106 protein-coding genes and 2 tRNA genes (2 of these 108 running past the window's edge) are annotated in these 112,880 nt (G+C 61.3%); 56 read left to right on the forward strand and 52 right to left on the reverse strand.

The genetic code is table 11. The annotated features are described in order from the left end of the window. The 6 genes from ACI3L3_RS08160 to ACI3L3_RS08185 all read right to left on the reverse strand — a co-directional run. Positions 1 to 689 carry the 5' portion of a tetratricopeptide repeat protein gene (locus ACI3L3_RS08160; RefSeq protein WP_404844616.1) on the reverse strand. 136 nt of this gene lie to the left of the window's left edge, so 689 of the gene's 825 nt are visible here — the first part of the coding sequence; its start codon is at positions 687 to 689; its stop codon lies beyond the left edge, outside the window. Positions 690 to 897: 208 nt separating this feature from the next. After that, positions 898 to 2,028, reverse strand: coding sequence for a glutamine-hydrolyzing carbamoyl-phosphate synthase small subunit (gene carA, locus ACI3L3_RS08165; RefSeq protein ID WP_404844617.1), 1,131 nt, complete (start codon positions 2,026 to 2,028; stop codon positions 898 to 900). Next, positions 2,028 to 2,771, reverse strand: coding sequence for a 3-deoxy-manno-octulosonate cytidylyltransferase (gene kdsB / locus ACI3L3_RS08170; protein WP_404844618.1), 744 nt, complete (start codon positions 2,769 to 2,771; stop codon positions 2,028 to 2,030). The genes carA and kdsB overlap by 1 nt, the downstream gene beginning before the upstream one ends. After that, complete coding sequence (locus ACI3L3_RS08175; protein WP_404844619.1) at positions 2,771 to 4,042, reverse strand: 3-deoxy-D-manno-octulosonic acid transferase; 1,272 nt, start codon at positions 4,040 to 4,042, stop codon at positions 2,771 to 2,773. The genes kdsB and ACI3L3_RS08175 overlap by 1 nt, the downstream gene beginning before the upstream one ends. A gap of 12 nt (positions 4,043 to 4,054) precedes the next feature. Beyond that, entirely contained in the window at positions 4,055 to 4,957 is a 903-nt protein-coding gene (locus ACI3L3_RS08180) for a D-alanine--D-alanine ligase (RefSeq protein WP_404844620.1), read from the reverse strand. Continuing rightward, positions 4,920 to 5,606: an HD domain-containing protein gene (locus ACI3L3_RS08185; RefSeq protein ID WP_404844621.1), complete on the reverse strand. Its 687-nt coding sequence runs from the start codon at positions 5,604 to 5,606 to the stop codon at positions 4,920 to 4,922. The genes ACI3L3_RS08180 and ACI3L3_RS08185 overlap by 38 nt, the downstream gene beginning before the upstream one ends. Positions 5,607 to 5,842: 236 nt before the next feature. Here ACI3L3_RS08185 and hypD point away from each other — a divergent pair, with 236 nt between their 5' ends. Together hypD and hypE are read left to right on the forward strand one after the other, a co-directional pair. After that, positions 5,843 to 6,934: a hydrogenase formation protein HypD gene (gene hypD, locus ACI3L3_RS08190; RefSeq protein WP_404844622.1), complete on the forward strand. Its 1,092-nt coding sequence runs from the start codon at positions 5,843 to 5,845 to the stop codon at positions 6,932 to 6,934. Positions 6,935 to 6,938: 4 nt separating this feature from the next. Further along, positions 6,939 to 7,946, forward strand: coding sequence for a hydrogenase expression/formation protein HypE (gene hypE, locus ACI3L3_RS08195; protein ID WP_404844623.1), 1,008 nt, complete (start codon positions 6,939 to 6,941; stop codon positions 7,944 to 7,946). A gap of 222 nt (positions 7,947 to 8,168) precedes the next feature. Here hypE and ACI3L3_RS08200 read toward each other — a convergent pair whose 3' ends face one another. The 21 genes from ACI3L3_RS08200 to ACI3L3_RS08300 all read right to left on the reverse strand — a co-directional run bounded on the left by ACI3L3_RS08200 (position 8,169) and on the right by ACI3L3_RS08300 (position 30,776). After that, entirely contained in the window at positions 8,169 to 9,812 is a 1,644-nt protein-coding gene (locus ACI3L3_RS08200) for an NAD+ synthase (RefSeq protein WP_404844624.1), read from the reverse strand. A 73-nt stretch (positions 9,813 to 9,885) separates the two neighbouring features. Further along, positions 9,886 to 10,842 (reverse strand): chemotaxis protein, encoded by a 957-nt coding sequence (locus ACI3L3_RS08205; protein ID WP_404844625.1) that lies wholly within the window; start codon positions 10,840 to 10,842, stop codon positions 9,886 to 9,888. A 42-nt stretch (positions 10,843 to 10,884) separates the two neighbouring features. Then, positions 10,885 to 11,733 (reverse strand): 4-hydroxy-3-methylbut-2-enyl diphosphate reductase, encoded by an 849-nt coding sequence (ispH, locus tag ACI3L3_RS08210; protein WP_404844626.1) that lies wholly within the window; start codon positions 11,731 to 11,733, stop codon positions 10,885 to 10,887. A gap of 3 nt (positions 11,734 to 11,736) precedes the next feature. Further along, positions 11,737 to 12,759: a tRNA dihydrouridine synthase gene (locus ACI3L3_RS08215; RefSeq protein WP_404844627.1), complete on the reverse strand. Its 1,023-nt coding sequence runs from the start codon at positions 12,757 to 12,759 to the stop codon at positions 11,737 to 11,739. A 142-nt stretch (positions 12,760 to 12,901) separates the two neighbouring features. Further along, positions 12,902 to 13,762: a hypothetical protein gene (locus ACI3L3_RS08220; protein ID WP_404844628.1), complete on the reverse strand. Its 861-nt coding sequence runs from the start codon at positions 13,760 to 13,762 to the stop codon at positions 12,902 to 12,904. A gap of 10 nt (positions 13,763 to 13,772) precedes the next feature. Then, positions 13,773 to 14,192, reverse strand: a complete 420-nt coding sequence (locus ACI3L3_RS08225) for a hypothetical protein (protein ID WP_404844629.1) — start codon at positions 14,190 to 14,192, stop codon at positions 13,773 to 13,775. A 158-nt stretch (positions 14,193 to 14,350) separates the two neighbouring features. Further along, complete coding sequence (locus ACI3L3_RS08230) at positions 14,351 to 14,680, reverse strand: hypothetical protein (RefSeq protein ID WP_404844630.1); 330 nt, start codon at positions 14,678 to 14,680, stop codon at positions 14,351 to 14,353. 1 nt (position 14,681) lies between these two features. Beyond that, complete coding sequence (locus ACI3L3_RS08235; protein WP_404844631.1) at positions 14,682 to 15,398, reverse strand: flagellar basal body-associated FliL family protein; 717 nt, start codon at positions 15,396 to 15,398, stop codon at positions 14,682 to 14,684. Between the two features lie 39 nt (positions 15,399 to 15,437). Next, entirely contained in the window at positions 15,438 to 15,821 is a 384-nt protein-coding gene (locus tag ACI3L3_RS08240) for a chemotaxis response regulator CheY (protein ID WP_404844632.1), read from the reverse strand. Between the two features lie 21 nt (positions 15,822 to 15,842). Next, positions 15,843 to 16,631, reverse strand: coding sequence for a FliA/WhiG family RNA polymerase sigma factor (locus ACI3L3_RS08245; protein WP_404844633.1), 789 nt, complete (start codon positions 16,629 to 16,631; stop codon positions 15,843 to 15,845). Next, positions 16,585 to 17,445 carry a MinD/ParA family protein gene (locus ACI3L3_RS08250; RefSeq protein ID WP_404844634.1) on the reverse strand — a complete coding sequence of 287 codons (861 nt, stop codon included), beginning with the start codon at positions 17,443 to 17,445 and terminating at the stop codon, positions 16,585 to 16,587. Before ACI3L3_RS08250 ends, ACI3L3_RS08245 begins: the two co-directional genes overlap by 47 nt. After that, positions 17,426 to 18,514, reverse strand: coding sequence for a flagellar biosynthesis protein FlhF (locus ACI3L3_RS08255; RefSeq protein WP_404844635.1), 1,089 nt, complete (start codon positions 18,512 to 18,514; stop codon positions 17,426 to 17,428). Before ACI3L3_RS08255 ends, ACI3L3_RS08250 begins: the two co-directional genes overlap by 20 nt. Next, positions 18,504 to 20,621 (reverse strand): flagellar biosynthesis protein FlhA, encoded by a 2,118-nt coding sequence (flhA, locus tag ACI3L3_RS08260; protein ID WP_404844636.1) that lies wholly within the window; start codon positions 20,619 to 20,621, stop codon positions 18,504 to 18,506. Before flhA ends, ACI3L3_RS08255 begins: the two co-directional genes overlap by 11 nt. Positions 20,622 to 20,654: 33 nt before the next feature. Next, a complete protein-coding gene (flhB, locus tag ACI3L3_RS08265; RefSeq protein ID WP_404844637.1) occupies positions 20,655 to 21,716 on the reverse strand; it encodes a flagellar biosynthesis protein FlhB in 1,062 nt (353 codons plus the stop codon). Positions 21,717 to 21,749: 33 nt separating this feature from the next. Continuing rightward, positions 21,750 to 22,532: a flagellar biosynthetic protein FliR gene (fliR, locus tag ACI3L3_RS08270; protein WP_404844638.1), complete on the reverse strand. Its 783-nt coding sequence runs from the start codon at positions 22,530 to 22,532 to the stop codon at positions 21,750 to 21,752. A gap of 75 nt (positions 22,533 to 22,607) precedes the next feature. Next, the gene (locus ACI3L3_RS08275) at positions 22,608 to 24,485 is read right to left on the reverse strand and encodes a polysaccharide biosynthesis protein (protein ID WP_404844639.1); all 1,878 of its coding nucleotides are present in this window, start codon (positions 24,483 to 24,485) and stop codon (positions 22,608 to 22,610) included. 162 nt (positions 24,486 to 24,647) lie between these two features. Further along, complete coding sequence (locus ACI3L3_RS08280; protein ID WP_404844640.1) at positions 24,648 to 25,634, reverse strand: MraY family glycosyltransferase; 987 nt, start codon at positions 25,632 to 25,634, stop codon at positions 24,648 to 24,650. Then, positions 25,624 to 26,634: an NAD-dependent epimerase/dehydratase family protein gene (locus ACI3L3_RS08285; RefSeq protein WP_404844641.1), complete on the reverse strand. Its 1,011-nt coding sequence runs from the start codon at positions 26,632 to 26,634 to the stop codon at positions 25,624 to 25,626. Before ACI3L3_RS08285 ends, ACI3L3_RS08280 begins: the two co-directional genes overlap by 11 nt. Then, positions 26,631 to 27,785 (reverse strand): glycosyltransferase family 4 protein, encoded by a 1,155-nt coding sequence (locus tag ACI3L3_RS08290; RefSeq protein WP_404844642.1) that lies wholly within the window; start codon positions 27,783 to 27,785, stop codon positions 26,631 to 26,633. Before ACI3L3_RS08290 ends, ACI3L3_RS08285 begins: the two co-directional genes overlap by 4 nt. A 1,262-nt stretch (positions 27,786 to 29,047) precedes the next feature. Next, on the reverse strand, positions 29,048 to 29,953 hold the full coding sequence (locus ACI3L3_RS08295) for a M23 family metallopeptidase (RefSeq protein ID WP_404844643.1): 906 nt from the start codon (positions 29,951 to 29,953) through the stop codon (positions 29,048 to 29,050). 73 nt (positions 29,954 to 30,026) lie between these two features. Next, on the reverse strand, positions 30,027 to 30,776 hold the full coding sequence (locus tag ACI3L3_RS08300; RefSeq protein WP_404844644.1) for an ATP-binding protein: 750 nt from the start codon (positions 30,774 to 30,776) through the stop codon (positions 30,027 to 30,029). 237 nt (positions 30,777 to 31,013) lie between these two features. Between ACI3L3_RS08300 and ACI3L3_RS08305 the strand changes: the two genes are divergently transcribed. From ACI3L3_RS08305 to ACI3L3_RS08325, 5 genes are all read left to right on the forward strand, one after another. Next, positions 31,014 to 32,297 carry a hypothetical protein gene (locus tag ACI3L3_RS08305; protein ID WP_404844645.1) on the forward strand — a complete coding sequence of 428 codons (1,284 nt, stop codon included), beginning with the start codon at positions 31,014 to 31,016 and terminating at the stop codon, positions 32,295 to 32,297. A 56-nt stretch (positions 32,298 to 32,353) separates the two neighbouring features. Further along, the gene (gene rpoZ, locus ACI3L3_RS08310; protein WP_404844646.1) at positions 32,354 to 32,575 is read left to right on the forward strand and encodes a DNA-directed RNA polymerase subunit omega; all 222 of its coding nucleotides are present in this window, start codon (positions 32,354 to 32,356) and stop codon (positions 32,573 to 32,575) included. 3 nt (positions 32,576 to 32,578) lie between these two features. Then, positions 32,579 to 33,709 (forward strand): molecular chaperone DnaJ, encoded by a 1,131-nt coding sequence (dnaJ, locus tag ACI3L3_RS08315; protein WP_404844647.1) that lies wholly within the window; start codon positions 32,579 to 32,581, stop codon positions 33,707 to 33,709. Positions 33,710 to 33,714: 5 nt separating this feature from the next. Beyond that, the gene (gene moaC, locus ACI3L3_RS08320) at positions 33,715 to 34,194 is read left to right on the forward strand and encodes a cyclic pyranopterin monophosphate synthase MoaC (RefSeq protein ID WP_404844648.1); all 480 of its coding nucleotides are present in this window, start codon (positions 33,715 to 33,717) and stop codon (positions 34,192 to 34,194) included. A 385-nt stretch (positions 34,195 to 34,579) separates the two neighbouring features. Continuing rightward, positions 34,580 to 35,002: a YjdF family protein gene (locus ACI3L3_RS08325; protein WP_404844649.1), complete on the forward strand. Its 423-nt coding sequence runs from the start codon at positions 34,580 to 34,582 to the stop codon at positions 35,000 to 35,002. Between the two features lie 65 nt (positions 35,003 to 35,067). Here ACI3L3_RS08325 and ACI3L3_RS08330 read toward each other — a convergent pair whose 3' ends face one another. After that, on the reverse strand, positions 35,068 to 35,352 hold the full coding sequence (locus ACI3L3_RS08330; RefSeq protein WP_404844650.1) for a hypothetical protein: 285 nt from the start codon (positions 35,350 to 35,352) through the stop codon (positions 35,068 to 35,070). 141 nt (positions 35,353 to 35,493) lie between these two features. On the opposite strand from ACI3L3_RS08330, the gene ACI3L3_RS08335 reads away from it, so the two are divergent. Continuing rightward, positions 35,494 to 35,988 carry a rubrerythrin family protein gene (locus ACI3L3_RS08335; RefSeq protein ID WP_404844651.1) on the forward strand — a complete coding sequence of 165 codons (495 nt, stop codon included), beginning with the start codon at positions 35,494 to 35,496 and terminating at the stop codon, positions 35,986 to 35,988. Between the two features lie 176 nt (positions 35,989 to 36,164). Here the strand turns inward: ACI3L3_RS08335 and ACI3L3_RS08340 are convergent, their stop codons facing one another. The 3 genes from ACI3L3_RS08340 to hisH all read right to left on the reverse strand — a co-directional run bounded on the left by ACI3L3_RS08340 (position 36,165) and on the right by hisH (position 38,303). After that, complete coding sequence (locus tag ACI3L3_RS08340; protein ID WP_404844652.1) at positions 36,165 to 36,659, reverse strand: NifB/NifX family molybdenum-iron cluster-binding protein; 495 nt, start codon at positions 36,657 to 36,659, stop codon at positions 36,165 to 36,167. A gap of 230 nt (positions 36,660 to 36,889) precedes the next feature. Next, a complete protein-coding gene (gene hisF / locus ACI3L3_RS08345) occupies positions 36,890 to 37,669 on the reverse strand; it encodes an imidazole glycerol phosphate synthase subunit HisF (protein ID WP_404844653.1) in 780 nt (259 codons plus the stop codon). Then, positions 37,659 to 38,303 carry an imidazole glycerol phosphate synthase subunit HisH gene (hisH, locus tag ACI3L3_RS08350; RefSeq protein ID WP_404844654.1) on the reverse strand — a complete coding sequence of 215 codons (645 nt, stop codon included), beginning with the start codon at positions 38,301 to 38,303 and terminating at the stop codon, positions 37,659 to 37,661. Before hisH ends, hisF begins: the two co-directional genes overlap by 11 nt. A gap of 192 nt (positions 38,304 to 38,495) precedes the next feature. Here hisH and rfaD point away from each other — a divergent pair, with 192 nt between their 5' ends. Next, on the forward strand, positions 38,496 to 39,467 hold the full coding sequence (gene rfaD, locus ACI3L3_RS08355) for an ADP-glyceromanno-heptose 6-epimerase (RefSeq protein ID WP_404844655.1): 972 nt from the start codon (positions 38,496 to 38,498) through the stop codon (positions 39,465 to 39,467). A gap of 100 nt (positions 39,468 to 39,567) precedes the next feature. Here the strand turns inward: rfaD and ACI3L3_RS08360 are convergent, their stop codons facing one another. From ACI3L3_RS08360 to ACI3L3_RS08370, 3 genes are all read right to left on the reverse strand, one after another. Further along, positions 39,568 to 40,233, reverse strand: coding sequence for a hypothetical protein (locus ACI3L3_RS08360; protein WP_404844656.1), 666 nt, complete (start codon positions 40,231 to 40,233; stop codon positions 39,568 to 39,570). Between the two features lie 113 nt (positions 40,234 to 40,346). Beyond that, positions 40,347 to 42,344, reverse strand: a complete 1,998-nt coding sequence (mutL, locus tag ACI3L3_RS08365) for a DNA mismatch repair endonuclease MutL (protein WP_404844657.1) — start codon at positions 42,342 to 42,344, stop codon at positions 40,347 to 40,349. A 348-nt stretch (positions 42,345 to 42,692) separates the two neighbouring features. Beyond that, complete coding sequence (locus ACI3L3_RS08370; RefSeq protein ID WP_404844658.1) at positions 42,693 to 44,927, reverse strand: LPS-assembly protein LptD; 2,235 nt, start codon at positions 44,925 to 44,927, stop codon at positions 42,693 to 42,695. A gap of 297 nt (positions 44,928 to 45,224) precedes the next feature. Between ACI3L3_RS08370 and alr the strand changes: the two genes are divergently transcribed. The 8 genes from alr to thrC all read left to right on the forward strand — a co-directional run bounded on the left by alr (position 45,225) and on the right by thrC (position 52,439). Then, positions 45,225 to 46,346 carry an alanine racemase gene (alr, locus tag ACI3L3_RS08375; protein ID WP_404844659.1) on the forward strand — a complete coding sequence of 374 codons (1,122 nt, stop codon included), beginning with the start codon at positions 45,225 to 45,227 and terminating at the stop codon, positions 46,344 to 46,346. A gap of 86 nt (positions 46,347 to 46,432) precedes the next feature. Further along, the gene (gene rpsF, locus ACI3L3_RS08380) at positions 46,433 to 46,744 is read left to right on the forward strand and encodes a 30S ribosomal protein S6 (RefSeq protein ID WP_404844660.1); all 312 of its coding nucleotides are present in this window, start codon (positions 46,433 to 46,435) and stop codon (positions 46,742 to 46,744) included. Next, positions 46,744 to 47,004 (forward strand): 30S ribosomal protein S18, encoded by a 261-nt coding sequence (gene rpsR, locus ACI3L3_RS08385; protein ID WP_404844661.1) that lies wholly within the window; start codon positions 46,744 to 46,746, stop codon positions 47,002 to 47,004. The genes rpsF and rpsR overlap by 1 nt, the downstream gene beginning before the upstream one ends. 12 nt (positions 47,005 to 47,016) lie before the next feature. Then, a complete protein-coding gene (rplI, locus tag ACI3L3_RS08390; RefSeq protein ID WP_404844662.1) occupies positions 47,017 to 47,607 on the forward strand; it encodes a 50S ribosomal protein L9 in 591 nt (196 codons plus the stop codon). Then, the gene (gene dnaB / locus ACI3L3_RS08395; protein WP_404844663.1) at positions 47,570 to 49,036 is read left to right on the forward strand and encodes a replicative DNA helicase; all 1,467 of its coding nucleotides are present in this window, start codon (positions 47,570 to 47,572) and stop codon (positions 49,034 to 49,036) included. The genes rplI and dnaB overlap by 38 nt, the downstream gene beginning before the upstream one ends. Before the next feature lie 43 nt (positions 49,037 to 49,079). Further along, positions 49,080 to 50,372, forward strand: a complete 1,293-nt coding sequence (locus ACI3L3_RS08400) for a phenylacetate--CoA ligase family protein (protein WP_404844664.1) — start codon at positions 49,080 to 49,082, stop codon at positions 50,370 to 50,372. Between the two features lie 9 nt (positions 50,373 to 50,381). Further along, positions 50,382 to 50,888 (forward strand): DUF456 family protein, encoded by a 507-nt coding sequence (locus ACI3L3_RS08405; protein WP_404844665.1) that lies wholly within the window; start codon positions 50,382 to 50,384, stop codon positions 50,886 to 50,888. A 99-nt stretch (positions 50,889 to 50,987) separates the two neighbouring features. After that, positions 50,988 to 52,439 (forward strand): threonine synthase, encoded by a 1,452-nt coding sequence (gene thrC, locus ACI3L3_RS08410; RefSeq protein ID WP_404844666.1) that lies wholly within the window; start codon positions 50,988 to 50,990, stop codon positions 52,437 to 52,439. Between the two features lie 54 nt (positions 52,440 to 52,493). Here thrC and ACI3L3_RS08415 read toward each other — a convergent pair whose 3' ends face one another. Continuing rightward, positions 52,494 to 55,391: a cache domain-containing protein gene (locus ACI3L3_RS08415; RefSeq protein WP_404844667.1), complete on the reverse strand. Its 2,898-nt coding sequence runs from the start codon at positions 55,389 to 55,391 to the stop codon at positions 52,494 to 52,496. Between the two features lie 194 nt (positions 55,392 to 55,585). Here ACI3L3_RS08415 and ACI3L3_RS08420 point away from each other — a divergent pair, with 194 nt between their 5' ends. Further along, positions 55,586 to 56,374: a TlyA family RNA methyltransferase gene (locus ACI3L3_RS08420; RefSeq protein WP_404844668.1), complete on the forward strand. Its 789-nt coding sequence runs from the start codon at positions 55,586 to 55,588 to the stop codon at positions 56,372 to 56,374. 88 nt (positions 56,375 to 56,462) lie between these two features. On the opposite strand, the gene ACI3L3_RS08425 is transcribed toward ACI3L3_RS08420, so the two are convergent. Further along, positions 56,463 to 57,338, reverse strand: coding sequence for a rhodanese-like domain-containing protein (locus tag ACI3L3_RS08425; RefSeq protein WP_404844669.1), 876 nt, complete (start codon positions 57,336 to 57,338; stop codon positions 56,463 to 56,465). Between the two features lie 129 nt (positions 57,339 to 57,467). Between ACI3L3_RS08425 and ACI3L3_RS08430 the strand changes: the two genes are divergently transcribed. Together ACI3L3_RS08430 and ACI3L3_RS08435 are read left to right on the forward strand one after the other, a co-directional pair. Then, a complete protein-coding gene (locus ACI3L3_RS08430; protein WP_404844670.1) occupies positions 57,468 to 57,980 on the forward strand; it encodes a rhodanese-like domain-containing protein in 513 nt (170 codons plus the stop codon). Then, on the forward strand, positions 57,977 to 58,945 hold the full coding sequence (locus tag ACI3L3_RS08435) for a MauE/DoxX family redox-associated membrane protein (RefSeq protein WP_404844671.1): 969 nt from the start codon (positions 57,977 to 57,979) through the stop codon (positions 58,943 to 58,945). Before ACI3L3_RS08430 ends, ACI3L3_RS08435 begins: the two co-directional genes overlap by 4 nt. On the opposite strand, the gene ACI3L3_RS08440 is transcribed toward ACI3L3_RS08435, so the two are convergent. After that, a complete protein-coding gene (locus tag ACI3L3_RS08440; RefSeq protein ID WP_404844672.1) occupies positions 58,898 to 59,665 on the reverse strand; it encodes a hypothetical protein in 768 nt (255 codons plus the stop codon). The genes ACI3L3_RS08435 and ACI3L3_RS08440 overlap by 48 nt on opposite strands. Before the next feature lie 2 nt (positions 59,666 to 59,667). Further along, positions 59,668 to 60,393, reverse strand: a complete 726-nt coding sequence (locus ACI3L3_RS08445; RefSeq protein ID WP_404844673.1) for an energy-coupling factor ABC transporter ATP-binding protein — start codon at positions 60,391 to 60,393, stop codon at positions 59,668 to 59,670. Positions 60,394 to 60,507: 114 nt separating this feature from the next. On the opposite strand from ACI3L3_RS08445, the gene ACI3L3_RS08450 reads away from it, so the two are divergent. The 9 genes from ACI3L3_RS08450 (at position 60,508) to ACI3L3_RS08490 (ending at position 69,593) form a co-directional block, all read left to right on the forward strand. Continuing rightward, on the forward strand, positions 60,508 to 60,945 hold the full coding sequence (locus tag ACI3L3_RS08450; RefSeq protein ID WP_404844674.1) for a hypothetical protein: 438 nt from the start codon (positions 60,508 to 60,510) through the stop codon (positions 60,943 to 60,945). Positions 60,946 to 61,162: 217 nt separating this feature from the next. After that, complete coding sequence (locus ACI3L3_RS08455) at positions 61,163 to 61,843, forward strand: class I SAM-dependent methyltransferase (protein WP_404844675.1); 681 nt, start codon at positions 61,163 to 61,165, stop codon at positions 61,841 to 61,843. A 45-nt stretch (positions 61,844 to 61,888) separates the two neighbouring features. Next, on the forward strand, positions 61,889 to 62,308 hold the full coding sequence (gene nikR, locus ACI3L3_RS08460) for a nickel-responsive transcriptional regulator NikR (protein WP_404844676.1): 420 nt from the start codon (positions 61,889 to 61,891) through the stop codon (positions 62,306 to 62,308). A 5-nt stretch (positions 62,309 to 62,313) separates the two neighbouring features. After that, the gene (gene folE2, locus ACI3L3_RS08465) at positions 62,314 to 63,096 is read left to right on the forward strand and encodes a GTP cyclohydrolase FolE2 (RefSeq protein ID WP_404844677.1); all 783 of its coding nucleotides are present in this window, start codon (positions 62,314 to 62,316) and stop codon (positions 63,094 to 63,096) included. A gap of 62 nt (positions 63,097 to 63,158) precedes the next feature. Then, positions 63,159 to 63,503, forward strand: a complete 345-nt coding sequence (locus ACI3L3_RS08470) for a flagellar basal body rod C-terminal domain-containing protein (protein ID WP_404844678.1) — start codon at positions 63,159 to 63,161, stop codon at positions 63,501 to 63,503. A gap of 190 nt (positions 63,504 to 63,693) precedes the next feature. After that, positions 63,694 to 64,701, forward strand: a complete 1,008-nt coding sequence (locus ACI3L3_RS08475; protein WP_404844679.1) for a sigma-54 interaction domain-containing protein — start codon at positions 63,694 to 63,696, stop codon at positions 64,699 to 64,701. Positions 64,702 to 64,809: 108 nt separating this feature from the next. Further along, positions 64,810 to 67,959 carry a tetratricopeptide repeat protein gene (locus tag ACI3L3_RS08480; RefSeq protein WP_404844680.1) on the forward strand — a complete coding sequence of 1,050 codons (3,150 nt, stop codon included), beginning with the start codon at positions 64,810 to 64,812 and terminating at the stop codon, positions 67,957 to 67,959. A gap of 48 nt (positions 67,960 to 68,007) precedes the next feature. Next, positions 68,008 to 68,817 carry an AmmeMemoRadiSam system protein B gene (amrB, locus tag ACI3L3_RS08485; protein ID WP_404844681.1) on the forward strand — a complete coding sequence of 270 codons (810 nt, stop codon included), beginning with the start codon at positions 68,008 to 68,010 and terminating at the stop codon, positions 68,815 to 68,817. A gap of 20 nt (positions 68,818 to 68,837) precedes the next feature. Further along, a complete protein-coding gene (locus tag ACI3L3_RS08490; RefSeq protein ID WP_404844682.1) occupies positions 68,838 to 69,593 on the forward strand; it encodes a hypothetical protein in 756 nt (251 codons plus the stop codon). A 448-nt stretch (positions 69,594 to 70,041) separates the two neighbouring features. On the opposite strand, the gene ACI3L3_RS08495 is transcribed toward ACI3L3_RS08490, so the two are convergent. The 12 genes from ACI3L3_RS08495 to ACI3L3_RS08550 form a co-directional block, all read right to left on the reverse strand. Next, positions 70,042 to 71,676 carry a glutamate synthase-related protein gene (locus ACI3L3_RS08495; protein WP_404844683.1) on the reverse strand — a complete coding sequence of 545 codons (1,635 nt, stop codon included), beginning with the start codon at positions 71,674 to 71,676 and terminating at the stop codon, positions 70,042 to 70,044. Positions 71,677 to 72,136: 460 nt separating this feature from the next. Then, a complete protein-coding gene (gene pnp / locus ACI3L3_RS08500; protein ID WP_404844684.1) occupies positions 72,137 to 74,395 on the reverse strand; it encodes a polyribonucleotide nucleotidyltransferase in 2,259 nt (752 codons plus the stop codon). 189 nt (positions 74,396 to 74,584) lie between these two features. After that, positions 74,585 to 74,854 carry a 30S ribosomal protein S15 gene (gene rpsO, locus ACI3L3_RS08505; RefSeq protein WP_404844685.1) on the reverse strand — a complete coding sequence of 90 codons (270 nt, stop codon included), beginning with the start codon at positions 74,852 to 74,854 and terminating at the stop codon, positions 74,585 to 74,587. A 61-nt stretch (positions 74,855 to 74,915) separates the two neighbouring features. Next, entirely contained in the window at positions 74,916 to 75,848 is a 933-nt protein-coding gene (truB, locus tag ACI3L3_RS08510; RefSeq protein ID WP_404844686.1) for a tRNA pseudouridine(55) synthase TruB, read from the reverse strand. A 12-nt stretch (positions 75,849 to 75,860) separates the two neighbouring features. Next, positions 75,861 to 76,829, reverse strand: a complete 969-nt coding sequence (locus tag ACI3L3_RS08515) for a bifunctional oligoribonuclease/PAP phosphatase NrnA (protein WP_404844687.1) — start codon at positions 76,827 to 76,829, stop codon at positions 75,861 to 75,863. Then, entirely contained in the window at positions 76,804 to 77,145 is a 342-nt protein-coding gene (rbfA, locus tag ACI3L3_RS08520) for a 30S ribosome-binding factor RbfA (RefSeq protein ID WP_404844688.1), read from the reverse strand. The genes ACI3L3_RS08515 and rbfA overlap by 26 nt, the downstream gene beginning before the upstream one ends. Positions 77,146 to 77,153: 8 nt before the next feature. Then, positions 77,154 to 77,465, reverse strand: coding sequence for a DUF503 domain-containing protein (locus ACI3L3_RS08525; RefSeq protein ID WP_404844689.1), 312 nt, complete (start codon positions 77,463 to 77,465; stop codon positions 77,154 to 77,156). Positions 77,466 to 77,492: 27 nt separating this feature from the next. Then, positions 77,493 to 80,561 carry a translation initiation factor IF-2 gene (infB, locus tag ACI3L3_RS08530; RefSeq protein WP_404844690.1) on the reverse strand — a complete coding sequence of 1,023 codons (3,069 nt, stop codon included), beginning with the start codon at positions 80,559 to 80,561 and terminating at the stop codon, positions 77,493 to 77,495. Beyond that, entirely contained in the window at positions 80,539 to 80,817 is a 279-nt protein-coding gene (locus ACI3L3_RS08535) for a YlxR family protein (RefSeq protein WP_404844691.1), read from the reverse strand. The genes infB and ACI3L3_RS08535 overlap by 23 nt, the downstream gene beginning before the upstream one ends. Before the next feature lie 14 nt (positions 80,818 to 80,831). Beyond that, positions 80,832 to 82,175: a transcription termination factor NusA gene (nusA, locus tag ACI3L3_RS08540; protein ID WP_404844692.1), complete on the reverse strand. Its 1,344-nt coding sequence runs from the start codon at positions 82,173 to 82,175 to the stop codon at positions 80,832 to 80,834. A 36-nt stretch (positions 82,176 to 82,211) separates the two neighbouring features. After that, on the reverse strand, positions 82,212 to 82,700 hold the full coding sequence (rimP, locus tag ACI3L3_RS08545; RefSeq protein ID WP_404844693.1) for a ribosome maturation factor RimP: 489 nt from the start codon (positions 82,698 to 82,700) through the stop codon (positions 82,212 to 82,214). A gap of 81 nt (positions 82,701 to 82,781) precedes the next feature. Continuing rightward, positions 82,782 to 82,857 (reverse strand) — tRNA-Gly (locus ACI3L3_RS08550). A gap of 331 nt (positions 82,858 to 83,188) precedes the next feature. Between ACI3L3_RS08550 and flgF the strand changes: the two genes are divergently transcribed. The 11 genes from flgF to fliW all read left to right on the forward strand — a co-directional run bounded on the left by flgF (position 83,189) and on the right by fliW (position 93,892). After that, positions 83,189 to 83,965: a flagellar basal-body rod protein FlgF gene (gene flgF, locus ACI3L3_RS08555; protein ID WP_404844694.1), complete on the forward strand. Its 777-nt coding sequence runs from the start codon at positions 83,189 to 83,191 to the stop codon at positions 83,963 to 83,965. A gap of 17 nt (positions 83,966 to 83,982) precedes the next feature. After that, complete coding sequence (gene flgG, locus ACI3L3_RS08560) at positions 83,983 to 84,765, forward strand: flagellar basal-body rod protein FlgG (RefSeq protein ID WP_404844695.1); 783 nt, start codon at positions 83,983 to 83,985, stop codon at positions 84,763 to 84,765. Positions 84,766 to 84,789: 24 nt separating this feature from the next. Continuing rightward, complete coding sequence (flgA, locus tag ACI3L3_RS08565) at positions 84,790 to 85,815, forward strand: flagellar basal body P-ring formation chaperone FlgA (protein WP_404844696.1); 1,026 nt, start codon at positions 84,790 to 84,792, stop codon at positions 85,813 to 85,815. 27 nt (positions 85,816 to 85,842) lie between these two features. Next, positions 85,843 to 86,538 (forward strand): flagellar basal body L-ring protein FlgH, encoded by a 696-nt coding sequence (locus ACI3L3_RS08570; protein ID WP_404844697.1) that lies wholly within the window; start codon positions 85,843 to 85,845, stop codon positions 86,536 to 86,538. A 100-nt stretch (positions 86,539 to 86,638) separates the two neighbouring features. Next, on the forward strand, positions 86,639 to 87,736 hold the full coding sequence (locus ACI3L3_RS08575) for a flagellar basal body P-ring protein FlgI (RefSeq protein ID WP_404845212.1): 1,098 nt from the start codon (positions 86,639 to 86,641) through the stop codon (positions 87,734 to 87,736). Then, positions 87,737 to 88,894: a peptidoglycan DD-metalloendopeptidase family protein gene (locus tag ACI3L3_RS08580; protein WP_404844698.1), complete on the forward strand. Its 1,158-nt coding sequence runs from the start codon at positions 87,737 to 87,739 to the stop codon at positions 88,892 to 88,894. It abuts the gene before it with no gap. A 13-nt stretch (positions 88,895 to 88,907) separates the two neighbouring features. Next, positions 88,908 to 89,387, forward strand: a complete 480-nt coding sequence (locus tag ACI3L3_RS08585) for a flagellar protein FlgN (RefSeq protein ID WP_404844699.1) — start codon at positions 88,908 to 88,910, stop codon at positions 89,385 to 89,387. Beyond that, on the forward strand, positions 89,387 to 91,501 hold the full coding sequence (gene flgK / locus ACI3L3_RS08590) for a flagellar hook-associated protein FlgK (RefSeq protein WP_404844700.1): 2,115 nt from the start codon (positions 89,387 to 89,389) through the stop codon (positions 91,499 to 91,501). The genes ACI3L3_RS08585 and flgK overlap by 1 nt, the downstream gene beginning before the upstream one ends. A gap of 13 nt (positions 91,502 to 91,514) precedes the next feature. Next, positions 91,515 to 93,077, forward strand: coding sequence for a flagellar hook-associated protein FlgL (flgL, locus tag ACI3L3_RS08595; protein WP_404844701.1), 1,563 nt, complete (start codon positions 91,515 to 91,517; stop codon positions 93,075 to 93,077). 72 nt (positions 93,078 to 93,149) lie between these two features. Continuing rightward, on the forward strand, positions 93,150 to 93,392 hold the full coding sequence (gene csrA, locus ACI3L3_RS08600; RefSeq protein WP_404844702.1) for a carbon storage regulator CsrA: 243 nt from the start codon (positions 93,150 to 93,152) through the stop codon (positions 93,390 to 93,392). Next, positions 93,365 to 93,892, forward strand: coding sequence for a flagellar assembly protein FliW (gene fliW / locus ACI3L3_RS08605; RefSeq protein WP_404844703.1), 528 nt, complete (start codon positions 93,365 to 93,367; stop codon positions 93,890 to 93,892). Before csrA ends, fliW begins: the two co-directional genes overlap by 28 nt. On the opposite strand, the gene flgM is transcribed toward fliW, so the two are convergent. Together flgM and ACI3L3_RS08615 are read right to left on the reverse strand one after the other, a co-directional pair. Continuing rightward, on the reverse strand, positions 93,889 to 94,185 hold the full coding sequence (flgM, locus tag ACI3L3_RS08610; RefSeq protein ID WP_404844704.1) for a flagellar biosynthesis anti-sigma factor FlgM: 297 nt from the start codon (positions 94,183 to 94,185) through the stop codon (positions 93,889 to 93,891). The two genes, fliW and flgM, sit on opposite strands and share 4 nt — an antisense overlap. Before the next feature lie 27 nt (positions 94,186 to 94,212). Then, positions 94,213 to 94,629, reverse strand: coding sequence for a DVU0524 family FlgM-associated protein (locus ACI3L3_RS08615; RefSeq protein WP_404844705.1), 417 nt, complete (start codon positions 94,627 to 94,629; stop codon positions 94,213 to 94,215). A 160-nt stretch (positions 94,630 to 94,789) separates the two neighbouring features. Here ACI3L3_RS08615 and ACI3L3_RS08620 point away from each other — a divergent pair, with 160 nt between their 5' ends. The 16 genes from ACI3L3_RS08620 to clpP form a co-directional block, all read left to right on the forward strand. After that, positions 94,790 to 95,638 carry an NAD(+)/NADH kinase gene (locus ACI3L3_RS08620; protein WP_404844706.1) on the forward strand — a complete coding sequence of 283 codons (849 nt, stop codon included), beginning with the start codon at positions 94,790 to 94,792 and terminating at the stop codon, positions 95,636 to 95,638. 36 nt (positions 95,639 to 95,674) lie between these two features. Beyond that, positions 95,675 to 96,856 carry a murein transglycosylase A gene (locus tag ACI3L3_RS08625; RefSeq protein WP_404844707.1) on the forward strand — a complete coding sequence of 394 codons (1,182 nt, stop codon included), beginning with the start codon at positions 95,675 to 95,677 and terminating at the stop codon, positions 96,854 to 96,856. After that, positions 96,853 to 97,506 carry a DUF4254 domain-containing protein gene (locus ACI3L3_RS08630; protein ID WP_404844708.1) on the forward strand — a complete coding sequence of 218 codons (654 nt, stop codon included), beginning with the start codon at positions 96,853 to 96,855 and terminating at the stop codon, positions 97,504 to 97,506. The genes ACI3L3_RS08625 and ACI3L3_RS08630 overlap by 4 nt, the downstream gene beginning before the upstream one ends. A gap of 13 nt (positions 97,507 to 97,519) precedes the next feature. After that, the gene (gatB, locus tag ACI3L3_RS08635) at positions 97,520 to 98,950 is read left to right on the forward strand and encodes an Asp-tRNA(Asn)/Glu-tRNA(Gln) amidotransferase subunit GatB (protein ID WP_404844709.1); all 1,431 of its coding nucleotides are present in this window, start codon (positions 97,520 to 97,522) and stop codon (positions 98,948 to 98,950) included. 13 nt (positions 98,951 to 98,963) lie between these two features. After that, positions 98,964 to 100,022 (forward strand): S-methyl-5-thioribose-1-phosphate isomerase, encoded by a 1,059-nt coding sequence (gene mtnA, locus ACI3L3_RS08640; RefSeq protein ID WP_404844710.1) that lies wholly within the window; start codon positions 98,964 to 98,966, stop codon positions 100,020 to 100,022. A gap of 125 nt (positions 100,023 to 100,147) precedes the next feature. After that, positions 100,148 to 101,485 (forward strand): ribosome biogenesis GTPase Der, encoded by a 1,338-nt coding sequence (gene der, locus ACI3L3_RS08645; protein WP_404844711.1) that lies wholly within the window; start codon positions 100,148 to 100,150, stop codon positions 101,483 to 101,485. Positions 101,486 to 101,650: 165 nt separating this feature from the next. Next, on the forward strand, positions 101,651 to 102,574 hold the full coding sequence (locus ACI3L3_RS08650; protein ID WP_404844712.1) for a branched-chain amino acid transaminase: 924 nt from the start codon (positions 101,651 to 101,653) through the stop codon (positions 102,572 to 102,574). Between the two features lie 106 nt (positions 102,575 to 102,680). Next, complete coding sequence (dnaX, locus tag ACI3L3_RS08655) at positions 102,681 to 104,552, forward strand: DNA polymerase III subunit gamma/tau (protein ID WP_404844713.1); 1,872 nt, start codon at positions 102,681 to 102,683, stop codon at positions 104,550 to 104,552. 25 nt (positions 104,553 to 104,577) lie between these two features. Continuing rightward, entirely contained in the window at positions 104,578 to 104,889 is a 312-nt protein-coding gene (locus tag ACI3L3_RS08660; RefSeq protein WP_404844714.1) for a YbaB/EbfC family nucleoid-associated protein, read from the forward strand. Between the two features lie 9 nt (positions 104,890 to 104,898). Then, positions 104,899 to 105,504 carry a recombination mediator RecR gene (recR, locus tag ACI3L3_RS08665; protein ID WP_404844715.1) on the forward strand — a complete coding sequence of 202 codons (606 nt, stop codon included), beginning with the start codon at positions 104,899 to 104,901 and terminating at the stop codon, positions 105,502 to 105,504. 110 nt (positions 105,505 to 105,614) lie between these two features. Further along, entirely contained in the window at positions 105,615 to 107,801 is a 2,187-nt protein-coding gene (locus tag ACI3L3_RS08670; RefSeq protein ID WP_404844716.1) for an ATP-dependent RecD-like DNA helicase, read from the forward strand. Between the two features lie 90 nt (positions 107,802 to 107,891). Continuing rightward, positions 107,892 to 108,893, forward strand: a complete 1,002-nt coding sequence (locus tag ACI3L3_RS08675) for a lysylphosphatidylglycerol synthase transmembrane domain-containing protein (RefSeq protein WP_404844717.1) — start codon at positions 107,892 to 107,894, stop codon at positions 108,891 to 108,893. Next, the gene (thiD, locus tag ACI3L3_RS08680; RefSeq protein WP_404844718.1) at positions 108,890 to 110,251 is read left to right on the forward strand and encodes a bifunctional hydroxymethylpyrimidine kinase/phosphomethylpyrimidine kinase; all 1,362 of its coding nucleotides are present in this window, start codon (positions 108,890 to 108,892) and stop codon (positions 110,249 to 110,251) included. The genes ACI3L3_RS08675 and thiD overlap by 4 nt, the downstream gene beginning before the upstream one ends. 232 nt (positions 110,252 to 110,483) lie before the next feature. Continuing rightward, positions 110,484 to 110,568 (forward strand) — tRNA-Leu (locus ACI3L3_RS08685). A 134-nt stretch (positions 110,569 to 110,702) separates the two neighbouring features. Continuing rightward, a complete protein-coding gene (gene tig, locus ACI3L3_RS08690) occupies positions 110,703 to 112,019 on the forward strand; it encodes a trigger factor (protein WP_404844719.1) in 1,317 nt (438 codons plus the stop codon). Positions 112,020 to 112,288: 269 nt separating this feature from the next. Continuing rightward, positions 112,289 to 112,880, forward strand: the 5' portion of a protein-coding gene (gene clpP, locus ACI3L3_RS08695; RefSeq protein ID WP_404844720.1) for an ATP-dependent Clp endopeptidase proteolytic subunit ClpP. The gene runs 17 nt beyond the window's last position; only the first 592 of its 609 coding nucleotides appear in the window; the start codon lies at positions 112,289 to 112,291; the stop codon falls past the right edge of the window.

Below are 112,880 nucleotides of genomic sequence, written 5' to 3' on the forward strand. Positions count from 1 at the left end.
TCGATGTACAGGCGGCCGATGTTGAAATACAGCCCCGGATCGTCTTTGGCGAGTTTCAGCGCCTTGACGTAGTACTTCTCGGCCATGTCAAAGCGGTTCATCTTGCGCAGAACCATACCCACGCGGTTGTACAGATGGGCGGACTCCGGAAATTCCTTCAGCGCCTGCGTCAGGTATTCCAACGCGTCCTCGTGGCGCTCGGCCTTGAGGAGCAGTTCGGCAATCTGCGTCTTCAGGTCCGTATCGTCGGAAAATTGCAGAACCAGCTTGTCAAAGACGAACTTGGCGTCCTTGAACTTTTTGCGTCCCAGCAGTTCCTTACCACGGGCAAGGCCCTTGACCTTTTGCTCCTCAATGGCGGCCAGCAGCTGCTTGGCCTCGTCCACGGCGCTGCCCTGAAGGTCTTCGAGCAGTTCGCGCAGGGTGCCCATGAGCTGCTTTTCCTGCCCCGCGTTGTATTCCAAAACCATGGGGCAGACTTTTTTGAATTCGGCGTCGTTGTTGAGGGTGTACAGCGCTTGTTCCACGCTGGTGCCGAATTCTTTCTTCTCGTGCGCCATGAGCGGCGTGCGCAGGATAATGCCGATGGCGTCGTGCAGGCTGACAATGGCCGGAAGGAGCTTCTTCTGCTTAAGATAGCGTTGAATGCCGGAAAGTTGCGATCGTGCTTTGATGAGCTCGGTGGACATGCCGTTTCCTTGTCTGAGTGTCGGATGTCTTTCAGATGTAGGGGAAAAATGGGCCGGATGCAAAGCGAGTTTCAGCGTTCACACGCGATTTTGTGGCGGCGGAGGGAGAAGGTGCTGCCAGTATTGGCAGTTCCGTCAAAAGTGCTTGATGACGGGCCTTTTTTCCGCGCCGCGGGCAAATCGCGTGTGAACGCTGGGGCTTACGTTGTTACACTCCGGCGTGGGTGCGAACGAGTTCGCGGAAACGGGGGAAGAAGTACTGGCTGTCGTGCGGACCGGGCCCGGCTTCCGGGTGGTGCTGGATGGCCAGAATGGGCTTCGTGGTGTGGCGGAAGCCCTCCAGAGTGTTGTCGTTGAGGTTGATGTGCGTCACCTCAATGTCCTCAACCCCTTCCATATCCACACAGAAGCCGTGGTTCTGGGAGGAAATCTCAATGCGGCCGGTGGTGAGGTCCTTTACCGGGTGGTTCACGCCGTGGTGGCCGAATTTCAGCTTGTAGGTCGTGCCGCCGAGGGCCTGACCAAGAATCTGGTGCCCAAGGCAGATGCCCGCAAGGGGGTAGTTGTTTGCCAGCGTGGTGACGGTGCCGATAACGTCGCCGAGGGTGGCCGGGTCGCCGGGACCGTTGGACAGGAACACGGCGTGGGGCTTCACGGCGTCCACCTGCTGGGCTGTAAAGTGCGGGGGCACAACAAGCAGGTCCAGCCCCTGTGCGGCCAGAAGGCGCAGGATGTTCCACTTCACGCCAAAGTCGTACACCACAACCTTGGGGCCGTTTCCGGGCCAGTCGTAGGTGCCGTCGGCGGCGATGGAGACGGTGCGCGGGGCGCCGTCCACCCATGTGTACGGCTCCTTGGGCGCGACGCGCTCGGCAAGGTTTTGGCCGTCCATGGAGGGCAGGCCCTTGGCGCGTTCCACCAGCTCCTCGGGGGTGACGTCGTCCGTGCTGATGATGGCGCGCTGCGCGCCGTGCAGGCGGATGTGGCGGGTCAGGGCGCGGGTGTCGATGCCCTCAATGCCCATGACGCCGTGCTCCTTCAGGTAGTCCGGCAGGGACATCTTGGAGCGCCAGTTGCTGGGGACCTTGCAGCATTCCTTAACGATGAAGGCCTCGACCCAGACGCGCGAGGATTCGACGTCTTCCAGATTGACGCCGTAGTTCCCAACAAGGGGATACGTCATGCAGACCATCTGTCCGGCGTAGGAGGGGTCCGTGAGGACTTCCTGATAGCCGGTCATTCCAGTGTTGAAGATGGCCTCGCCGCCAGCATTCCCGGCGCCGGTGAAGGAGCGGCCCTCAAACCAGGTGCCGTCTTCCAGGGCTAAAATGGCTTTCATCAGTTGTTCTCCGATAACGCGTTGATGACTTTTTCGATGTCCTCGGGACGGTCCACGCCGTGCGTGCGAAATTGCGTGGGCACGACGTAGATGGGGATATCATTCTCAAGCAGGCGTAGTTGTTCCAGCTTTTCCTGCCGTTCCAGCTCGCTTTGACCAAGGGCCACAAAGCGGCGCAGGGTGCGCATGCGGAAGGCGTACAGGCCAATGTGACCCCAGTAGTTCCCCTCGCCGCCGTCGCGCAGGTGAGGGATGGGGGCACGGGAAAAATACAGCGCAGAGCCACTTCTGGTCCATACGACCTTGACTTGGTCCGGGCTGGCGGCTTCCTCGGCGGTAATCTTGGTGGCAAGGGTGGCCACGCGGATGTTCGGGTCCGCAAAAGGCTCCATCAGCTCGGTCAGCATGGCTGGCTCAAGCAGAGGTTCGTCGCCTTGAATGTTCACCACCACGGCGTCGTCCGGGACGGAGAGGGCCTCTGCCGCCTCCAGCACGCGGTCTGTGCCGCTGGTATGCTCCGTGCCCGTCATAACCACGGGCACGTTGAACTTGCAGGCTTCGGTATAGATGCGGGAATCGTCCGTGGCGAGGACGACTTTGCCGAAAAGGGGGCATTGAATGGCGCGTTGGTACACGTGCCAGAACATGGGGCGGCCCAGAATGTCCGCCAAAGGCTTGCCCTCGAAGCGGGACGAGGCGTACCGCGCGGGGATGATGCCGTAACAGGGAGGAAGCTGTGGCATTACAGATACCTGGTGATGCAGTCCACCGCCGACCGCGTGCCGCCCTGCCGCGCGCCGATGTATTCTGCGGCGCGGCGCTGCACGGAGTCCTGCGGTTTGGGACGGTTCAGGTTCTTGATAAGTGTGGCCGCAAGGGTGCGGGCGTCCGGGACCTCGGTGACGAGGCCACTGTCCACAATGTCGCGGCCGATCCAGTCAAAGTTCTTCCAGTGCGGGCCGATGACGGGCGAAACCCCGTGGGTGAGCGGCTCAAGGAAGTTCTGACCTCCCAGCGGGCGCAGGCTGCCGCCCACAAAGACGGCGCGCGCAAACCCGTAGGCCGCGCCCAGCTCACCGAAGGTGTCCCACAGGATGGGCGTCCCCGGAGGCGGTGCTTCGGAAAGTTGCGAGCGCAGGACAACGGGCAACCCGGCTTCATACAGGGCTTTCGCCCAAAAGTCGAGCCTATGCATGTGCCGGGGAAAAACAGCCAGATTTGTCTTGGGCCGCGCCTCGTGCACCAGCGTTATGGCCTCCAGCACCTCGGCTTCCTCTTCCTGCCGGATGGAGCCGAAAACCGCCGTGGAGGTTTTGCCGCCAAGGATGCGCGCTACGGGTGTGTCCTTGTGCGCCTGCTGGGGCGTGGTGGGGCAGCGGTCGAATTTGATGTTGTTCATGCCGCCGACGCGGTCCTCGCCAAAGACAAGGGAGAAGCGCTGGCGCGCCGCGCCGTTGATGGCAAGGATGCACTCTGGGGCGATGTCGCGCAGCAGGTCCTGCACGGCAAGGTAGCCGGGAAGGCTGCTGGCGCTCATGCGGCCGTTGACCACCAGCACCGGGATGTCGTGCCGCTTTGCGGCGGCGAGCATGCCGGGCCAGAGTTCGGTTTCCAGCGAAACGATGACGCGGGGGCTGAAGCGCTGCATGGCCGTGTTCATGAGCATAGGCATGTCCAGCGGAAAGTACGCCAGCCGCGTTGCCAGCAGGTTGTTCTTTTCGGCTTCGTCCGCGGCCTGCTGGAGGATGTCCATGCCCTGACTGGTGCCGGTGGTAATCAGCACGCGCAGGGGCTTGTCGTCCGGCAGGGCCAGCAGAATCTCACGCGCAAGGTATGCCTCGCCAGCAGATGCCGCCTGCATCCAGATGTCCACAGGGCCTTCGGGACCGGAGAGGAGTATGCGTTCCTGCCAGCCCTGACGCATGCGTCTCGACAGGGCAAGGGCCGGAAGGGCAAGGGGCCAGGCAGCACTGTAGAGGCCGAGTGCGGCTCGGGTTTTCATGGTGAGTGTCATAGGCTCTCTAGGCTAGCGGGACAGACCGAGGTCGATGAGTCTGGCGATGAGGTCGTCGAAGGAGTATCCGGCCTCGGCGGCGGCCTGCGGCACAAGGCTGGTGGCCGTCATTCCCGGCAGGGTGTTCATTTCAAGCAGGTAGGCGGCGTCGTCCGTAACGATGAAGTCGCCGCGGCTGTAGCCGTACAGGCCAAGGGCCTTATGCGCGGCGAGGGTGGCCTTGCGGATAGGCTCCGCCACGCTCTCGTCGATGGGCGCGGGGCAGATTTCCTGCGCAACGCCGGGCTTGTATTTGTTTTCGTAGTCAAAGAACGCCGCGCTTTCGTTGGGCTGAATCATAATCAGGGGCAGGGCCTCGTCGCCAAGGATGGCGCAGGTGACTTCCTTGCCCTTCATGAGGGGTTCCAGCAGCGCTTCCTGCCCAAGGTCGGCAATGGTGGCGAGAGCCGGGGCAAGGTCGGTGTGGTCGGTGACCATGCTCATGCCAAGGCTAGAGCCGCCAAGGTTGGGCTTGGCGAACAGCGGCAGGCCGATGCGTGGCGTCCAGTCGGCGCCGGGCTTGTCGGTGACCAGCTCCCAGTCCGGCGTCAGGATGCCATGCTCACGGAAGACGCCTTTGGCCGCTGCCTTATGCAGGGCCAGAAAGGACGCCGCGGGGCCGGAGCCTTGGTAGGGGCAGCCGATGGTATCCAAAATGGCCTGAACAAGGCCGTCTTCGCCGGGAGCGCCATGCAGGTTGATGAACGCAAAATCGTGGGCGCGGGCGGTGGAGATGAGGGAGTCGAAGGACGCGGAAAGATCGAAGAACGTGACGTCATGACCAAGGCGGAGCAGGGATTCCTGCACGGCCTTGGCACCGCTGAGGGAGACGGCGCGCTCAGTCGACCAGCCTCCCGCTATCAAAAGTACACGCATTGAGATTGACCTCGAGGTGTTCGTTTAGGCTTTTTTCAATGGCCATGGTCTGCTGCATGGAGCGTTCTATGCGGCTTCTGGCCATTTCGCTCTTGCCGTATCGTTCAAGGATGTCGGCAAAACGCACGCCAAGGGGCACGATGGCATCGTGCCGCACGCGCTTATCGGCGTAGAGCACGACAAGGGGCAGAAAGTAACGGACGACGTCCACGGTGTAGGGCCACCACACGTGGTGCAAAACGCCCTGCGACAGCAGCGGGTTGCCGGTGTGCTCCATGGCCCACGCCGCACCCAGCTGGCTGTGATGGCCGCCGTGCTCGATGCAGTAAATTTTGGCGATGTCATGGAGCAGGGCGGAGGCGCGGACAAGGCGCACCGCGGGCTGGCCGTCAATAAGGCCGCGCTGGGCTGCGCGCTCTGCTATGGCGGTGGCAACGCGGGCCACCTGCCGCGAGTGATTGCGGATGTGCTCCGGCATGCTGCGCAGGTCCCAATAGGCCGTGCAGGTGTCGTCGTCTGGAACAAAGAACTCGTCCGGTGTGAAGGGGACGGCAAGGTCCAATTCATCCGGGGTGGGGAGGAAATCCCTGCCTGTGCGCGAAGATGCCTTGGCTGTGCTGGCAGTTTCCTTGCTTGTGGATGAGCGCATGAAAACAGAATTCCTTGGGGAAAAACGGGTGGAGTCCGGCTTATGCCGAACGCGTAGTCGTTCTATCAGCCGAAGCTGGAAAAATAAAGGGTCCGCTTGTGCTTTGGGGGGCTTTCGTAGTATGCCCGAAATCTCCCGCAACAAGTTGAAATGAGCGGGGATTTCCCATGTTCCGGCGCTTCCGGGACCTCTGGGGGAACTGCAACCCGACCGGAAACCGGCGAAAGGATACGACTGTGAGTGTGCTCGACAAGTTCAGTGATCCGAAGCTCTGCCGCTCCCTTCTGGACAGGATTCATGCGGAGCTGGACGGTGAACTGCGATTTATGGAGGTGTGCGGCACGCATACAGTGTCCATCTTCCGCAGCGGCCTGCATTCGCTTCTGCCAGAGCGAGTAATTCATCTCTCCGGCCCCGGCTGCCCCGTGTGCGTCACGCACGAGAGCGAGGTCGCCCTGTATTTGGACCTTGCCGCGCGCGACGACGTCATCGTGGCGACCTTTGGCGACCTGATGCGCGTTCCCGGTCCCGGTGGGCGCAACCTCAAGGCCGCGCAAGCCGAGGGCGCAAGGGTGCAGGTCGTCTATTCGCCCTTCGACGCCATTAAGCTGGCGCAGGACAACCCGGACACCAAGGTCGTGTTCCTTGGCATTGGCTTTGAGACCACGGCCCCCACTGTGGCCGCCACCGTGAAGATGGCGGAGCAGGCCGGATTGACCAATTTCCACGTCGTATCCTTCCACAAGCTGGTTCCGCCCGCGCTTGCGGCCCTTATGGCGGACCCGGAACTGCGTTTGGACGCCCTCATCATGCCCGGACACGTTACGTCCATCATCGGCCCTGCCGCGTACGGCTTCCTTGCCGACGAGTTCAAGCTGCCCGCCGTGGTCACCGGGTTCGACCCGCTGGACATTCTGCAGGCGCTGCTGGAACTGGTGCGCCAGCGCAATGACGGACGCGCCGAGGTGGTCAACATGTACACCCGCGCCGTGCCCGAGGAAGGCAACCCCAAGGCCGTTGCCATTATGAACGAGGTCTTTGATACTTCGGACGCCCTGTGGCGTGGCCTCGGGAGAATTCCGGCCAGCGGGCTGGAGTTTGCCCCGCAGTATGAGCGGTTCGACGCCAAAAAGGTGCTGGGCCTGACCCTGCACGAAGAGCCGCCCATCCCCGGCTGTCGCTGCGGCGAGGTTTTGAAGGGCAAGCTTGCCCCCAACAAGTGTCCGCTCTTCGGCAAGGCGTGCACTCCGGCACAACCCGTGGGCCCGTGCATGGTCTCCACGGAAGGTTCCTGCGCCGCGTACTTCAAATACCATACGGAGCTCTAGAGCAATGAGCGATACGAAGGTTCTTCTGGACTATGGAAGCGGAGGCAAGGCCTCCCAGCGTCTCATCAGTGATCTCTTTAAGGCGAACTTTTCCAATCCGGTGCTGAACAAGCTCGACGACGCCGCATTTCTCGACATCGCCGGACCGCTTGCCATGAGTACCGACACCTTCACCGTGGACCCCATCTTCTTTCCCGGCGGGGACATTGGCTCGCTGGCCGTGCACGGCACCGTCAACGACGTGGCCATGCTGGGCGCGCGTCCGCTGTATCTGTCCTGCGCCTACATTATTGAAGAGGGGCTGGACTTTGAGGTGCTGGAGCGCATCGTCAAATCCATGGCGCGTGCGGCGGAGAATGCCGGCGTGTCCATTGTAACGGGCGATACCAAAGTTGTGCCCAAGGGCATGGCGGACAAAATCTTCATCAATACCACGGGCGTTGGCACCATGCTGGCGGAGAACCACCCCAGCGGCGAAAGCGCGCGCCCCGGCGACGTGGTGCTGGTCTCCGGCACCATGGGCGACCATGGCCTGACCATCCTTGCCCAGCGCGAGGGGCTGCCCCTGACCACGCATGTGGAAAGCGACAGCACCAACCTGAACCACCTGACCGAGGCCCTTATCACCGAGGTGGGCGATATCCACGTCCTGCGCGACCCGACGCGCGGCGGCCTTGCCACCACGCTGAACGAGATTGCCGAGGCCTCGAACGTGGGCATTACGCTGGAGGAGGAGCGCATTCCCGTGCATCCCGGCGTGAAGTCGGGCTGTGACATCCTTGGGCTGGACCCGCTGTATTTGGCCAACGAGGGCAAGTTCCTGTGCATCCTGCCCGAGGCCAAGGCCGAGAAGGCGCTTGAGGTCCTGCGCGCCAGCGAAGAGGGCCGCGAGGCCTGCCTTGTGGGCCGCGTCAGCGAGGACCACGCGGGCAAGGTCGTCCTGCAGACGCCACTTGGCGGCAAACGCCTGCTGAATATGCTGGAGGGCGAGCAACTGCCGCGCATCTGCTAATCGTTTTCCTCCTCTGCCGGGACGCGCTGCCGGCGCATCCCCGCGCGCTGATGCGGCCCCGCCGCCCCAGCGTCCAGAGCACATCATAGAAAAGCCCTTGCCATCCACGGACGGCAAGGGCTTTGTTTTGGCTCACTGGCTCACTGGCTCACTGGCTCACTGGCTCACTGGCTCACTGGCTCACTGGCTCACTGGCTCACTGGCTCACTGGCTGATGAAAAACTACTTGATAACGGCGGCAAGGGGCATGCGCCAGCCTGTGCCAAAGGCGCGGTCTGTTACCTTGATGCCCGGGGCGGCTTGTCGGCGCTTGAACTCGGCAATGCGTAGCAGGTGGCGCACGCGCTCAATGGTGCCGCGCTCAAAGCCTGCCTGCACGATGTCCTCGGGGGATTGGCGTTGGACCACGAGGCGCTCAAGGATGGCATCCAGCACCTCGTAGGGCGGTAGGGAGTCCTCGTCCTTCTGGTCCGGGCGAAGCTCGGCGGACGGGGGCTTGGTGATGACGCTGTTCGGGATGATTTCGCGGCCCTGCGTCATGTTGAGCCAACGGCACACGGCAAAGACCAGCGTCTTGGGCACGTCGGAGATGACGGCGAGGCCGCCGGACATGTCGCCGTAGATGGTACAGTAGCCCACGGCCAGCTCGGACTTGTTGCCCGTGGTGAGCAGCAGCGACCGGAATTTGTTGGACATGGCCATGAGCAGGTTGCCGCGGATGCGCGCCTGAATGTTTTCCTCGGTGACGTCGCGCTCAAAGCCGTCAAAAGCGCTGGCAAGGGCGTCGTCAAAGCCCTGCATCAGCGGGGCGATGGGGATGGTGCGCGTGGCAATGCCAAGGTTCTTTGCGAGGGCCTCGGCATCGGCAATGCTGCCGTCACTGGACCACGGCGAGGGCATCAGCACGCCCAGTACATTTTCCGGGCCTATGGCTTCGGCGGCCACAGCGGCCACTAGGGTCGAGTCGATGCCGCCGGACAGGCCAAGCAGCACGCGCGAGAAGCCGCACTTGCGCACGTAGTCCCGCACGCCAAGGACAAGGGCGCGCCACGCTTCGCTTTCGGGCGTGAAGTCGTCGTCCTCCATGCGTCCGGTGCAGGTCTGTGTGTCCACCATCAGGACGTCTTCGTCAAAGGCCTTGCCGCGCGCGAACAGGCGGCCGTCCGGGGCAAAGGCCATGCTGCGTCCGGCAAAGACGAGGTCGTCGTTGCCGCCCACCTGATTGGCGTAGACAAGGGGCACGCCGTAGCGCTTTGCCGTCCACGCCAGCATATCCTGCCGGATGCGCTGTTTGCCGATGACAAAGGGCGAGGCCGAAAGATTGACGATGAGGTCCACACTGCCCTCGGGCAGTGTGCTCAGGGGGTCGCTGGAGTAGCGCGGCGTGTCCCAAAAGGTGGAGTCGTTCCAAACATCCTCGCAGATGGTGACGGCGATGCGGACGCCGTCCATGTGTAGGATGCCGGGGCCGCCTGCAGGCTCGAAATAGCGGTCTTCGTCAAAGACGTCGTAGGACGGGAGCAGGCTTTTGTGGAAAACGTCCGCGACCTTGCCGCCGGAAAGCAGGGCGGCGCTGTTGCGGTAGGGTTTTCCGGCTCCGGAGGTGTTGGGCGTGGCAATGCCCACCAGAACGGGGCAGGCATCGGCAAGGGTGGCGGCAAGGCGCGTGAGCGCCTCGTTGGCACGTTCGACAAAGCCGCCTTGCAGGAGCAGGTCGCGCGGGGGATAGCCCATAACGGATAGCTCCGGCGCGATGCACATCTGCGCGCCCTTGCTGGCGGCAGCGCGGACGGCGGTGGCGATTTTCTCGGTGTTCCCTTCCAGATCTCCAACGGTCAGGTTTAGCTGCAGCAGGGCGAATTTCATGCGTAGAAGGACGCACTCCAACCCGGCGGACGGGAAGGAGTGCGGTTTTGAAGAAGTTGCGTGGCTGGAAGAGTTATTCCGCGGCTCCCATATACTTGTCAATGAGGTCCTTGGCGCGCAGGGCAAGCTGCGAGACCTCCGGCTTGGAAATCTGGTCGTCCGCGCCCACGGAATCGCCCTTGTGACGCAGGCGGTCCGTGATGAGGGAGGAGAAGAGCATGACGGGCAGGTCCTTGAGCACGGGGTGCTCCTTGACGTTCTTGGTCAGGCTGAGGCCGTCCATGCTGGGCATCTCGATGTCCGAGACGAGGACGTTGACGTAGTCCCAGATGGGCTTGTTGTTCTCAAGGGCGAGCTTGCTCAGTTCCTGCAGGCGGTCCCACGCTTCTTTGCCGTTGTGGGTGACCTCGACGGTGAAGCCGGCTTTTTGCAGCAGGTCCTTGAGCATTTCGCGGATGAGGGCGGAGTCGTCGGAGATAAGCGCTTTGAGGTTGTCGCCGGTCTCCCAGTGGATTGTTTCGTCAAGGCGCAGCCCGAGGGACGGGTTCAGTTCCGTGACGATTTTTTCAAGGTCGAGGATAAAGATGATGCGGTCGTCCATCTTCACCACGCCGGTGATGGAGTCGTTGGACAGGTTGGAGACGTAGGCATTCGGCGGTTCCACTTCCTCCCAGCTGATGCGGTGGATGCGCGTAACGCCGGAAACCATGAACGCCGTGGTGACCCTGTTGAACTCGGTCACGATAACCTTGGGCGGCTCGTTTTCCGTGCGCTCCTTGCCCAGCCACATGCTCAGGTCCACAAGTGGTGTGATGTGCGATCGCTGATTGAAAGCCCCGAGCACCGAGGGGTGTGTCACTTCCGGCATTTCCGTCACCTGCGGCATGCGGATGATTTCAAGGACTTTGGCGACGTTGACGCCGTAGTAGCCTTGATAGTGTTCGCCTTCCTCGGACGGCTCGTTAATGTAGAATTCAACGATTTCGAGCTCGTTGGTTCCCGATTCGAGCAGAATATTCGTATGGGACATAAGTGCTCCTTCGGTCCTCCTGTTGTGGATGAGCCGCTGGGTTTAGAAAGACTTCAGCTTGTCGACAATCTCACCAATTATTTTATCAGGCGTGGACGCCCCGGCTGTCAAGCCGATTCTGGAAATCCCCCGGTAGGCATCGGCGCTCAGCTCGTCGGCGGTCTCCACATGGTCGCATTGGACGCCTTGGTCCCGCACCACCTGAACAAGGCGGCGTGTATTGCCGCTATTGCGTCCGCCTGCAACAATCATGCGATCCACCTCGCGCGCAATGCGGATAGCTTCCTGCTGGCGGATGCGCGTGGCGTCGCAGATGGTCTCCAGTACAGGAATGGGGGCGGGAAGCGCGGTGGCAAGATATTCTTTGAGTTCTTCAAAGAGGTTACGGTCCTGCGTGGTTTGGGCGGCAAGAAAGTACTCGGTGCCGGGCCTGAGCGCGGCCTTGAGTTCCTCCAGCGATTCAAAGACCACGGCGTCCGGCCCGGCGTAGGACAGAAGCCCCCGGACCTCCGGGTGGTCGGCTTCGCCGTACAAGAGCAGGGTGCGGCCGTTTTCCGTCTCGCGCGCGATGAGGAGTTGGGCTTTTTTGACCTTGGGGCAGGTGGCGTCGTGGATGTCCACGCCGCGCTTCTTCATGTCGTCCTCCAGCGCCTGCGGCACGCCATGGGCGCGGATGACCACCACATCGCCGTCTTCGGCGTCCTTGGCGCATTCAATCACTTCCACACCGTGGGCGGCGTAGTGCTCCAGCACCTGCGGATTGTGAATGATGGGGCCTAGGGTGCGGATATGGCGGATGCCCTCGGCGGCTTCCACAACGGCGTTCAGCTTCTTGAGGGCAAGGCTGACGCCCATGCAGAAGCCCGCGGTATCGGCGAGTACGACTTCCATGCGCTATTCTCCTTGGCTTTCGGGGCGGGCGGCGGTGGCGCCGTCTTCGGCGTCGTTTGGCATATGCATGGCCAGAAATTCCACAACAATGTCGTCCAGCTCTTCCCACGATTGGCACCCCACCACGCGCGAGCGCAAAATGCGTGCGCCCGGCAGGTCGCGCACGTAGCGCGGCACAATGGTGCGCATCTTGACGAGGGCCTTGCGCTCCGGGAAGTACTCCCGCGCCAGTTCGGCATGGCGGCGAATCATGGCCGCGATGTCATCGCCCGTGGGCATGGGCGCGTCCTCGCCGCGCATCATGGCGGCAAAGCGGGTGAAGATGAACGGGCTGTACAGCGCGCCGCGGGCAAACATCAGCCCGGCAACGCCCGTCTCGTCCAGACAGCGGACGGCGTCCTCAGCGGAGAACAGGTCGCCGCTGGCAATGACCGGAACGCTGACGGCCTCTTGCAGCTCGCGCAGGGCGTCCCAGTGGGCGGTGCCGGAGTAGCCTTGGCGCGCGTAGCGGGGGTGCAGGGTCATCCATGACGCCCCGGCTTGCTCCATGCGCTTGCCCACCTCCAGATAGTTGTCCTCGCCAGTAGCCCAGCCGCGGCGGAATTTGACGCCGGTCTTGCCAGGGGCAAGGCGGCTCATGGTGGATACAAGGGCTTCAAGGCGGTCCACGTCCTTATGCAGGGCCGCGCCCGCGCCAGTCTTGTTGACCTTCTTCACCGGGCAGCCGGAGTTCAGGTCGAAATATTCAAAGCCGCGTTCCAAGAGCGGAACCATGGCTTTTTCAATGAATTCAGGTTCGTTGCCGAAGAGCTGAACCACCAGCGGCTGGTCGTCCGGGGTGGTGTCCAGCAGGTTGCCCGTACCCGGACCGCCATAGACAAGGCCCTTGGCGCTGACCATTTCCGTGCAGGCGATTTTGCAGCCATGCTCGCGGCACAGCAGACGAAAGGGCAGGTCGGAGTATCCGGCCAGCGGCGCGAGCCACGGCGTGTCCTTGGCGATGATTGGATGTTTTTTCGTGTTCATACCGATTGTTGGATGAAGGAATGAAAAGACCCGCCGTGTGGCGGCGTCGCAACGTCAGCGGTGTACCATTGCCCCCCGGGGAACTCAAGGGATGGCGGGTGCGCCGCGGTGGGTGGGAGAAAAGCAAGGCCGGAACGGCGCACTAGACGCGAAGGCGCAGCCGCCGTCCGGGAGTGGCGTCCACAAACCGCGTGAGCGCCCCGCTGCGGCTGGCCTGCGGCAGGCTGGCCGGGGGCAGCACCGTGGGCGTCAGTCCCTGCGGGACAAGGGCTTTGGCGGCTTCGCCAAGCTCCGGCGCATCGGCGGGATGTTCCATTAGGACGCGGCAGGTGGCGTCCGGCGGCGAGGCAAACACACGCAGTTCGCACTGCCCGTGCTGCGGCAGGGAGAAGGAAAAGACCGCTTCGCCGCCACGCGGGGTGTCCATGGCGCGGTCGTAGACGATTTCGCCGGACAGCGCGGCCGGGAGGAGCCACGGGCGGTAGTCCGCCTGCCACGGACCGTTGGCTCCAAGGGTGGCATTCAGCAGACGCAGGGCGCTTTGCACGGCGTCCCACAGCGGTGGCGCGTCGGGGTGCTCGGCAAGGCGCTGCGTCCAGATTTTGGCGGTAACAGGAGCGGAAGCGGCCTGTGCGGCAAGGGCGGCGCGCAGGTCATGGGTGTGCTGCTCAAAGGCGGCGCGTGCGGCCCAAAAGGCTTGCAGAGCATGCCCTGCCGGGGTTTCGGACGTATCCGCCACGCCGATTTCCTGCAGGACGATTTCCGGCGTCAAACGCATGACCCGGAAGAGGACGACTTGTCCGGGGCTGGGCGCGGGAGAGGACTCGATGCGGGCCAGAAGCTCCAGCCCCTCAAAGTCCACACGCGCAAGCCCGGACGCCTCATACTCGATAAGGCGGCCGCGCAGGTGTTCGCCAACGCGGTGGCGGCCACGGAACAGGGCGGCCTTGTCGCCGTGCGAGCCGCCGCCAAAGCCGCGGGAGCCATATCCGGTAATGCGCATGGCGCGGGTCCTATTGTCCGGCCTGATCCAGAATCAGTTCCACTTCGTCCACGCTGAGTCCTGTGGACAGGGCAAGGGCCTGTGCGGACTTGCCCTTGCGGTGCCCGGAGAGGATAACCTCGCGCAGGAACTGCGGGGAACGGGAAATCTGTTCGGCCTGTTTCACGAGCTTTTGCAGTTCGTCGGAACGCTTTTCCAGCAGGTCGTCCAGCTTGGACAGCTCGGCTTGCCGTTTTTCAAAGGAGGAAACCAGTTCCTGCTCCAGCTCGGCGTTGAAGTGGAGCTTTGCCAGTAGCGATTCCTGATTCTGTTGCAGGGAATTGAGCACGGATTCCGAACGGCGCAGACGCATGAAGAACACGAGCAGCAGCCCGAGGAGTACGATTTCGGAAAGGCTCAGAAAAAGCAGAAGGAGAAAAGAAGATGTCATTGTGCGGCCAGTCGTATGGGTTAAATGTCTGCCATGGCGGGTGGGGAGGGGCGCGCGGGCAATGAGGCGCAGAAGCCTGACGCCGCAGGAGCGCCCGGAATGCGCCGCCGGTGCCGCAACGCGCGCCTGCCATCGTATGCCGGCGCGGTGTGCAGACGTCAGATTTTCATATTCACGATGTTTCCGGACCACGGGCTTTTGGACGGGGACTTCTTGGGGTCGTCCTTTTCCTTTGCGCTGTGGTCCTTTCTGTCGCGCATGTGTCGATCCTGCTTGGAAGAGCCGTCTTTGCTCTCGTCGTCCACGACTTTCGAGCGCTCTTGCTTTTCGACTTCTTCCACCGAGTGTTGACGGCGAAGTGCCTCCTCGCGGGCGCGCTGTTCGGAAAGGGCGGTTTGCGCTTCCGGGCGGGCCTGCTCCACGCTGGTCAGCTTGGACAGATGTGGTAGCTGCGCCAGCAAAACAGGGAGGTTAATGCTCGTTGGCATTTTACTTCACCAGATATTCCTCGATAAGCAGGGTCTCCAGCCTTCCGTTGCTGAGATATTGGTTGATGACGGAGAGAATATCGGCCTTGAGGGTATCCGCGTTGTCCATGTCTGCAAGGTAGGCCATGTCTTTGTTCTTCAGGTAGTAGAACACGGCATCGCGCAGGGTGGTGGTCTTTTGCGTAATCTCGAAGGAGAGCTTTTCGTTTTCCGTCACGGTTGCAAATTTGCACCGCAGGAAGTGGATTTCTCCGTCCTTGCCCCGCATTTCCACCATAAAGGGGGCGAGGGAGACGATGAATTCCTGCACTTCTTCCTCTTCCACCATGGGGGCCACGGGCTGCTCTTGGGGCTGAATCTCTTCTACGGGTGGCTCCGGTTCGGCCACGGGCTGGGTGGCGGGTTTGGTGTAGAGCCATATGGCAAGACCAGCAAGGAGAAGGAGCAGGACGGCCGCAGCCGGGATGACGATGCGCTTGTTCTTGAACCACGGCTCTTGGTCGCCGTCTGGTTCCTCGTCGACGACGGAAGGGGCTTCCTCTTCGGGAAGCTCCTCCTCGTCCTCGTCTTCATCCTCCTCCAGAAAGGGCGCGTCTTCCAGGTCGAGTTCAACCTTTTGCGAGTCCTGGGGGAGGGATGCGGTCAGTTCATCGGTATCGAGTTCGGCTTTAGCCGAGTCGTCCTCTCCATTAAGGAGATCGTCGAGTTCGTCGGTCATTCTGTGTTAAACCAAGCCAAAACGCTGTTGCGGAGCGGCTTATCCCTCAAAAATCTTTTCGATTTTCTGGTTCATGGTTTCGGCGGTGAAGGGCTTCACGATGTAGTTGGACACCTTGGCCTGCACGGCCTCGATGATGTTCTCCTGAAGGCCTTCTGCGGTGACCATGAGGAAGGGGATATCGGCGAACTCTTCACTGGCGCGAACCTTACGCAGCAGGTCGATGCCGGGCATCTCGGGCATGTTCCAGTCCGAGACGATAAAGTCGATCTTGTCTTTATTAAGAATTTCCCATGCGGTGGAGCCGTCGTCTGCTTCGACGATGTTGTTGAAGCCCAGCTGCCGAAGGATGTTCTTGACGATTCTGCGCATGGTGGAGAAGTCGTCCACCACGAGAACCCGCATGTTTTTATCAATAGCCATAAAGGTCTCCCGTGCTAGGTTTTATTCCTGCCCATAAGAGGCGCGGAATTTCTTTTTCAGTTTTTTGAGTGCCTGTGAATGAAGCTGCGAAACGCGGCCTTCGGTTATTCCCATAACCTCCGCCGTTTCTCGCATATTCAATTCTTCAGTGTAGTAGAGGGATAATACCAGTTTCTCTCGCATCGTCAACTCGTCGATGAGACTGGCAATCTTGTCAATGATGTCCTGCAGGGCAGTTGATTTGTATGGCTCGTTATCATGGTGCGCGTTCTGGTCCGGCGAAAAGTGGTCCTGAATGGCATCAAGGCTAAGGCACAACTGATTCTGCAAGGCACCAAGGCCTGCCTCCACTTCCTTCTCCGACAGTCCCGTCTCTTCCCGAAGCTCCGCTTTGCTGGCTTTGCGTCCTGTTCTGCTTTCCACTTTGCGGATGGCTTCTTCCAGTGTGCGGACGCGCTGGCGCAAACCGCGGGAGAACCAGTCCATACGACGCAGTTCATCAAGCATGGCGCCCTTGATACGATTTTCCGCGTAGGTCTCGAACTTAATGTTGAGCTCGGGCTTAAACTTGCCCAAGCACTCAATAAGCCCAAGCGTACCTGCGGAAAGCAGTTCGTTCAGGTCGACCTGCTGCGGCAGCTTCCCTTTGAGCCGGAGTGCCAGAATCTTAATCTTGGGCGCGTAGTGGCGGACGATGAGCTCTCGCTCGTAGGCGGAGAAATCATCCCAGCGCACTTCGCCGGATTCCAGCAGCTTCCAAGGCTCATTCTTGGAAGAGGAGTTTTTTCCAGAAGAACTTAATGTTTCCATCGAGTTGTGTGGGTGCCTTCCAAGCATTGATTCTGCGTGCGACCCCCGCGAGGGCCTGGCTCGCGGGGCTGTCCGGAAACGCCTGCGCAAACGGCTGCTGCTTGATGACGGACGAGCGCACCGACTGGTCATAAGGAAGCACGCCCAAGAGATCGAGGGAAACCCCCGAGAGGAACTGGTCACACGCCGTGTGGAGCTTGAGGTATATCTCCTTGGCGGCGGCCATGTTCTTGGCCATGTTCACGACCACGCGGAAGCGTTCGATGCCGTGTTGCGCCTTGAGCACCTTGATGAGCGCGTAGGCGTCCGTAAGGGACGTCGGCTCCGGGGTGAGGACGAGAATGCGTTCCTGCACCGCAAGGTTGAAATACAAGACATTGTCGTTGATTCCCGCTCCTGTGTCCACAAGCAGGTAGTCGATGTCATTTTCCAGTATATCCATCGACTCAAGAAGTTCCAGCTTTTGTCCCGTATCAAGGTCCATCATGTCCGACACGCCGGACGAGGCGGGAAGGATGGTGAACCCAAAGGGCGTGGGATAGAGGATGTCGCTCAGGCCCGCATTTTCGTGGAAGAGGTGAAAAAGGTTCTTCTGCGGTGCGAGGCCGAGCATAACGTCCACATTGGCGAGGCCGAGGTCCGCGTCAAGCAGCACCACGCGCTTGCCCATGGAGGCAAGCAGGTAGGCGAGGTTGGCGCTGACGTTGGTCTTGCCCACGCCGCCCTTGCCGGACGTGATGGAGATGACGTGCGGAAAACCGGTTCCGCTGTCTGCCGAGGGGCGAGTCTTGTCTTTACTGAGCGTAGTTGCCACGTTTTTCCTCGAGAGGGCTTTCGGGGAGCTGGCGCTTGAATATCAGTCTCCACAGCATGCCAGTGTCTGCGGGCACGAGGGTGCCACGCAATCCGGACCCGATTGAAAGGGCTGCCACGGGCAGTCCCGTAGCGTGGGCCGTGTTGACCACAGCCCCGAAGTTACAGGCTTCGTCAAGCTTCGTCCAGATAACCGATGCGCATTTGGACGAGGCGTACTTGCGGGTAAACAGCTCCAGTTGGGCGGGCGCGTAGTGCGGCGACAGCACCAGATGTACGGCCATGTCGTCGCATTCGCCAAGGCCAATAAGCTGGAGGTACCTATTCAGTGTGGTTTTCCCCGACATGGCGGGCATGTCGACGAAAATCCTGTCAAATTTCTGGCCGTCCTTAACAAGGTCCAGCATCTCGCGGGCGTTTCGGATGTCCTTGTAGGCCATACCGGAGAGTTCCGCAAAGTACTTCAGGTACTGCCGCGCCTTTCCGCCGGAGGCGTCAAGGTTCACAATGCAGATGCGGCTGTCCGGACGTTTGGTATGACATGCAAGCGCCATACGCAAGAGGGTTGTGCTTTTTCCGCATCCGCTCGGGCCTGCCAGCACGTGCAGCTTCTGCCGCCAATTCTTCCAATTCCACGCGTGGGGCCGGACAATGCGGCCCAGTGCGCCAAGGATGGAGCTTTCCCTGTCGCCGCGGAGCGTGTCGTACAGGGCAAGGCTCACGCCTTCGGCCACGCCTTCGCGTTCCAGCAGCTCCAGCGCCTGACGCTGACGCGGCGCCAGCATGGACATATCAAGCTGCGGTTTGATGAGCGCCATCATGTGCGACTTGATGAGGTCCCATTCGCGGTGCCACTCGTTCCAGCCCGGCGCGCTACCAGTCTGCGGATCATCTCCGGTTGCGGGCTTTTCCGGGGCGGCATGGTCCGTGGCGGCGGTGACCTCGCACCACGTCTTTTCGCCTTCGCTGACGTTTTGCGTGCCGAGAATGACGGCGTCGTCTCCAAGCACCTGTTTGACCTGCTGGAGCGCCTCGAAAGAACTTCTGCCTCTGAATGTCTTAACCTGCATAGTCAATGTCCACGTTTGCAAGAGTTACGAGTTTCACATCTGCGGGAATTTCAGCTTGAGAGATAACAGGGAGGTTCGGAATGAACCGGACCAGAAGCTGTGCGAGGTGTGAGCGAGTTACCGGTGTCGTGAGGAGGACAGGTTGTCCATCCGTGGCGACGGCGCGTTCCGCCGCCTCATTGATGTTTTGTATAATCTGCTGGGCAAGGCCCGGCTCCATAGCGAGGAAGGTGCCCTGCTCGGACTGGCGCAGGCCGTCCTGGAAGGCGCGCTCCACGTTGTGCGACAGCGTGATGATGGGCAGCGTGCCGCCACTGTCCAAGTAGGGCTTGATGATGGTGCGGCCCATCTTGGAGCGGATGTATTCCGTCAACTGGTCGGGATCCTTGATGCCCGTACCGTAGTCGGTCAGGGTTTCCGCCACGGTCAGGATGTCGCGGACGGAGACATTTTCGCGCACGAGGTTCTGCAGTACCTTCTGTACTGTGCCGAGGGGCAGCGTGCCGGGCACGAGGTCTTCCACGGCCTTGGGGGCGCGCTTGGACAGGTTGTCCAGAAGGGCCTGCGTCTCCTGCCTGCCGAGGAACTCGTGCAGGTTGCGGCGGAACACTTCCGTCAAATGCGTGGCGATGACGGTGGACGGGTCCACAACGGTGTAGCCCGCGAGCATGGCCTCTTCCTTCTGCTTTTCGGGAATCCACAGTGCGGGCAGGTTGAATGCCGGCTCCTGCGTTTCGATGCCCTGAATCCTGTGCTTGGCGTCGCCGGGGTCCATGGCCAGATAGTGGTCGATCATGATTTCGCCGGTGGCGACCTGGTTGCCCTTGATGAGCACGGAGTACTGGCCGGGCTTCAACTGCAGGTTGTCGCGCAGGTGCAGGGACGGGATAACCACGCCCATGTCCAGTGCGAACTGTCGGCGGATAGAGCGGATGCGCGCCAGCAGGTTGCCGTTTTGGTCCTCGTCCACCAGCGGGATGAGGCCGTAGCCCACTTCCAGCTCCAGTGCGTCGAGGGGCAGCAGGCTCTGGACTTCCTCGGGGGTTTCCAGCTCGCCGGTCTGCGCGGCTGTGCCCTTGCCCTTGGCCGCCGGGCCGCCCGCATCCTCCACAGCCTGATGGAAGCGGCTGGACAGGATGGAGACCACGAACAGTACGCTCGCCAGCAGCAGGAAGGCAAAGGTCGGCATGCCGGGAATCAGGCCGAAGATGACCAGAATGCAGCTGGTCAGCTTGAGCGCGCGGGAGTGGAAGGTCAGCTGGCCGATGAACTCCTCGCCCATCTTGGCTTCCGCCGCCGCGCGGGACACGATGATGCCCGAACTGGTGGAGATGATAAGCGACGGAATGGTGGAGACCAGGCCGTCACCAATGGTCAGCAGGGTATAGGTCTGTGCGGCCTCGCTCCAACTCATGTCCTGCTGGACCATGCCGATGAAGATGCCGCCGATGATATTGATGATGGTGATAAGGATACCGGCCTTCACGTCACCGCTGACAAACTTGCCCGCACCGTCCATGGCGCCGTAGAAGTCGGCTTCCTTTCGCAGGGCGTCGCGGCGCTGGGTGGCTTCTTCCTCGGACAAGAGGCCGGCGTTGAGGTCGGCTTCAATGGCCATCTGCTTACCGGGCAGCGAGTCGAGGGTAAAGCGTGCGGCCACTTCGGCAATACGGGTGGTGCCGTCGACGATAACCATTTTGTTCAGCGCGAACAGGATGAGGAAGATGACGATGCCGATCACAAAGTTGCCGCCGACAACGAATTGACCAAACGCTTCAATAACCCGTCCCGCTGCGCCTGGCCCTTGGTCGCCATTGAGCAGGATGAGTCTGGTGGAGGCAACGTTGAGCGCAAGGCGAAGCAGCGTAGCCACGAGCAGAAGCGAGGGGAAGATGGAGAATTCCAGCGGGGATTTCATGAACATGGTGGTGATGAGCACCACAAGGCTGAGCGAGATGGAGCACGTCAACATCATGTCCAGAAAGATCGTGGGCAGCGGGATGAGCATCGTGAACAGAATGATTACGACGCCAAGGGCCAGCAGGACATCACCTTGCTTGGCAAAGCGTTGGTAATCAAGGTTCATGATAGAGGACTGATTCGCCATAAAATTGACATCCTATCTCAAGCGTTTTTCAGGCTAGCGGGGGCGGTTCTTGAATATCTGGGCCAGTATTGAGGCCACTGCCTGGTACATTTCCTCGGGGATGACGTCCCCAACTTCCACTGATTTATACAAAGCCCGTGCCAGCGGCTTGTTTTCGCGGATGGGAATGTTATTTTCCCGGGCGACTTCTTTGATCTTTTCCGCCATGTGGTCCACGCCTTTGGCCAGAACCAGCGGCGCGGGGGCTTCCATAGCGTCGTATTTGAGGGCGATGGCGATGTGCGTGGGGTTGGTGATGACCACGTCCGCCTCCGGCACCTGCTGGAGCATGCGGCTGGCCATGGACTTCATCATCTTCTCGCGCTGCTGCTGTTTGACCAGCGGGTCGCCTTCGGCCTGTTTGCGCTCGTCCTTGACCTCGTGCTTGCTCATCTTGAGGTTCTCTTTGTAATCCCAGAATGTGTACCACGTGTCGGCAATGCCGATGATGAGCATGGGAATAAGGGCGTAGATGCACATCTTGAGGCCGATGGACAGGATGTAGCTGGCCACGCCCTGCGCGTTGGAGAAGAACAGCGGCGCAAGGTGTGTCAGCTCCGTCTTCAGCACGATGTAGGGCGCAATGCCAATGGCCAGCGCCTGCATGATGCTTTTGAAGAGGCGTACCAGCACCTTGGGGTCGGCAAAGATTCGCTTGAGGCCCGAGGCAAGGTTGAATGTCTTCTCAGGCTTGGGAATGAAAACTTTGGTGGTCCACAGACGGCCTACCTGCATGCGCATGGTGGCAAAGGCTACCACGGCGAGGATGGCAAATGTGGGCAGCAGCATGAGGGCAAGGCGTTGTGACATGTCCACGAACAGCGAATACACGCTTTGCTCAGTGATTTGAAAGCTCAGCCCCTCGCCGCAGAACCATGTGAAGACGGACATCAGTTCTTTTTCGATGACGTCAATATAGAAGTACATGCCCACAAGGCCAGCCAGAAGGATTGTCGCTTTGCTGAGCTCCTGGCTCTTTGCGACATTGCCTTCTTCTCTGGCCTTGTTTTTTCGTTTTTGTGTCGCCTCTTCTGTTTTACTCGGATCTTTTGCCATTTCGTATGGTCCTGTGTGCTTTGCGCGGCGCGGCTAGCCGGCCATGGTGCGCAGCAGGTGGTGGAACATGGGCCCCATACCGGCGATGAACGTTGAAACGTGCTGCGCCAGATAGGTGAACAGGATGCCGAGGAAGAAGAACCCAACAGCAATCTTGATGGGAAAACCGAGGATGAGCACGTGCATCTGCGGCGCAGCGCGGCCAATGAGGGCAAGGGCAAGGTCCACCATGAACAGGGCGGCCATGACCGGCGCGGCAATGCGGACGGCAAGGGTAAAGATGCTTCCCGCCAGCTTCATGAGGCCTTCGCCGAGTTCCGGCGTAATGAGCAGGCCTCCGGGCGGGATGATGGCAAAGCTGTCGGCCAGTCCCTGAATCAAATACAGGTGGCCGTTCAGGCTCAGGAAGGTGAGCAGGGTGGTCATGTACAGAAAGTGCGAGGTGATGACTACGGAGCTACCCGTCAGCGGGTCGACGATGTTGATCATGGCAAAGCCCATCTGGAAGCCGATAATCTGGCCGCCCATCTGCACGGCGGCAAACAGAAAGCGCACAACCAGCATCAGCACAAGGCCAATGAGCAGCTCGCCAAAAATCATCAGCGCAATGTCGAAGGGATGACGCGGAAACATCACGCCCGTAAACGACAGCGCGGGCCACACGGCGTAACTCAGGACAAGGCACAACGCCGCCTTGACCGTGGTCGGCACCGAGTTGCCGCCAAAAAACGGCAGGACAAAGAGAATAAGACTGACCCGGAACAGGGTCAGAAGAAAGCTGAAAAATGTCGCGGGGTCGAAGTTGAAGATGTCCATGCGGCTGGATAAGCAAGACTCGCGCCAGTTTCCGGGGCGCAGTTGAGACGCCGCGTGGTTGCTTATCCGGCGGCGTTAGCCAGCCTTCTCCGGGTGGTATTCGGGCACCAGATGGCCAAGTTTTTGGCGGATTCGCTCCGGGTTGCGCGAGTCCGCAGCCTCGCGCAATTCCTCAAGGTGGCGGGTGAGGGTGAGCACGTCGCAGGTTTGGCCGCGAAGGACCATTATCTTGTCATGCTGCGTGGGGACAACGCCTTCATCCTCGGTGATAAGCTCCTCGTAGAGCTTTTCTCCGGGGCGCAGGCCGATGTAGCGCAGTTCGATGTCCGTTCCGGGTTCGCGCCCGGACAGGCGGATAAGGTCCGCCGCCATGTCCGCTATGCGTACGGGCCGCCCCATGTTCAGCACAAACAGTTCCCCGCCTTCCCCCATACTGCCCGCCTGCAGGATAAGCTGGCAGGCTTCCTCAATGGTCATAAAATAGCGCACTACGTCGGGGTGCGTCACCGTAACGGGACCACCGTGTTCGATTTGCCGCCGGAACAGCGGAATAACCGAGCCGGTGGACCCCAGCACGTTGCCAAAGCGCACCGCCATCATGGCCGTGCCATTGCCGCAGTGCGCCTGCATGATTTTTTCCGTCACGCGCTTGGACGCGCCCATGACGTTGGTGGGGCGTACCGCCTTGTCCGTGCTGACGATGAGCAGACGCGGCACGCCGCGTTTGACCGCCGTGGACACAAGGGCATTGGTGGCAAGGATGTTGTTGTACACTGCCTGCCAGGGGTTGGCCTCCAGAAGCGGCACATGCTTGTACGCCGCGGCGTGGAAGATAACGTCCGGGCTGTGCGCTGTGATGATGTGCTTCACCCACGCCTCGTCGCACAGGCTGCCCAGCAGGGTTTCGTAGTCGTGGAAATCGCGCTCGTGCTCCAGCTCCATCTGGATGGTGTAGAGGGCGTATTCGCTGGCATCGAGCAGGAGCAGGCGTTTTGGGCCGTAGGCGAGTATCTGGCGGCAGAGCTCGGACCCTATGGAACCGCCCGCGCCCGTGACCAGCACCACCTTGCCGCGTAGGTAGCCCGCAATTTTGCGGTCATCCAGCGAGACGGGCTGACGGCCCAGCAGGTCTTTGTAGTCGACGTCGCGCAGGTCCTTGATGGAAACGCGGCCGCCCGCGATGTCCGTCAGCGACGGGATGCGGCGGCAGGCGAGGTCTGCGCGCTCGCACAGCGTCATCAGGTGGCGTATTTCTTCGCCCGAGGCATCGGGCAGGGCGATGAGCGCGTCGGTCACGCCAAACTTTTCAATGCGCTTCCACTCCGGCAGGGCGTCAAGCCCGCCCACAACGGGCACGCCGTGGATGGAGTGCCCGTGCATGCTCCTGTCATCGTCAAAGATGGCGACAATGCGCAGGTCCGATGCGCGGTTGGACTGGCTCTCGCGCAGCAGGGTTTCCCCGGCTTTGCCCGCACCCAGCAGGACGCAGGTTGTCTGCTCGGGATTCTGCCCCGGACGCGGCAGCAGTACCCGCGACAGGGTCACAAAGCCTGTGCCGTAAACCATGCGGATGCCGATGCGCACCCCGGCCACAAAAGCCATGGTGTACACCCAGTCCAGAATAAAGACCGAACGCGAGAAGCCTTGGAAATTTCGGAAAAACACGATGTAGGCGAGGAGCAGCACCGTGGACACGGTGGTCGCCCGCGCAATGTCCACAAGCTCCGGCAGGCTGGTGTAGCGCCACATGCCTTTGTAGAGGTCAAAGTACAAAAAGCAGGCAATCTTCAGCGGCACCAGCACGGGCAGAACCGACGTGAACTGCTCCAGATGCACGGCGGGTACGGCGAATTCGAACCGCGTCAGGTACGCAAGGGCGTGCGCCGCAAGCACAAGGGCGGCATCCAGAAGAATCAGGATGTAGAAGTTGATGGACCGGAGCTGCTGAATCACGGAGCCGTCACCTCTCTGGCTGGTGTGGTCGTGTGCTGTCTCTCTTGCGGTGCTTTCGCGCTGTGTCCGTGCGGGCGGCGCTTGTCGCGGCATGGTGCGGGGGCACCACGGCGCGGAACGCAGGCCTATGCTCCTTGTATATCAGAAAGATGGGAAAGGGTGTTATCGGATTTTCAACTTCTGCGCGCGGATGCGTGCTTCGGCAAGGGCGATGAGTAGGGCCGCGCCGCCAAGGCACCACAGGGGGCCGAATTTCGGCCATATGGTTACAGCGAAGGCGGCCGCAATGCTGCCCACGGCGTAGGCAAGGCTAACGCGCCCATGCGACCAACCCGCGTCGCTATGCAGGCGCTGGTACACGTGGGAGCGGTGGGCGCGGAAAATATTCTCCCGCCGCAGCACGCGGCGGGAGATGGTGTAGGCGGCATCACATGTTATGGGTAGCGTGACGGCAATCATGCCCGCCGTGGCGTGCGGGGATGGCGCGTGCAGCAGGGCAAGCGCCACCGACCCGCCAAGAAAGGTGCTGGCCGCATCGCCCATGAAAATTTTCGCGGGCGGCAGGTTCCACGGCAGAAATCCCACCACCGCCGCGGCAAGCAGAATCCATGCGGGCTGGTTCATGCTGACGGCGCAAAAGGTGAAGAACACCGCGCTTGTCCCCGCCACAAGGGCGTCCATGCCGTCCATGAAGTTATAGAAATTGATAAGCGCAGTGACCGCGAGGATGCTCACCGCCCATGCACCAGCGTTCCATATCCCTTCCTGAGGGAGAAGGGGCAGGGGCATGGGGCCAAGGGCGATGCACGCCAGCGCCGCCACAGCGATGTGCACGGGCAGGCGCACGGTGGCGGACAGTCCGCGTGTGTCGTCCAGCCAGCCCAGCAGGACCAGCGGCGCAAGCACCGCCAACGACAGGCGCAAGGACTGGGTGGAGAGGACCCCGCCAAGTGCGGCGTCCATGGTGAGAGCCGCGGCGAAGGCAACAATGAAGGCCAGTCCGCCGCCGCGCGGGGTTGGCGTGGTGTGAGAGCTTCTGCCGTTGGGGATGTCCACAATATTGCGGCGCAGGGCCGCGCGCCGAAACCAGCCCGTGAGGGCAAAGGACATAAGGGCGGCAACGGCGCACAGCGCCACTTTATACGCCATGCCCAGCCCCTCCCGCGCGGGTGGTGTGCGCCGCGTACCATGCGGCGGTGGCCGTCAGCCCCTCCTGCGGCGAGAAGGGCGGCGACCACTGGAAGTCGTTGCAGAATCGTGAAGAGTCTACCGTCAGGGAGCCGATGAGGCGGTCCATGGTCGCCCCCTTGCCCACCAACCGTGCGAGGGCGCGCAGCAGGAATGGCGGCATACGCGTCAGGTAGGCGCGCGTATTCAGGGCATCCGCAATGGCGCGGATAAGGTGCGGCGTGGAAAAGGACAGCCCGTCGCTGACAAGGTACGCCGTCCCCGTCCCCTGCGACGGCCCAAGGCTGGCCACAAGCGCGTCGGCAAGGTTGTGGACGTAGATAAGGCTGCGCTGGTTGTCCACGGAACCAAAGGGGAACGGGATGCCGCGTTCAATGCCCTTCATCAGCCGTAAAAAGTTTGCCCCAACGCCGGGGCCGTACACCAGCGGCGGGCGCAGGATGATGGCGCTGAGTTTTGTCCCCTGCGCCGTGTCCATCAGCAGCATTTCGCCGTCGTGTTTGGAGCGGGCGTAGGCGTCCTGCGGGTTTGGCTGGTCATTGTCCGTATAGACGCGCGGTCCGCCCTCACCCAGCACTTTTACCGTGCTCATGAAAACCATGCGGCGCACTCCATGCTCCGCCGCCTGCGCCGCCAGCCGCCCCGTGCCGCTGGCATTGACCCGTGCAAAGGCGTCCTCCGCCGCGTCGCCGCTCTCATCCATTCTATGGACGCGCGCGGCAAGGTGGATGACGGCGTCCGCGCCGCTGAGGGCCGCGCTCCAGTCCGTTTCCGGACCAACATCCGGCACTTCGGTCTGTTCATATTTGTCAGCAGGCGCCGTTGGCGCAACAGGCGGCAGTGGACGCCGGACGATGCCGCGCACCCGGTAGCCGGCGTCCAGCAGGCGGCCCACTGTGGCGCGGCCGATGAACCCATTGGCTCCGGTTACGCATACAATCCCACGCGGCGCCGGGGTCATGCCACGCTCCGTTCGTGCTCGCCTGCGAGCATTTCTTCATACAGGGCCAGTGTGCGGCGGGTGACGGCCTCCACGGAAAATCCATCAAGCACACGCTCGCGCCCCGCCAGCCCCATCTGCTCGCGCAAGCGCTTGGACGTCACAAGCCGGACCAGCGCGTCAGTCAGCGATTCCACATCGTGCGGCGGCACAAGGAAGCCATTCACATTGTGGTGGACAATATCCCGGCAGCCTGGGGCATCCGTCGTTACAATAGGCCGCGCGGCAGAGGCGGCCTCCAGCAGCGACAGCGGCACGCCCTCGCGGTACGTGGTCGGCAGGCAGGCGATGTGGGATTGAGCAAGCAGGGCAGGCATATCCTCTACGTAGCCCTGCCACTCAATATCCGGCTGGCTGGCCCATTCCCGCAGAGTGTGCTGGGAAATGGACGCGGGGTTGTCCTCGTCAGGCCGCCCCGCCAGCACAATACGAAATGGCAATTTCAGCAGCCGCAGCAGTCGCGCCGCCTTCACAAGCTCACCCGCGCCCTTGTCCCACAGCATGCGCGCCGCAAACAAGATAACAGGTGCACCGTCAGGCTCCGGCGTTGGCGCAAAGCGTGAGGTATCCACACCAGACCCCGGAATGAGCGTGGACTGCTCCTGTCGCGCAAGCCCCTCAGCAATAAAAAGGCCCATGTCATCCGGGTTTTGGAAGATGACACGGGTGTCTGCCGGGTGCAGGCTGGTGCGGAGCCAGCGCGACACGCACAGGCGCAGTGCACTGCGTTTCAGCCCGCCGCGCGTGAACACGTATCCAAGGCCGGTCACAGCATTCACCACATGCCGCACCCCAGCGCGCTGGGCGGCAGCAGACCCAAGAAGGATGGGCTTTAACGCCACGTGGTGCACAAGCGTCGGGTTGATGTCGCGGTACAGCGCCGTCAGCGCGCGGATGGACGTGAGCTGGCGCAGTGGGTTGGTGCTGCGCCGGTGGAGCGACAGCGGGTGGTACGTGAAACCGGCCTCGCGGATGGCATCCACATGCGCGCCCGGTGCAGCAATGACATGCACGTCATACCCCGCCGCCTGCGCGGCGCGGGCAAGTGGGGCGCGGTGCTTCCAGAAATACCAGTCTTCCGTGACAAGGTAGGCAATGCTCGGATGCTTCACTGGCGCGTGCTCCCGGTTGCGTCGTGTCGACCAGCGTGATGCATGGAAGGGGGTTCCTTCTTCATACGGTGAATCACGCGCCACGGCAAGGGGGCATCCAGATTTCAAGAGCAAGACCAACCACTTCACTAGCCCTCAGCCCCACCTCTCCCCCTTCCTTCTGTTTCAAACCATCACCATCCCCTATGTTGGGATTTTTCAGGGCAAGGCCCTTAAATCTGCGGAGCATCCGTCTCGCATGCGGCGTTACGACCCGGCCGTGCTGGTGGCAACCGTGTGGCGTTGCAGGAGGGGGGCGGGTTGGCTTGGTGTTGGTGGTTGCGCCGTGCTCTTTGACCTCCGGTGGTTTAAGGATTTCATCCTTAAAAATCCTGTTCATACGCACCGGTGTCCTGTGGATAGGGCGGATTCTATCGTGGCGTGGGATTGGAGCGTTGGCTGGGAGAGGGGAAGGTTATTTGGGGTGGGGAGAAGAGGGGCGGTGGGCATGATGGGCGTGGCACGGAGAGACGGGGGGTAGGGATCAATGGGCGCAGGTCGTGGGGCAGGGCACGGCGTGAACGAAGCGATAAAAAAACCGTTTCCCCACGTTGGGATTTTTAAGGGCAAGGCCCTTAAACCTGCGGAGCAGACGTCTCGCATGCGGCGCAGCGACCCGGCCGTGCTGGTGGCAACCGTGTGGCGTTGCAGGGGGGGGGGGCGGGTTGGCTTGGTGTTGGTGGTTGCGCTGTGCTTTTTGACCTCCGGTGGTTTAAGGATTTCATCCTTAAAAATCCTGTTCATACGCACCGGTATCTTGTGGAAAGGGCGGACTCTATCGTGGCGTGGGATTGGAGCGTTGGCGGGGAGAGGGGAAGGTTATTGGGGTGGGGAGAAGAGGGGCGGTCGGCGTGATGGGCGGTGGGTGTGATGGGCGTGGCACGGAGAGACGGGGGTAGGGATCAATGGGCGCAGGCCGTGGGGCAGGGCACGGCGTGAACGAAGCGATAAAAAAACCGTTCCCCACGTTGGGATTTTTAAGGGCAAGGCCCTTAAACCTGCGGAGCATCCGTCTCGCATGCGGCGTTACGACTCGGCCGTGCCGATGGCAACCGTGTGGCAGCACTCCGCCGCGCATCGCCACCGCCCTCAGTCCTCGCATCGCCATCCTAAGCCTTTGGCCTTCACCACCGACCGCCCTCATCAACCAACGCCGATGAAAAACCGCCCTGCGGCGTGGTGCTGCAGGGCGGTTTGGGTGTGCTTTGTGTTGCGCGTGGTGTTTAGTTGAGCACGTAGCGCATGGGGTTGACGGGCACGCCGTTGAGGCGAACCTCATAGTGGAGGTGTGGTCCAGTGCTTCGGCCGGTGTTGCCGACGTAGGCGATGAGTTCGCCGCGTGTGACCTTCTGTCCGCGCTTGATGGCGATGGAGTGCAGGTGTGCGTAGCGGGTCTTGATGCCGGAGCCGTGGTCGATCATCATACTAAGGCCGTAGCCGCCGTCGCGTCCGGTGAAGATGACGTTACCTTTGGCCGGGGCGTAGATGGGCGTGCCGTTGGGCGCGGAGATGTCGAGGCCTTTGTGGAACTCGCGTTTGCCGGTAAAGGGCGAGGTACGCGCGCCAAAGGGCGAAGACACCCAGCCTTGGACGGGCCAGATGCTGGGGGTTGCGGCCCAGAGGTCCTGATTGCTGCGGATAACGTGCATCAGTTCCTGCTGGCGCACCTCTTCGAGGCGGGCTTCGGTATTGAGCTGATGCAGGAAGTTGTGCATCTTACGGGCGAGGAGTTCCTGTCGGTGCATGGGCAGGTAGCTGTCGGCAAAATCCGTGGATTCCGGCCCGCCGATGGGCGAATCGCTGATGCGGCGGTCTTGGTCCAGATTAATCATAACGCGGAGTTTGGAGTCGAAGTCGCGGATGCGCAGCAAGTCCTTTTCCAGCGTTTTGATCTTTGTCGCAAGGGCGAGGAGCTGGGTTTTCTGCTCCTGAACGGTCTTTTGCGCGTCGTCCAGATTCCGGTCCGCCGTCTTGTAGCTGACGAAGGTGTTCCAGAAAAAAACATTGGACGCGATAAGCGCGATAACAAGACCAGCAAGGGCCATCCCAATCCATCCGCGCAGGCGGAATTTGCTTGAGATGCCCTCGTCTTCCTTGAACACGACGATGTGATATTTCCGAAAAAGCATATGGCTTCTGGAAGAATCCTGTTATTTCGTGATGTTGGGTTGAATCCGGTATACGTAGGTAATCAATTAAAAACTATTGGTTTTTCAGCGTCAAGTCAAGCTGCCAACGCTGCAATGCCTTCAAAACATTTCGCTTCATTTTTGGGTCGTGCCCGCAGGTTTTTTCGATCCAGTCCTGCGTGCGGCTGCGTTCGGTGCTGCCGGCGGAAGGGCAAGGATTCTGCCATACTGGAAGCCCGAAGTCGCGCGCGGCTTTCTTGATGATCTTTTTTTCGATATAGAGAAGCGGACGAATGACTTTGAGCTGGCCGCCAAAAAAATCTTCCGCCATGGACAGGCCGTAGACGTTGCCTGTTTTGAAAATATTCATGAAAAAAGTGGCGGCGAGGTCGTCGGCGGTGTGGCCGAAGGCGAGGTGCGTCAGGTTGTAGTCGCGGCACAGCTCGAACAGGCGTTTGCGGCGCAGCATGGCGCAGTAAAAGCAGGCGGAGCGTTTTTTGTTTTCGTCCGAGTGGGCGCGGGGGCCGTGGTCGGTGACCTCGATGTGTCCGCTGACGCCGCTTTCCCGCAGCCAATCCACGAGGGGGGCGTGGTTTGTGGCGTCGAAGCCGGGATTAACGTGCAGCGCCATGAGTTCAAAGGGAAAGGGGACGATGCGCTGGCGCATGGTGAGAATCTTCATCAGCACCCAGCTGTCCACGCCGCCGGAGACCGCGACGCCAATGCGCGAGCCGGGCTGAATCATCCCGGTTTGCTGCATCAGTTTGCCCGTTGCGCCCAGACATTGCTTTTGGGCGTATGTGAGTTTGCCCCATCGTGCCATATGCTTGTATATCCTTATAAGGTTTCCGGGCAGACGTGCACGCCCGCCGGTAGGTGGTTTCGGACCAGTTCGGTTGGGAATGGATAAAACAAGGCGGGCCGGGGCGCAATGGGAAACTGCTTCATGAGGCCTGTGTATTTATCTTGACAGTTGCCACATGGCGGCATAATAAGACCGATTTTGCCGGAGTGGCTGCGGGGAGAGTTCAACGCCGCATCCGGCGAGAGGGGGAGTTGAGTGAAACGCGCGCACAAATGGGTGCTGCTGCTCTTTGCCGGTCTGGTGGCATTGACCGTGCTCCTTGTGGGGCCGGGCGTTGGCTTCCGGGCCGAGGATCAGGACCATCCGTGGCCTTCTGTCCAGCGTAAGGATGTGACGGGCATTGCCCTGCACAGCCGCGCTGGGGGCTATACGCTGGTGCGCGAGCACGGCACATGGTGGGTGCGTTCCCCCGAGCTTCAAACGTCCCTGCTTGCGGATGAGCGCCGTGTTGCGGCGTTTACTGATATGCTTTTTGGCTCCTGCCCGAAGGAGCGCCTGAGCGCGGACGCCTTGCCCTATGACAAGGCGGAGACAGTGGCGGTTATATCCGTCAACGACGCGCACGCGGCCCATGTGGTCACCACGCCGGAGGGGGTGTTCCTTGAGCATGGCTCGGACGCCTACGCCTTTCCGCAGTGGACCGAGGACGCGTTTTTGCGCCCGGCGTCGTGGTTCCATGACAACCGCCTGCTGGTGTTTGACGTGGACGCCATTGAGCGGGTGGTGGTCAGCCCCCTTGCCGGGGATGAATGGGAAGCCCGCCGCACGGACGACGGCTACGCCTTTGTCCGGCCTCAGCGTTTTGCCGGGGATGGCATTCAGGAGAGCGCTCTGGAGCTGTTTCTGCACCGCCTCTCCTCGCTGACCGCCGATGTTGCGCGCGAGGTCAAGCTTCCGGATGATGCCCAGCCGGACCTGCGTATTCATTTGCAGGGACGCGGCGCGGAGCATGACCTTGGCATTTATATTATGAATGGCGGACGCCTGCTTGCGCGCTCGTCCAGACAGCCCGCATCCTTCCTCCTTGACCAAGCGGGGCTGCATAAATTAGACTTAAATGCTTTTTCTCTTGTTGACCGCCGCCTTTTTGGGTTTTTGCCCGGTACGGTGAGCAAGGTCTCCCTGACGCAGGAGGGCCGGGAATACGGCGTTATGCGTGGGGATGACGGATGGGTCAACGAGATGGGCGACAGAGAGCATGCAGGTATTGACATGCTGCTCTGGCGTCTTACTTCACTGCAATATGAGCTTGGCCCCGCCCCGTTGCCGGACACCGCGACGCGGGCGCTGGATGTGGCACTCACCACAACCGGCAGCGCTGAGTTGAACATTGCCTTTTTCCGCGACCCGGCACTCCCCGTGGGCCAGTGCTGGGTTCGTCCGTCTTCCGGTAGCCAGTGCTACCCCGTGGACGGCAGAATGCTGATTGACTTGGAGGGGCTTCTTCCGGCCTTGACGCAGGCCGGAAGTGGAGCCTGAACCAGTTTATCCCGTGCCTTGCGAAGTGGACGCAAGGCCATAACAAGGAGACATACATGGCACGCATCACCGTCGAAGACTGCCTGGAGCAGGTCAACAATCGTTTCATGATTGTACAGATGGCCATCAAGCGCGTGAAACAGTTCCGCGAGGGCTACGATCCGCTTTTGGAGTGCAAGAATAAGGAAGTCGTTACTGCTCTGCGTGAAATTGCCTCCGGCAAGGTTCTCGCCGAGGAAGACCTCTCAGACGTCGGCGTTAAGGCTGCCAGTAAGTAAGCCATGTCCCAAAGAGATTACTATGAGGTGCTTGGCGTCTCACGTGACGCCGGCGAGGACGAGATCAAAAAGGCCTACCGCAAGCTGGCCTTCCAGTACCACCCGGATCGCAATCCCGACGACGCCGAGGCGGAAACCAAGTTCAAGGAAGCCGCAGAAGCCTACGAGGTCTTGAAGGACGCTGACAAGCGTGCCACCTACGACCGCTTTGGCCATGCTGGCATGAACGGTTCCGGCTTTGGCGGCGGCTTCTCCAATTCCGAAGACATCTTCTCGTCGTTCAGCGACATCTTTGGCGATTTGTTCGGCTTTGGCGGTGGCGGCGGCGGACGTGGTCCGCGCCCGACCGCCGGTGCGGACCTGCGCTATAACCTGACTATTTCCTTCCGCCAGGCGGCCAAGGGCGACGAAGTCACCCTGACCATCCCCAAGCAGGTGCATTGCCCCGAGTGCGATGGCACCGGCGCGGAGCCGGGCACCAGCCCGGAAACGTGCCAGCAGTGTGGCGGTAGCGGACAGGTTGTGCAGTCGCAGGGCTTCTTCCGCGTGGCTGTGCCGTGTCCGGTGTGTCATGGCCGTGGTCAGGTCATCCGGTCCCTGTGTCCGCGCTGTAAGGGCGATGGCACCGTGCCCGAGACCCGCGAGCTTTCCGTGCGCATCCCCGCCGGTGTGGACAGTGGTTCCCGCCTGCGCCTGCGCGGCGAGGGCGAACCCGGTGAATACGGCGGTCCCCACGGTGACCTGTACGTAGTCATCTACGTGGAGGAGGACGAGGTTTTCGAACGTCAGGGGCAGAACCTGATCTACCGTTTGGAAATCGACTTCACACAGGCCGCCCTTGGCGAGACCGTGGAAGTCCCCACCCTCGACGAGCCGACCACCCTGCACATTCCCGCCGGAACGCAGAGCGGCAAGGTGCTGCGTCTGCGCGACCTTGGTCTGCCGCATATTGGCCGCCAGCCGCAGGGCGACCTGCTGGTTGAGGTGAATGTGAAGACCCCGCAGGACCTCACCAAGGAGCAGGAAGAACTCCTGCGCGAGTTCGCTCGCCTTGAGGAGGAGAAGCAGGGCAAGCCGCTGAACCGGGCCAAACAGTTCTTCAAGAAGGCCGTTGGCAAGGCCATGGGAGAGTAGGGCATATGTCGGGCAAGCTTTCGCACATTGATCAGGACGGCAACGCATGCATGGTTGACGTGGGCCACAAGGCGGAAACCCAGCGCACGGCCATTGCCGAGACGCGGGTTATCCTCTCGCCCGAGACCTTTGCCCTGCTGTCCGAGGACGCCTTGCCCAAGGGCGACGCCCTCACCACCGCAAAAATTGCGGGCATCTTTGCCGCCAAGAAGACGGCCGAGCTGATTCCCATGTGCCATCCGCTGCCGCTGTCCTATGTGGATGTGCGGTTTACGGCGCTGGAGGAGTCCTCGACCATCGTCATTGAGGCCGAAGCCCGCACTGCCGGCCAGACCGGTGTCGAGATGGAAGCGCTGACCGCCGCGCAGGTGGCCGCGCTGACCGTGTACGACATGTGTAAGGCCGTGCAGAAAGACATTATCCTCTCTGATTGCCGCCTGCTGTACAAAAGCGGGGGCAAGAGCGGAACCTACGACGTCCGTTAGGACGGCGTGCAGACAAGAGCCACCAAGGGGCCGTGCGGCAATGCCGCGCGGCCCCTTTTGTTTTGCGCAAGGGTTTCGTATGGTGGTCAGGTTGTTGAAAAGACAGGGTGTTCACAAGTCAGGGCGAACACGCGCGGGCAAAGCGCAAGGCCGGCGCGCCGCTACAGGGCGCGATGGTTTGGAGCTTTGACGGAAAAGCGCGAGCGCTGTTGTGGACAGCCTGCGAGATGAGCGCGCCGCCGTGGCGCGCTTTGGCGTTGACGTTGTCCGGAAAGAAAACACGGTCCGGTTGGTAGTCCGGGCGCACGTGTCCTGCGTGTCAGTAACCTTCCCCCCTTGGGTTGTCCGTTTCCGGATGTGCACCACAGTGAAAGGGGAAAACCACATGGAGTTCTATCGCACGAGTTTTTCAATTGTTTTTGAGGACGGCTTTTGGGTTGGGTACGCGGAAATACGGTATCAGGACACCTTTCGCGTGGCGCGCTGCGTTTTTGGCGCGGAGCCGACCGGCCCGGAGATAGCCGCCTTTGCCACTGGTCCGCAGTATCAGCGGCTGGCCTTTTCGCGTCCATTTGCGGCGCAGGAGCGGACGCGCCGGGCGGCGAATCCAAAGCGCCGGCACCGCGAAATAGCGCGTGAGCGCAAGGCCGCCTACGGCGTGAGCAAAGCGCGTGACGCCGCCAAAGAGCAGTATCTGGAAGACAAACAGATGCGCAGGAAGGCGGCGCGGCAGCGCCGTGACGCACTGCGGGAGCGCCGCTTTGCCGAGCGGCAGGAGAAGCGGCGGCAAAAGCGCCGGGGGCATTAGCGCCGCAGGACAGGGCGCATGACAAAATGGCGCGCAGACGCCAGCGGAATCGTCATCGCGGCGTATTACGTCGCCCCGCCTCCTTGCCCGACGAGGAGCATCAGGTCGTCAAGGTTCGGCGGTCCGCAGGCTGCGGGCTGGTAGTCGAGGAATTGTTTGAGGATGATTTCCCCGCAGCCGGGCGAAAAGTAAAAGACGCTGTACGGGCGGTCGTCCACGTTGAGGGCGTACATTTGCATATCGTTCGCTGCCGTGTTTTGATTCACGGCGTGGATAAACTTGTCCTGAAGCCGGGCGGTTTCCCCGGCCGCGACATCCTGCATACTGAGTGTTATGCGGTACCAGTCCATGGCTCCTCCTTGGTGCGGGGCGTGGACGGACAACGGATGAATTTTGATGTATCACCGAATATGCTACATCAGATTGAGGAAAAACGGCAAACCACAAGCGGTTTGCCATCCCCAAAAAAAGCTCTCGTAAGGAGACGTGAAATGAGTAAGACCACAGCGAATTTGGAAGCGGCGTTTGCCGGTGAGTCTCAGGCCAACCGCAAGTACCTTGCCTTTGCTGAGAAGGCCGATAAGGAAGGGCTGGCACAGGTTGCCAAGCTGTTCCGCGCAGCCGCCGCTGCGGAGACGGTGCACGCGCATGCGCACCTGCGTCTGCTCAAGGGCATCGGGTCCACCAAGGAAAACCTGATGACCGCTATCGCTGGCGAGACGCATGAATTCAAGGAAATGTACCCGGCCATGATTGAGGACGCCAAGGCCGAGGGCGAGCGCGCGGCAGAGCGGTACTTTGGCTTTGCCAACGCCGTTGAGGAAGTGCACGCCTGCCTGTACGAAAAGGCGCTGAATGACCCCGAAGGTCTGCCCGCCACGGAATACTACGTTTGTAGCGTGTGCGGCCACGTGCACGAAGGCAAGCCCACGGAGAAGTGTCCTGTCTGTAGCGCCAAGCCCGAGGCCTATTTCCTCGTGGACTAATGGCGCAGACGAGCCAATACGGCGCGGCTTGTGGCATTGACACTGGCCGCGCCTGTGCGCGCCGTGCTGCCGTGTGTGGCGGCTGCGGCGCGCAAAATATGATTGACCGTCCCCGGCCGTGCCGTGGGCGGTCTTTTTTTATGGCGCGGGGCCAGTGGATTTGCGGTGGCTGTGGGTTAGCGTCTGCCGCCACCCATACCGCGTCCGCCGCCACCGCCCATGCCGCGACCGCATCCGCCACGGCCGCCTCGGCCACCGCCCATACCTCGGCCCATGCCGCATCCTGCGCCCCGTCCGCCGCCTTGGCCCATGCCCTGACCTCGGCCCTGTCCGGACTGCGGCGTGGTGGGTGCGGTCTGGCCGGATTCGGCCTGTGCGAGGGCGTCGCTGCATGTGGCGGCGTCTACGGTGATGATGCGCAGCCCCGCCTGCGTCAGCGCGGCTTCGGCCTTGGGGCCAACGCGGCCGGTGATAACGGCCTGCACGCCAGCGTCCACAACGGTCTGCGCGGCCTGAATGCCCGCGCCCTGCGGCTGTGTTGCGGCGGTGTTTTCAACGGCTGTGGTCTGCCCGGTTTCCGTGTCGTGGATGAGAAAGACCGGGGCGCGGCCAAAACGCGGGTCCAGTGCGCTGGTGAGTTCGGGGCCGGTACTGCTGATTGCATACTTCATGAGGAAAACCCTCCTGTTTTTGTGTGTTGCTTTGTTGCTTTGAAGTGAGCAAAGGCTGTGCCGGATGGTGAAAGTCAAGGAATACAGATATTTATGATTTTGCCTTGTTCTGAATAGGCGCATGTTTCGCCTGTTTCTGGGCGAGTCTGGGCGCAATGTGCGCCCAGACGAAAAAGCCCCCGCGCGGGTGCACGGGGGCTGGAAGTGCCGGAAAGGGGCAGGTTGGGCGTTTACCAGACGCTGCGGACTTTGACGCCGCGCTGCTGCATTACGTCCTTGCATTGGCGGATGGAGTATTCGCCGTAGTGAACAATGGAGGCGATGAGCGCCGCCGAGGCGTGGCCTTCGGTGATGGCGTCGGCCATATGTTCTGGCGTGCCAGCACCGCCGGAGGCGATGACCGGAATGTGGACGGCGTCGGCTATGGTGCGGGTCAGGTTCAGCTCGTAGCCGTCCTTGGTGCCGTCCGCGTCGATGGAATTGACGCAGAGTTCGCCTGCGCCAAGGGCTTCGGCGCGCTTCGCCCATGCGATGGCGTCCATCCCCATATGTTTGCGGCCACCGTGGATGACGATTTCATAGCCCGAGGGAATGGCCTCGGACACGGGGACGCGCAGGACGTCCATGCCCACCACGATGCACTGCGAGCCAAAGGCCGCCGCGCCTTCGGAAATGATGTCCGGGTTCTTTACGGCGGCTGAGTTGACGGAAATCTTCTCCGCACCGGCAAGGAGCACGTCGCGCATATCGCTGACGGTGGAGATGCCGCCGCCAACGGAGAAGGGGATGAAGATTTCCTGCGCCACGGCTTCCACAACCTTGAGCATGATGCCGCGGCGCTCGTGCGAGGCCGTGATGTCGTAGAAGACCAACTCGTCCGCGCCTTCCTCATAGTAGGTGCGCGCGGTGTCCACCGGGTCGCCGATGTCGATGTTGTCCTTGAACTTAATGCCCTTGGTCAACCTGCCGTCGCGGACATCAAGGCACGGGATGATGCGTTTACTCAGCATCTTTGACCTCCAGGCAGTAGTCGTGGAAATTCTTGAGCAGGGCAAGGCCGGGCCTGCCGCTCTTTTCGGGATGGAACTGTACGGCCCACAGACCTTCGCGCCCGTGCATGGCGCAGAATTCGTGCCCGTAGGTGGTGGTGGCCAGAACATACTGCGCGTCCGCGTCCGGGTAGTAGCTGTGTACGTAGTAGAACTCCGCACCCGGCTCAATGCCCCGGAACAGGCGCTCGTCGGGATTCTTCGGCGTGACGGCGTTCCAGCCCATATGCGGGATGCGCACGGGGGTGCCGTCCTCTTCGGTCATGTCGCCGGTAAAGCGGCGGCAGATGCCGGGGATGATGCCGAGGGTGGTGGTGGTGTTCTCCTCCGACGAGTCCAGCATAATCTGGCAGCCCACACAGATGCCAAGAAGGGGCTTGCCGCTGTCGATAAGCGAGGAAAGTACGGAGTCCAGACCGGTGGAGGTCAGTTCATTCATGGCCTGACCTGCCGCCCCCACACCGGGAAAGATGACGCCGTCCGCACTGCGCAGAACGTCGGCATTGTCCGTGATGGTGCATTCTATGCCCAGATGGTCGAGGGCGCGGCGGACGGAAGTCTGGTTTCCGGCCTTGTAGTCGAGTATTGCGAGCATGTCTTTCTCCTTCGTAGAACTCAGCAAATTAGACAATATGCGGCTGCAATACAAGTGCGGGATTGGCTCTGCGCCATTTTGCGCCGCCGCTCACTGGTGGAGCGCATCCGCGCGCGTGGGGGTTGCCCTCATGTGGGGCGGGAGTATACAAAGCTGGTTTGCGTAGCACAAACCACAACCAACGGAGATGGTATGTATATAGTGACCGGCGGCGCGGGCTTCATCGGCAGCGCCTTTGTGTGGAAGCTCAACGAGATGGGCATTCATGACATCGTGGTGGTGGATGACCTCGGCACCGGAGACAAGTGGCGCAACCTTGTGAACCGGACGTATATGGACTTCGTGCACAAGGATATGTTCCTTGAGATGATTCTGCACGAGGATCTGCCCTTTGACGTGGACGCCATCATCCATATGGGCGCGTGCTCCTCTACCACGGAGCGTGACGCCAATTACCTGATGGAAAATAATTACCGCTATACGATGACGCTGGCGCACTTTTGCCTTGAGCACGACGTGCGCTTTATCAATGCTTCCTCCGCCGCAACCTACGGTGACGGCGCGCTGGGCTTTGATGACGACCCGGCGGGCATCCCTGCGCTGAAGCCGCTGAACATGTACGGCTACTCCAAGCATTTGTTCGACCTGTGGTCCCTGCGTACGGGCGCGGTGGACAAGCTGGTCAGCCTGAAATTCTTCAACGTGTTCGGCCCCAACGAGTACCACAAGGGTGACATGAAGTCCGTGGTGTGTAAGGCCTTCTCGCAGATTGGCGATACCGGGGCCATGCGCCTTTTTGCCTCGGAGCGTGACGACTACCCCGACGGCGGCCAGAAGCGTGACTTCATCTATGTGAAGGACTGCGTGGATGTGATGTGGTGGCTGCTGAATAATCCGCAGGTGAACGGCATCTACAACCTTGGCACTGGCTCCGCCAGAACGTGGAACGACCTCGCCCGCGCGGTGTTCAGTGCCATGGATGTGCCCGAGGATATCCAGTACATCGATATGCCCGAGACCCTGCGCGGCAAGTATCAGTACTTTACTGAGGCCAGCATGGATCGCCTGCGCGGGGCTGGTTGCCCTGTGGACTTTGCGCGCCTTGAGGACGCGGTTGCCGACTACGTGGGGAACTACCTCGCCACGGGCGATCCGTACCTGTAGCCGCGAAGGCCGGGCGGGCTGGTTCGCCCACACGATTTGAAAAAGGAAACGCCGGGTGCGCAGTGCGCATCCGGCGTTTTGTGTGCTGTGTGTGCTGCGGCTACAGGCCGGGGAGTTCCACGGGCGGAAAGTCCGCGGCGTCCAGCTCGTGCCCCAGTTTGGAGAACAGGCGTGGTTCCAGCATTCTGCGGCCCTTGCTGGGACCGTCCACAGGAGTAAGTTCCTTGCCGTCGTAAGTGATGCTGGTGATGAGCGGTTCGTCAAAGCCGAAGTCCGTGAAGGTGTCCACGCTGACGTTCAGCAGGGCCGACCGGAAGTCGCCTTCGAGGGCTGGCAGGGTAAAGGTCTGCGTGCCCTTGTCGACAGAACCGAGCAGAATAAGCACCTCGTCCTTGGCAATTTGGGTCAGGAAGGGGCTGAGGTGCACCGGCGAGGGCGTGGCCGCGACATTGTCGGGGTACAGCTCAACTTCGGGCACGCCGTCGATGCAGGCCGTCATTTTGAGGCTGTTTTCAAAACAGTAGGCGGCGCGGTGGTACAGGCGGTGGGCATTCCACCAGCCGGACCACGAAAAGCCCACAGCCTCCGCGAATTTTCCTGCAAGCTCCTCGTCAAAGTAGAGAATGCCCTTAAAACAGTTGTTGGCGAAGTAGGGCGTGTTGTTCTTGCCGAGACAGTGCTTGTAAATCTTGTGGACAAAGCGCTTCGGGATGGACGTGATAATCACATTATTCTTGTATCCCGCGATATCGATTCGTAGTTCCATATCGTCTCCTCCGGTCACATAGCAATGACAGGCATCCTGTGGTGTAAAGGATTACCTAACCACCGCTTTTTCCTTTAGGCAAGGAAAATCGAAGAAGGCAACTGTCCGCCCGCTTACACTTTACGTTTAAACAGCCGCTCCAGGTCGCTGAGGCCCCACTGTACCTGCACGGGGCGGCCATGGGGGCAGTAGTCTTTGCCCGGGGTGGCGCGCCATGCTTCCAGCAGGGCAAGGGCTTCGTCGCGGGCAAGGGTTTGGTTGGCCTTGACCGCCGCTTTGCATGACAGCATGGCCCACAGGTCAGTGATGCCCTTGGCTTGTTCGCTGAGGGCGGCGCGCAGGTAGTCCTTGGCCCGTGCCGCCGTGAGCAGCGCGGGGATGGCCGTTACCGCAAGCAAGGTGTCCGAGCGGCGCTCTAGGGAGAAGCCAAGGCGGCTCAGGTCCGCCCATATCTCATCCAAAAGCGCGCCCTCGGACGGGTGCAGGGCCAGTTCCAGCGCAATGGCCAGCGGCTGGCTGTCGCCGCGCTCTCCCGCCTGTTCAAAGGTGTGGTAGAGCACGCGCTCGTGCGCGGCGTGCTGGTCGACAAGGGCGAGGGTGCCGTCCCGGTAGCGCAGGATGAGGTACGTGTCCGCCAACTGGCCGAGGTACTCACTCCCATCGCTTGACGGCGCGGCAAAGATGGGCGGGGCTGTTTCGCCAACGGAGTCGTACAGGTCCGCGTTGCTGGATACGGCAGGCTCATGCATGGCCGCGGCGCGCGAGGCGTCCGGCGCAAGGTCGAGGAAGTTTTCGCGCTCGGTCATGCGCTTGAATTCGGAGTAGGTGGAAAAGCCGGGGCGCGTGTCGTCAAAGTCCGCCGCGTGCGCGGAACCGCCGGATACCGGCTCATAGGCCGAACGTGACGCCGGACGCGTCGCAGCGGGGGCCGAGGCGCCAAACGAGGAGGGCGCACCAGTGGACGGGTCTGACGCCGCGCCAAAGGAATCGGGCATGGCGTCCATAGAGTCCATGGCGCTGGCCGTTCCGGAGGAGCCGGGGGCGTTCCCTGCGTGGTCTGGCACACTGACGTCTTCGGCGTAATGGGGCTGAGCCGAAGCGTCCAGCGCGGTGATGATGGCGCGGCGGATAACGGAGAATACCGCCCGCTCGTCCCGGAAGCGGACCTCGGTTTTGGCCGGGTGAACGTTGACGTCCACATGCTCGGGCGGGACTTCCAGAAAGACCACGGCCTGCGGGTATTCGCGGGTGAGCAGGCGGCCTGTGTAGGCCTCGCGTACTGCGCGCAGGAGCACCTTGTCCGTCACGGGGCGGTTATTCACATAAAAAAGGATGCGGTCCGCGCGGGCCTGCGCCGTACGGGGGCTGCCCGTGACGCCGTGGGCGCGGTAGCCGTTTTGCTCGTGGGCAAAGGGCATCAGCCCGTCGGTGATGGCGGGGGGCCACGCAGCGGCAAGGCGCTTGGCAAGGTCCTGCCCCGCGCTGAAGGTGTAGACCTTGCGCCCGCCCACGGTCAGCTTCATGCGCACATCAAGGCGCGTGAGGGCAAGGCGGAAAAAGGCGTCCTGACAACGGCGGGTCTCCGTGGCAGGCGTTTTGAGGAATTTGAGGCGCGCCGGGACATTGGCGAACAGGTCGCGGATTTCAATGCGCGTTCCCTCGCGCAGCATGGCCGGGCCGGAGTCCGCCGTCCGCCCTGCGTCCACTTCCACAAAGGAGCCGGAGTCCTCGCCGTGGGGGACGGAGGTGATGCGCATGCGCGACACCGATGCGATGGAGGGCAGCGCCTCGCCGCGAAAGCCAAAGCTGCGGATGGTGTTCAGCTCGCTGATGTCGGCAACCTTACTGGTGGCGTGGCGGGTGAGGGCGAGGTGCATCTCGTCCTGCGTCATGCCCCAGCCGTTGTCCTGAATGTCGATAAGCCCCTGTCCGCCTTGCTCGATGGTGACGGTCAGGCTCGTTGCTCCGGCGTCGAGGCTGTTTTCCATCAACTCCTTGAGCACGCTTGCGGGGCGCTCCACCACCTCGCCGGCGGCGATTTGGTTTTGTAGTTCCGGGGACAGAATATGAATAGGCCGTTTGGTCAGGGCTGTCTGTGCGGTGTCGGTCATGGGTCGGTTGTACAAGAAACGTCAGGAGCTTTCCACCATTGTGTTCTATGGGGTGGAAAGCTCTCATCATGGCAAAAGGGTGCGTGGATTCAGGGGATTGCGGGCGGGCGTTTGGGAGCTGGGCGTAACGTGCGTGTGGCGGGGCACGCAAAACGGGCGTGGGTGGAGGAAGGAAAAGGCGCGGGGGCAGACCTCGCCACGTTGACGCGCGGAGAGAAGATGCCACTTGGGCGCTGGGGCGGGCGAGGTTTTCGTGTGCGGGCGGGCCTTGCCGCTCAGGCGCGCCACGCAAAACGGGCGCGGAAGCTAAGCTCCCGCGCCCGGTGATGGTGTGGTGTGCGCCGCGCGCTACAGGGACAGGCCCAGCAGCGTGATGCGCGCCTCAAAGCGTGCTTCGTCGTCGGTCTGCGTGGTGAGCAGTTCCAGCGCGTAGCACTGGTGCGTGTAGATAAGGCGTAGGGTCTTTTCCAGATCCGTCGCGGCCTCAATATCCGTGCGGTACAGGAAGTCCACGGTCCAGTTGGGATTGATGATCCACGCCATGCCGAACTTGAGCTGGCGCAGACGCTCGCGGTCCTGCCGCTTGTACTCGTCCAGCGCTTCCTGAAAGTCCACACCAAAGGATGCGCGCATCATCTGGGGGATTTCGTAGGTCAGAAAGTGCTCGTGCTCGGTCATGTCGCCAAGGTAGGGCGAGAACATGGTGCGGCTGGTCCAGCTCACGTTCTCGTTGTAGCGGAATTGGGCCTCGGCGAGGAAATCCGAGAACGGGCGGCGCTCGTATTCGTCGCGTTCGTCCTCGCGGGTGGCCTCGCGGCGGTCGTAGCTCTGTTCAAGGCGCAGACGCAGGAAGTCCAGATAATCCACAACCGGCTTGTAAGCAGTGGTGTCGCCGTCGGTGTACGGGGCGATGCGCACGCGCCTGCGGTCGAGGACGTTGGTCACGGAGTAGGTGATTTCGTTTTGGGCATCCAGCCTGTCGAGGTCGTCGTAGTAGGGATTGTCGTCCTGTCCGACGTAGGGCATCCAGTCGTAGTCCACGCGGGGCTGGATGGAGTGGCGGATGCGCTGCCACGAGCTTTTGCCGTCGTTTTCCTCGGTGGCTTCCAGCGTGTTGGAACCAAGGTCGTATACGCGGGACAGCTCCGTAAAGGCGCTGACGGTAAAGTTCGGCAGGTGGCGCATGCGCAGGTCTTCCGCATCGGTGCCGCTTTCGTACTCGTCCTCAATGTAGAGGGTTTCGCGCAGTCCGGCGGTGGGGATGACGGATATGGGACCAACCTCAAAGGGCAGGCTGAGGGACGGTTCGGCTTCCACACGCATGCCGGAGTCGCCCTTGGCGCGCCAGAAGTAGCCCGAGGACGAATCCATCATGAACTCAAGGGGCAGCCCTTCAAGCAACTGGTCCTTCCAGACAAAGCCGAAGAGTTCCGGTAGGCGCTGGAGGGTGGGGTTGTCGTCGGGGTCGTGGTTGTCGTTCATGTAGGCGAAGTTCTGGGTGTATTCCAGACGGCCCGCCACGCCCACGCGGTCCCACGAGCGGGAAACGAGCAGGGTGGAGGTGCGTTCCTCGGCGTCGGCGTCGGCGATGTCGCGGCCGAATTCGTCAAGGAAGACGCTTTTTGTGCGGTCGAAGCCGGTTTTTCCGGCCTTAAATTCGCGCAGGTAGTTCTGGTCCGAGGCGTAGTCGATGTCCAGCTTCACCTTCCAGTCGGGGTTCGGCAGGTGGCCATCGAACTTGCTGCGCACCCAGAAGCGGTTGCGGTTGGGGCGGATGAGGCCGTCGTCGTCAAACTGCGAATCCTCATCGGACTCGGAGTTGGCGCGGATGCTGTCGTGCAGCCAGTCCGCCTGCCAGACGCCCTTGGTGTCGGCGTCCGGGGTGTTGCGGTACTCAAGGCCCTGCTGCAGGCCGCGTTTGGCCATGAAATTCTCGTAGAACGTGGCGTCCTGCTCGTCGTCAATGGCCCAGTAGATGGGCTGATTGTAGAACACGCCATTACGCGAGCTGGCGCCGAACTCCGGCAGCAGGAGGCCGCTTTGGCGTTTGGTTTTGGCGGGCAGGATGAGGTAGGGCGAGTACATCATGGATGTGTTCCCCACCTTGAAGGTGGAGTTCTTGAGCCATGCGTAGCCCTCAATGGTGACTTCACCCTCGTCCATGTCGATGGACCATGCGTCGTCCGGGTTGTCACAGGCTGTGACCGTGGCGGAGCGGAAGCTGTAGGTGTCGCCCTCATGCTTTTCGATGCGGGCGCCGGAGAAGTAGAGGTGGGCGTCGTCTACGTAGACGAACCCGTTTTTCAGCCAGCCAACTTGGGCGTTGAGGTCGAACTCGGCTTCGTCCGCGGTCATGCGGTCCGCGGTCCAGACGGCTTCCACATTGCCCTTCAGGTAGACCCAGCCGGTTTTTTTGTAGTACCGGGCAAAGTCCGCAGTAAGGTAGCGTTCGCCCTGCGTGAGGCGGACGTTGCCTTTGGCCTCGATGATTTCGGGGTCATGCTGGGCGGCGAGGTGGTCGGCGCGGAGCTGCCATGCGGAGGCCTCATGCGAGGCGGACTGGTCCTCATGCCGGGCGGGCATGTCTGCACCTGCAGGCGCGGCAGTGGCGGCGCCAAGGGGCGCCATCACGACACAGGTCAGCAAAAGTAGTGTTAATACGGCCTTTTTGGGGAGCCGAGTGCGGATCATTGAAGTCATGATCGTCCGTGCGTTATAGGGTACAAGCGAATAGAGGCACAGCGGCCGTCACCTAGCGACATCCGGGCACGTACCATAGGTCCGTTGAAATGAACAGTAGGCATAAGGATGGAAATTTCTTATACATGCACCCGACACAAAGGTGCAACCACCCGCCCCACGCAACTTCACGAGGACCTCATGCCTATTGCCTACAATCATCTCGAAACACTCGTTCACCCAGGCAGAATCGTTGAAAATTGGCGCAAGCTGGAAGCGCGGGGCGGCCATGCCTACGCGGTGGTGAAGGCTGACGCCTACGGCCACGGCCTGCGGGAAGTGGCGCGGGCGCTTGCCGCCGCCGGCGCGCATACGCTGTGCGCCGGGACTGTTGAAGAGTCCGTCAGCATCCGGGGGATGGGGTATGAGGGGTGCGTTGTGTCCCTGCTTGGTCCCCAGCTGGATGAGGATTTCGCCGCCGCCATCCGCCAACGCATTGTCCCGTTCATCGCAGACGCCGAGCAGTTGAAACGGCTGGACGCGGAGGCCGCAAGCCTGAACGTGGTCCAGCCCATATCAATTAAAATAGATACCGGCATGGGGCGTCTTGGCTTTCGGGCCGAGGACGCGCAGGCCGTGGCGGACCTCTTGGACGGGCTGTCCCATGTGAAGGTAGCGGGCGTAAGCTCGCACCTTGCCTCGGCGGATATGCCGCAGGACAGGGCCGCGGTAGAGGCGCAGAACGCGCGCTTTTGCGACGCCGTGCAGGTGCTGCGGTCTCGCGGGCATGAATTTGAAGCGAACCTCGCCAACTCCGCCGCACTGCTGGCCTACCCGGAGATGCATCACGACGCCCAGCGTCCCGGACTGGCGCTGTATGGGTGCAATCCCTTTTGGGGGACGGAGCAGGCCGCGCTTGGCAGCGATTTGGTTCCGGCCATGGATGTGCGCTCGCGCATCTACCAGACGCACGGGCTCCGCGCCGGGGAAACAGTGAGCTATGGACGCACCTTCACCGCCCAGCGCGACATGCGCATTGCCGTCATAGCCGCAGGGTACGCGGACAATTACATGCGCGCCATGTCAGGCGTCGGCGCGGTGTGCGTGCGCGGGCGGCGGGCGCCAATCCTCGGGCGGGTGTGCATGCAGATGACCGCCGTGGACGTGACGGACATACCGGACGCCACGCGCGGCGATGACGTCTGGCTGCTTGGCGGCCCGGACCAGTGCGCCGTGCGCGCCGAGGAGTTCGCCGACTGGTGCGGAACCATCAGTTATGAGATACTCTGCCTTCTGGGCCAGAACCCGCGCCGCTACGCTTGACAGCGCGTGGTGGTTGGCTTATTGACTGCGTTTTCCCTTGCTCTTGCCGATGGCGGTAAGGGCCAATAGACCATGAGGAGTAATTCATGAGAAAGTTCGAGACTTTGCTGCTGCTCTCTCCTGAGCTGTCAGCCGAGGAACGTCAGACGGTTCTCGACACCCTGGGCGCTGTTGTCGACCGCGAAGGCGGCAAGATGCTCACTGTCGACGAATGGGGCATGCGCGACCTCGCCTATGCCGTGAACAAGAAGACCCGCGGCTACTACGTGCGTTTGGAGTACACCGCTCCCGGCCAGCTCGTTGCCGAGCTGGAACGCATCATCCGTATCACCGACGGTATCTACAAGTTTGTCACCGTTCGTCTGGCCGACAAGGTTGAAGCTGAGGAGAACGCATAATGGCTTTCAAAAAGAGATTCACTCCGCGGAAGAAGTTCTGCCGTTTCTGCGCAGACAAGGAACTCCCCATCGATTACAAGCGCCCCGATATCCTTCGTGATTTCGTGACCGAGCGCGGCAAGATCATTCCTCGCCGCATCACCGGCACTTGTGCCAAGCACCAGCGTCGCCTGACCGTTGCGATCAAGCGCGCAAGGCAGATGGCTCTTCTGTACTACACTGCCGTGCACAGCAGTGCTGTCAAGAAAAGGACGCTCTAGGGGAGGCTTGTCATGAAACTGATTCTTCGTGCAGATATCGACAATTTGGGCCGTCTGGGCGACGTCGTTGACGTAAAGCCCGGCTATGGCCGCAACTTCCTTCTGCCTCAGGGCTTTGCCATGGTGGCGACTGAAGCCAACATGAAAGTCTTTGAACTGGAGCGCAAGAAGCTCCAGGAACAGATGGACAAGATCCGCTTCGACGCCGAGGAAATGGGCAAGAAGCTGGAGGACGCCACCATCGTGCTCCGCATGCGTGTGGGCGACGGCGACAAGCTGTACGGCTCCGTCACCAATGCCAACATTGCGCAGGCTCTTGCCGATCAGGGCTTGGAAGTCGACAGGAAAAAGATTATTCTTGGCGACCCCATCCGCTCCCTGGGCCGCTACGGCGTGCCCGTCAAGCTGCACCCCGACGTGCAGTGCGAACTGAGCGTGTGTGTTGTCCGTCACGACTGGGTCGAAGGCCAGCCCATCACTGCCGAAGAGGCAGAGGCTGCCCTGGAAGAACAACCTGAAGCACCCGCCGAGGCTCCGGCCGAGGTAGCGGAAGAAGAAGCTGTAAATGACGCAGGACAGGCCGAAGAATCCGAACAGGCCTAGCAACGATATCTCCCGGTCCCCTCAGGGGACCGGGGGTTCCGCTGTTGCAGATACCCTTTCCAGGGCGTCTGGCGACATGCTGCGGAAAGTCCCCCCCCATAACCTCGAAGCCGAACAGGCGGTTTTGGGGGGTGTTTTTTTAAAGTCCAACGTATTTCATGATCTGGTGGACGTCCTATCCGAGGACGACTTCTATTCACCGGCCCACCGCATCATATTCCGGGCATTTCAGGAATGCTTCCGCAAGTCCATTCCCATGGACCTCTTGACCGTCGCCGAAGAACTTCGGATGCTCGGCAAGCTGGACGAAGTGGGCGGTCCCGTCTATTTGGCGGAACTGGCGGACTCTACGGTCAGCACCTCCAACGCCCTCTACCATGCGAAGATTGTTCGCAACAGGTCGGTTCAGCGCCAGCTTATCGGCGTGGCATCGGACATCATTGGCAACTGTTTCGACAGCGGCAGTGATGTGGACGCGCTCTTGGACGAATCCGAGCAGTCCATCTTTGCCATCTCTGAGCAGCGCTCGAACAAGTCCTTTGTTGCGTCCAAGGAGCTGGTGAACCAGGTTTTTGAAAAACTGCAGGAACTCTACAGCCGCAAGGAACTCGTCACCGGCGTACCCACCGGGTACTACAAGTTTGACGAGCTGACGGCGGGCCTGCAACCAACTGACCTCATTATCATTGCCGGACGTCCCGCAATGGGGAAGACCTCCTTCGCCCTGAACCTTGGGCTGAGGGCGGCTTCCGATTACGGAACGCCCACCGCTGTGTTTTCGTTGGAAATGGGCATGGACCAGTTGATGATGCGTATGCTCTGTACCAAGGCAAGAGTAAACCTTGCAGACATGCGAAGGGGCTTCATCGACGACGAGGCTTGGGCGCGCCTGTACGACGCCGCCGAAGATATGTCAGCCTGTCCCATTTACATTGACGACACACCGGCAATCAGCACGCTGGAGCTTCGCGCTCGTTGCCGCCGACTCAAGGCGGAAAAGGGACTGGGACTGGTTATCGTCGACTACCTGCAGCTTATGCGAGCAGGTCGCACCATCGATTCGCGTGAACAGGAAATCTCCGAAATCTCACGGACGCTCAAGGCTCTGGCGAAGGAAATTCAGGTGCCCGTGATCGCGCTGTCGCAGTTGAACCGTAAGGTGGAAGAGCGCACGGACAAACGTCCCAAGCTCTCGGACCTTCGTGAGTCCGGCGCCATTGAGCAGGACGCCGACATGATCATCTTCCTCTACAGGGACGAGGTCTACAACACCAGCGACGACAATCCCAAAAAGGGTGTGGCCGAAATCATCATCGGCAAGCACCGTAACGGTCCCACCGGCACGGTGGACCTTGCCTTTATGAAGGAACACACGGCCTTCGAGAACCTCGCCGTCCCCGCGGAAGCTGCTGACTACACGAACTCTTGACATCCCCCGCGCAGGTCACACTCAACCGCATCTGGAGCCGACTGTGTACTTCGACAAAGCCGAGACCTACTCCCGTGAGGACATCGAAAAGGTTCAACTCGTCCGACTGCAAAGCACCATTGAGCGTGCACGCAACTCGCGCCTGTATAGGGACAGGCTGAGTGGCGTTTCCGCCTCGGACATCCGCTCCATCGACGACGTGCGTCGTCTGCCGTTTACCACCAAGGACGACCTGCGCGGCAGCTATCCCGATGGGCTGCTGACCGTGCCGCACGAGGACTTTGTGCGCCTGCACGTGTCCAGCGGCACCACCGGCAATCCCACTGCGGTCTATTACACGCAAAACGACCTGAATTCCTGGGCCGACCTCATGGCGCGGTGCATGCACATGATAGGCATCCGGCCCGGCGATACCTTTCAGAATATGAGCGGCTACGGGCTGTTCACCGGCGGGCTCGGCGTCCACTACGGCGCCGAGCGGCTGGGTTGCCTGACTATCCCCTCCGGGGCGGGCAACACCTCGCGTCAGATTAAGCTGATGCAGGACTTCAGAACCAGCGCCATCCACATCATTCCGTCCTACGCGCTGTACTTTGCCGAAGCCCTCGAAAAGCGCGGCATCGACCCGAAAACGGACCTCAACGTGCGCGTTGCGCTCATCGGCGCGGAGCCGCATACCGAGGAGACCCGCCGTAAGATTGAGGACTCCCTCGGCATCAAGGCCTACAATTCCTACGGCCTGTCCGAGATGAACGGTCCGGGCGTCGCCTTCGAATGCGAACATCAGGACGGCATGCACGTGTGGGAAGACGCCTACATCGTGGAAATCATCAATCCCGAGACCCTTGAACCCGTGAAGGAAGGCGAAGTGGGCGAGATTGTCATGACCACGCTGCTGCGCGAGGGCATGCCCATTATCCGCTACCGCACGCGCGACCTGTGCCGCTTTATTCCCGGCACCTGCGCCTGCGGCCGCCAGCACCGCCGCCTCGACCGCATCAAGGGCCGCGCGGACGATATGATGATCCTTAAGGGCGTCAACATCTACCCTATGCAGATTGAGCAGGTGCTCATGGCCATGCCCGAGGTGGGCCAGAACTACCTTATCGAGCTGGATAACGACGGGCACATCGACTACATGCGCGTACGGGTGGAAGTGAAGGGTGAATTTTTCATTGAAGACATGCGCGCGCTGAATGCCCTGCAAAAACGCATTCAGACGTCGCTGCGAAACGAGATACTCATCACGCCCAAGGTGGAACTCGTGGAGGCCAACAGCCTGCCCAAGAGCGAAGGCAAGGCCAAGCGGGTTCAGGACCTGCGCAGCGTGTACTAGGGAGACTGTATGGCTGAGTTCCTTGCGGTTGGCTTCATCGTCATCATGTTTGGCGTTTTGCTGCTGCACATCTTTTCGCTGCCTGCAAACTGGATTGTTTTGATCCTTGTGGGCCTGTGGAAGGTAACGCATCCTGATATGGCGCTCTCGTGGCTGGGCTTTGGCGGTCTTGCCGCCCTTGCGGCCCTTGGCGAGGCGCTGGAATTCGTTATTCGGATGAAAGGGGCTTCCCGTTACGGCGCGTCCACGCGCGGAAACTGGGGCGGCGTTATCGGGGCCATTGTTGGCGCGATATTCGGCGCTGGGTTTCTGCTGGGCGTTGGGGCGCTGCCCGGCGCGCTTATTGGCGCGTTTGGCGGGTGCCTTGCCGCGGAGCGGCTGTCCGGCCGCGACTTTGAGGGCGCGCGCCGCGCCGCTGTGGGCGCCATGTACGGCACCTTCCTTGGCCTTGTGAGCAAGGTCGGCATTGGTGTGGTTATGGCGTGGTACGCCGCCGGGTCGGTCTGGCCCGCGTAAACTGGCATTTCTTGCGGTGTGGTGGGCCATACGGGGCAACGACCCCGCGCCCGCCGCGCCCAACCTCTAGCCTGTGTGAAACGAGAAGGACGAAGGACAATGTCTGAGAGGAACGCGTTTCCGGAGTACCGGGGACGCATGGAATATTACTGCCTTGGCTGCGGCGCCACCTATGGCACCGAACAGTTGCACTACACCTGCCCGGACTGTGGCGGCGTGTTTTTGCTGCGCGACACTGGCTTTGACGCCCTCAAGCAGACGTCCGGCGAGACGTGGCGGAACATCTTTGATGCCCGCGCCGCCTCCAAGACCGACGCCTTGCGCGGCATCTTCCGTTTCTATGAGCTGATGGCTCCGGTGATGGATGAGCGGGACATCGTCTACCTTGGCGAAGGCAACACCCCCATTATCCACTCCAGCCGCCGCCTGAGCGACCAACTGGGCGGGCAGAAGATGGCCTTTAAGAACGACGGCCAGAACCCCAGCGCGTCCTTTAAGGACCGTGGCATGGCCTGCGCGTTCAGCTTCCTGAACCATCTCATCCGCACGCAGGGCCTTGAGGAAGTGCTGGCGGTGTGCGCCTCCACGGGTGACACGTCCGCCGCTGCGGCGCTATATGCCTCCTACGCGGACAGCGCCATCAAGTCCGCCGTGCTGCTGCCCGAGGGCAAGGTCACCCCGCAGCAGTTGGCCCAGCCGCTGGGCAGTGGCGCTGTGGTGCTGGAAGTGCCCGGCGTGTTTGATGACTGCATGAAGGTTGTTGAGCACCTTGCGGACAACTATCAGGTGGCGTTGCTCAATTCCAAGAATGCATGGCGCATCCTTGGGCAGGAGTCCTTCGCGTTTGAGGTTGCCCAGTGGTACGACTGGGACCTCGCCGGAAAGGCCGTATTTGTGCCCATTGGCAACGCTGGCAATATTACCGCCATCATGAGCGGCTTCCTCAAGCTGCATGAGCTTGGCGTGATTGACGCCTTGCCGCGTGTGTTTGGCGTGCAGTCCCACCACGCGGACCCGGTGTTCAAGTACTACGCCGCCGCGCCGGAAGAGCGCCAGTGGCAGCCCATGCAGGTGGAGCCCAGCGTGGCGCAGGCCGCGATGATTGGCAATCCCGTGTCCTTCCCCCGTGTGCGCTACTTTGCTGAACGCTTTGAGGCCGTGGCCGGAGCGGGCAGCTTCCAGGTGGTGCAGGTGACGGAGCAGGAAATCATTGAAGGTATGCTGCTGGCTAACCGCCATGGGCATATCTCCTGCACGCAGGGTGGCGAATGCCTCGCCGGGCTTATGAAGGCGCGCGAGGCCGGCCTTATCCACAAGGACGAGACCGCCGTGCTGGACGCCACCGCCCACATGCTGAAATTCATTGGCTTTCAGGATATGTATTTCCAGAACGCGTTCCCGCCCGAGTACGGCATTACGCCGGACCCGGAGCGCGCCAACACTCCCCTGCGCGTCATCGACGCCGGGGAAAAGGAGCGCCTGAGCGAGACCGAATACACCAAGGCCTGCGCCACGAGCATCGTGGACCGCCTTGGCCTGAAGTCGCGCTAGAGCGGAAAGACAGAGAGACGACATGACGGGGACGCCTGAGAGGGCGTCCCTTTTTTATTCGCCGCCCACGGGCAGGGTGATGGTGAAGCGGGTCCACTCGCCGGGCTGGGAGTCCACCCGGAATTCCCCGCCGTGGTTGCGGGTGACGATGAAGTACGACACGGACAGCCCAAGGCCCGTACCCGCGCCGGCCTCCTTGGTCGTGTAGAACGGCTCGAACACGCGGCGTTTGAGGGCCGCATCCATGCCGGGGCCGTTATCCTCCACCTCCACACGCACACGCTCGCTGTCGTGCGAAATACGAAGCGTAATGCGCGGCGTATCGTTTTCGAATGACTTTGTCGCCAGCGCTTGTCCGGCGTTTTTGAGCAGGTTGAGGAACACCTGCTCAATTTCCGTCCGGCTGACGTGAACAAGGGGGACGTCCGCGTCGTAGTCGCGCTGGATGGTGATGTTGCGGAAGTCGTATTGCTTGTCGGGCTGATAGTCCTTGGACGCAAGCTCCACGGCATCATCAAGGATGGAGCTGAGGTGGTAGGGGCGCTTGTTGGTGTCGTTGCGGCGGCTGAAATCGAGCATGTTGCGCACGATGGTGGCCGCGCGGTTGCCGGCCTCGGCAATGCCCTCCAGATAGGTAGGAATGCGCCGCATGTGGAGGTATTCGCTCACTGCTTCAAGGTCCACCCCGGTGGCGCGGGCGGCCTTGGCATTGGCGGGCAGATTGGGAGAAAGGCGGCGGATGATATTTTGGTTGGATTGCAAAATTGCGCCGAGGGGGTTGTTAATCTCGTGCGCCATACCTGCGGCCAGCCCGCCAAGGGAGACCATTTTTTCGGATTCGAGGATCATATCCTCAATGCGCACGCGTTCGGTGACGTCATCAATGCGGATGACAGCGCCGGAGGTCGTCTCCGTGCCGAGTGGATAGGCGGTGATGTCGTAAAACCGCTGTTCGCCGTCCGCAACATGGACGAGACGCGGGGTGTGCTGTGGTTCCTTTTGATGGATGGCGTGGCGCACCATGGGCATATGCCCCGTCATGGCCGGGAGGATGTCGTCCAACTTCTCGCCAAGTGCCCCCTGCATGTCGATGCCCGTATAGTCCTGTGCGGCGCGGTTCCACTGGATGATGCGTTCAAACTCGTCCACGGCCACCAGCACCGAGGGCATGGAGTCCACAATGTTGCCCAGCAGCAGGCGCAGGCGGCTGAGTTCGCCCTCGGCCCGCCTTTTTTCCGTGATGTCGCGGAAGTTGTAAATGGTGCCCAGCGTAGCGTCCGCATTGACGAGGGGGTAGGTGGCGCGCTCTATGATGCGCCCATCCGTGCAGATGAGTTCGTCAAAGAGGGCGGCGTCCACTGTGGTCGCGGTGGGGCGGGGCCACTGCGGGGGCACCGTCAATTGCTCGGCAATGCGCTCGCGCACACGCCGGACGCTGAAGCCAGAGGGGGCGTCGCTTGGGGGGATGCCCCACAGTTCATGAAAGCGGGGGTTGGTCTTGATGATGTAGTCCGCCGTATCCGTCACCAGCAGCCCGTCCCCAGTGGAGTTGAAGGTCACGCGCAACAGCTCCTCGCGCTGGAGGAGGTCGTTGTTCATTTGGCGGAGCTTGGCGGTTTTGGTGCGGACGCGTTCTTCCAGTTCGCTGTGCGCTTTCGCCAACTCCGCAAGGGCGGTGGAACGTTCTCGGACCATCTCGTTGGCCGGGGCGGCCAGTTGGCGGAATTCGTCAAAGACCATGGCGTCCGGGTCAATGTAGGCGGCACCTGATGCGGCCTCGCGGAAGAAGTTGGTCAGTGCGGCAAAGCTGCTGTTGAGCCGGGCGGTCAGCACCCGGACGATGATGGTGATGCTGATGAGAAGCACGGCCATGATGGCCCCGATGGTCAAGACGCGGTCGCGGATGTCGGCGCGCAGGTCGGCTTCCATGGCGACCATGGCGCTGTCGAGGTCGTCGAGGTACACCCCGGCGCCAAGAATCCAGTTCCACTGCGGCACGTGCAGAAAATACGTCAGCTTTGGGTAGCGTCCCGGACCTGCGGGCTTCTCCCATACGTACCGCAAAAAACCGCCGCCCGGAGATGTTGCGGCGCGGATGACCTGTGGGATGAGGGGACGCCCGTCTTCGTCTGTGGTGGCGTTCATGGACCTTCCGGCAAGGCTTGGCTCCGCGCCGTTGGCCAGCATGATGCCGTGCATATCCAGCGCGAAGACGTAGCCCGTTTCGTCAAAGCGGATGCGCTCTATGCGGTCCAGCGTCTCCGCCTTGATGACCTGCTCCACGTTTTCCAGGTATTCGCCGGTGCCAAGAATCCAGCCAAGGGGCTGGAACAGCTTCACGTATGCTATTTTGGGTTCCGGGCTGGCTGGTTTTCCGGGCTTTGGCCACAGGTAGCTGTAGAATCCTTGCCCCTTGGTGGCGGCAATGTCGATGAGGTCCTTCACCACACTGCGGCCACTGGGGTCGCGCAGGCCCAGAATGTTTGTGTGCTCCATCTCGGGCCGCACGGGCATGAGTTGTTCCACGCCGTGTATATCCGTGGCAAAGTAATACCCCCGGCCCGAGTTGAAGCGGATGGGGCGCAGGGCCTCGCGGATAAGGTCTTGGGTGCGTTTTGGGCCAAGGGGACCAATATTGAGTTTGTACAGGTGGCTGGCGATGGCGTGGGCTTCATCGACGCGGTCGCGGATGGCGCGGCGTAGGCGGGTGTCCGTGGTGCTTTTTTGGTAGGAGATATAGTCGAGCACCTGCGTGACTTCTTCGCGCAGGACAAGGCGGCTTTCGAGGATATGCTGTTGTTTCAGCTCCTGCGAGGTGGCCTGAAACATGGCGTATTCACTGTATATCCACAGTCCGCCAGTGAGGGCCATGGCCGCAACGGCAAGAAGCAACATGCGCTGCTTGATGGTTCGGGTCAGGCTCCGGGCCGTGGCAGAATGTGGTGCCGCCATAGTTTCACTTGGGCTGGAGGGTGAGCCGCAGGACGGCGTATGCAAATCGCCTACCTCATGTCATAGTGATAAAGCACGGAAGCGGCTATGGCAAATAGACGCGGCAAAGCGCACGATACTGCCGCGCACTTGCCCTCCGGCGCTGTCTGTGCAATGAGAGCGCGGACCGATTAACATCAACGTGCGAAGAATGTATGGCAAAGAAGAAAGTACGGGCCGACCAGCTCGTGTTCCAGCAGGGATTGGCCGATAGCCGCGAGAAAGCGAAGCGGTTCATCATGGCGCGTCAGGTTTTTATTGAACTGGACGGCCGCAGGGAGCCTGTGTCCAAACCCGGCCAGCAGTTGGCCGAGGACGCCGAACTGTCCGTGAAGGGCGCGGACCGTTTTGTCTCGCGCGGGGCGCATAAGCTGCTCACCGCTATTGAGCACTTTGGCCTGTCCTGCGAGGGCAAGGTTGCGCTGGACGTTGGCGCGTCCACGGGCGGGTTCACGGATTGCCTGCTCCAGCACGGCGCGGCGCGCGTCTACGCCGTGGATGTGGGCTACGGCCAGCTTGATGCCAAGCTCCGCACTGATGAGCGCGTGGTCAACATGGAGCGTACCAATATGCGCCTTGCCCCCGATGACCTCCTCCCCGAACCTGTGGACATGATTGTGGCGGATGTGTCGTTCATCTCGCTGGTTAAAGTCATGGGCCCGAGTGTGCGGTTTTTGAAGCCCGGCGGCGAGATTGCCGCCCTCGTCAAGCCGCAGTTTGAGGTTGGCGCGTCGCAGACCGTTAAGGGTGTGGTCAAGGACGAGCGCCTGCGTCAGCAGGCCGTGGACAAGGTTGTCCATGCGCTGGTGGCGGATATGGGGCTGGAGTTTGTCGGCGTTATCCCCTCACGCATCAAAGGCCCCAAGGGCAATCAGGAATATATCATTTATATGCGCCGCCCTGTGGACGCCGCCGAAGCCGCGCCTGAAAAGACGGACGCGTAACGGCAGCGCCGCCAAGGCCGCACCGTCAAACGGCCCCGCAGGTCTGTCCTGCGGGGCCGTTTTGTGTCTGCAATGGGTGGATGTGGCGTCAGGCGGGCTGCATGCGGTCCATGAGGGTGCCAAGTGCCTTGAGGTGGCGCTTTTCCTCATCGGCGAGGGTGAGGAGCAACTCGCGCGATTCCTGCACGCCTGCCTCGCGGGCGTAGCGCATGTAGAGGTCCAGCGCCTGCGCCTCAAACATCATGCCGGCTTCCACAACGCCCTGTGCCGAGGTGAGCGCAGGCATGTTGCGCTCAATGAATTCATCGGCGGTCAGGCCACCTTCAAGGGGCGGCGCATCGCGCTGCTGGGCGGACGCCGTAAGCTGGCTTTGGTCCAATTCCTCGCCGGTATGCTGGCGGTAGACGGTGAGGAGCCACGTCTTGTGCTTGGCCTCGAAGCCTGCCAGGCGTTCAAGGGTGTCTGCGACTTCTGGCGCTTCGGCGCGTTTGTCCTTGGCCATGCGCTGGTAGAACTCGCCGAGGTTTTCCTCCATGCGGCAGGCGAGGGCGATGATTTCCGACAGTGTTTCGTCGCCGCTGAAGAATACAAATCCCGCGCTGGCTGGGCCTACCGCGCCCTCGCCTGTCCACGCCGCGATGCCGCCGACAAGGTTGTACACCTCGCCAAAGCCTTCGCCGCGGAGCATGCTGGCAGCCGCAGAGCTGCGTCCGCCGGAGTGGCAATAGGCGATGACGGGTTTGTCGTGCGGGATGGTGTGCAGGGTCTCGCCCAAGCGGGGCAGGGGGATATGCAGCGCTCCCGGCAGGTGCTCCTCTTCATATTCCCAGTCCTGCCGGACATCGAGGAGGGTGTAGGTCCCTTGGGCATTGGACGCCATGTAGGCGCGGGCCTCGTCTGGGGACATGTCCTTGTACTGGGAGAGCATTTTGCGTATTCCGCCTATGAGTTTGATGAGAAACATAGGCTGTATGCTATCATGCACAGCACCCGCATGCAAAACCGGAGAAAAGACTTGATGATCGGGCGTGTGTGACGCAGTATTTCCCGGTTCCGTGATAAAACCGCAAGAGTTCAGACAAGTTGAGGCGAAATGCGACTGTTTTCTCCGAAGATTACCTTTGTATATGAGATGGTGGCGCTGCTTGTGCTGTCCGTGGTTGCCGCGCATCTCCTAAGCGACCATCACCCCAAGGGCTTGACGTGGGAGCGCCAGCCCCTGCGGCCGGAGCTTGCCGTGGAGAGTGCGGACCAACTGCCGGAGCGGCAGGAGCTTGGCACCATTGGGACCGATATGGCCCTGCGGCTGTACGCCGAGCAGGACGCGCTGTTTGTGGACGCCCGTTTTCTTGAGGATTACGAGGCTGGGCACATCCCCGGCGCGGTGAACATTGCCCCCGGCATGTTCGCCGATGAGGTGGAGGCCGTGCTCGGCGCGCCTGAGGACGACACCACCCTTGTCATTTATTGCAGCTCCGCAAGCTGTATGATGAGCCACGAACTGGGCGAGAATCTGCGGATGCTGGGCTACACCAATATTTTGATCTACGAGGCCGGTTTCAAAGGCTGGCAGGACGTTCAGGGCGACGTGGAGCAGAGCGAATGAGCAGAGTGGAAGACTTTGGACGCATCGTCCTTGGCGTGGTGTTCATGGCCGCGTCCGTCATGAAGATACTGGAGCCGGGCCTGTTTGCGCAGGTGGTGCAGAATTATCAAATTCTGCCGCCCGTGGCCATCAACCCTGTGGCCATGGTGCTGCCATGGCTGGAATTTGTGTGCGGCGCGGCCCTTGTGTGCGGCGTGGCCGTGCGTGGTGCGTCCGTGCTCATCACGGGCATGCTGACGGTGTTCATCATTATCATGTGGTATAACGTCTCCCGCGGGTTGGACATCAGTTGCGGCTGCTTTTCCGTGCGCCCAGACGCCAAGGGCGAGATGATGTACTCGGTCTGGCGCGATACCGCCCTGCTGGTTTTGTCCATCCTTGTGATGTGGCGCAGCTTTGTGGAGCACGCGGCTGAGGTGCGCTCGCACCGCTTGCAGCGCGACATCCGCCGTGCCCAGCGCCGCGGCAAAACCCTCGCCACGCTGGATGCGCCGTATGCGGCCCCCTCGGGCGCTGTGGACGGAATGCTTGAGGTTGGGGCTGAGACGGCGCAGAAGGATGACCCGTGGGCCACGCTCACCAGCACGCCGCAGGACGCGCAGACTGGTGGCGTGGCCGCAGATGGCGGCGCATTCCCCGCTGGTTATACGCCCCTTGGCGAATCCGCTTCAACCGCTCCCCGGTTTGGGGATGCCGAACGCGCTGTGGATGCTGATGGTGCCGTAGAGGGTGGCGATGCGGCAGGTGCTTCGCCACAGGCCGAATCCGCCGCTGAACCCATCGCGCTGGGGGAAGCGTCTGCCGCGACAGGCGTTGAACCAGACGCTGAATCAGATGCCGAGACAGACGCGAAATCAGATGCAGAACCTGATGCGGAGGAGTCCGCTCCCCGCGCGCCGTCGGCCGGGCCGGAGTCGTCACAGCCGGGCGAGGAAGAACCCGGCAAGAAGGGCGGCGCTTCCTAAGCACCAATGAGCGGCGTTGGCTGGGAAAGGTTCCCGCCACGCCGCTTCTTCGTCCAGACCGCGCGAGGCAATGGCGATGGTCTGGTTCCATGTCTTTTGGCTGAGGGCGCGGAGCGCGGCTTGTGGGAGCAGGATGAGGCGCTGTCGCCATGGCAGGCCGGTCCCGCGCAGGCGCATGGTCTGGCGCAGGCGGTCAAAGGTCTGCCACGTCAGCGGCAAAAAGTGGATCATGAGCGCAAGGGCGAGGGCGACGCTCCATGCGCGGCGGCCAAGTACCGGGCGCAGCATCCACGCTAAGGCCAGCCCCAGCTTACGCGGCGAAGACGACAGCGCAAGACACAGCCCCACCAGAATCAGCAGCCCCAGCCGCAGGCCAAGCAGAGCGCTGTCCGTCAAGGCGGTGGCAACGGACGCGCCGCTCCAGAGTTCCACAGCACACTTCACCACGGTCCACAGTCCTACAAAGATTACAGCCGCGGCGGTCAGCCGCAGGTCAGCCGCAGACCGGCGGCTGAGAAGCACCGTCAATGCTCCGGCGGCCACGGCAAAAGCGCCAAGGCCCACCACCCCGGCGTGAAGAACAAGCAGACCAAAGCCAAGGGCCAGCAGAATGCGGACCCGGTGGTCCAGCACGAAGTGGGGCGGCTGGGCGGGGCCGCCATGTGTGGCGCTGGCTTGGGGCGCGGCGGCTGTGGGCGCAAGGCGTTTGCCGTCCTGCATAGCTATTCCCACCGCCGCAGGGTGCGGTCCATGGTCCAGCAGTCCGGCGGGCGCACGCCATATTCCGCAATGCCGTCCAGCACCTCTTCCGGGCGTCCGGCGCGCACCAGTCTTCCGCAGTGCATCACGGCGATGATGTCGGCGAGGTCCACCAGCGGGGCAAGGTCATGCGAGGTGATAATCTGCGTGAGTCCGGCCTCTTTGCTGTCTTCAATCAGTTTGCGCATTTCGCGCATTCCGGGGTAGTCCAGCCCGCTGAGGGGCTCGTCAAGGAGCAGGAATTCCGGCTCGCGCAGGAGTGTTGCCGCAAGGCACAGCTTGCGCTTTTGCCCCCAAGACAGGTGCTGAACCGGGGTCTGCCATTGCTGGAGGACGTCAAAGCGCTGGGCCATAGCATGGGCGGCGGCTCGCCGCTGGGGACCAGTGCCGCCAAGGAGGAGGTCTTCCTCCACCGTGGAGCCGAGAATTTGCAGGTCTGCGTCCTGCAGCAGCAGTCCGGCGCTGCGCCGGAAGGCTTTTTCGTCGCCGGGCGTGGTGATGGGGCCGCGCGTAATGCTCCCCGATTGGGGCGACAGCAGCCCCGCCAGCAGGGAAAGCAGGGTGGTCTTGCCCGAGCCGTTGGCCCCGGCAAGCACCACGATGCTGCCCGCCGGGATGGACAGGGAAATATCCTGAAGCGTGGCCGGGGCGCCACTGTAGCTGAAGCAGACGTTGTGGATTGTTATCATTATGGTAGTCTCGCTTAAAGTCATAGGGCGAACAGACAGTTGCACATGCCCCGGCCCCAGTCCAGCCCGGTGTGGGCCTTCAAGCGCGGGGGCGGAACGATTTCTGGAGGCACCATGCATCAGCTGCTTCACATGTTTCATCCGGCTCTTATGGGCGTGCTCATTCTTGTGGCCCTGTATGTATTCTATACGGGAACGCAGCGCGCGAGAATGCTGCATTTGGGCCACAAGACGCGCTTCGCGTACGGACGGCACGTTTTTCTTGGCGCGTTGGTTGTGCTGGGTATGCTGCTTGGTATGCCGGGTGGGATGTATTTTGCGTGGCACCGCACCGGCGAAATTGGCAGCACGGGGTGGCACTTCGTGAATGCGGTTTGGTACATCCTGCCGCTGCTCGTTCTGGGCGGCGGCGCGGGCTGGCTGATGCATGTGCGCCGTGCCAAGCGTCTCCTTATCCCTGTGTTTCATGGGCTGTGCATGGTCCTGCTGGTTGCGCTTGCCCTGTGTCAGGCGTCTACGGGCGTGCTGATATTGCGCTCCACGCCATATTAAATTATGTGAGGCCCTCTCCAACCCACACGTGTCCCGCAGGTGCCCGCCAGAGGACGAAATCCTTACGTTTTCGGCGCAGGGTGTCATATTCTGCGTGTGAAAAATGGTGCTTTGTATGCCAGCTCTATTGACATCGTGTTACTGCGGGTGTAGCGCCGGACGTGGAGTGGAGCGCAATAATTGCTGCATCCCACGTTTGTAAGGAAGTGACACGATTATGCAGGACAAAACCCCCCACATTGATGTGAATGGACCGCGCCAGCGCCTTGAGGTGACGGCGGCAGGGCGGACGTGGCTTATTGAGCGCACCGCCGACCTCGAAACACTGTGGGAGAGCATTGGCGAGGACGATTTTGGACAGGACGAGCGCCTGCCCTATTGGGCCGAACTGTGGCCCTCCAGCGTGGTGCTGGCCAACTGGCTGGCGCAAAACCGCGAGCGCATCGCGGGCCGCGTTGGGGTGGACATGGGGTGCGGCCTTGGGCTGACCGCCCTTGTGGGCGCGTTGTACGGCGCGCGGGTTTTGGCCTTTGATTATGAATATGAGCCGTTGGTCTTTGCCCACGGCAATGCGCCGCTTAATGGCGTCAGCCAGCCCTTGTGGGTGCAGATGGACTGGCGCTCCGCCGCGTGCGCGGCCGGGGCGGCGGACTTTATCTGGGCCGGGGATATTATTTACGAAAAGCGCTTCATCGGCGCGGTGACGGATTTTTTGGACCACACTCTGGCGGCGGATGGCGTGGCATGGATTGCAGAACCCGGCCGCGCTGTTGCGAAGCCCTTTGAACGCGCCGTGCGAGAATTGGGCTGGAGCTTTAGGCGCGTGGTCACCGAAACCATGCAGTGGGAAGGCCACCCCGTGACCGTGCATATCCTTGAAATAACGAAAAATGCTTGACCATAACGGTCTGGTATGAAAACCCCGATCATTTCGGAGGACGCAATGGGAAAGACGATCCGTTTTGGTGTCTCGCTTGATTCCGACCTGCTGGACAAGTTCGACAAGCATTGCGAAGAGCACAGCTACCAAACACGTTCCGAGGCCATTCGCGACCTCATTCGTAACACGCTGGTAAAGAAAGAGTGGGAAGAGTCCGATAGGGAAGTTGCCGGAACGCTCAGCATGGTCTATGACCACCACCAGAGCAACCTTTCCCAGCGTCTTACGGAGTTGCAGCACGAGGCGCATGAGCTTATTCTTTCAACGCTGCATGTCCATTTGGACCATCACAACTGCCTTGAGGTGCTCGTCCTCAAAGGCCCTGCGGACAGAATCCGCAGCCTCGGCCAGCGGCTGGCTTCGACCAAGGGCGTCAAGCACGGCAAGCTGAGCCTGACTACTACCGGACAGGACTTGGTATAGACCCAATGAAGGATGTACAAAGCGGCCCGGCCGATGTGGCGTTGCCCATCGACCGAGTCGGCGTGAAGAATTTGCGCCTGCCCGTTCTGGTAAAAAACCGGGACAACAAGGGCGAGGTGCAGCATACCGTGGCGCAGGTCGACCTTTCCGTCGATTTGCCAGCACGCTTTAAGGGTACGCACATGAGCCGCTTCATCGAAGCGCTCAAAGAGTGGAGCGAGGAGCTGGACTATGCCAGCTTTATGCGCCTGCTGGGGGATGTGCGGACCCGGCTGGAAGCCGAGCGTGCGCACCTGATCTTTCGGTTTCCGTACTTTCTTCTGCGCAATGCGCCGGAGACGGGAACCGCGGCACCAATGGACTACCAGTGCAGCCTGGTAGGCGAATTGGACAATGGGAATCTGACCTTCGAACTGGGTGTGGATGTACCTGTTATGACGGTGTGCCCGTGCTCCCTTGCCATTTCAAGTGGCGGGGCGCATAGCCAGCGCGCCATTGTGCGGGTTCGGACTCGTTCGCAGGGTATGGTGTGGATAGAAGACCTTATCGGCATTGCCGAACGCGCCGGGTCGTCCCCGGTTTATGCGCTCCTCAAGAGGGAAGATGAGCGCCGCGTAACGGACGACGCCTTCGCCAACCCCGCCTTCGTAGAAGACGTGGTGCGCGCGGCGGCGCACGAACTGCGCCAGCTGGAGCAGGTGTCGTGGTTTAAGGTCGAGGTGGAGAGCCAGGAGTCTATTCACAATCACAGCGCGTATGCCATTATTGAAATGGACAACGACTTGTGAGAACCTGATAGACAGCGAGGGGTCTTCGTGTGCCCTCGTGACCCGAAAAGGATGGTTTTCCCATGAAAGTGCTAGGCACAGCCCAGTCAGCTCTCAGTGCGTTCTCCACGGCGCAGGCCGTGACGGCGAACAATATTGCCAATGTGAATACCGAGGAGTTCATGCCCTCGCGCACGGACTTTGAGGAACGCCCGGACTATTCCGGCGTCGCCGTTGCAGACATCAGCCAGGAGGGCAGTGCCGTGCCCACCGCGGGCGGCGTCCTGCCGTCCCCAGCCCCATCGCAGACGGACCTAGCCGTGGAAATGACCACGCTCATGTCCAACCAGCGGGCCTTTGAAGCGTCCGCTGCTGTTGTTCGCACACAGGACGAAATGCTTGGTACGCTTCTTGATAATCAAGTGTGAGATGCCGAAAATGCTGACAAAATACCGTCAGTAGCCAGTATTCGGCATACGTGTGTCCTGGTTTTCTAAAAGTTTTCTTGACTTTGCGTCAGTGTATTGACAGCAATATGCTGATAGCGTGTGTCTTTACGCGTTGTTTCCGGTGCTTGTCAGAGGGGGGACCGGCAACCGGGGCTCATGTGGAGGATCAATGGATATCGTTAAGAGTGGTATCATAGGACAAAGCCCGGCCCTGAAGAAAGTCTTCGGGGTGCTCGCCAAGGTCGCCCCTACCGAAAGTACGGTCCTTGTCACGGGTGAATCCGGAACCGGTAAGGAACTGCTGGTTCGCGCACTCCATGCCAACAGCAAACGGGCGGACAAGCCCTTCGTCCCCATCAACTGCGGGGCCATCCCGCGCGAACTTCTGGAGTCCGAACTCTTCGGGCACGAGAAGGGCGCTTTTACGCATGCCATCCGTTCGCGCGCCGGCCGGTTTGAGCTGGCCGACGGCGGCACCATATTCCTTGATGAAATAGGCGAATTAGACCTCTCTTTGCAGGTGAAAATCCTGCGCGTATTGCAGGAGCGCGAGTTCGAGCGCGTTGGCGGAAGCAAAACCCAACAGGTGGATGTGCGCATCGTTGCCGCCACCAACCGCGACCTTGAGGACGAAGTCAACAAGGGAAACTTCCGCGAGGACCTGTTCTACCGTCTCAACGTCATTCCTTTGCACCTGCCGCCATTGCGGCAGCGCGGGAACGACGTCTCGCTGCTTGCAGACCATTTTCTGAAACGCTTCACCGATACACAGGGTTGCGCGCCGCTTAGGCTGGGTCCGGAGGCGCGGGCCATGCTCCTGTCCTATTCATGGCCGGGAAATATCCGCGAACTGGAAAACTTCATGGAGCGCCTGTCCATCCTTTGCGATGGCGATACCATCACGCCCGAAGACCTGCCGGAGAAAATCTGGTCGGACATCGGACGCGAGCGCCCCATGGAGGAAATGCCCCCAGCTATGCCTGCCGGCTTTGCATGGCCGCAGGTGCAGGACCTTGTGGACAAGGACCTTGACCTCAAGGCCTTCCTGGACAAGGTGGAGGAAAAGCTGCTGGTGGAGGCCCTGGGACAGGCCGATGGCGTCAAAAACCGGGCTGCCGAGATTCTCGGCATCAAGCGGACGACGCTCATCGAAAAGTTGAAGAAGAAAGGCCTGTAATCCTGTGACTGTCAGCGGTCCCCGCCGATTGGGGCTTCCCGTGGCAAAGACATATCGTGCAGGACGCATTTGTAAGCGTTTTGCATGGTTGTTGCATAAAGAGTTGTCGTGAGCGTTCGTACTACTAGCAGCCTGTTCTGCATCCTCTTGCTGGCAAGCCTTGCGGGGCTTTGTTTCCCGGCATCCGGCCGGGCCGTGTCGTATTCCTTCGGGCTTCACCCGGATAAGGAACGCGTCGTCTTTACCTTTCCAGACACCCTGCCAAAGTATGACGTTGTCCGTACCGGCAAGCGCAGTCTGACTGTTGCCGCGCCGGAGGGTATGGACTCCGTTACCGGGGGCCGCCCGGACCTTGGCGGGGCAAACATTGTGGGAAGCGTCACCCCAAAGCCGGACGGGGCAACCCTTGGGCTGAAGACCGATGCCTTTGGGTATGTGGCCTTCACGCTGGAAAACCCGCCGCGCCTTGTGGTGGACGTGTTCCCGGACCCGCTGGGCGCGCGGTGGACGCCGCGCGCAGGGGCCGATGCGCCGCAGGCCAAAGCGCCTGCGCCCGCTAAAAAGCCCGCCCCCAAGGCCAAAAATGCGACGCGCACCGCGCCGAAGGTGAATGCCACCACGCCGCGCCGCGCCGCCGCGCCACAGACCAACGCGACGGGGAACCGTACCGCCGCCCCATCCCGCACCAATGCCACTCAGGCCAATGCCACCACTCCTTCCCGCGCCGCCGCGTCCAATCAGACCGAGTCGAAGTCCATGTCCCAACGCGTGGACAGGGGCGACGACGCGGCCAAGGACTCCGGCAATGTCTTTCGTGGCCGGGTGGTGAAGGGGCAGGGCGTCCCCGAGGTGCGTCAGAAGCTGACGACTCCTCAGGCTGTGCGCCGTCCTGTGGCATCCAATACCACCGCCACGCCAGAACCGCAGGTCTCCGCCGCCGCCAAGACACCGTCGCAGCGGGTGGAGCAGAAGGCCAACGGCACCGGCGTGCGCGAAAAGGTTGCCGATTTTCTGCGTGACGAGTCCATGCCGTGGGCCGTTCGCGCCAAGGTGAACCGTGGTTCCAAGGCCGACGCCACTCCCCTTAGCGCGCCTGAGGATGACATGTCCGGCGTGAGGGCGGCTTCGGACGCGCTGCCGCAGCCCGTCGCCGAAGAGCCGCAGCCCGAGCCGGAAGTGCAGCCCGAACCGGAATCGCCCGAGCAGCCGGAGGAAACGGTCGTGGCCGAAGGGGAAGTAACCCCGGACGAGGCCAACGCCACCAACGGTACCAATGCGACGCAGACGCCGGACTTTGAGGAAGTAATGCTGGGGGCGCAGACGGCCCAAAGCATGGGTGAGTATGACGCCGCGCTGGAACAGCTTGATATTCTGACCCGCGACACCCGCGTGCCCGACGATATGCGCGAGGAAGCGCTCTATATGAAGGCCGATGTGCTCTACAGCAAGCATACGGGCGAGCTGGAAAGCCACTTTGACGAAATTAACGGCGCGTACGAAACCGCCATGAACTCCAACCTGGACTCCCAGCGCGTGCCTACAGCGCTCCTCAAGCGCGGCGTGCTGAATCTCAAGGTTGGCAATATCCCCGAAGCGACGGCGTTTTTTAACCGCCTGCGCAAAAAGTACCCCAACGACCTGAACGTCCCCCTGACCTATTATTACTGGGGTGACTACTATTTCAAAAACAAGAACTATCAGCGCGCTGCGGACGAGTTTCAGTATCTTGTCCAAGTCTACCCGGACAGCCAGTTCGTGCGCGAGGCTTCCCTTGGTCTGGCCCGCTCCCTCAAGGAGCTGGGCTACGACAAGCAGGCCTTCCAGATTGTGGACTTTATCGAAAAGCGCTGGCCGCGCTATTATATCGAGTTCCCGCCGTTCCTGCAGTTGCAGGGCGACGCCGCCTATCAGGTGGATAACTTCGAGGCCGCCAAGGACTACTACTGGTCGTATTACAACATCGACCCCAAGGGCGATGACGCGGACATCATCCTTGCCCGCCTTGGCGACATCTACGTCAAGACGGACAAGCCCGCCGCCGCGCGTGAAGTGTACCAGAAGGCCGTCACCGAGTTCCCGGACCGCGAGGGCGGGCTGATTTCCAAGATGCGCCTTGCCGAGGAAGGCATCTACGACGCACCCACCGTGGAGCAGATGTACAGTATCTTTGACAAGCCGCTGAACCTGAAGCCGTCCGAGATTTACAACGAAATCATCGCGGACCACCCGGAGAGCGCGCTTGCGCCGCTGGCGCACCTCAAGCGCGGCATCTGGGAGATGTGGAACAAGAAATACCTCGACGCCATCGCCTCTTCGCGGGCCTTCGCCGAGAAGTACCCGGAGAACAAACTGCTCCCCCGCGCCATGGACGTGGGCCTGCAATCCTTTAGTCAGTTTGTTGAACCGCTGGTGCGCGAGGAAAACTATCCCATGATCATTAAGCTGTGGGAGGAAAACGACTTCCTGCGCAAACAGCGCGAGCAGCTTTCTCCCGGTGCGCGTATGGCATTGGCCCTTAGTTTCTGGAAGCGCGGCAATCCCGAGCGCGCGCTGGATATCGTGACGCCGTTCCTGAAACAGGCGCAGATTCCCGAAGCCTCGGAAATGGCGATGAGCCTTGCCCTGTCCGTGTATCTGGAAAATCAGGCATGGGAAAAGGTGCTGGAGACCGCAGACGCCGTGAAGCAGTGGGAGCTTTCCCCGGACCATCGCCGCGAACTGCGCTACGCCGAAGCCCTTGCGCACGAGAATCTTGGCCAGCTCGACAAGAGCCGTCCCCTGTGGATGGAACTGGCGCAGGACCGCCAACTTGACGAGCGCCAGCGCGCCTACGCCCTGTACTTCATGGCCCTTGAGGCTGAGGAGAAGGGGCAGCTTAAGGTTGCCTACAACAACGCGCAGGAGGCCCTTGATACCTTGCTCCGCAGGGACGAGGACCAGAGCAAGATTCGCGATACTCTGCGCATTCTTGTAAATGTGACCGAGCGTTCCGGCCGCGTGCCCGAGGCCCTGAAATGGTCGCAGGAGTATGAAAAGCATATCCCTGAGGGCGACCCGAGCCTGCGCGCCTTGCATTACCGCATGGCGGGCCTGCACAAGAAAATTGGCGATACCAAAAAGTGGCGCGAAATGCTGGGCAAGCTGGCCGATTCCGCACCGGATACGCTCTATGGCCGTATGGCCGCGTCTGACCTCAAGCTTGACAGTCTTGAGCAGGCCACGCGACAGTATCAGCCAGACGCAACAACGTTGCAGTAACGCTGGAAGCATCCCCGTCAGCGCGCGCTGGCGGGGCGGAGGGGGAGTATGGATAGACTACCCGTCGTCGCCGGACAGTTCTACAGCAATGACCCGGACGCCCTGAAGCAGGACATCGCATCGTGCATGTCCACCGCGGAGGGGAAAATGTCGGAGCACACCGTGCTCGCCATGGTGCCGCATGCGGGCTATCCCTTTTCCGGGGGCGTGTGCGGCAAAACCATGGGCGAGGCGAACTTTGCCTCGCGCGTGATTTTGCTTGGTCCCAACCACACGGGCAATGGCCGCCCGCTGGCCGTGTGGCCCGATGGGGTGTGGCGCATTCCCGGTGGAGAGGTGCCCGTGGACGAAATGCTCGCCGCGCGCGTCATTGCCTGTCACACCGCGCTGGAGGCCGATACGGTGGCGCATGCCTACGAGCATTCGCTGGAAGTTGTGCTCCCCTTCCTGCGGACGGTTCGCCCGGATGCCGGAATTGTCCCCATCTGTGTGGCGGAATCAAATCTTGATGTACTCCGGGCTGTGGCCGGGAGCATTGCCGCCACCCTCAAGCAGGATCCCAAACCTGCCAGCATCGTCGTCAGCTCGGACATGAGCCATTTTCTCAGCGACGTGGAAACCCGAAAACTGGACACATCCGCCCTGAACGCCGCAGTGGCCCTTGACGCCGAAGCGCTGTATCATGAGGTTCTGTCCAAGGATATTTCCATGTGCGGCATTTTGCCGATGACACTTGGTCTTTTCCTCGCGCGCGAGCTTGGCGCAACCAGCGCCCGGCTTGTGGCCTATTCGACCTCCGGCGATGTGACGGGCGACTACAGCAAAGTGGTCGGCTACGCCGGAATACTGGCATCCTAAGTGGTGCAAGGAGTGTGACCATGATTTCTGCTTTGCGGCCGGGGGCGGCGAAGATTCTGCTTCTGGTGCTTGCATTTACTCTTGTGGTGGGCTGCCAGCCCACAAAGCCTTTGCCCCAGCCTCGCCGGGTTGTGAATCCGGCCACGGTTTCCGGCGCGGTGACCACGCCACAGTGGGATATTGCCGCCGTTGCCTACGAGCATTTTGGGCAGGGCATGGACTATGCCGATGCCGGTTTGGCGCCGGTATTCCTCGTTTTTCATAATAAGGGCGACGCCAGCCCCGTGGTGCGCGTGGAAGAAGCGCGCGGCAAGGGTGTGGACGGCGAGTACCTTGCCTACAATCTTGAAGAGGCCACGCGCCTCGTCTTTGCCTCCGAAACCTTCTCCAATACGGCGTCCAACGCGGGCAAGACCGCGGCGCTTGGCTCCTTCCTTGGTGCCGGGCTTGGCGCGCTTCTCGGTACCATTGGCGGTGGCGACAATATTTGGAAGGGCGCGGCTATTGGCGCGGCAGGCGGCGCGCTGGTCGGCGGCGCTGGCGGCGTGTACGCGTCCTCCGAACGCGACCTGAAGCGCGTTATCCGGCGCGAATTGGACCAGTACGGCTGGAATGATGAGCCGGTCCCGGCGGAGTACACCCGTGTGGGGTATCTCTACTTCCCGGCGGAACGCCAGATTAATGCCGTGCGCCTTATCGTGCGTGATGGCGGGAGCATCCATTCCTACACGGTGCCCGTCGCGGCCTCCGAGATGGGTGAGAAGGACGGCAAATAGTCGCTCCTTTCCCAATTTGAGACCTGTGCAGAGCGCGGTGGTCAGTCATGACCGCCGCGCTTTTTTTATGTGGCCCTGCGTCAAGGAGAGGTGAACGCGCGGCGGCTGGGGAAAGGGCAATGGAGCGGGGGATATGAGGCGTCGGAGCGGCGGAGGTCGAAGGTGATGGGCGGCGCGGGAAGTGCTTACGGCTCTCGTTATGTCACACAAAAGCAGCGCGAAATGTACGACGTGCTGTGGGCCGAAGTGTGGTCACGCTTCGGCGAGTTGCGTGGTCCCGTGAGGGGAGGGGGCTACTCAGGCAGAGGAGCGGGACAGTTTCCATCAAGTGGGGCGTGTGCGATGCCTGCGGATGAGCTTGGGCCGGCGCTCGGCGTCCGAAATACAAAGCGCCCCGCAGACAAAGTCTGCGGGGCGCTGTTTGGATTGCGTCTGATGTGCGGGCGGCCTAGCTGTTGAGAATACGCTTGGCCATTTCGTCCTGCACGTCGGTGATGAAGGGGATGCCCGTTTCACGCTCGGTCTCGCGGTTGGCGGAGGCGATGTCGCCGCGGGTGATTTCGTCAAGGGCGAACTTGCGGGAACCGGCCAGCAGCTGCTGGAGTCCGGCGGACAGCTTGTCCACCAGGCCCCACATGGCCACTGCGCCATAGGGGATGTTCTGCATTTCGTCCTTGCCCACCTTCTGCGCCACGTCGTGGTAGCCCGCGAAGATTTCCTCTGCGGTGGAGCCGAGGTCGCTGACCGTGGAGGGCAGCTTGTCCCAGTTGCCACACACGGCTTCGCGGCGCTCGGGGCGCAGTACGCCTTCGATGTTGGAGCCGAGGAAGCCCGGAATCATCATGGCGCGGCCCATGCACACCATCTTGGTGTACGGCGCGCCAAGGGCGAGGGCCTTGAAGATGTTGGAGCACTTGGCAAAGCCGCCAGCAAAGCTCATGTCCACAACCTTGTGGCCCTTGGCCGCGAGGATAGAGGCATATTCATGCGCCTTGGCGTGCAGCAGGATGGAGGGAACGCCCCACGATTCCATCATATTCCACGGGCTCATGCCAGTGCCGCCGCCGGAACCGTCCATGGTCAGCAGGTCCAGCTTGGCTTCCGTGGCGAACTTGATGGCCATGGCGAGGCCTTCCATGCCGTAGGAGCCAGTCTTGAGCGTGATGCGCTTGAAGCCCAGCTTGCGCAGGTATTCCACGGTGTGCATGAACTCTTCATGCACCTGCTCATAGCTGTTGAGGTGCGTGTAGCCAAGGCGGCTGTGGCGGGCAAAGGAGTGGATGGAGCCGCTCTTGAAGGCTTCCTGCACTTCGGGGCGCTCGGGATCGGGATCCACGAGGTAGCCGCGCTGCTTGAGGAAGCGGGCGTACTCAAGGCTGGTGACTTCAATTTCGCCGCCGATGTTCTTGGCGCCCTGACCCCACTTGAGTTCCACTACAACTTTGTTGCCGTACTTCTCGGCCAGGTACTCGGCCACACCGTTGCGGGCGTCCTCAACGTTGAGCTGTACGATGATGGCGCCGTAGCCGTCGTAGTAGCGCAGGTAGGTGTCGATGCGGCGTTCCAGCTCGGGGGCGCTGGTGATGCGGCCGTCCTGCAGCTGGGAGGCGCGGTCCACACCCACAACGTTTTCGCCCACAACAATGGGAATGCCCACCAGGGCGCAACCAATGGCAAAGCTGTCCCAGTACTTGGCGGCGATAAAGGTGGAGCCGAGAGCGCCCGTCATGAAGGGCACGCGGGACGTGGTCTTTACCTCGTTGCCGAAGGTCGTCTCCAGAGAGACGTCCGTGAACAGACAGTCGCCACACGCGGCCTTGTCCCCACCGGCAGCGGCGCCATAGTTGGTGCCCTGAACGCGCAGCGAGTTGTACGAAACGCCAACGTGGGTGGTGTTGCCGCTGCCGGCGGTCACCACGCCGAAGTCGCGCGGGTAGAGCATCTGGCGGCCCTTAAGGCTGGACAGCCACGTTTCGCACTTGCCCTTGCAGTCCGCACGGCACAGCGTGCACAGACCGGACTCGATGGCGTTGCCACGGTTGACAGAGCCAAGAACATCATTGTTTTTCGACCACTGCGTCATATCAGCTCCATGAAATGCTTAAATTCTGATCAGATGAGTGTATCCGCGCCGTATGGCGGCGCTGCTTCCCTATGCCTTGCGCAATTCCCCTAGAATGTTGCGAATTCCAGTGAGTAATCGCTTTTGCCCAAGGCGTCAATCCGGTGCACAGCATGGCGGCGCGGCGTGGCGCACTTTTTCGCGTTTTGGCAAAACTGGAAGTTGAGGCGAAGAAGAGAGGTGAAAATGGGCAGACGCCCATAAGGGCCACTGATGCGTCGCGTGTGGCGTTTTGGCTGTTTGGCGATTCCGTGGACAGGGAGAGTGGAAAAAAGACGTGAGGCGGCGGGATGTTGTGGGCGAATTTTCGCCGCTGCGGGCGTTTGTGGCAGGGCGCGGGGAAAGGGTCACGTTTATGAAAAAGGGCCGTCTGCGCAAAGATGCGTAGACGGCCCCATTCAATCAGCGTTGTCGGCTGGAATTAGCGGCGTCCGCCGCGTCCTCCACCACCGTTACGTCCACCACGGTCTCCACCGCGGCCGCCTCGGCGGTCACGGTCACCACCGCGGCGGTCACCGCCACCACGGGGCTTGTTGGACTTGGTGAAGTCGGCGAGGTCAACAGTCTGACCAGCTTCTTCCATCAGCACGGCCTTGCGGGACAGGCGGACACGGCCGGAAGGCTCAACTTCGAGAACCTTAACCTTGACGGTATCGCCAAGGCTGACCACGTCGCTGGGCTGCTCAACGCGCTGGATGTCCAGCTGGGACACGTGCACGAGGCCGTCCAGACCGGGAAGGATTTCCACGATGGCGCCGCAGTCGATGACGCGGGTCACGCGGCCTTCATAGTCTTTGCCCACTTCGGCGGTCTGGTCATGGTACTGGACCATTTCCCGAGCGCGTTCGAGGGATTCCTTGGTCGGGGCGAAGATGAACACGCGGCCGTCGTCTTCAATGTCGATGTCAGCGCCGGTGTCGGCGGTGATGGCCTTAATGTTCTTGCCGCCGGGTCCGATAACGGAACGGATCTTGTCCGGGTGCACCGTAACAATTTCCAGCTGCGGGGCGTACTCGGAAACCTCGTCGCGGGGTGCTTCGATGACCTGGTCCATCTGGTCCAGGATGTGGACGCGGCCGGCCTTGGCCTGACCAAGAGCGTCGCGCAGCACCTGAGAGGGAATGCCGGAGATTTTGATGTCCATCTGGATGGCGGTCACGCCCTCGCGGGAGCCGGCCACCTTGAAGTCCATATCGCCGAGGGCATCCTCGTCACCGAGGATGTCGGTGAGCACGAGGTAGTCGTCCTCTTCCTTGATGAGGCCCATGGCCACGCCGGCGATGGAGGTCTTCACCGGAATACCGGCGTCCATCAGAGCGAGGGAGGAACCGCACACCGACGCCATGGAGGAGGAACCGTTGGATTCCATAATCTCGGACACGACGCGGATGGTGAAGGGGAACTCGTCGTCCTTGGGCAGAATCGGAGCAATGGCGCGCTCTGCGAGGGTGCCATGGCCGATTTCGCGGCGGGAGGGGCCACGCAGGAAGCGGGCTTCACCCACGCAGTAGGGCGGGAAGTTGTAATGCAGCATGAAGCGCTTCACGCAGTCGCCCACGAGGGAGTCCATGCGCTGCTCATCACGGGAGCTACCCATGGTCGCGGTGACCATGGCCTGCGTTTCACCGCGGGAGAACAGGGAGGAGCCGTGGGTGCGGGGCAGAAGGCCGACCTCAATACCGATGGGGCGAACCGTGGTCAGGTCGCGGCCGTCGATACGGGTCTTTTCTTCCTTGATGCGGCCACGCACGATGCGCTTGGTGATGTCCTTGAGGACGTCGCCGAGGCACTTGGTACGTTCCGGCTCTTCGGCGAAGCGCTCGGCAAGGGCTTCCTTCACTTCGTCCTTGATGGCGTCCTTGGCGGCGTAGCGCTCAAGCTTTTCAGGGATGAAGAGGGCTTCCTGCAGCTTGGGCGTGGCAATCTCTTCGATGGCCGCGCGGACTTCGGCGTCCTGCTCGGGAGTGGCGACTTCCAGCTTGGGCTGGCCGCAGGCTTCGCGCAGGGCGTCCTGAGCGTCCAGCAGGGGCTGCATCTGCTCGTGGCCCCATTCAATGGCGTCGGCAATAAGGGTTTCGGGGGCGAACTGCGCGGAACCTTCAACCATGACGACGGCGTCACGGCTGCCGGCCATCACGAGGTTCAGCTCGCTCTGCTCAATCTGCGCGTAGGTAGGATTGAACACGAATTCCTTGTTGATGTAGCCGATGCGGCCACCGGCGATGGGGCCCATGAAGGGAATCTTGGAGGTGTGCAGAGCGGCGGACGCGCCGGTGATGGCGAGAACGTCGGGATCGTGCACATCGTCGGCGGAGTGCACCTGAGCGATGATCTGCACCTCGTCGCGGAATCCTTCGGGGAACAGCGGACGGCAGGGGCGGTCGATCAGGCGGCAGACGAGAACTTCGCGCTCGCTGGGGCGGCCCACTTCGCGGCGGAAGAAGCTGCCGGGGATGCGGCCGGCGGCGTAGGCGAGTTCTTTGTATTCAACGGTAAGGGGGAAGAAGCCCTTGTCTTCGGGCAGCTTCTGGGTCACGGCCGTCACGAGGACGACGGTGCCACCGCACTGGACCCAAACGGAACCGTGGGCCTGCTTCGCAAGCTTGCCGGTTTCGAAAGAGATCTCGTTGCCGCCGATGATGGCGGATTTGCGGGTGGGAGTGAAAGTCAGTGTACTCATGTAATAGATACCTCTTGATGATGTTTCGGCCTTGTACCCTTACAAGGCCGTATCCCCCGAGGTACGAGTAACGCTGCAAAGTTGTAAGAATAGGGCGTTGCGGAGAAGGGTCGCCCCATTGTCGCAACCTCGCAGCTGTTTACACGCTTCGGGGGTGGGGGAGGCCCGAAGGCCTCCCAGCCATGATTGCTACTTACGCAGACCCAGACGTGCGATGAGGTCCCTGTAGCGCTGAACGTCCTTCTTCTTGAGGTAGTTCAGCAGTTTCCGGCGCTGACCAACCAGCTTCAGCAGGCCCGTACGAGAATGGAAATCCTTCTTGTGGGTCTTGAAGTGGTCGGTGAGGTACTGGATGCGGGAGGTCAGCAGAGCGACCTGAACCTCGGGGGAACCGGTGTCGCCTTCGTGCTGCTTGTACTCTTCGATGATCTGAGCCTTGACTTCGGGTGTCATAACCACAGCGATATCCTCCAAAAATGGGGGTTGTGTCCGCATTATGCGGGGGTGCGGCTTCGCAGTGCTACCAAAGGCCGCGGAGTATTGACCAAAGAACCATCCCGTCGCGCTCCTTGGCTTCCACGAGCGCCAGAGGCGTCTCGTCTGGGCCAATGAGCATGGCGAGCGTGCCGGGCAGGGCTGGCTGGTCCTGTTCGCCAACAGACGTCACAGGCAGCCATGTGCCGTTTTGCACCTGCGCCGCTTGCGCCTCGGAGAGGTGCAGGGCGGGCCAGTGCGGCAGGGCATCCCGCATGGGGATAACCCGCTCGGCCAGCAATTCCGGATGCTCGACAAGGTCGTCCAAATCGAACGCCTGATCAAGCCCGAACGGATGGCAATTCTCCCGAATCAACTCTGTAAGCACTGCTCCGGAGCCGAGTCGAATCCCCAAGCTGTGGACCAGGGACCGCACGTAGGTTCCGGCGGAGCAGCTGACTCGGAAGCGCACCCACGGCAGGTCCATTTCCAGGACCTCGGCGTGGGAAATATGTATGGGCTTCGTCTTGATGGGGACTTCCTTCCCTTCTCGGGCAAGGGCGTACAGGGGCTTGCCCTGATGCTTGGCCGCGGAGACGGGCGGAACGTCCTGCGTTTCAAGATTCAGCCACGAAAGAACACCCTCTTCTACCTTTTCAGGGGAGAGATGGTCAAATGGCAATTCTTCAACAATCGTGCCTTCGGCATCGTATGTATCGGTTTTTTGCCCAAGACGAAACTGTCCTGAATACGTTTTGACGCCATTTGTCAAGTATGGCGCCAGCTTGGTGCCGTGCCCGAGGAGCACGAGCAAAACGCCCTGCGCCATGGGGTCAAGGGTACCGGCGTGGCCGATTCGGCCTTGGTCCAGCTTGCGGCGGATGATATTCAGGCAGTGGGCCGATGTGGGGCCGGACGGCTTGTTCAGAACAAGAATGCCGTCGTGCTGATTTTTACTGCGTTTTCTTTTTTTGCCCATGTATGTGCGGTGCTACTTGCAGGAAAGATAGTCTCGGGTGGCGTCGAGGACGATGCGTTCGGCCTCGTCGATGGGGGCCTTGATGAGCGCGCCAGCGGCGTTTTTGTGCCCGCCGCCGCCAAGGGTGCTGGCAATGGCCTGCACATTGACAAGGCCGGAGGAGCGGAAGCTGATCTTGGTCTGCGTGGGGCCGTCCTCACGCAGGCTGATGGCTGCTTTGACGCCTTTGATGCGCCGCACGTAATTCACCAGCCCGTCGGTGTCCTCGCTGGAGGTGCCGGTTTCTTCGAGCATGGCTTCCGTGATGCGGATGGTGCCGATGGTGCCGTCCAGATGCACGCTCGCCGCGCCAAAAACGCGCGACCACAACTGCATGCGCCCAAGGGTCCACTGGTTCAGGAACCGGGCGTTGAAGAATTCCGGATCAAGGCCTTCGCGCAGGATGTCCGCGGCCAGCATCATGGTGCGGGGTGACGTGTTGCCGTAGCTGAAGTAGCCTGTATCCGTGACAAGGGCAAGGTAGATGCCTTCGCCAAGCCCGTCGCTGAGCGGAATGTCCAAATCCTGTGCAAGGTTCGCCACCATTTCGCCCACGGACGAGAAGGACGGGTCCACCCAGTTCACTTCGGCATACTCGGGATTGCCAAGGTGATGGTCGATGCAGACCGTTCCACGGCGCGAAAAGCGCGCGGCCAATGCGTCGCCAAGGCGGTGCAGGTCGCCGCTGTCCAGCGCGATGACCCACTGGGGCAGCTCGCCCGGCAGTTCGGTGACGACCGGGACGGGCGTGTCCAGCCAAGCGAATTGGTCGGGCATGCCGGATGCATTGTAGATGGTGACGGACTTGCCAAGGCGGGTCAGCAGATGCGCCAGAGCGACGGATGATCCCATGGCATCGCCGTCGGGGCTGGTGTGCGCCGCAATGAGAAAGCTCTCACCGCTGGCGAGGATGTCTTTAATCGTCGTTCTGGGGGTGGTCATAGACCATATCCTCCAGATATTCGTCGTAAACGAAGCGGATTTTGGGCAGGTACTTGTTCCTCAGGCGTTTGCCGAGGAGGGAGCGGATGTGGCCGGTTGCCTTGTCCAGAGCAAGCGCCGCGGCTTCGCGGTCTTCGTCGGTGCCGTAGGAGGTGTAGAGCACCTCGGCGATGGACAGGTCCTTGTTCATCCGCACGCCGCTCACGGTGACCATCTCCGTACGGGGGTCGCCGATTTCCTGCGTGATGATGGTAGCCACCTCGCGCATGATTTGGTCGCCCAGTCTATGGGCTCTGCGGGAATTGGAACGTTGCATGATGTATCCTAGAAAAGCGTGTCCGGGTCTTCGCCGGCGCTGAAAATTTCCATCTGGCTGTCAACCAGTTCTTCACTGGTCACATCCTGAACCATCTCCAGGATTTTCGCCAGCCGACTTTCTGTGTGCCGAGCACTTGTCGAGACAGTGACCACGCCCAGGACAAGCCGGTGATGGTTGTCCTGGGCGTGTATCTCACTTACCGCTGCATTGAAGCGGTGTCGTATTTTGTCTTTCAAACTGACGGCAACACGTCGTTTTCCCTTGAGGGAGCGGTTGCCGTGCAGTCTGAATGTGAGGGTGAGAGTACCAATGTGCATGGTGAACCCTCAGCCTTGCGGCCGTGGCTAGTCGTCGAGCGTTGCCGCGACTTCCACTTCCTCGAAGGCTTCGATGACGTCGCCGACCTTGATGTCGTTGAAGTTCTCAAGACCGCCACCGCATTCGTAGCCCTTGCGCACTTCCTTGACGTCGTCCTTGAAGCGCTTCAGGGAGTTGAGCTTGCCGGTGTAGATAACCACACCGTCGCGCAGCAGGCGGATGCCAGCGTTGCGGCGCAACTCGCCGTCCACGACGAAGCAACCGGCAACGGTTCCGACCTTCGGGATGCCGAAGGTCTCGCGGACTTCGGCCTGACCGAGGTACTTCTCGGTGATGACAGGCGCGAGCATGCCGGTCATGGCGTCCTTGATGTCGCTGACGAGCTTGTAGATGATGTCGTAGAAACGGATTTCCACGTTCTCCAAGTCGGCAACGTCCTTGATTTTTGCCGTGGGGCGCACGTTGAAGCCGATGATGATGGCCTGCGATGCGGCGGCCAGCAGGATGTCGGATTCCGTGATGGCACCGGCGGCGCTGTGCACAACATCGACCTTCACCTTGTCGGTGGAGAGCTTGAGCACGGCTTCGGTAATGGCTTCCAGAGAGCCCTGCACGTCGGCCTTGAGCACGAGGTTCAGGGTCTGCACGTCCGCGTTGGGGCGGGAGGCAAGGAAGCTTTCCAGCGTGACCTTGGACTCGCGGGCAAGGGCGCGTTCGCGTTCCTTGATCTGGCGGTCGTTGGCGATGCGGCGTGCAACCTTATCGTCCTCAACACAGATGAACTCGTCACCTGCTTCCGGCACACCGTCAAAGCCCTGAACTTCCACAGGGATGGACGGACCAGCCATTTTGATCTTTTTGCCCTTGTCATTGTGCATGGCACGGACGCGGCCGTTGTGGGTGCCGCAGACAAAGGCGTCGCCCTGATTCAGGGTACCGCCCTGGATGAGCACGGTGGCGACAGCGCCACGGCCCTTGTCCAGACGTGCTTCGACAACGTGGCCGACAGCGCGCTTGTCAGGGTTGGCCTTGAGTTCCAGGAACTCGGCCTGCAGCAGAACCATTTCGAGCAGAGTGTCGAGGTTCATGCCGGTCTTGGCGGACACATTCACAAAGATGGTGTCGCCGCCCCAGTCTTCAGGAACCAAGCCGTGGTCGGCCAGTTCGCGCAGAGCGCGTTCGGGGTTGGCTTCTTCCTTATCCATCTTGTTGACGGCCACGATGATGGGCACGCCAGCAGCCTTGGAGTGGTTGATAGCCTCGCGGGTCTGGTCCATGACGCCGTCGTCGGCGGCCACAACCAGAATAACGATGTCCGTCACCTGAGCACCGCGGGCACGCATGGCGGTAAACGCTTCGTGACCGGGGGTGTCGAGGAAGACAACCTTGCCGCGGTCGGTTTCCACGTCGTACGCACCGATGTGCTGGGTGATGCCGCCAGCCTCACCAGTGGTGATTTTGGACTTGCGGATGGCGTCCAGCAGAGACGTCTTACCGTGGTCAACGTGGCCCATGATGGTCACGACAGGAGCGCGCGGCTTGAGGGTCTCGGGGCTATCCGCTTCTTCGGGCGCAAGGTATTCGGCCTCGGAGAAGCCGACCTTTTCCATCTCGTAGCCGAACTCGGCGGCAACGAGGGTTGCGGTCTCGAAGTCCAGGGACTGGTTGATGGTTGCCATCACGCCGAGGTCGAAGAGCACCTTGATAAGGGCCTGAGCCTTGGTGCCCATCTGCTTGGCGAGGTCGGACAGACGGATGGCTTCCTCCATCTTGACCTTACGCTTTGCGGCCTTGATGGGCTGTGTGCTGACCTGATGCTGCGAAGCATCTGCGCCACCGCGTCCTTTCTTCTTGCGGTTGCGCTTCTGGAAGCCGAAGTGATCCTCGTTGGACTTCTTGGAGAAGTCGACAACGCGCTTGTCCTTCTTCTTCTTGTTGCGGCGCTGCTGCTCGCTCGTGGGCGGCGTTGCCGGGGCACCACCGGGCGTAAAGCCGGGCGCGCCGGGACGACCACCACCACCGGGACGGGGAGCGCCACCGCCGGGACGGCCACCACCAGGACGGCCAGCGCCGCCGCCGGGGCGTCCACCACCGGGACGGCCAGCGCCGCCACCAGGACGACCGGGACCACCGGGACGACCGCCGGGGCGGTTGTCACCAGCAGGGCGACCGTTTCTGCGGGAGTCGCCGCCAGTCGGGCGCGAGGGCGCGGGGCGTGCGGGCTGCGCATTGGGGTCAGGACGGGAAATAACACGGACCTTGGGCGCTACGGGAGCGTCCTTCTTCTTGGTCTTTTTCTTTTTCTTGCCCTTTTTGTCGTCGTCAGCGGCAGCTTTGTCGTCGCTCTTGGCCGTTTTGGCCTCGGGCTTTTCGGAATCCTTGGCCTTGTCGGCGGATTCAGCGGGTGTTTTGTCTGCGGGCTGTGCGGCTTCGGCGTCCTTTTTGGGGGCCTTGGCCTTGGCGGCTTCGCCTGCCTTTGCGTCTTTGCCTTCGGCCTTCTTTTCTTCGGCTTCGGGCGCGGCGGTGGCGGGGGCTGCCTTAACGGCGTCAGGGGTCTTCACGGCTTCGGATGCGGGCTTTTTCTCTTCTACGATCACTTCGGGCTCAGGGGTTTTTTCTTTCTTGGGCTTGATGACTTTGACCTTCGGCTCGGATTTCTTGGCGGGTTTGGCAGGCTTGGCCTTGGCCGCGGTCTTGGGCTTTTCGGCGGGCTCTTCAGTGGCTTCGGGAGCGTCGGCAGATTCGGAATCGGCCTGTGGCGCTTTGGCCGAGTCGTCAGCGCCTTCGGGCGCTGCGGCCTGCTTGGGAGCCTCATCGGAAGCCTTCTCTTCCGTTGCCTCGGCGGGCTTATCGGTCTCTTTGACCTTTTTTCTGCGTCGGCGAACGACCATACCGGGCTGCACTTCCTTCCGAACCACCTCACCGGATGCGGACGTATCCTGCATCTTGGAGCGAACGGTCGCCACCTCGTCGGCGGTCAACGTGCTCATGTGGCTCTTCACTTGGATACCGAGCTCGCGGCATGCGTGCAGCAGATCCTTGTTCGTAACCCCGAGCTCCGTTGATATGTCTTTAACCCGAAATTTTTCTTCCATGTTTAACCCCCTGGCTTTTCTTGCGCCAGCCCTTGTATTTGGGAAACCGCTTGCCGCAGTCTGCATCGGAACAGAGATAATACCCTCGGCCGGGCAGTGTGCCCGTTTCGTCCCGCAAGAGGGCAGGCGTGTCCCCGTCCGAGCGGACATAGCGCGTAAGCTCGTGCTTCGGGAGCCGCCGGCCGCAAATAACGCACCGGCGTACGGGGACATGTCTGTTCCGTGTTTCCATCGTGTTCGATACGGCATCCGTCATCGGACGGACATCCGTTACTCCTCTTCGGGAGTTTCCTCAGTGACTTCGTCACCTTCTGCGGCTGCGACTTCGGCGAACTCTTCCGCCGATACCTCATCTTCTTCGTCGCCCTCGGCTTCATCAGCCTGGAACGAACGCAGCAGGTTGATGGCGGAGCGGACATCACCGATCTGGGATTCGGACAGCGACTCAATGGAGAGCAGGTCTTCATCCTCTGCGGAATCCAGCTTGTCCACGGAATCAAAGCCAGCGGCAAGGAACTCTTCCACGGGGACCTCGGCCACGCTGGCAATCTGCTCCAGATGCTGGAGCTCTGCGTGGAGGTCGCCGTAGCGGGACTCAGTAAAGATATCGATCTTCCAACCCAAGAGGCGTGCGGCCAGCTTGACGTTCTGCCCTTTGCGGCCAATGGCCAGCGTGAGCTGATCGTCGGGCACGACGACTTCGAGCATGTTCTCTTCCTCATCCACCGTAATGCGGGAGATAACGGCGGGGGAGAGGGCGTTGACAGCGTAGGTTGCCACATCCGGGCTCCACACGACAATGTCGATGCGTTCGCCGCGCAGTTCCTGAACGATGTTCTGGATGCGCGAGCCGCGGATGCCGACACATGCGCCCACGGGATCGACGTCCCTGTCGCTGGACTGGACGGCAACCTTGGCGCGGCTGCCCGGATCGCGGGCGACACCGAGAATGCGCACGGTGCCGTCTGCCACTTCGGGCACTTCCCTCTTGAAGAGGGCGGACATGTACTCCGGGCAGGAGCGGGACACGATGACCTGCGGGCCACGGCCCTCGCGGCGTACCTCGGTGAGGTAACACTGCACGCGGTCGCCACGCTTGTAGCGCTCTCTGGGAATCTGCTGGTCCTTGGGCAGAAGGGCTTCCGTTCTGCCAAGGTTAATGATCCAGCCGGCCTTGTCGCGGCGCTGGATGATGCCGCTGATGATTTCGCCGACGCGGTCCTTGTATTCCTCGTAGATGATTTCCTGCTCTGCGTCGCGCATGCGCTGGATGATCACCTGCTTGGCGGACTGGGCGGCGATGCGTCCGAGGTCTTCGACGTTCAGGCGGAAGCCCAGCTCGTCGTCAACCTGCGCACCGGGATCATGTTCCTGTGCGTCTTCAATAGTGATTTCGGTTGCCGGGTCGTTGACCTCAGCGACAACCGCTTTGAACTGATATACTTCGATGTCGCCGGTTTCCTCATTGAGGCTGACTTCGATGTCGATGTCATCGCCGTACTTGCGCACGACGGAGGAGCGAACGGCTTCTTCAAGGGTATCGACGAGCAGGTCGCGGTCGATGCCCTTGTCTTTGCTGATCTGTTCTATGGCTTTTTTCAGTTCCATACTCATGGAAAAACCTCCAAGCTCGGCTTGCCGATTGAAGTCCTAGCCTTTTCTCCCCTTGGCGCCGGGTTCCGGAAACGCATAGCGGAGGTTAGCCTTCTTAATCTCGTCCCAGTTGCACGAGAGTGCATCTGTCCCATCATTAATGGTAATGGTCTGCCCATCGACGGAGACGAGCTTTCCGGTATATCCCTTTTGGCCTTCCAGAGGCTCCAGCAGGGTAACGGACACATCCTGGCCCACGTAGGCAGCCATCTGGTCCGCAGAGAAAAACTTGCGATTCAGTCCCGGCGAGGAGACTTCCAAGGTGTACTTGCCTGGAATGAGGTCTTCCACGTCAAGGGCCACGCTGAGGTCGCGGGAGAGGCGTGCGCATTCGGCGATGGTGACGCCGTCGTCAGTTTCAACGTACACGCGCAGGACGGAGCGGTTGTCGTTACCCGCAAGGTCGATGCCCCACAACCACAGGCCCTGTGCTTCAGCCATGGGCCTGATCAGGTCATCAAGTTCCTGAATCAGATGTGTGTTCATAGTGTGATCTGCCTGAAAAAAAAAGTGGACCGCGAGGTCCACTCGTCTCATTTTGGAATAGATCCGAGGGGTTAGAAGTTCTGGAGCGGGTGACGAGGTTCGAACTCGCGACTCCAAGCTTGGGAAGCTTGTACTCTACCAGCTGAGTTACACCCGCGCCTCGGAACGAGACGAAATACCAAATTGGGGCACCTTGTCAAGCGTCCAGGGTAAAATCCGGTAATTTTTGATTTTGCCTCGCGCAGAAAAAATGCCGGATTCACGGACGGCTTTGCGTGGGCGCAGCCGCCAACACGCAATCAATTACCATAATATAGAACAGGGTTAAACCCTTTTGAAAGAGAAATCCCGCATGAGAATGGTTCTCATGCGGCGGGCTTGGGGGCGCGCGAGCGTGGGCGCAGAAAAATGCTGTGGCATACCGAATTCCTTTTGGCGCGGTACTTGCTTCTCTAGGCGCAGGAAACTCGCGCCAAGGAGGCGGAAAAATGCAAGACGGTATGTATAGCGCGCTTTTCGGGGCTTTGACCCAAGAGCATCGCATGAACACCATCGCCAATAATTTGGCGAACGTGAACACCACCGGCTACAAACGCGACCGGATGGCCTTTCGTGACGTGTTCGTTCGCTTCGCTCATGACGTGATTCGGGAACCGGTTTTGAACGTCCGTTCCAAGCCGCTTTTCCCGGAACCGGACTACCTGTCAAAAGTCCGCATAGCGGAGTCGCGCATTGATTTTAGTCAGGGGAGCATGAAGAAGTCGGACAACCCGCTGGACCTTGCCATTTCGGGCGAGGGCTTCTTCAAGGTACGCAACGACAACGGCGACTACTACACCAGAAACGGCCACTTCACCGTGGGACCGGACGGCCTCATCGTCAACGCGGACGGGCATCAGCTCCTCGGCGAAGGCGGCCCCATTGCCGTGCCGCCCAGCACGCGCCTGAGCGTGACGGCCGATGGTCAGATTTTCGCCGATGGCGAGGCGCTGGACGCCATCCAGTTGTCCACGGTCAGCGACCTGACCGCCCTGCGCAAGGTGGGGCAGAACCTTTTCGAAATCCACCCCGACCGTCAGGCCGTTGAAGAACCGGCTCTGGAGGCGCAGGTGGCACAGGGCTACCTCGAGGCCCCCAACGTCGAGGTCGTGACCGAAATGGTCAAGATGATCGAAACCCAACGCTCCTTTGAGGCCTATCAAAAGGTTATCACTACGTCGAAGGAGACGGACTCCAACGCAATTAATAAGGTCGGCAAGGTCTGATCAGGAGGCTACTCACCATGATGCGATCCTTATGGACGGCCGCGACGGGCATGGTCGCCCAGCAGCTCAACATTGACGTCATCTCGAACAACCTCGCCAACGTGAATACCATTGGCTTTAAAAAGAGCCGGGCGGAGTTCGAGGACCTGATGTACCAGAACCTCAAAATGGCGGGTTCCCCGACCGACGGCGGCGGCTTCACCCCCACCGGTCTGCAGGTTGGTATGGGTGTCAAACCCACGACGGTACACAAGTTTTTCACTCAGGGTGACTTTCAGAACACCAACAATCCGTTGGACATGGTCATCGAGGGCGACGGCTTCTTTCAGGTGGATATGAACGGCGAGCAGGCCTACACCCGCGCCGGTGCGTTCAAGCTGGACAACGAGGGCACGGTGGTGACGGCCAACGGCTACACCCTGCAGCCCGAGTTCACTGTGCCGGTGGATACCGCCAACATCGTCATCACGGACAAAGGCCATATGGCGGCCTTGGACAAGAACGGCGAAGAACTGGCGGCAACGGATATCCCGCTCTACACCTTCGTCAACCCCGCAGGCCTCAACAGCATCGGCAAGAACCTGTATCTGCCGACCGAGGCCTCCGGCGACGCCACCGAAGGCACCCCGGGCGAGGACAACGTTGGTACCGTCGCTCAGGGCTTTATTGAAATGTCCAACGTCGAAATCGTTGACGAAATGGTGCAGATGATCGTTGGCCAGCGCGCCTACGAGGTGAACTCCAAGGCTGTGACCACCTCGGACCAGATGCTCCAGATTGCCAACCAGCTGAAGCGATAGCATGACCGAGCCAAGGAGGATGCGATGAATATGACACGCGACACCGCAGCAGGACGCAGGCTGTCGGACTTTGCCCCGGCGCTGGCGACCCTTGTTGGGGCGCTGGTTGTGCTGTGCTGGCTGTTCGTTGCCGTGGCGCAGGCCGGGGAGACGCGGCCAACGTGGCGCATCGCCGTCCGGGACGCCGCAGTGGTGCAGGGCGATGTCGTGCGTCTTGGCGAAATTGCGTCCCCCGTGGGCAACCTGAAGCCCGATGAGTGGAAGGTGCTGGCGGCCACGGAGTTGTGGAAGGCCCCGCGTGAGCGCGGCGACCAGACCAGCATCCCCCGTGAAAAGTTACAGCGCATCATGGACTACTACCTTGAGGACTACGGCGAACTGTGCATTTTGCCCGGTCGCCTTGTGGTCCAGAAGGGTGGCAGGCTGGTGCGGCGCGACGGACTCATCAAGGGCATCGTCGAAACCTTGACGCCCAAGCTGAAGGCCATGCCCGGCGAGAATTCCCTGCGGGATTACCGCCTGCCGGATTATGTGTTCCTGAGCGACAGCCAGAATACGCTGAAGTACGAGATTACCGGCGATTTGGAGCCGGGGCGCCTCTCGTTGCAGATTCTGGAGATGACCATGGACGGGCGGCTGTGCCGCCGCATGACGGGGACCGCGTTTGTGGACTCATGGCGCTCCGTGGCGTGTGCGGCCAAGCCGCTGAACCGCCGCGAAACCGTGACGCCGGACAAGGTGACCTTTATGCGCAAGAATGTGGCCTACCTGCGCAACGCGCCGTGGGACGGCAAGACCATGGGCGTGCGAGTGATGCGCTCCGTGGGCGAAGGGCAGGTCATCTACGCCGAGATTCTCGACGATGTGCCGTTGGTCTCGCGCGGTGACAAGGTCACGCTGCTTTTTGAAGGGCGGAACATTCAGCTTGCCGTGACGGCCAAGGCCCTTGAGGACGGCCGCTTCGGCGAAACCATCGTGGTGCGCAATCTGCAAAGCAACCGCGAGGTGTCCGGCGTCGTCCGCGACGGCGGTTCCGTGGTCGTGCGTTAGCGCGGCCCAATATGGAGGAAGGAGACAATGAGAAAGAATGTGATACTCCTGCTGGCCGTTGTTGCCCTGTTTGGGTGCACGCCGCAGCAGAAAGTCAGCCAGCCCATGCCCGTGCTCAACAGGCCCATGGAACAGGCGCCGCCGCCGGAGGTGAACCCCGGCTCGCTGTACAGCCCGGATGACGCGGGATTCCTGTTCTCGGACAACCGCGCCCGGCGCGTTGGCGACATTGTGCAGGTGAACATCGTCGAGACGTCCAACGGCAAGCACACCGCCGATACCACGTCGGACCGCGACTCCACCATGAGCATGAACATCACCGGCTTCTGGGGCCGCTCCAAGGCGGAGATCCCCGGCGTGGGCAGCATCGGCAACGTGGGCGAGACGCCCATCGTTGGCGGCACTGTGGCCAATACCTTTGAAGGAACGGGCGAGACGAGCCGCACGTCCAACGTCTCCGCCACAGTGGCGGCGCGCGTGGTCCGCGTGATGCCCGGCGGCCTGATGCAGATTGAAGGCGCGCGGCAGGTGAAGGTCAATAACGAGACGCAGGTGCTGGTGGTCCGTGGCCTCGTGCGCGGCAAGGACATCCGTCCGGACAACTCCGTCACGTCCAACTACATCGCCAATGCGCAGATCGAGTACTACGGTCAGGGCGTGCTTGCCGACAAGCAGCGTCCCGGCTGGCTGACCCGTCTGCTGGATAATGCGTGGCCCTTCTAGCCGCGCTCGCATCGAGAAACCGGAGAGAGACATGAACCAAGGCATTACCGCACACCGCCAGACTCCGCGCCGCCCTGCCGACAGGACACTGGTGCACATTATGACGTTTGCGCTGGCGCTTGTGCTGGCTGCGGGAAGCTGCCTGTGGCCCGCCAAGGCCGAGGCCGTGCGTTTGAAGGATTTGGCCACCTTTGCGGGTGTGCGCTCCAACCAACTGGTGGGCTACGGCCTTGTGGTTGGTCTGAGTGGCACCGGCGACAAGAAGAAATCGCGCTTCACCATCCAGTCCATGGTCAACATGCTGGAGAAGATGGGTGTGGCCGTAGACAGCGCCACCCTCCAGCCCAAGAACGTGGCCGCGGTGATGGTGACGGCCAAGATGCCGGTTTCCGCACGTCCCGGCTCCCAGCTTGATGTGACGGTGTCATCCCTTGGCGACGCCAGCAGTCTGCTTGGCGGCGTGCTGCTGATGACGCCGCTCAAGGGCATTGACGGCAAAATCTACGCGCTGGCGCAGGGACCGATGGTCCTTGGCGGCATGTCCGTTGACGGGCAGGCCGCATCCGCGCAGAAGAACATTCCCACCGTCGGAGCCATCCCCAACGGCGCCACCGTTGAGCGCGCCGTGCCCTTTAAGTTCAACACGCAGGACGAAATGGTTCTGCATATGAACAACCCCGATTTTTCCACCACCATGGATGTGGTTGAGAAGATCAACCAGACCATGGGGCAGGAGTATGCCCGCGCCGACGATATCGCCACCATCAAGCTCGCCATTCCCGAGGAGTTCCGTGGTAACCTCGTCCCGCTGATGGCATCCCTTGAGAATCTGGAAGTCAGCCCGCAGGGCAAGGCCAAGGTTGTGGTGGACGAAAAGACCGGCACCGTGGTGCTTGGGCGCGACGTTCGCCTGTCCAAGGTGGCTGTGGCCCATGGCAGCCTGCAGATTGTGGTGCGCGAGGGACAGGATGTGTCCCAGCCCACAGCGCCCTTTGGCGGCGGCGAAACCGTGGCCACACCGCAGACCGACATCGCCGTGCAGGAAGAGAACAAGCGTCTCATGCTCATGGAGGGCGCAACCCTTCAGGAACTGGTGGACGGCCTCAACTCCATCGGCGCAACCCCGCGCGACCTTATCTCCATCCTGCGCACGCTCAAGTCCGCTGGCGCTCTGCACGCGGAATTGGAGGTCATCTAAATGGTAGGCCCGAAGCTGAATGCCGAAGCCGCCATGATGCAGGCCGACCAGAGCGAAGCGCTGAAGCGTAAGCTGGGTCTGGATCAGTTGCGGCGTCAGCTCGCCACCGGCGAGACGGAAGAGAAGAAGCTCCGCAAAGCGTGCGAGGGCTTCGAGGCGGTGTTCATCAATAAGCTGTGGAAGCAGATGCGCACCAACGTCCCGCAGGAGGGCTACCTCCATAGCCGCGAGGAAAAGTTCTATGTGGGCATGTTCGACCAGAAGCTGGCCGAAAAGCTCGCGGACTCCGGGGGCGTTGGCATTGGCGATATGCTGTTCAACCAGCTACGCGAGCAGCTTCTTGACGGCAGCCGTACCGCGCGCACCGTGCGCAAGTCGCCGGAGGAACTGAATCCGCTGGAGATGCCGGAACGCGCGGACGCGGCGCAGGCCTCGGGCATTCATATCAAGAAAAAGCCGCCCCTTGAGGTGGTTTCCGAACCGGAGGAGGGCGGGGCCGCGCGCCCCGCCGCCCCGGCGCCCGAACCCATGCGTGAGCCGCAGGCCGTGGTTGACGACGCCGCCGTGGTTGCATCCGTCAAGAAGGACCGCTTGCCAGCCGCCGCGCCGCCGGAACTGATGGCCAAGGCCATGCAGCTTGCCGCGAGCATCGAGTACCAGCACGCCCGCACCTCGGCCAGCGCGCCCCCGGACTTGAACGCTGCGGCCGCTCCAGCCTCTGCCGCACCGGTGGAGCGTGGGACCCTGTCGTGGCCTGCGCTTGGAACGGTGCAGGGCGAATTCGGCTGGCGGACGGACCCGGTGACCGGCGCGCGGGAGTGGCACCCCGGCCTTGATATTGCCGGGCGCGAGGGTGACCCCATAGCCGCATGCTGGGGCGGAAAGGTTGTTTTTGCCGGAGAGCAGGGGCGCTACGGCCAGACCGTGGTCATAGAGCACCCCGGCGGATGGCGCAGTATGTATGGGCACAACCAGAAAAATTTGGTTGAAATTGGTCAGGTTGTCGAAGCTGGTCAGAAAATTGCAACAATGGGAGATACCGGGAGCGCACCCGGAACGATTCTCCACTTTGAACTGCGCCAGGGCGATCAGGCCATGAACCCGGAGCGCGTCCGGGAGACCATGCAGGCCGTGGCGTCCGCAGACGACAACGCATAAACGGAGCGCGTACATGTTGAGCCGAATCAAGGAAAACATACACCGCCAGAACAAGGCGATGGATTTCCTCCATGAATTGCTTGAGGAAGAATTTTCCCATCTTACGGGCCACGATCCCCAGCAGGTGACCAGCATTGAGCTGTCCTTGCAGGAGCTGTTGCGCCAGATTGCCATGGAGCGCGTCTACCTGCGCCAGTTGGTTACGGAAATGGTCCCCGAGGCGGCGAACATGGCCGACCTGACCGCCACGCTGACGCCCGAGGAGGCCGCCCCCATTCAGGAGGTGCTGGATGAGGTGGACGCCAAGGAGCAGGTCTGCGCCGTACAGGCGGAGAAGAATGCCCAGCTTGCCGTCGCCCTTGTGGAGCAGAGCACCAGCATGCTGGAGTTCATGCACCAGCAGATTCAGCCCAAGCAGGAAAACACCTACGGCCGCAGTGGACGCTACTCCAAGCACCACCCTCAGGCCGCGCTGCTTAAAGGGAGGCTCTAATGCCCGGAGTCAACTCGATTCTCGACATCGGTAAACTGGGTCTCTTTGCGTCTCAGTCGGCAATCGAGGTCACCGGCAACAATATCTCCAACGTCAACACCCCCGGGTACAGCCGTCAGCGCGTTAACCTCGAAGAGGCTATCAGCATTGACTACCGTCCCGGCCAGATGGGAACGGGTGTTCGCGCTACGGAGGTTGTCCGGTATTTCGACGAGTTCGTTGAGCAGCAGTTTACGGTGAAGGTGGCCGACAGAAGCCGCTGGGATGCCCTGTGGCAGAACCTGCGCAGCGTGGATGGGCTGTTTAACGAAAGCTCCACCCGCGGCATCAGCTCGTCTATGGACCAGTTCTTTAACGACTGGCAGGACCTGTCCGCCCCCGGTTCGGCGCAGGCCAAGCGCGAAGCGCTGCTTGGCAACACCCGCACGCTGCTGAGCGCTATCCATACGGCGCAGTCCGACATGGAGCGCATGCAGCAGCAGATGAACGGCTTCATTGAGCAGGAAGTGGAGGATATCAATAACCTCATCCACGATATTGCCGCCGTGAATGCCGAAATTGCCATCCATCACGATCCGGGCAAAAACAACGCCAATTCGCTGCTGGACCAGCGCACCCAGCTCGTGCGCGACCTCGCCAACCGTATGGACATCGATTACATCGACAACGGTGGCGGCAACTTCACGGTGCTGACCAAGGCCGGGCACACCCTCGTGGACGGCAATCAGACCTATGAAATTACGATGGAGAACGCCAAGACCGTCGCGAACCTGACCCCCGGTTCCGGCTTTGATGGCGAAATCTACTTCGAAGGCAGCGACGACTTTGAGTACACCGTTGAGGTGCTCACCGACGGTGACGTCTCCAGCGGCGCAGGTGCGGCGACCTTCCGCGTGTCCCTTGACGGCGGCCGGACGTGGATGACCGATGAAGACGGCAACGAAAAGCATTTTTCCGCCCGCCCCGAGGGCGGCAAGGTCAGCGTCGGCGACCTGAACATCTGGTTCGGTGAAAAGAATGACGCCGGGACCGCTCCCGGTACAGATCTTTCGGCCGGAGACTCCTTTACCATCGTGCCCAAGGCGGGCCTGTACTGGTACAAGAATACCTCCACGGCCATGAACATCACGCCGCAGTCCTACAGCAACGGCGCGGACGACAAACGTCGCCTGACCGGCGGTTCCCTGACCGGGTATTTCCACTTCCGCGACCAGCACGTGGGCAAGTACAAGGACCGTCTGGACGCCCTTGCCAAGTCGCTGGCGTGGGAAGTGAACCGCCTGCACTCGCAGGGCGTTGGCGAACAGAAGTTCACCGATGTGACGGGGACGTACACCGTCAATTCCTCGTCCGTGGCCCTTGGCAGCAACTCGTCGGGCCTTGCCTTTGGCGACAAGCTCCAGAAGGGCAACGTGGAGATGTTCGTCTACGACTCCACGGACGGTTCCGTGATTTCCAGCGGCGCGCTGGACTTTGGCGGCGGCGCGAGCTTTGACCCCGCCGTGCATACGCTGGACGACGTGGCAACGGCCATCAACAATACCTTTGGTGCCAATGTGACGGCGTCCGTCTCCAACGGGCAACTGCGCATCCAGAGCGACGACCCCGATGTGGAGTTCGCCTTTGGTTCGGACTCCTCCGGTCTGCTGGCCGGCCTTGGCATCAACACGTATTTTCAGGGCAGCAGCGCCAGCGACCTTGAGCTGAACGCCGCCATCGTCAAAGACCCAGAGCTGCTGGCCATGGGGCACGTCAACGGCGCGGGCGAGGCCAACCTCGGTGACCGCGTGACCGCCACCAATATCGCCAAGCTCAAGGACAAGGACGTCGGCATCAGCACCAGCCGCGAGGGCCGCACGGAACAGACCCTGAACGAATACTACAACAACATCGTCGGAACCGTTGGTGCGGACACCTCGGCCGCCGAATACAACTACAAGTTCAACAACACGCTGGCCCAGAATCTTGAAGACCGACAGGAAGAGGTCTCCGGAGTCAACCTCGACGAGGAAATGGGCAATCTCATCAAGTTTCAGCATTCCTACACGGCGGCGGCCAAGCTGATAACCACCGCCGACCAGATGCTGCAAACCGTGCTGGCACTCAAGAACTAGGAAGGTTCACGTCATGCCTATCAGAGTTTCACACAGGAGCCGTTTCACGTTCTTCATCGGCAACATGAATTCTTCGCTTGCCGATTTGATGGAACTGAACACGCAGGCCGCCACCCAGAAGAAGATCAACAAGCCCTCGGACAATTCGTCCGGTATGGTGCAGGTGCTGGACCACCGCAACACCCTGAACTCCATCGCGCAGTATCAGGAGAACGTCACCAACGCCAAGGGCTGGTTGGCCGTGGCCGACGACAAGCTCACCAAGGCCAACGAAATCCTGACGCAGCTGCGCGGGCTGGCCGAGCAGGCCGCAACGGGCACCATAAGCGACGACAACCGCGAGCAGGCCAGCTATGAGGCGCGCCAGCTGCTGGACGAGCTTATCGCCCTTGGCAACACCGAGTATCAGGGCAACTACATCTTTTCCGGTCACAAAACGGACACGCAGGCCTATGAGCGTGCCCTGTGGGTGACGGACAGTGATGGCAATTCCACGGACGCAAATGGCGATCCGCAGTTCTCCGTAACTGGAGGGCTGGAGCGTTCCGCCATTGTGCGTTTTTTGGATACCGGCGACATCGGCGGCGGCTCCGCCATCAACTACGAGTTCTCCACTGACGGTGGCCGTACCTTCTCCTCCGGAACCATCCCGGCGGGCGCGGGCGACAAGACCATCACCATCGGCGGCGCGCAGTTGACGCTCAATGACGGCATGCATGTGGACGCGGTGGATACCAGTGTGGATTCCACCAACAACAACGGCACCACCCTGTGGGTTCGTCCCTCTGCCCGCTACAAGGGCGACGACGTGGACTCCATCAGCGTGCAGGATTTTGGCAATCTGCCTGCGGGCATGAGCGCCAGCGCGGCCGGCGTATTCGGCGGCAACGTCACGGTGCGTGTGGATTCGGGCAACACCCTGACCACGGGCAACACGGTGGAGTATTCCTACTCCATGGACGGCGGCGCAACGTGGGAGACGGGGCAGACCGCCACGGTGGCGACCGACGGCGAGCTGACCTTTAATGTGCCCGGCGGTCACCTGGACCTTGCCGGCGGCGCAGCGGGCGATACCATCTCCACGGACAGCCAGTTCCTCGTGCGGCCGCGCTCGGGAAAAATCGATCTGCAAATAGGTCCTAACGAGTCGATTGAAATAAATAATATTGGCAAAGATATCTTTGGCGGTGTATATGCATCACCAAGCGGGAGTGGAGTCACTCTTGCCACCGGATTGCCTCTGGACCAGAACATGTTCGACGTCATCGGGGAGATGGTGGGCTATCTGGAGACGAATAATCAGCAGGGTTGCCAGGAGAGTCTGGAGCAGATTGATGCTGTGTCCAAGCACATCCTGACCAATGCCGCCCGCGTTGGCGCGGCGGAAAACCGCCTGCAGATTACCGAGAATACCCTCGGCGCTCTGAAGCACAACGAAACGAGCAGACTGTCCGACGTAGAGGATGCTGACGTCAGTGAACTGATGACCCAGCTGGCCAACCAGCAAATCATCTACGAGACGGTGCTCAGGTCGTCGTCCATGATCATGAGGATGAGTCTGGCGAACTTCATGTAATGAATCGCCGCCCCGGCCGCCTCTGGTATAACCCGGGCGGCTTATGGTAAACTTTTACGCACTCGGGATGACATGCTCATCTTAACACGACGCCCAGGGGAGAGCATCTACCTTGGGGACGACATCAAGATAACCGTCCTCAGCGTGCAGGGGAAGCAGATCAAAATCGGGCTGGAAGTGCCCGATGATCTGCCAGTGTATCGTGAGGAAGTGTATTTACGGGTTCAGGAGCAAAATAAGCTCGCCCTCCAACTGTCAGATCAGGATTTGTTCGCCGCGACACAACTATGGCAGACAGAAAAGAAGAAAAAGTGATCCAGACACGGCTTGGTACGCTGACCGTGGACATGGAGCGTGTGATTGCCTTTCCGCGCGGGCTTATAGGCTTTGAGGACTGCAAGCAGTTCAGCCTTGTGCAGCTTCGCGAGGATTCGCCTTTTCTCATCCTGCAGAGCATTACGCATCCGGAGCTTGGCCTGCTTGTGGCCGATCCGTTTTCGTTTATGCAGGACTACAACGTCAAACTCGGCAACGCCGAACAGAAAATCCTGCAGCTGGACAGCGCGGAGCAGGTGGCGGTGCTGGTGACCGTCAACATCCCGCAGGGCAAGCCGGAGCATACCGCGCTGAACCTGACGGGTCCCATTATGGTCAACCATCAGGCCCGCATTGGCCTGCAGGTGCCGCAGGTGGATTCCAAGTACCCCAGCAGGTACTACATTCACGGGGAGGGTGGGGAGCTTCCCGCGCCCGGCACCGAGGTGCCTTCGGCAGGGCAGGAGGATGAGACCGGGGGAACCGGACCCGCCGACTAGATCAGCAGGTCCAGATCCTCCTCAACGATCTTTTGCGCGGTTTTGCGGGTGTCCGGAACGTATTCTCCCGCATCAACCTGCGCCTTGATGGCCAGAACCTTGGCGCGGCGGACTTCCGGAGCCGTCTGCGCCTCGCTCAGGGCGGAACTGTAGAGCTTGCCTTCAGAGGACAATTCTACGGAGTCGCCCTTTTTCGTATGGGCGCTGGATGAGCGCCCCTTGCCGGGGCCTGAACCGGGTTTCTCGACCTGCTCATAGGTCTTGAGCCCGGTGAGCGGTCCGAGTATTTTCATGGTTTCTCCCCCCTTTTCGCATTGCAGCTAGAGCATCGTGTCGTCGACCTTTTCGAGAGTGATGTCCCACAGTCGCTTGATGATGAGGTTCCGCTCTTCGATTGAGACTTCTTCGGGGCCGTCGTCAGTGAGTTTGTAGATGCGCATGTCGGCCTCGCCCGGAGGATAGGTCAGCTCAATGCTGTTTCCGAACTCGGCTTCAAGCGCGGTGCGAATCTCTTGTACAACGGTGTTGTCGCTACCCGCAGCCATAAGGTTTTCAATGATTTCCCGAGAAACTTGCTCTACCAGCATACGCCGCTTGGCCAGACGGGATATCTGGACGTCGTCCTCGGCGGCAGTCGCCGCAAGCGATTGCTTGAAGCGTTCCAGACGCCGGGCACTGGTCAGTTGCCGCCCGTAGGTCCGAAGCATTGTTTTGAGCTGATATGAGTTTGCCGTCACGTACTGGTTCCCTCTTGCCTGTGGTATCGGCACGGATTGAACGAATCTTTAGGAAAAAATACAGGAAAAATGAAAAAATTTCATTCCGGGGGTATATTCCTGTCGGGAAAGGGTCACGATTCTTGAATAGTAGACGGGTTTTGTCTAGGTAAGGACTTCTATGCTGAATGATATCAAGAAGATTTTCATCGTGACGAAGGCCCGCGACGCTCAGGCGGCGGACCTCGCCGTCGAGATAGCTGGCTGGCTGGACGCCCACGGCGTCACTTCCGAAACCGTGGAGCACCACCGGGGGCTGGGCAGTCTGCCGTGCAGTGTGAACGGGTGCGACCTTGTCCTTGTCCTTGGCGGCGACGGCACCATGCTGGGCGTTGCCCGCGAGGTGGCCGGTACGTCGCCCATGCTGGGGCTCAACCTTGGCCGTCTTGGCTTTTTGACGGAAGTCCCCCGCGAGAGCTGGCAGGACTTTTTGACCAGCCTGCTGGCGGGCCGCATGCAGGTCCGCAGGCGTCTGGCGCTGTCCTACACCGTGGCGCATGCGGACGGCAGACAGACGGCGGGCACCGTCATCAACGACATTGTGGCCAACCGGGGCTGCTTGGCGCGGCTCATCAACCTGACTGTGCGGGTGGACGGCGAAAGCCTTGGCACCATGCGCGCCGACGGGTTGGTGCTCTCTACGCCCACAGGCTCCACCGCCTATTCCATCTCCGCGGGCGGTCCCATTGTGCATCCGGATATCGAGGCCGTCACCGTCACGCCCATTTGTCCGTTCATGAATACCTTCCGTCCCATGGTGCTGCCCGCCGCCAGCCGTATTGAAGTGGTGGTGGAGGACCCGGACCCGGAAGTGTTCCTGACCATCGACGGGCAGGAATGCGTCGCCCTTGGGCAGGGGGACGTGATTACCGTGCACAAGGACGAAATGGGCCTGCTGCTCGTGGAACCGGAGGCTCCGACATATCTGACCCGCCTGCGCGCCAAGGGTGTTATAGAGTACACCCGCTGACCACGCTTATCCTCTGACCTCTCATCGGGAGCGACAATGTTTCGATATGCAAGGCTACTGGCCCTGATACTGCTCTTTTCGCTTTTTGGCTGTGCCAAGCCACCCGCGCCGCCGCTGACCTTCGTCTCCGACGACAACGCCGCCCGCCAGACCGCAGTGCGCATGCGCCCGGCCGGGCAGGATATGCAGTCGTGGATGGACATGGAGGAGGGCGTGCGCCGCAGTTTGGCGTATGTGTCCGTGAAGCCGCAGGGCGCTACGGCGGTGCGTGTGGAGGACTTCTCCCTGACGTGGGGCGAGCTGCGCCGCAGTCTGGAGGAGCTTTTGGAGGTGCTGCCGCGCCTCGACGCGGAGCCGGACCTGTTGGCGGAACATTTTCGCTGGTACCGCCTGTCGCAGGGCGCGTTGATGACGGGGTATTACGCGCCCTATATCGAGGCCAGCCCCGTGCGGACCCCGGAATACCGCTATCCACTTTACGGCGTGCCTGAGGACCTGCGCACGCTGGACCTTGGCGACTTTCACCATCGCTGGAAGGGTCAGCGCCTTGTCTACCGCATGGAAAACGGCAAGCCCGTCCCGTACTACGACCGTCAGGAAATCGACTTTGAAGGCGCGCTGCGCGGACGCGGCGAGGAAGTGGCGTGGGCGAAGAATATTGTCGATGTGTTCTTTTTGCAGATTCAGGGCTCCGGCCTGCTGCACTATCCGGACGGCACCACGCACCACATCCTGTACGCCGGAAAAAATGGCCGCAAGTATGTGAGCCTTGGCAAAATACTCATCCAGCGTGGCATGCTGACCCGCGAAGGCGTCAGCATGAAGAGCATTCGCGACTATTTGGCCGAGCATCCCGAGGAAATCCCCGATCTGCTCGCCACCAATCCGAGCTATGTTTTCTTCCGAGTTGGGACTGATGGACCCTACGGCGCGATGGGGAAATTGTTGACGCCGAAGGTTAGCGTGGCTACAGACCCTAAGTTTCTGCCGCTTGGTTCGGTGCTGGCCTTTGAGGCGGACTTCCCGCCCGAGGCGCCGGGCGAGGAGGGCGAACGCATCGCCGGTCTGGGGCTGGCGCAGGATACGGGCGGCGCCATCAAGGGCGCGCGGCTCGACTGGTACTGCGGCAGTGGCCCGGATGTCGAATATTTTGCCGGACATATCAAGGCTCCGGCTTCCGTGTATATGCTTGTAAGCAAAGAGGTTCTGAAACGATGACAAGACCCGGCTTCGCCGAGTTGAAGAAGACGCTTGAGAAATGCTTCGCCGAGCAGGTCGCCTATGTTGCGGACTGGCATACGGCCGAGCCCGAGGACATTGACGTTCCCGAGGGTGAGGCCACGCCCGCGACCCTTCGCGCCCTCATCGCGCGCGAGCATCTGCGCAATTACCGCCTGTGGCACGTTGAGGACGAGGCCCGCCGCAAGGACGTCGGCCCCGAAATCATCGCCCAGTGCAAGCGCGATATCGACGGGCTGAACCAGTCCCGCAATGATTATATGGAAAAGGTGGACGCCTGCATTGTGGAGCTTGTTTTGCCGCACCTGCCGCACAACGCCGCCGAGCGGTACAATACCGAAACCATCGGCGCGGCGGTGGACAGACTGTCCATCATCAGCCTGAAAATGTTCCACATGCGCGAGCAGACCGAGCGCGCGGACGTCAGCGAGGAGCATATCCGTTCCTGCCAGCAGAAGCTGGCCGTTCTGCAGGAGCAGAGCGCGGACCTGCGCCGCAGCGTTCTGGAACTCGTGGATGACTACGCCGAAGGCCGCAAGCGCCCCAAGGTCTATTATCAGTTCAAGATGTACAACGATCCCAGCCTGAACCCGGCCGTGTACGGCGCCGCTCAGGCCGCGTCCAAATAGAGCGGAGGTTACGATGGCCCAGTACGAAGCCGTCATCGGGCTGGAGGTTCACGCCCAGCTCAAGACGAAGTCCAAGCTCTTCTGTTCCTGCTCCACGCAGTTCGGCAAGGAGCCGAACTCCAACGTGTGCCCCGTGTGCACCGGCCAGCCCGGCAGCCTGCCGGTCCTGAACCGTCGCGCCGTGGAATACGCCACCAAGATGGCCCTCGCCATCGGCTGCACGGTGAACGAGCGCTCCATCTTTGCGCGCAAGAACTATTTCTACCCCGATCTGCCCATGGGGTACCAGATTTCCCAGTTCGACCTGCCCATTGCCGAGCATGGCAAGGTGGACATCGACGTGGACGGCGCAAAGAAGACCATTGGCGTCACGCGCATCCATATGGAGAACGACGCGGGCAAAAGCGTGCACTCGCAGGCGGACAACGCCAGCTATGTGGACCTGAACCGCGCCGGAACGCCGCTCATCGAGATTGTTTCCGAGCCGGACATGCGCTCCCCCGAGGAAGCCGTGGCCTACCTGCGCTGCCTGCACTCCATCCTGCTGTACCTTGGCATTTGCGACGGCAACATGGAGGAGGGCAACTTCCGCTGTGACGCCAACGTTTCCATCCGCCCCGTGGGGCAGGAAGAGTTCGGCACCCGCGCAGAGCTGAAGAACATGAACTCCTTCCGCAACGTCCAGCGCGCCATCGCCTACGAAATCAGCAGGCAGGAAGACCTGCTGGACGACGGCGAGGCCGTGGTGCAGGAGACCCGCCTCTTTGACGCCGACAAGGGCGTGACCCGCTCCATGCGTGGCAAGGAAGAGGCGCACGACTACCGCTATTTCCCGGACCCGGACCTTGTGCCGCTGGTGCTGGACCACGACTGGGTGGAGGAGCTTCGCGCCGGTCTGCCCGAGCTGCCCGCCGCGCGCCGCGCCCGGTTTATTGAGCAGTACGGCCTGCCGGAAAGCGACGCCGAGCTGCTCACCGGCGACCGCGCCCTTGCCGATTACTTTGAGAAGACCGTGGACGCCTACGACCAGCCGAAAAAGGTCTGCAACTGGATTTCCACGGATATTCTGCGCATGGTCAATGAATGCGGCGGCTCCATCGCGTCCTGCGGCCTTGCGCCCGAGGAATTTGCCACGCTGGTGCGCATTGTGGACGAAGGCGTCATCAACCAGAAGGTGGGCAAGAACGTGCTTGGCGAGCTTTTTGCCGAGGGCGGCGATCCCGAAGCCTACGTCAAGGACAAGGGCCTTGTGCAGATTTCCGACACCAGCGCCCTTGAGACGGCGGTGGACGAAGTCATTGCGGACAATCCGTCCGAGGTGGAGGCCTTCCGTGGCGGCAAAACGAAGCTCATGGGCTTCTTTGTGGGCCAGGTGATGCGCAAGACCAAGGGACAGGCCAACCCCAAACTGGTGAATCAGATTCTGGCCGACAAGCTCAAATAGCCGGAGGAACAGCATGGACTGGCATATTCAGTATTCGGACGAGAAAGCGTGCCTGATGCTTTTGGACCAGCGCTACCTGCCCGGCAGGGAAGACTGGTACGCCTGCACCGACACGCAAAGCACCATCTACGCCCTGCAGACCATGGTGGTGCGCGGCGCGCCCGCCATTGGCGTTACCGCGGCCTACGGTTGTTGGCTTGCCGCGCGTGAGGCAGCGGGCGAGGGCTGGCGCGAGCGTCTGGACCAGCTGCTGACGGACCTTGAAAACGCCCGTCCCACAGCAGTGAACCTGCGCTGGGCCGTGCGCCGTATGCGCGCCGCGTGGGCAGAGCGTTCCGAGCTTGACCATGCCGGTCTGTGCGCCTTTTGGCTGGAGCTTGCACAGCATATCCATGACGAGGACAAGCGGTTGTGCCGTCTTATCGGCACGCACGGCGCGGCTGTCCTCGACGACGGCGACACGGTGATGACCCACTGCAACGCTGGCGCGTTGGCCACGGCGGACTACGGGACCGCCCTTGGCGTTATCCGCGGCGCGGTGGACGCGGGCAAGAGCATCAGCGTCATCGCCAACGAGACCCGTCCCTTCCTGCAGGGCGCCCGCCTGACGGCGTACGAACTGCACAAGGACGGCATCCCGGTGAAGGTTGCCTGCGACAACGCCTGCTCCCTGCTCATGAAGCGCGGGCTTGTGGACAAGGTGGTGGTGGGTGCGGACCGCATCGCCGCCAATGGCGACGCCGCCAACAAGATTGGCACCAGCGGCGTGGCCATCCTTGCGCGGCACTATGGCGTTCCCTTCTACGTGGCGGCCCCGCTGTCCACCATCGACAGGGAAACGCCAACGGGAGACGACATCCCCATTGAGGACCGCACCCCGCGTGAAGTCACCCACGTTGGTGACCACCAAATCACGCCCGACGGGGTGGAGGTGTTCAATTATGCGTTCGACGTGACCCCCGCCGAGATGATAGCGGGTATCGTCACGGAACGCGGCGTGCTGCGTCCGCCCTTCGGACCAGCCATCGCCGCCGCGTTTTCAGAGCGTGACGCCGAGGAAGCCGCAGTATAGTCTTTCCGTGCGCACCAAGTGCACACGGCCCTAAGGACGACGGTGCGGGCCGGGAGGGGGAAACCCCGGTCCCGGCCCGCTTTCGTGTTCAAAACCGCATAAAATTCGAGTACAACGGTATTATTATGTTACCGACAATAGCCCTTATAGGACGCCCCAATGTGGGCAAGTCCACCTTGTTCAACAGACTGATTCGCAGGCAGAAGGCGCTGACGCACGACCTGCCCGGCGTCACGCGCGACCGCATCTACGGCGAAGTCCGTGCCACGGAAAAGCCCTTTGCCCTCGTGGACACCGGCGGTCTGGTCATGGACGAGAACGAAAATTTTGAGCAGGAAATCCTCCAGCAGGCGCACGAGGCCATTGCGGAATCGCAGGTCATCCTGCTGGTGGTGGACGGCAAAAACGGCCTGAACCCCGTTGACGAACAGGTCGCCCGCGACCTGCGCGAAAGCGAAAAGCCCGTTTTGCTGGTGGTCAACAAGGTTGACGGCTACGAGAAGGAAGACCTCGCCATCGAGTTCCATTCCCTCGGCCTTGACCTTATCCCCATCAGCGCCGCCCACGGCTACAACGTGCCGGACCTTCTGGAGCGCGTTGGCGAACTGATTGACGGCACCGGCTTTGACTACAACGCCTACGAAAATGCCGAGGAAGACGCCGGGCTTCGCCTTGCCATGGTGGGCCGCCCCAACGCGGGCAAGTCCTCCATCTGCAACGCCATGCTGGGCGAAAAGCGCTTCATCGTCAGCGACCGTGCGGGAACCACGCGCGACAGCGTGGACGTGACTTTTGAGCGTGGCGGGCGCCGCTACACCTTTGTGGACACCGCCGGCGTGCGCCGCAAGGGCAAGATTTCCGACTCGCTGGAGCGCTTCTCGGTGCTGCGGTCCCTGAAGGCGTCCAAAAACGCGCAGGTGGCCGTGCTCACCCTCGACGCCGAGGACGGCGTGACCCTGCAGGACAAAAAGCTGCTGTCGTTCCTCGACCGCGAGAAGACGCCGCTTATTCTGGTGGTCAACAAGATGGACCTCATCCCCAAGGACAAGCGCGACAAGGTCAAAAAGTACTTCAAGGAAGAACTGCGCATTGCCCCCCATGTGCCCATCGTCTACACCTCCGCCGTGACCAAAGCTGGCCTTGGCGGACTGCTGCCGCTGGCGGACAAGCTGTGGCAGGAGTGCCAGATTCGCGTGACCACGGGCGTACTGAACCGGAGCCTGCAGGACGCCATCACCCGGCACCAGCCGCCGGTGGTCAAGCGCCGCCGCGCCAAGTTCTACTACCTGACGCAGACGGACATTACGCCGCCGACCTTCGTGTTCTTCGTGAACAATCCGGACCTCGTGAAGGCGTCTTACCAGCGCTATCTGGAGAACCAGCTTCGCAAGTCCTTTGGCCTGAAGATGGCCCCGATGCAGGTGTATTTCCGCTCCAGCCACGACAAGAACAAGAAGAAGTAGCGCTTTCTGTAGCATCTCCGGCACTTGAACGGTTTTGCCGTCTTGACCGGACCAGAGGAATTTCATACCGTTTCCCGATTGCTTGACAATCCGAGATGAAGGCCCCGTTCGCGATTTCCGTGGACGGGGCCAAGAACTCGACGCTACGCATAGGGAGAAATACGAATGGTTCAGCAAGTGGAAAGCATCTGGTTCGACGGCAAACTCGTGCCTTGGAATGAGGCACAGGTTCACGTCCTGACACATACCCTGCACTACGGCTGTGGCGTGTTTGAGGGGATTCGCGCTTACAAGCTGGCAGACGGCGGCTCTGCCGTGTTCCGCCTGAAGGAGCACGTGCACAGGCACTTCAACTCCGCCAAAATTCTGGAAATGCAGATCCCCTTCACCGAGGACGAAATCTGCGACGCCATCCTTGAAACGCTGCAGGCCAACAAGATGGACGAGGGCTACATCCGCCCGCTGTCCTTCATCGGCGCCGGCGCTATGGGCGTCTTCCCCGGCGACAACCCCATCCAGACCATCATCGCAACGTGGCCTTGGGGGGCGTATCTGGGTGAAGAGGCGCTCGACAAGGGCATCCGCGTCAAGACCTCTAGCTTTACCCGTCACCACGTCAACGTGATGATGACCAAGGCCAAAACCAGCGGCAACTACGTCAACTCCGTGCTCGCCAAGCGCGAGGCACTGGCCGACGGCTACGACGAAGCCTTGATGCTCGACACCGAGGGCTACGTGTCCGAAGCCACGGGCGAGAACATCTTCATCGTGCGCGGCGACATCATCAAGACCACGCCGCTGACCTCCGTCCTCGACGGCCTGACGCGCAACAGCATCATCACCGTGGCCAAGGACCTGGGCTACGAAATTGTGGAACAGCGCTTCACCCGCGATGAGCTGTACTCCGCCGATGAGGCGTTCTTCTGCGGCACCGCCGCCGAGGTGACCCCCATCCGCGAGGTGGACCGCCGCCAGATTGGTGCCGGCACCGGTGGCCGCATCACCAAGCATCTGCAAACGGAATACTTCAAGGTCGTGAAGGGCGAGAATCCGAACTACGCCCATTGGCTGGACCGCTACACGGTATAGCCAGACGGCCCGGAGATACTGAGCCGGACTCAGAGAGCCGGACATATCGAAACGAACAGCCGCGCCGCGCCCGCATCCCGGGCGCGGCGCACATGACAAGGACCACATGAGCCAGTCTCACCTGACGCACAAGTACCGCCCGCAGAGCTTTTCCGACGTGGCCGGACAGGAAACCATCAAGGCCATCCTGTCCCGCGCCGCCGCAACGGGAAAGATTGCCCCGGCCTACATGTTTTCCGGCACGCGCGGTGTCGGCAAGACCACCATCGCCCGCATCTTCGCCAAAGCCATCAACTGCGAGCACGGCCCCGCGGCGGAACCCTGCAACGAGTGCGTGCACTGCCGCCAGATAGCCGCCGGCGCTGCCGTGGACGTGGCCGAAATTGACGGTGCGTCCAACACCGGCGTTGACGACGTGCGAAGCCTCAAGGAAGACGTGGGCTTTGCGCCCATCGACTGCCGCTACAAGGTCTTCATCATTGACGAAGCGCACATGCTCTCCAAAAGCGCCTTCAACGCGTTGCTGAAAACGCTGGAGGAGCCGCCCGCGCACGTCACCTTCATTATGGCTACGACTGAGCCGCACAAATTTCCGCCCACCATCATCAGCCGCTGCCAGCACTACACCTTCCAGCGGCTGACGCAGAAGGAGCTGGAAGCGCACCTGACGAATGTCCTGCAGGCCGAAAGCCTTGGCTGTGAGCCAGAGGCCGTGTCCCTTATTGCGCGGCGCGGCGCAGGCAGTGTGCGCGACTCCATGTCCCTGATGGGGCAGGTGTTGGCCCTTGGCGGCGACACCCTGACCACGGACGACGTGCGTACCGTCCTTGGCCTTGCCGGACGCGACATCATGTTCCGGCTCATGGAGGCCCTGCACGCCCGCGACTGTGTGGGGGTGTCCCAGATTTTGGCGGAGATTCTTGACCAGGGGCTGGACCTTGGATTTTTCCTACGCGAACTCACCGAAGCGTGGCGCACGCTGTTTTTGCTGGCCCAGTCCGGCGAGCGGGCGCTGACCGTTCTGGACATTCCGGAAGAGGAAGCGCGCCAGTGGATGGAGTGGGTGCCGCGTTTTTCCGTTGCACATATTCACGCCTGCTGGCAATTGACTTTGGAAGGGCAGCAGCGCGTGCGGCAGAGCCTGGAGCCTGCCCTTGCCCTTGAGCTGTTGCTGCTCAACCTCGCCTACCTGCCCGAGCTTGTTGGGCTGGAGAGTGCGGGAACTGGCAGTACGCCTCCGGCCCCTGCGCCGGGGAGCGGTGGCGCCGCGCCAAGCGGTGGGGCCGCTCCGTCGCCAAGTAGCGCGGGCGCGCCGCCCACGCAGGGCGGCGGCATGCAGAGCGCGCCCAAGAGTCGGCCCACTGCCCCGCAGCAGGCCGCGCCGCGTCAGGCACCGCCGCGTCCGCAGCAGGCCGAAGCCGTGGCTGTGGCCGAACCGCCGCGCCCGGTGGTGGAGCAGAGCACTCCGGCCCAGACGCCGCGCCAACTGGGCGACCCGGCCATCTCGCGCCGCGAACAGCGCCGTAGCGCCCCGCAGCCGACGCGGACCTATGCCGCAACCGAAGGCCTGCCCCAGGTCCCCGCTGGTCCCAAGACGTGGGAGACGTTTTTGGACTATGCGGAAGAGGCCAAGCAGGCAACCGGTCGGGGCATTACCGGCCTGCGTCAGGTCAAGGCCACTGTGTCCGGCGGGACTTTGCTGCTGCATTGCAACAACAAGTTCCATTGCGAGCAGATTAAGGCCGATAGCTCCTTTTCGTTTTTGCAGGAGCTGGTTCGTGAGTTTTTTGGACCGGAATGTACCATTGACTTCCGGTTCCAGACCAAGGAGCGGAAAAACCGCTCGCAAATTAAGGATGAGGTGAGCCGTCATCCTGTCGTCGAAGATATGATGAAGGAATTCGACGCACAGGTCGTCAGCGCCGGACCGCGTACGGACGCGGCGCAGGACGGCGGCTCCGGCCCCAACGCCAATTGATATACCGCTTGTAAGGAGATACACGATGAAAGGCATGAACGACCTGATGCGTCAGGCCCAGATGATGCAGCGCAAGATGAGCAAGCTCCAGGAAGAGATGGAGGACCGCACCGTTGAAGCCTCCGCCGGTGGCGGCATGGTGACCGTCGAGGCCACCTGTTCCGGTTCCGTCAAGGCGCTTAAGATTGATCCTTCCGTTGTGGACCCCGAAGACGTTGAAATGCTGCAGGACCTCATCCTCGCCGCCATCAACGAAGCCGTGAAAAAGGGGAAGGACACCCAGCAGGCCGAGATGCAGGGCCTCACCGGCGGCATCAATATCCCCGGCATGTTCTAGGGGGCGACCGTGCAGCAGCTCCCGGAACCGCTGAAGGCGGTTGTTGACCAGTTGGCGCAGTTGCCGGGGCTGGGCCCGAAGTCCGCTCTGCGCGCGGCGCTGACCATCCTCAAGTGGCCACGGCCCCGCGCCAGCGCCCTTGGGCAGAGCGTGCTCGACCTGCGGGAAAAGCTGTGCATCTGTGAGCAGTGCGCCAGCCTGTCCGATTCTACGCCCTGCAGCATCTGTGCAGACGCCGCCAGAAACGACGATGAACTCATGGTCGTGGCGGAGTGGGATAGCCTCATCGCCATTGAGGATGGCGGATTCTTCAAGGGCAAGTATCTTGTCCTTGGCGGTCTGCTTGCCCCGCTGGATAACGTCAGCACCCAGAACCTTGAAATTGGCCGATTGCGCAAGCGCCTCGACGAGGGCCGCATCCGCGAGGTTATCCTCGCCCTTGGCACCACCCTCGACGCGGAAGCAACGGCAACCTACATCAAGGAATTGGTGGAAAAGAACTACCCCGGCGTGAACGTAACGCGTCTGGCGCAGGGCATTCCCCTGGGGTCCGAGGTCAAGTACATTGACCGCGAGACGCTCCGCCAGTCGCTGGAGTTCCGCCAGAAGCTGTGATGGCCGCAGTCCTTGACGCGTCCGCGAACACATGAGACGTAGCCGGGTGGATTCCCAGAAGTAGGGAATCCCCCGGTTTTTCTTTTTATTCTTTCAGGAGTCCTGCGGCCATGTCCGATACACTGAAGGCCGAGATTAAAAATATCGTCTTCCACAATCCGTCCAACGGCTACCTCGTGGCGCGCGTCGTCAGCGAGGGGCAGCCCGGCGTCATCACCATTGTTGCCACCATGCCCGAACCGCACCCCGGCGAAATGATGACCCTGCACGGCCAGTGGAAGGAGCATCCCCGCTTTGGCCGTCAGTTTCAGGTGGAGACGTGGGAGCAAGTCATGCCCGCCACGCTCAACGGCATCCGGCGCTACCTCGGCTCCGGCATGGTCAAGGGCATTGGTCCCGTGCTGGCCACGCGGCTGGTGGACGCCTTTGGCAAGGACGTTCTCGACATCCTCGAAAACGACCCGGAAAAGCTGCTCACCGTGGAGGGGCTTGGCCGCAAGAAGCTGGAGGCCATCAAGGTCTCGTGGGATGCCCAGCTTGAGGTGCGAAACCTCATGATTTTTCTGCAAAGCCACAACGTCCCGCCCACCTACGCCGCGCGCATCTTTAAGCGCTACGGCAACGGCGCCGTGGCCAAGCTCAAGGAAAATCCCTACGAGCTGGCCTACGAGATCCGCGGTGTGGGCTTCAAGACCGCCGACAGCATGGCCCTCAAACTGGGCTTTGCCGAGACGGCCCCCCAGCGCATGGAGGCCGCGGTCATCTACGCGCTGTTTTCCGCCAGCGAGAAGGGCCATCTGTTCCTGCCCGTTGAAAAGCTCATCGACGCGGTGGACAAGCTCATCGGCGGGGTGGACCCGCAGTGCATTGAGGACGCCGTGTCTTCGTTGGAAGGGCGCAAGCGCGTGGCCGTGGAGGCCCTGCCCGCGCAGGACGTGGAGCGGGCCGTCTACCTGATGCATTTTTACCGGCACGAACGGGAGATTGCCTCGCGCTTCCTTGCGCTGTGCGAGCACCCGACACCCATGGACCTTGAGAAGATTCGCCGCCTGCTGCCGCAGTTGGAGGTGGACGAGGACATCCAGCTCTCCAGTGAGCAGCGCGACGCCGTGCTTGGCGGATGTGAGAACAAGGTCTTCGTGGTCACGGGTGGGCCGGGTACGGGTAAGACCACCATCACCCGCGTTATGGTGCGCGCCATGGACAAGATGGGCTTCAAGATTAAGCTCGCCGCTCCAACGGGCCGCGCGGCCAAGCGCATGGCCGAAGCCACGGGCTATCCCGCGTCCACACTGCACCGCATGCTCCAGTACCAGCCCGACGGCGGCTTTGCCTACAACGAGGAGAAGAAACTCAAGGCGCAGGCCGTTATCATTGACGAGGTGTCCATGCTTGATACCTCGCTGTGCCTTGCGCTTCTTCGCGCGTTGCCGCTGACGTGCCGCCTTGTGCTCATTGGCGACGTGAACCAGCTCCCTTCGGTTGGTCCGGGCAACGTGCTGGCGGACATCCTGAACAGCCAGTCCGTGCCCAGCGCGCGCCTGACGCATATCTACAGGCAGGCGCAGGAAAGCCTTATCGTTACCAACGCGCACCGGGTGAACAGCGGCCAACTGCCCGAATGCTCGCCAAAGCCCGCCCCGGCCAACGATTTCTTTTGGGTGCAGCAGGAGGACGCCGCGCGCATCCAGCGCCTTATCGTCCAACTGGTGACGGACCGCATCCCCGACATGTACGGCCTTGACCCCATGCGCGACATTCAGGTGCTGACGCCCATGCATAAGGGCGACCTTGGCACCCAGACCCTGAATCAGATTCTGCAGGAGCATGTGAACCCCGGCGACGGCGGCATCCGGCGCGGAAATCACACCTTCCGCAAGAACGACAGGGTGCTCCAGATGCGCAACAACTACGACAAGGACGTCTTTAACGGCGACCTTGGCTGGGTGAAGACCATCGAACCCACGCGCGGGGAGATGCTGGTGGACTTTGAAGGGCACGTCGTCAGCTATGAGCTGAAGGACATTGACGAACTGGCCCCGGCCTTTGCCGTTAGCGTGCATAAGTCGCAGGGCAGCGAGTATCCGGCCATCATCATGCCCGTGGTCACCCAGCACTATATGCTGCTCCAACGCAATCTTATTTACACGGCGCTGACCCGCGCCAAGCGCCTTGCTGTGCTCATCGGCGGGCGCAAGGCCGTGCAGATCGGCGTCTCGCGCGAGGACAGCAACAAGCGCTTCACCCACCTGCAATACCGCATTCAGGAAGCCTTTAACGACTTGCTCTGCGGATAGGGACTCCTCATCGTCCCGGTTTTGCGGTACTCTGCAAGACTCCATAGGTATTTGGAGCCTCGCACCACCGCAACCTGACCGGGAGGGCCGATGAAGCGCTGGACAGGGCCGATTCTGCGCACCGCGCTGACAGCCGGATGCATTTGGTATGTCGCCCGTGGGCTGGATGTTGTCGAACTTGGCCGCGCCATGCGGGATATGGCTCCCATGGCGGTGGTGGTGACGCTGCTTGCCGCGTGTGTGGACTATGTCGGCATGGGCCTGCGGCTTCGGGCCGTGAGCGGTTGGCGCGTGGGCTGGGTGGATGCCATCCACGCCTGTGTGCTGTGCAACGGGCTGAATGTTCTTTTACCAGCGCGCATGGGCGAGGCCGCCAAAATTCTCTACATGCGCCGTCAGAGCGATATCCCCGCCGGGAGCGGCATGGGTATGGTGTTTTGGGAGCGCTTTGCGGACCTGAACATGCTGGTGCTCTTTATCCTTGCCGCTGCGGCGGCAAGCGGCAGGGCGCTGGCCATAGCGCCGGTGGCTTTGGTGGCGGCGGGGCTGTGGGGCTGTTTGGTCCTGCTGCGGTTTTTCCCCGCGCTGCGCACGCTGCTCATACGCGTGGTGTATTTCCCGCGCCTGCGGGCCTTGGCCGAGGATGTGCTGGGCCAGCTCAACGGGCATATGCGCGTTGGCTTTTTGCTGCTTATCGGCGTGCTGTCCCTGTGGCCGTGGGTGATGCACTGGGTGCAGCACTGGCTTTTGCTGGTCTGGGGCGCGGGCCTTGCGCTGTCGCCGGGTGATGTGCTGGCGGTCTTTGTCATCAGTGCGGGCGGGCTGGCTATCCCCTCGTCCCCCGGCAACGTTGGGGTATATGAGGCCGTGATGGTGGCCGGGCTGGCGCTGTTTGGTGTGCCGCGTGAAAAGGCGCTGGCGCTGGCGCTTGTGTGCCACATGGCGTTTCACATCCCCCTTGCGCTCTACGCTTTTGGACTTATGACTGTTCATGGACTCGGGCCGAAGGCGCTTCGGACCGGGGCGAAAGCTGAATCGGAACCGGAATCTGAATTTTCTGAAATCGCATTGGAAAAGAGAAATAACGCATGACTGCACAACCTTGTATCCTGACCATAGCGGGGTCCGATTCCGGCGGTGGCGCCGGAATTCAGGCGGACCTCAAGACCATGGCGATGCTCGGCGGCTTTGGCATGTCCGTCATCACCGCGCTCACCGCGCAGAATTCCATGGGCGTGACGGGCATCCATGCGCCTGAGCCGGATTTTGTCGGCCAGCAGCTGGACGCCGTGCTCAGTGATTTTCCTGTGGCCGCCGCCAAGACAGGCATGTTGTTTTCCGGCCCTATCATTGCCGCCGTGTGCGACCGCCTTGCCACGCGCACGTTCCCCTTGGTTGTTGATCCGGTGTGCGTCAGTCAAAGCGGGCACCGCCTGTTGCAGGAGGAGGCCGTGGACGTCATCCGCCAGCGGCTTATCCCTCTTGCCGACGTTTTCACCCCCAACCGTCCGGAAGCCGAGCTTTTGGCCGGGATGACGATTGAGACGGAGCAGGACATCCACCGCGCCATAGAGCGCCTGCAGGAGATGGGCGCCAAGGCCGTGCTCCTCAAGGGCGGGCATTTTGAGGGCGAGCGTATGGTGGACTGGCTGGGCATCCCCGGCGAGGCTCCCGTCGCCTTGGAGCAGCCTAAAATTGAGACGAACCATACCCACGGGACGGGGTGTACGCTGTCGTCCGCCATTGCTACGGGCCTTGGGAAGGGTTTTGGCGTCCGGGACGCCGTGACCGCCGCGCAGCAGTACCTGAACAGCGCCCTTGCCGCCGGGTTTGGACCGGGCGAGGGCTATGGACCGCCCAACCACAGCATCCCGCTGTTGCGCTTGCAGGACCGGGAGCGGTGCCGTCAGGACATGCGCGCCGCGCTTGCCGCATTGAAGGGCGGCGCCGGCCTGCGCCATCTGTTGGGCGAGGGGTGTATGAATATTGCTTGTTCCACGGTCCACGCACGTTGTGTGGAAGACGTCTGCGCCGTGTCCGGCGGAGTTCTGGCGGATCCGGCCGGTCGTGCTTTGGTGGCTGGCGCTCCGGAATTTGGCGTGTCCCAGCGTATGACGGGCATTCTTGCCGCCGCGCAAGCGGTGCGGCCATCCATGCGCGCCTGTGTGTGCATGCCCCGGAGCGCGCCCCTTGCACAGGCCATTGCCGCCAGCGGCATACCCGCTTTTGAAGAGGTGCAGGACCCCGGTCAAAGTCCGGACGCCGCCCGCGCTGCCGCTCGCGCCCGCCTGCAGGAGCGCCTGAGCGCCTTGGAGGCCGCTCCCCCTGCGCTGGTGGTCGCCAGCCGCGAAGGGCAGGGCGAGGGCGGCACGGTCTGCATCCTTGCCACAACCCTTCACAATGCCATGAAGTGCCTTGACACCCTCGTCGCAACCGGCCAGAAGTCCTGAATATCCTGTGTGTGATTTTTGTAACATGCACGGCGTTTGAGGGATTGACAGTTACGGGCCGGAAGTTTAGTGTTTGCCACTTTGTAAGACAGCGCCCACTGTTGCCCCGGCCAATTTTTTGGCCGTGAGGTAATTTTTTGTCGTTTTATCGATAGACGCCGAGCGCCCGAAAGGGTACAGGGCGCGGTGTCCGGGGAGAAAACCCTCCCCGCGCGGCCTCTCATGAGCATATGCGGCGGTGGCGAAATTGGTATACGCGCTGGTCTTAGGAGCCAGTGCCTTCGGGCTTGCGGGTTCAAGTCCCGCCCGCCGCACCAACCGCGCCACGCGCGGCGAAGGCCGCACACCATCACGTGGAAAACGTCCACATCAGCCCGGGGCGAAGCCGCCGGGCAACGGATAACAGATATCATCTGGGCTTGCCCAAAAGGCTCAAGGAGGAGAGCATCCAATGGAATATACAGTCGAAGAAATTTCTCCGGTAGAGCGGAAGGTCAACGTTACCGTCCCCGCTGAAGAGGCGAACGCCGCCATCACGGCCACTGTCGCCATGTACAAGACTTCCGTGGACATCAAGGGCTTCCGCAAGGGCAAGGTCCCGTCCTCCCTCATCGAGTCCCGCTTTAAGGATCAGGTGTATCAGGAAGCCACCAACGACTTGGTGAACCTGCAGATCAACCAGATCCTCGGCGAGTCCAAGCTGCAGCCCCTGTCCCGCCTGGACGTGGACGCCAAGGAACTCGTCCGTGACGAAGATTTCACCTACTCCGTCGGTTTCGAAGTCGCTCCCGAGTTCGAGATGCCCGACTACTCCAACCTTTCCGTCGAGGAAGAGGCCGTTGAGGTCAAGCCCGAGGAAATCGAGGAAGTCATCGAGCGCATCCGGACCAACATGAGCGAGACCAAGGAGATCGAAGAAGATCGCACCGCTCAGGACGGCGACGTTGCCGTCATCAGCTTCAACGCGTGGAGCGAAGGCAAAGAGCTGGACGAGATCAAGGCCGACAACTTCGAGCTTCCCATCGGTGAAGGTCAGGCTCTGGAAGGCTTTGAGGACATCGTCAAGAAGCTGAAGAAGGGCGAAAAGGGCGAAGGCGACATTACCTTCCCCGAGGACTTCATCAACAAGGACTTCGCCGGTCAGACCGTGACCATGCGTGTAACCCTGTACTCCATCAAGGAGCGCGTGAAGCCCGAAGTGGACGACGAGTTCGCCATGAAGGCCGGCGGCTTTGATAGCGTAGCCAAGATGCGTGAAACCATCGAAAGCTCCTACATGACCAGCCGCAAGAACCTCGCCAAGGCCGACGCCCAGAAGAAACTGCTGGACGGCCTGATGGAAAAGACCGAGTTCATGCTGCCCCCGAGCCTGCTCGAAGAGAACATCGACCGCCTCGTGGCCGATGTGAAGGACCGCGTGGAGCGCGAAGGCCGCCGTCTGGAGAGCCTTGGCAAAACTCCCGAAGAGCTTCGCGAAGAGCAGCGCGAGAAGGCCGAAGAGCTCGTGCGCACCCAGCTGTTCCTGCTGGCCGTTGCCAAGAAGGAAGACCTTTCCGTCGATCCTCAGGAAGTGGAGACCTACATCTTCCAGGAAGCCATGCGCCAGCGCATGGACCCCGAGGCCCTCAAGCGCGCCTACGAGGAAAACAACCTCATGTTCGCCCTGCGTGACCGCCTCCTCGCCGACAAGGCCATGGAGCTTATCTACGCACAGGCTGATGTGAAGGAAGTTCCTGCCGCCGACAAGGCCGAAAAGGAAGAAAAATAGCACTCTATACACGGCGGGGAGTCCTGTACTCCCCGCCTGTTTTCTCCCCTTCCCCGCCAGGGCCGGGCAGCGCTGTCATCCACTGGCTGCAGGCTCGGCATATTCCTCCTCATGACGGATTCGGGTGCAACCTCCCGAGACAAAAAGCCTTCTGAGAATATCGTCGGGATTTGGCAGTGGACTTGCCAAGTCCTTTTGGCGTATTATTTTCCTTGAGACAATCTTTTCACCAGAGCTACACGAACTGCACACAAGGGAGAGCGATATCCATGGGCACGATACCCATCGTAGTTGAAACCACCGGACGCACCGAGCGCGCTTACGACATTTACTCGAGGCTTCTGAAGGACCGCATCATCGTCCTCGGCACCCCCGTTGACGACCATGTGGCCAGTCTCATTTGTGCGCAGCTGCTGTTCCTGGAGTCGGAAAATCCCGAGAAAGAAATCTTTTTGTACATCAATTCTCCCGGCGGTGTCGTGACGGCTGGCATGGCCATTTATGATACCATGCAGTATATCTCGGCTCCCGTGGCAACCCTGTGCATGGGGCAGGCCGCCAGCATGGCCGCCCTGTTGCTTACCGCCGGTGAGCCTGGTATGCGTTATGCATTGCCTAATTCACGGATTCTGATCCACCAGCCGCTCGGCGGCATGCAGGGTCAGGCGTCCGATATCGAGATTCACGCCGCTGAGATGATCCGCATGAAGGAACACCTCAACGGCATCATGGCCAAACACACCGGCCAGGACCTAGACACCATTGTCAAGGACACGGACCGCGATCACTTTATGGGCGCGGAAGAGGCCAAGGGTTACGGCCTGATTGACAAGATCCTGGTATCCCGAAAGGATATTACGG

It is taken from the genome of Desulfobaculum sp. SPO524 (genome assembly GCF_044987625.1).
Classification (GTDB): domain Bacteria; phylum Desulfobacterota; class Desulfovibrionia; order Desulfovibrionales; family Desulfovibrionaceae; genus Desulfobaculum.

Bases quoted from the DNA above. Each gene is read 5' to 3' on its own strand.
- ACI3L3_RS08535 (WP_404844691.1), bottom strand. From the start codon at position 80,817: ATGACGGATGCCGTATCGAACACGATGGAAACACGGAACAGACATGTC.
- ACI3L3_RS08240 (WP_404844632.1), bottom strand. From the start codon at position 15,821: ATGGCTATTGATAAAAACATGCGGGTTCTCGTGGTGGACGACTTCTCC.
- ACI3L3_RS08295 (WP_404844643.1), bottom strand. From the start codon at position 29,953: ATGCTTTTTCGGAAATATCACATCGTCGTGTTCAAGGAAGACGAGGGC.
- ACI3L3_RS08455 (WP_404844675.1), top strand. From the start codon at position 61,163: ATGCAGGACAAAACCCCCCACATTGATGTGAATGGACCGCGCCAGCGC.
- rpsR (WP_404844661.1), top strand. From the start codon at position 46,744: ATGGCTTTCAAAAAGAGATTCACTCCGCGGAAGAAGTTCTGCCGTTTC.
- ACI3L3_RS08200 (WP_404844624.1), bottom strand. From the start codon at position 9,812: ATGAAATTCGCCCTGCTGCAGCTAAACCTGACCGTTGGAGATCTGGAA.
- ACI3L3_RS08420 (WP_404844668.1), top strand. From the start codon at position 55,586: ATGGCAAAGAAGAAAGTACGGGCCGACCAGCTCGTGTTCCAGCAGGGA.
- ACI3L3_RS08230 (WP_404844630.1), bottom strand. From the start codon at position 14,680: ATGCCAACGAGCATTAACCTCCCTGTTTTGCTGGCGCAGCTACCACAT.
- flhA (WP_404844636.1), bottom strand. From the start codon at position 20,621: ATGGCGAATCAGTCCTCTATCATGAACCTTGATTACCAACGCTTTGCC.
- flgG (WP_404844695.1), top strand. From the start codon at position 83,983: ATGATGCGATCCTTATGGACGGCCGCGACGGGCATGGTCGCCCAGCAG.
- flgF (WP_404844694.1), top strand. From the start codon at position 83,189: ATGCAAGACGGTATGTATAGCGCGCTTTTCGGGGCTTTGACCCAAGAG.
- flgL (WP_404844701.1), top strand. From the start codon at position 91,515: ATGCCTATCAGAGTTTCACACAGGAGCCGTTTCACGTTCTTCATCGGC.
- ACI3L3_RS08495 (WP_404844683.1), bottom strand. From the start codon at position 71,676: ATGACGCAGTGGTCGAAAAACAATGATGTTCTTGGCTCTGTCAACCGT.
- ACI3L3_RS08205 (WP_404844625.1), bottom strand. From the start codon at position 10,842: ATGTCCCATACGAATATTCTGCTCGAATCGGGAACCAACGAGCTCGAA.
- ACI3L3_RS08490 (WP_404844682.1), top strand. From the start codon at position 68,838: ATGATTTCTGCTTTGCGGCCGGGGGCGGCGAAGATTCTGCTTCTGGTG.
- ACI3L3_RS08335 (WP_404844651.1), top strand. From the start codon at position 35,494: ATGAGTAAGACCACAGCGAATTTGGAAGCGGCGTTTGCCGGTGAGTCT.
- mutL (WP_404844657.1), bottom strand. From the start codon at position 42,344: ATGACCGACACCGCACAGACAGCCCTGACCAAACGGCCTATTCATATT.
- moaC (WP_404844648.1), top strand. From the start codon at position 33,715: ATGTCGGGCAAGCTTTCGCACATTGATCAGGACGGCAACGCATGCATG.
- alr (WP_404844659.1), top strand. From the start codon at position 45,225: ATGCCTATTGCCTACAATCATCTCGAAACACTCGTTCACCCAGGCAGA.
- ACI3L3_RS08570 (WP_404844697.1), top strand. From the start codon at position 85,843: ATGAGAAAGAATGTGATACTCCTGCTGGCCGTTGTTGCCCTGTTTGGG.
- ACI3L3_RS08575 (WP_404845212.1), top strand. From the start codon at position 86,639: ATGACGTTTGCGCTGGCGCTTGTGCTGGCTGCGGGAAGCTGCCTGTGG.
- ACI3L3_RS08340 (WP_404844652.1), bottom strand. From the start codon at position 36,659: ATGAAGTATGCAATCAGCAGTACCGGCCCCGAACTCACCAGCGCACTG.
- ACI3L3_RS08470 (WP_404844678.1), top strand. From the start codon at position 63,159: ATGAAAGTGCTAGGCACAGCCCAGTCAGCTCTCAGTGCGTTCTCCACG.
- dnaX (WP_404844713.1), top strand. From the start codon at position 102,681: ATGAGCCAGTCTCACCTGACGCACAAGTACCGCCCGCAGAGCTTTTCC.
- folE2 (WP_404844677.1), top strand. From the start codon at position 62,314: ATGAAGGATGTACAAAGCGGCCCGGCCGATGTGGCGTTGCCCATCGAC.
- ACI3L3_RS08245 (WP_404844633.1), bottom strand. From the start codon at position 16,631: ATGGAAACATTAAGTTCTTCTGGAAAAAACTCCTCTTCCAAGAATGAG.
- flhB (WP_404844637.1), bottom strand. From the start codon at position 21,716: ATGGCAAAAGATCCGAGTAAAACAGAAGAGGCGACACAAAAACGAAAA.
- ACI3L3_RS08660 (WP_404844714.1), top strand. From the start codon at position 104,578: ATGAAAGGCATGAACGACCTGATGCGTCAGGCCCAGATGATGCAGCGC.
- gatB (WP_404844709.1), top strand. From the start codon at position 97,520: ATGGCCCAGTACGAAGCCGTCATCGGGCTGGAGGTTCACGCCCAGCTC.
- csrA (WP_404844702.1), top strand. From the start codon at position 93,150: ATGCTCATCTTAACACGACGCCCAGGGGAGAGCATCTACCTTGGGGAC.
- dnaJ (WP_404844647.1), top strand. From the start codon at position 32,579: ATGTCCCAAAGAGATTACTATGAGGTGCTTGGCGTCTCACGTGACGCC.
- ACI3L3_RS08425 (WP_404844669.1), bottom strand. From the start codon at position 57,338: ATGTTTCTCATCAAACTCATAGGCGGAATACGCAAAATGCTCTCCCAG.
- carA (WP_404844617.1), bottom strand. From the start codon at position 2,028: ATGAAAGCCATTTTAGCCCTGGAAGACGGCACCTGGTTTGAGGGCCGC.
- fliR (WP_404844638.1), bottom strand. From the start codon at position 22,532: ATGGACATCTTCAACTTCGACCCCGCGACATTTTTCAGCTTTCTTCTG.
- ACI3L3_RS08300 (WP_404844644.1), bottom strand. From the start codon at position 30,776: ATGGCACGATGGGGCAAACTCACATACGCCCAAAAGCAATGTCTGGGC.
- dnaB (WP_404844663.1), top strand. From the start codon at position 47,570: ATGACGCAGGACAGGCCGAAGAATCCGAACAGGCCTAGCAACGATATC.
- rfaD (WP_404844655.1), top strand. From the start codon at position 38,496: ATGTATATAGTGACCGGCGGCGCGGGCTTCATCGGCAGCGCCTTTGTG.
- ACI3L3_RS08370 (WP_404844658.1), bottom strand. From the start codon at position 44,927: ATGCCCGCCCGGCATGAGGACCAGTCCGCCTCGCATGAGGCCTCCGCA.
- hypE (WP_404844623.1), top strand. From the start codon at position 6,939: ATGAGCGATACGAAGGTTCTTCTGGACTATGGAAGCGGAGGCAAGGCC.
- ACI3L3_RS08450 (WP_404844674.1), top strand. From the start codon at position 60,508: ATGCATCAGCTGCTTCACATGTTTCATCCGGCTCTTATGGGCGTGCTC.
- der (WP_404844711.1), top strand. From the start codon at position 100,148: ATGTTACCGACAATAGCCCTTATAGGACGCCCCAATGTGGGCAAGTCC.
- ACI3L3_RS08405 (WP_404844665.1), top strand. From the start codon at position 50,382: ATGGCTGAGTTCCTTGCGGTTGGCTTCATCGTCATCATGTTTGGCGTT.
- ACI3L3_RS08675 (WP_404844717.1), top strand. From the start codon at position 107,892: ATGAAGCGCTGGACAGGGCCGATTCTGCGCACCGCGCTGACAGCCGGA.
- ACI3L3_RS08225 (WP_404844629.1), bottom strand. From the start codon at position 14,192: ATGACATCTTCTTTTCTCCTTCTGCTTTTTCTGAGCCTTTCCGAAATC.
- ACI3L3_RS08175 (WP_404844619.1), bottom strand. From the start codon at position 4,042: ATGACACTCACCATGAAAACCCGAGCCGCACTCGGCCTCTACAGTGCT.
- ACI3L3_RS08525 (WP_404844689.1), bottom strand. From the start codon at position 77,465: ATGCACATTGGTACTCTCACCCTCACATTCAGACTGCACGGCAACCGC.
- ACI3L3_RS08435 (WP_404844671.1), top strand. From the start codon at position 57,977: ATGAGCAGAGTGGAAGACTTTGGACGCATCGTCCTTGGCGTGGTGTTC.
- ACI3L3_RS08255 (WP_404844635.1), bottom strand. From the start codon at position 18,514: ATGCAGGTTAAGACATTCAGAGGCAGAAGTTCTTTCGAGGCGCTCCAG.
- flgA (WP_404844696.1), top strand. From the start codon at position 84,790: ATGAATATGACACGCGACACCGCAGCAGGACGCAGGCTGTCGGACTTT.
- flgK (WP_404844700.1), top strand. From the start codon at position 89,387: ATGCCCGGAGTCAACTCGATTCTCGACATCGGTAAACTGGGTCTCTTT.
- tig (WP_404844719.1), top strand. From the start codon at position 110,703: ATGGAATATACAGTCGAAGAAATTTCTCCGGTAGAGCGGAAGGTCAAC.
- rimP (WP_404844693.1), bottom strand. From the start codon at position 82,700: ATGAACACACATCTGATTCAGGAACTTGATGACCTGATCAGGCCCATG.
- ACI3L3_RS08215 (WP_404844627.1), bottom strand. From the start codon at position 12,759: ATGAACACGAAAAAACATCCAATCATCGCCAAGGACACGCCGTGGCTC.
- ACI3L3_RS08475 (WP_404844679.1), top strand. From the start codon at position 63,694: ATGGATATCGTTAAGAGTGGTATCATAGGACAAAGCCCGGCCCTGAAG.
- rpoZ (WP_404844646.1), top strand. From the start codon at position 32,354: ATGGCACGCATCACCGTCGAAGACTGCCTGGAGCAGGTCAACAATCGT.
- ispH (WP_404844626.1), bottom strand. From the start codon at position 11,733: ATGGAAGTCGTACTCGCCGATACCGCGGGCTTCTGCATGGGCGTCAGC.
- nusA (WP_404844692.1), bottom strand. From the start codon at position 82,175: ATGAGTATGGAACTGAAAAAAGCCATAGAACAGATCAGCAAAGACAAG.
- ACI3L3_RS08430 (WP_404844670.1), top strand. From the start codon at position 57,468: ATGCGACTGTTTTCTCCGAAGATTACCTTTGTATATGAGATGGTGGCG.
- nikR (WP_404844676.1), top strand. From the start codon at position 61,889: ATGGGAAAGACGATCCGTTTTGGTGTCTCGCTTGATTCCGACCTGCTG.
- thrC (WP_404844666.1), top strand. From the start codon at position 50,988: ATGTCTGAGAGGAACGCGTTTCCGGAGTACCGGGGACGCATGGAATAT.
- thiD (WP_404844718.1), top strand. From the start codon at position 108,890: ATGACTGCACAACCTTGTATCCTGACCATAGCGGGGTCCGATTCCGGC.
- ACI3L3_RS08185 (WP_404844621.1), bottom strand. From the start codon at position 5,606: ATGCGCTCATCCACAAGCAAGGAAACTGCCAGCACAGCCAAGGCATCT.
- ACI3L3_RS08415 (WP_404844667.1), bottom strand. From the start codon at position 55,391: ATGGCGGCACCACATTCTGCCACGGCCCGGAGCCTGACCCGAACCATC.
- rplI (WP_404844662.1), top strand. From the start codon at position 47,017: ATGAAACTGATTCTTCGTGCAGATATCGACAATTTGGGCCGTCTGGGC.
- ACI3L3_RS08235 (WP_404844631.1), bottom strand. From the start codon at position 15,398: ATGACCGACGAACTCGACGATCTCCTTAATGGAGAGGACGACTCGGCT.
- kdsB (WP_404844618.1), bottom strand. From the start codon at position 2,771: ATGCCACAGCTTCCTCCCTGTTACGGCATCATCCCCGCGCGGTACGCC.
- rbfA (WP_404844688.1), bottom strand. From the start codon at position 77,145: ATGCAACGTTCCAATTCCCGCAGAGCCCATAGACTGGGCGACCAAATC.
- rpsF (WP_404844660.1), top strand. From the start codon at position 46,433: ATGAGAAAGTTCGAGACTTTGCTGCTGCTCTCTCCTGAGCTGTCAGCC.
- ACI3L3_RS08630 (WP_404844708.1), top strand. From the start codon at position 96,853: ATGACAAGACCCGGCTTCGCCGAGTTGAAGAAGACGCTTGAGAAATGC.
- ACI3L3_RS08585 (WP_404844699.1), top strand. From the start codon at position 88,908: ATGTTGAGCCGAATCAAGGAAAACATACACCGCCAGAACAAGGCGATG.
- ACI3L3_RS08625 (WP_404844707.1), top strand. From the start codon at position 95,675: ATGTTTCGATATGCAAGGCTACTGGCCCTGATACTGCTCTTTTCGCTT.
- ACI3L3_RS08650 (WP_404844712.1), top strand. From the start codon at position 101,651: ATGGTTCAGCAAGTGGAAAGCATCTGGTTCGACGGCAAACTCGTGCCT.
- ACI3L3_RS08280 (WP_404844640.1), bottom strand. From the start codon at position 25,634: ATGGCGTATAAAGTGGCGCTGTGCGCCGTTGCCGCCCTTATGTCCTTT.
- mtnA (WP_404844710.1), top strand. From the start codon at position 98,964: ATGGACTGGCATATTCAGTATTCGGACGAGAAAGCGTGCCTGATGCTT.
- ACI3L3_RS08445 (WP_404844673.1), bottom strand. From the start codon at position 60,393: ATGATAACAATCCACAACGTCTGCTTCAGCTACAGTGGCGCCCCGGCC.
- hisH (WP_404844654.1), bottom strand. From the start codon at position 38,303: ATGCTCGCAATACTCGACTACAAGGCCGGAAACCAGACTTCCGTCCGC.
- ACI3L3_RS08220 (WP_404844628.1), bottom strand. From the start codon at position 13,762: ATGCGCATTACCGGATATGGCTCCCGCGGCTTTGGCGGCGGCTCGCAC.
- infB (WP_404844690.1), bottom strand. From the start codon at position 80,561: ATGGAAGAAAAATTTCGGGTTAAAGACATATCAACGGAGCTCGGGGTT.
- hisF (WP_404844653.1), bottom strand. From the start codon at position 37,669: ATGCTGAGTAAACGCATCATCCCGTGCCTTGATGTCCGCGACGGCAGG.
- ACI3L3_RS08515 (WP_404844687.1), bottom strand. From the start codon at position 76,829: ATGACCACCCCCAGAACGACGATTAAAGACATCCTCGCCAGCGGTGAG.
- ACI3L3_RS08360 (WP_404844656.1), bottom strand. From the start codon at position 40,233: ATGGAACTACGAATCGATATCGCGGGATACAAGAATAATGTGATTATC.
- pnp (WP_404844684.1), bottom strand. From the start codon at position 74,395: ATGAGTACACTGACTTTCACTCCCACCCGCAAATCCGCCATCATCGGC.
- ACI3L3_RS08330 (WP_404844650.1), bottom strand. From the start codon at position 35,352: ATGGACTGGTACCGCATAACACTCAGTATGCAGGATGTCGCGGCCGGG.
- ACI3L3_RS08440 (WP_404844672.1), bottom strand. From the start codon at position 59,665: ATGCAGGACGGCAAACGCCTTGCGCCCACAGCCGCCGCGCCCCAAGCC.
- ACI3L3_RS08620 (WP_404844706.1), top strand. From the start codon at position 94,790: ATGCTGAATGATATCAAGAAGATTTTCATCGTGACGAAGGCCCGCGAC.
- fliW (WP_404844703.1), top strand. From the start codon at position 93,365: ATGGCAGACAGAAAAGAAGAAAAAGTGATCCAGACACGGCTTGGTACG.
- truB (WP_404844686.1), bottom strand. From the start codon at position 75,848: ATGGGCAAAAAAAGAAAACGCAGTAAAAATCAGCACGACGGCATTCTT.
- flgM (WP_404844704.1), bottom strand. From the start codon at position 94,185: ATGAAAATACTCGGACCGCTCACCGGGCTCAAGACCTATGAGCAGGTC.
- ACI3L3_RS08325 (WP_404844649.1), top strand. From the start codon at position 34,580: ATGGAGTTCTATCGCACGAGTTTTTCAATTGTTTTTGAGGACGGCTTT.
- amrB (WP_404844681.1), top strand. From the start codon at position 68,008: ATGGATAGACTACCCGTCGTCGCCGGACAGTTCTACAGCAATGACCCG.
- ACI3L3_RS08180 (WP_404844620.1), bottom strand. From the start codon at position 4,957: ATGCGTGTACTTTTGATAGCGGGAGGCTGGTCGACTGAGCGCGCCGTC.
- ACI3L3_RS08285 (WP_404844641.1), bottom strand. From the start codon at position 26,634: ATGACCCCGGCGCCGCGTGGGATTGTATGCGTAACCGGAGCCAATGGG.
- ACI3L3_RS08670 (WP_404844716.1), top strand. From the start codon at position 105,615: ATGTCCGATACACTGAAGGCCGAGATTAAAAATATCGTCTTCCACAAT.
- ACI3L3_RS08580 (WP_404844698.1), top strand. From the start codon at position 87,737: ATGGTAGGCCCGAAGCTGAATGCCGAAGCCGCCATGATGCAGGCCGAC.